Annotated in this window: 107 protein-coding genes and 1 tRNA gene (1 of these 108 cut by a window edge); 50 read left to right on the forward strand and 58 right to left on the reverse strand. The window is 59.0% G+C overall.

All coding sequences use genetic code 11. The features are described 5' to 3' along the window. Nucleotides 1-214 precede the first annotated feature (214 nt). Nucleotides 215-376 carry a topoisomerase DNA-binding C4 zinc finger domain-containing protein gene (locus PHQ58_RS00270; RefSeq protein WP_300105590.1) on the forward strand — a complete coding sequence of 54 codons (162 nt, stop codon included), beginning with the start codon at nt 215-217 and terminating at the stop codon, nt 374-376. A gap of 84 nt (nt 377-460) precedes the next feature. Here the strand turns inward: PHQ58_RS00270 and PHQ58_RS00275 are convergent, their stop codons facing one another. The 3 genes from PHQ58_RS00275 to PHQ58_RS00285 form a co-directional block, all read right to left on the reverse strand. Further along, nucleotides 461-1,105 (reverse strand): cold shock domain-containing protein, encoded by a 645-nt coding sequence (locus PHQ58_RS00275; protein ID WP_300105592.1) that lies wholly within the window; start codon nt 1,103-1,105, stop codon nt 461-463. 175 nt (nt 1,106-1,280) lie between these two features. Next, nucleotides 1,281-1,844 carry an rRNA large subunit pseudouridine synthase E gene (locus tag PHQ58_RS00280; protein ID WP_300105594.1) on the reverse strand — a complete coding sequence of 188 codons (564 nt, stop codon included), beginning with the start codon at nt 1,842-1,844 and terminating at the stop codon, nt 1,281-1,283. 92 nt (nt 1,845-1,936) lie between these two features. Next, entirely contained in the window at nt 1,937-2,845 is a 909-nt protein-coding gene (locus PHQ58_RS00285) for a M14 family metallocarboxypeptidase (RefSeq protein ID WP_300105596.1), read from the reverse strand. Between the two features lie 167 nt (nt 2,846-3,012). Between PHQ58_RS00285 and PHQ58_RS00290 the strand changes: the two genes are divergently transcribed. From PHQ58_RS00290 to PHQ58_RS00300, 3 genes are all read left to right on the forward strand, one after another. Further along, a complete protein-coding gene (locus tag PHQ58_RS00290) occupies nt 3,013-3,255 on the forward strand; it encodes a hypothetical protein (RefSeq protein WP_300105598.1) in 243 nt (80 codons plus the stop codon). A 24-nt stretch (nt 3,256-3,279) separates the two neighbouring features. Next, nucleotides 3,280-4,179, forward strand: coding sequence for a radical SAM protein (locus tag PHQ58_RS00295; protein ID WP_300105600.1), 900 nt, complete (start codon nt 3,280-3,282; stop codon nt 4,177-4,179). A gap of 221 nt (nt 4,180-4,400) precedes the next feature. Continuing rightward, nucleotides 4,401-4,790 carry a DUF305 domain-containing protein gene (locus tag PHQ58_RS00300; RefSeq protein WP_300105602.1) on the forward strand — a complete coding sequence of 130 codons (390 nt, stop codon included), beginning with the start codon at nt 4,401-4,403 and terminating at the stop codon, nt 4,788-4,790. Between the two features lie 7 nt (nt 4,791-4,797). On the opposite strand, the gene PHQ58_RS00305 is transcribed toward PHQ58_RS00300, so the two are convergent. After that, nucleotides 4,798-5,382, reverse strand: a complete 585-nt coding sequence (locus PHQ58_RS00305) for a YqiA/YcfP family alpha/beta fold hydrolase (protein WP_300105603.1) — start codon at nt 5,380-5,382, stop codon at nt 4,798-4,800. 103 nt (nt 5,383-5,485) lie between these two features. Between PHQ58_RS00305 and PHQ58_RS00310 the strand changes: the two genes are divergently transcribed. Continuing rightward, complete coding sequence (locus tag PHQ58_RS00310; protein WP_300105605.1) at nt 5,486-5,989, forward strand: TerB family tellurite resistance protein; 504 nt, start codon at nt 5,486-5,488, stop codon at nt 5,987-5,989. On the opposite strand, the gene PHQ58_RS00315 is transcribed toward PHQ58_RS00310, so the two are convergent. Then, nucleotides 5,955-6,551, reverse strand: coding sequence for a 3'-5' exonuclease (locus PHQ58_RS00315; protein ID WP_300105606.1), 597 nt, complete (start codon nt 6,549-6,551; stop codon nt 5,955-5,957). The two genes, PHQ58_RS00310 and PHQ58_RS00315, sit on opposite strands and share 35 nt — an antisense overlap. Before the next feature lie 43 nt (nt 6,552-6,594). Here PHQ58_RS00315 and PHQ58_RS00320 point away from each other — a divergent pair, with 43 nt between their 5' ends. From PHQ58_RS00320 to PHQ58_RS00345, 6 genes are all read left to right on the forward strand, one after another. Next, nucleotides 6,595-6,843, forward strand: coding sequence for a hypothetical protein (locus PHQ58_RS00320; RefSeq protein WP_300105608.1), 249 nt, complete (start codon nt 6,595-6,597; stop codon nt 6,841-6,843). Nucleotides 6,844-6,922: 79 nt separating this feature from the next. After that, nucleotides 6,923-7,756, forward strand: coding sequence for a DMT family transporter (locus PHQ58_RS00325; protein ID WP_300106061.1), 834 nt, complete (start codon nt 6,923-6,925; stop codon nt 7,754-7,756). A gap of 52 nt (nt 7,757-7,808) precedes the next feature. Next, nucleotides 7,809-8,282: a YeeE/YedE thiosulfate transporter family protein gene (locus tag PHQ58_RS00330; protein WP_300105610.1), complete on the forward strand. Its 474-nt coding sequence runs from the start codon at nt 7,809-7,811 to the stop codon at nt 8,280-8,282. Further along, nucleotides 8,279-8,701, forward strand: coding sequence for a DUF6691 family protein (locus tag PHQ58_RS00335; RefSeq protein ID WP_300105612.1), 423 nt, complete (start codon nt 8,279-8,281; stop codon nt 8,699-8,701). The genes PHQ58_RS00330 and PHQ58_RS00335 overlap by 4 nt, the downstream gene beginning before the upstream one ends. A 23-nt stretch (nt 8,702-8,724) precedes the next feature. Next, nucleotides 8,725-9,207 carry a rhodanese-like domain-containing protein gene (locus PHQ58_RS00340; RefSeq protein WP_300105613.1) on the forward strand — a complete coding sequence of 161 codons (483 nt, stop codon included), beginning with the start codon at nt 8,725-8,727 and terminating at the stop codon, nt 9,205-9,207. A 104-nt stretch (nt 9,208-9,311) separates the two neighbouring features. Then, the gene (locus PHQ58_RS00345) at nt 9,312-9,842 is read left to right on the forward strand and encodes an RcnB family protein (protein WP_300105614.1); all 531 of its coding nucleotides are present in this window, start codon (nt 9,312-9,314) and stop codon (nt 9,840-9,842) included. A gap of 193 nt (nt 9,843-10,035) precedes the next feature. Here the strand turns inward: PHQ58_RS00345 and PHQ58_RS00350 are convergent, their stop codons facing one another. Both PHQ58_RS00350 and PHQ58_RS00355 read right to left on the reverse strand, forming a co-directional pair. Beyond that, the gene (locus PHQ58_RS00350; RefSeq protein ID WP_300105615.1) at nt 10,036-11,340 is read right to left on the reverse strand and encodes a leucine-rich repeat-containing protein kinase family protein; all 1,305 of its coding nucleotides are present in this window, start codon (nt 11,338-11,340) and stop codon (nt 10,036-10,038) included. Between the two features lie 2 nt (nt 11,341-11,342). Continuing rightward, on the reverse strand, nt 11,343-11,813 hold the full coding sequence (locus PHQ58_RS00355) for an Lrp/AsnC family transcriptional regulator (protein ID WP_300105617.1): 471 nt from the start codon (nt 11,811-11,813) through the stop codon (nt 11,343-11,345). Nucleotides 11,814-12,140: 327 nt separating this feature from the next. On the opposite strand from PHQ58_RS00355, the gene PHQ58_RS00360 reads away from it, so the two are divergent. Next, nucleotides 12,141-12,638 carry a HugZ family protein gene (locus tag PHQ58_RS00360; protein WP_300105619.1) on the forward strand — a complete coding sequence of 166 codons (498 nt, stop codon included), beginning with the start codon at nt 12,141-12,143 and terminating at the stop codon, nt 12,636-12,638. A gap of 53 nt (nt 12,639-12,691) precedes the next feature. Here the strand turns inward: PHQ58_RS00360 and PHQ58_RS00365 are convergent, their stop codons facing one another. The 16 genes from PHQ58_RS00365 to PHQ58_RS00440 all read right to left on the reverse strand — a co-directional run bounded on the left by PHQ58_RS00365 (nt 12,692) and on the right by PHQ58_RS00440 (nt 29,520). Further along, nucleotides 12,692-13,396 carry an amidotransferase gene (locus PHQ58_RS00365; RefSeq protein ID WP_300105621.1) on the reverse strand — a complete coding sequence of 235 codons (705 nt, stop codon included), beginning with the start codon at nt 13,394-13,396 and terminating at the stop codon, nt 12,692-12,694. Nucleotides 13,397-13,402: 6 nt separating this feature from the next. Further along, a complete protein-coding gene (gene plsY, locus PHQ58_RS00370) occupies nt 13,403-14,125 on the reverse strand; it encodes a glycerol-3-phosphate 1-O-acyltransferase PlsY (RefSeq protein ID WP_300105622.1) in 723 nt (240 codons plus the stop codon). Between the two features lie 100 nt (nt 14,126-14,225). Further along, complete coding sequence (locus tag PHQ58_RS00375; protein ID WP_300105624.1) at nt 14,226-15,119, reverse strand: dienelactone hydrolase family protein; 894 nt, start codon at nt 15,117-15,119, stop codon at nt 14,226-14,228. A gap of 56 nt (nt 15,120-15,175) precedes the next feature. Next, complete coding sequence (locus tag PHQ58_RS00380; RefSeq protein WP_300105626.1) at nt 15,176-15,667, reverse strand: aminoacyl-tRNA deacylase; 492 nt, start codon at nt 15,665-15,667, stop codon at nt 15,176-15,178. Nucleotides 15,668-15,700: 33 nt separating this feature from the next. Further along, nucleotides 15,701-16,426, reverse strand: a complete 726-nt coding sequence (locus PHQ58_RS00385) for an SIMPL domain-containing protein (RefSeq protein ID WP_300105628.1) — start codon at nt 16,424-16,426, stop codon at nt 15,701-15,703. 72 nt (nt 16,427-16,498) lie between these two features. After that, a complete protein-coding gene (locus PHQ58_RS00390) occupies nt 16,499-17,560 on the reverse strand; it encodes an aldo/keto reductase (protein ID WP_300105630.1) in 1,062 nt (353 codons plus the stop codon). A 109-nt stretch (nt 17,561-17,669) separates the two neighbouring features. Beyond that, nucleotides 17,670-18,077 (reverse strand): response regulator, encoded by a 408-nt coding sequence (locus PHQ58_RS00395; protein ID WP_300105632.1) that lies wholly within the window; start codon nt 18,075-18,077, stop codon nt 17,670-17,672. A gap of 89 nt (nt 18,078-18,166) precedes the next feature. Continuing rightward, on the reverse strand, nt 18,167-22,363 hold the full coding sequence (locus PHQ58_RS00400) for a PAS domain-containing hybrid sensor histidine kinase/response regulator (protein ID WP_300105634.1): 4,197 nt from the start codon (nt 22,361-22,363) through the stop codon (nt 18,167-18,169). A gap of 66 nt (nt 22,364-22,429) precedes the next feature. Beyond that, nucleotides 22,430-22,552: a hypothetical protein gene (locus tag PHQ58_RS00405; RefSeq protein WP_300105636.1), complete on the reverse strand. Its 123-nt coding sequence runs from the start codon at nt 22,550-22,552 to the stop codon at nt 22,430-22,432. Between the two features lie 137 nt (nt 22,553-22,689). After that, nucleotides 22,690-23,151, reverse strand: coding sequence for a hypothetical protein (locus PHQ58_RS00410; protein WP_300105638.1), 462 nt, complete (start codon nt 23,149-23,151; stop codon nt 22,690-22,692). A gap of 102 nt (nt 23,152-23,253) precedes the next feature. Continuing rightward, nucleotides 23,254-24,759, reverse strand: coding sequence for a tripartite tricarboxylate transporter permease (locus PHQ58_RS00415; protein ID WP_300105640.1), 1,506 nt, complete (start codon nt 24,757-24,759; stop codon nt 23,254-23,256). Further along, nucleotides 24,759-25,205: a tripartite tricarboxylate transporter TctB family protein gene (locus tag PHQ58_RS00420; protein ID WP_300105642.1), complete on the reverse strand. Its 447-nt coding sequence runs from the start codon at nt 25,203-25,205 to the stop codon at nt 24,759-24,761. Before PHQ58_RS00420 ends, PHQ58_RS00415 begins: the two co-directional genes overlap by 1 nt. Before the next feature lie 21 nt (nt 25,206-25,226). After that, the gene (locus PHQ58_RS00425; protein WP_300105644.1) at nt 25,227-26,207 is read right to left on the reverse strand and encodes a tripartite tricarboxylate transporter substrate binding protein; all 981 of its coding nucleotides are present in this window, start codon (nt 26,205-26,207) and stop codon (nt 25,227-25,229) included. Nucleotides 26,208-26,340: 133 nt separating this feature from the next. Beyond that, nucleotides 26,341-27,750 (reverse strand): sensor histidine kinase, encoded by a 1,410-nt coding sequence (locus PHQ58_RS00430; RefSeq protein WP_300105646.1) that lies wholly within the window; start codon nt 27,748-27,750, stop codon nt 26,341-26,343. Continuing rightward, nucleotides 27,747-28,415 (reverse strand): response regulator, encoded by a 669-nt coding sequence (locus PHQ58_RS00435; RefSeq protein ID WP_300105648.1) that lies wholly within the window; start codon nt 28,413-28,415, stop codon nt 27,747-27,749. The genes PHQ58_RS00430 and PHQ58_RS00435 overlap by 4 nt, the downstream gene beginning before the upstream one ends. Nucleotides 28,416-28,455: 40 nt before the next feature. Next, on the reverse strand, nt 28,456-29,520 hold the full coding sequence (locus tag PHQ58_RS00440; protein WP_300105649.1) for an AbrB family transcriptional regulator: 1,065 nt from the start codon (nt 29,518-29,520) through the stop codon (nt 28,456-28,458). A 150-nt stretch (nt 29,521-29,670) separates the two neighbouring features. Here PHQ58_RS00440 and PHQ58_RS00445 point away from each other — a divergent pair, with 150 nt between their 5' ends. The 4 genes from PHQ58_RS00445 (at nt 29,671) to PHQ58_RS00460 (ending at nt 32,595) form a co-directional block, all read left to right on the forward strand. After that, on the forward strand, nt 29,671-30,231 hold the full coding sequence (locus tag PHQ58_RS00445; RefSeq protein ID WP_300105651.1) for a glycine zipper 2TM domain-containing protein: 561 nt from the start codon (nt 29,671-29,673) through the stop codon (nt 30,229-30,231). Nucleotides 30,232-30,314: 83 nt separating this feature from the next. Then, nucleotides 30,315-30,551: a PepSY domain-containing protein gene (locus PHQ58_RS00450; protein ID WP_300105653.1), complete on the forward strand. Its 237-nt coding sequence runs from the start codon at nt 30,315-30,317 to the stop codon at nt 30,549-30,551. A 23-nt stretch (nt 30,552-30,574) separates the two neighbouring features. After that, on the forward strand, nt 30,575-31,246 hold the full coding sequence (locus PHQ58_RS00455; RefSeq protein WP_300105655.1) for a response regulator transcription factor: 672 nt from the start codon (nt 30,575-30,577) through the stop codon (nt 31,244-31,246). Further along, a complete protein-coding gene (locus tag PHQ58_RS00460) occupies nt 31,243-32,595 on the forward strand; it encodes an ATP-binding protein (protein ID WP_300105657.1) in 1,353 nt (450 codons plus the stop codon). Before PHQ58_RS00455 ends, PHQ58_RS00460 begins: the two co-directional genes overlap by 4 nt. A gap of 1 nt (nt 32,596) precedes the next feature. Here PHQ58_RS00460 and PHQ58_RS00465 read toward each other — a convergent pair whose 3' ends face one another. After that, nucleotides 32,597-34,471, reverse strand: a complete 1,875-nt coding sequence (locus PHQ58_RS00465; RefSeq protein WP_300105659.1) for an acyl-CoA synthetase — start codon at nt 34,469-34,471, stop codon at nt 32,597-32,599. Between the two features lie 26 nt (nt 34,472-34,497). Here PHQ58_RS00465 and PHQ58_RS00470 point away from each other — a divergent pair, with 26 nt between their 5' ends. The 8 genes from PHQ58_RS00470 (at nt 34,498) to PHQ58_RS00505 (ending at nt 44,183) form a co-directional block, all read left to right on the forward strand. Next, a complete protein-coding gene (locus tag PHQ58_RS00470) occupies nt 34,498-35,406 on the forward strand; it encodes an alpha/beta hydrolase (RefSeq protein WP_300105661.1) in 909 nt (302 codons plus the stop codon). 95 nt (nt 35,407-35,501) lie between these two features. Then, on the forward strand, nt 35,502-36,818 hold the full coding sequence (locus PHQ58_RS00475; protein WP_300105663.1) for a hypothetical protein: 1,317 nt from the start codon (nt 35,502-35,504) through the stop codon (nt 36,816-36,818). 80 nt (nt 36,819-36,898) lie between these two features. Then, nucleotides 36,899-38,003, forward strand: a protein-coding gene (prfB, locus tag PHQ58_RS00480) for a peptide chain release factor 2 (protein ID WP_300105665.1) whose coding sequence is annotated in 2 segments (ribosomal slippage) — nt 36,899-36,979 and nt 36,981-38,003 — 1,104 coding nt in all. Because the reading frame shifts where the segments join, the coding sequence is not laid out codon by codon here. Next, the gene (locus tag PHQ58_RS00485) at nt 38,003-38,698 is read left to right on the forward strand and encodes an HAD family phosphatase (RefSeq protein ID WP_300105666.1); all 696 of its coding nucleotides are present in this window, start codon (nt 38,003-38,005) and stop codon (nt 38,696-38,698) included. The genes prfB and PHQ58_RS00485 overlap by 1 nt, the downstream gene beginning before the upstream one ends. Further along, nucleotides 38,682-41,387 (forward strand): aminopeptidase N, encoded by a 2,706-nt coding sequence (pepN, locus tag PHQ58_RS00490; protein ID WP_300105667.1) that lies wholly within the window; start codon nt 38,682-38,684, stop codon nt 41,385-41,387. Before PHQ58_RS00485 ends, pepN begins: the two co-directional genes overlap by 17 nt. Before the next feature lie 36 nt (nt 41,388-41,423). Continuing rightward, the gene (locus PHQ58_RS00495) at nt 41,424-42,428 is read left to right on the forward strand and encodes a class 1 fructose-bisphosphatase (RefSeq protein ID WP_300105669.1); all 1,005 of its coding nucleotides are present in this window, start codon (nt 41,424-41,426) and stop codon (nt 42,426-42,428) included. Between the two features lie 29 nt (nt 42,429-42,457). Next, nucleotides 42,458-42,533 (forward strand) — tRNA-Thr (locus PHQ58_RS00500). Between the two features lie 501 nt (nt 42,534-43,034). Further along, complete coding sequence (locus PHQ58_RS00505; RefSeq protein ID WP_300105670.1) at nt 43,035-44,183, forward strand: class I SAM-dependent methyltransferase; 1,149 nt, start codon at nt 43,035-43,037, stop codon at nt 44,181-44,183. 13 nt (nt 44,184-44,196) lie between these two features. On the opposite strand, the gene PHQ58_RS00510 is transcribed toward PHQ58_RS00505, so the two are convergent. Further along, nucleotides 44,197-45,504, reverse strand: coding sequence for a hemolysin family protein (locus tag PHQ58_RS00510; RefSeq protein ID WP_300105672.1), 1,308 nt, complete (start codon nt 45,502-45,504; stop codon nt 44,197-44,199). Nucleotides 45,505-45,528: 24 nt separating this feature from the next. On the opposite strand from PHQ58_RS00510, the gene PHQ58_RS00515 reads away from it, so the two are divergent. Continuing rightward, entirely contained in the window at nt 45,529-46,374 is an 846-nt protein-coding gene (locus PHQ58_RS00515) for a symmetrical bis(5'-nucleosyl)-tetraphosphatase (RefSeq protein ID WP_300105674.1), read from the forward strand. A 17-nt stretch (nt 46,375-46,391) separates the two neighbouring features. Here PHQ58_RS00515 and PHQ58_RS00520 read toward each other — a convergent pair whose 3' ends face one another. The 4 genes from PHQ58_RS00520 to PHQ58_RS00535 form a co-directional block, all read right to left on the reverse strand. Beyond that, nucleotides 46,392-47,885, reverse strand: a complete 1,494-nt coding sequence (locus tag PHQ58_RS00520) for a DEAD/DEAH box helicase (protein ID WP_300105676.1) — start codon at nt 47,883-47,885, stop codon at nt 46,392-46,394. 83 nt (nt 47,886-47,968) lie between these two features. Continuing rightward, the gene (locus PHQ58_RS00525) at nt 47,969-48,844 is read right to left on the reverse strand and encodes a neutral zinc metallopeptidase (RefSeq protein ID WP_300105678.1); all 876 of its coding nucleotides are present in this window, start codon (nt 48,842-48,844) and stop codon (nt 47,969-47,971) included. Between the two features lie 55 nt (nt 48,845-48,899). Next, nucleotides 48,900-49,469: a dCTP deaminase gene (gene dcd / locus PHQ58_RS00530; protein ID WP_300105680.1), complete on the reverse strand. Its 570-nt coding sequence runs from the start codon at nt 49,467-49,469 to the stop codon at nt 48,900-48,902. 49 nt (nt 49,470-49,518) lie between these two features. After that, a complete protein-coding gene (locus PHQ58_RS00535; protein WP_300105682.1) occupies nt 49,519-50,700 on the reverse strand; it encodes an MFS transporter in 1,182 nt (393 codons plus the stop codon). A gap of 135 nt (nt 50,701-50,835) precedes the next feature. Here PHQ58_RS00535 and PHQ58_RS00540 point away from each other — a divergent pair, with 135 nt between their 5' ends. The 5 genes from PHQ58_RS00540 to PHQ58_RS00560 all read left to right on the forward strand — a co-directional run bounded on the left by PHQ58_RS00540 (nt 50,836) and on the right by PHQ58_RS00560 (nt 53,818). Beyond that, nucleotides 50,836-51,384, forward strand: coding sequence for a phosphatidylglycerophosphatase A (locus PHQ58_RS00540; RefSeq protein WP_300105683.1), 549 nt, complete (start codon nt 50,836-50,838; stop codon nt 51,382-51,384). Between the two features lie 94 nt (nt 51,385-51,478). Next, nucleotides 51,479-52,198, forward strand: coding sequence for a nucleotide-binding protein (locus PHQ58_RS00545; RefSeq protein WP_300105685.1), 720 nt, complete (start codon nt 51,479-51,481; stop codon nt 52,196-52,198). 7 nt (nt 52,199-52,205) lie between these two features. Then, a complete protein-coding gene (locus PHQ58_RS00550) occupies nt 52,206-52,682 on the forward strand; it encodes a CinA family protein (protein ID WP_300105687.1) in 477 nt (158 codons plus the stop codon). Between the two features lie 27 nt (nt 52,683-52,709). Beyond that, on the forward strand, nt 52,710-53,312 hold the full coding sequence (locus PHQ58_RS00555; RefSeq protein ID WP_300105689.1) for a LysE/ArgO family amino acid transporter: 603 nt from the start codon (nt 52,710-52,712) through the stop codon (nt 53,310-53,312). Between the two features lie 17 nt (nt 53,313-53,329). Continuing rightward, entirely contained in the window at nt 53,330-53,818 is a 489-nt protein-coding gene (locus PHQ58_RS00560; protein WP_300105691.1) for a nuclear transport factor 2 family protein, read from the forward strand. 133 nt (nt 53,819-53,951) lie between these two features. Here PHQ58_RS00560 and PHQ58_RS00565 read toward each other — a convergent pair whose 3' ends face one another. Then, on the reverse strand, nt 53,952-54,788 hold the full coding sequence (locus PHQ58_RS00565) for a UPF0149 family protein (protein ID WP_300105693.1): 837 nt from the start codon (nt 54,786-54,788) through the stop codon (nt 53,952-53,954). A gap of 89 nt (nt 54,789-54,877) precedes the next feature. Between PHQ58_RS00565 and PHQ58_RS00570 the strand changes: the two genes are divergently transcribed. Next, on the forward strand, nt 54,878-55,909 hold the full coding sequence (locus PHQ58_RS00570; protein WP_300105694.1) for a hypothetical protein: 1,032 nt from the start codon (nt 54,878-54,880) through the stop codon (nt 55,907-55,909). Between the two features lie 7 nt (nt 55,910-55,916). Here PHQ58_RS00570 and PHQ58_RS00575 read toward each other — a convergent pair whose 3' ends face one another. Continuing rightward, entirely contained in the window at nt 55,917-57,941 is a 2,025-nt protein-coding gene (locus PHQ58_RS00575; protein WP_300105696.1) for a methyl-accepting chemotaxis protein, read from the reverse strand. Here PHQ58_RS00575 and PHQ58_RS00580 point away from each other — a divergent pair. Beyond that, nucleotides 57,931-58,338 (forward strand): hypothetical protein, encoded by a 408-nt coding sequence (locus tag PHQ58_RS00580; protein ID WP_300105707.1) that lies wholly within the window; start codon nt 57,931-57,933, stop codon nt 58,336-58,338. The two genes, PHQ58_RS00575 and PHQ58_RS00580, sit on opposite strands and share 11 nt — an antisense overlap. Here PHQ58_RS00580 and PHQ58_RS00585 read toward each other — a convergent pair. Beyond that, complete coding sequence (locus PHQ58_RS00585) at nt 58,325-60,007, reverse strand: thiamine pyrophosphate-binding protein (protein WP_300105709.1); 1,683 nt, start codon at nt 60,005-60,007, stop codon at nt 58,325-58,327. The genes PHQ58_RS00580 and PHQ58_RS00585 overlap by 14 nt on opposite strands. A gap of 293 nt (nt 60,008-60,300) precedes the next feature. Between PHQ58_RS00585 and PHQ58_RS00590 the strand changes: the two genes are divergently transcribed. Together PHQ58_RS00590 and PHQ58_RS00595 are read left to right on the forward strand one after the other, a co-directional pair. Beyond that, on the forward strand, nt 60,301-60,636 hold the full coding sequence (locus PHQ58_RS00590; protein WP_300105711.1) for a LysR family transcriptional regulator: 336 nt from the start codon (nt 60,301-60,303) through the stop codon (nt 60,634-60,636). After that, nucleotides 60,567-61,142 (forward strand): LysR substrate-binding domain-containing protein, encoded by a 576-nt coding sequence (locus PHQ58_RS00595; protein ID WP_300105713.1) that lies wholly within the window; start codon nt 60,567-60,569, stop codon nt 61,140-61,142. Before PHQ58_RS00590 ends, PHQ58_RS00595 begins: the two co-directional genes overlap by 70 nt. Here the strand turns inward: PHQ58_RS00595 and PHQ58_RS00600 are convergent. The 3 genes from PHQ58_RS00600 to PHQ58_RS00610 are packed head-to-tail and all read right to left on the reverse strand — an operon-like array spanning nt 61,088 to nt 63,878. Then, on the reverse strand, nt 61,088-61,480 hold the full coding sequence (locus PHQ58_RS00600; RefSeq protein ID WP_300105715.1) for a universal stress protein: 393 nt from the start codon (nt 61,478-61,480) through the stop codon (nt 61,088-61,090). The two genes, PHQ58_RS00595 and PHQ58_RS00600, sit on opposite strands and share 55 nt — an antisense overlap. Before the next feature lie 58 nt (nt 61,481-61,538). Continuing rightward, nucleotides 61,539-62,663: an FAD-binding oxidoreductase gene (locus PHQ58_RS00605; RefSeq protein WP_300105717.1), complete on the reverse strand. Its 1,125-nt coding sequence runs from the start codon at nt 62,661-62,663 to the stop codon at nt 61,539-61,541. Between the two features lie 39 nt (nt 62,664-62,702). Then, on the reverse strand, nt 62,703-63,878 hold the full coding sequence (locus tag PHQ58_RS00610) for an FAD-binding oxidoreductase (RefSeq protein ID WP_300105719.1): 1,176 nt from the start codon (nt 63,876-63,878) through the stop codon (nt 62,703-62,705). 87 nt (nt 63,879-63,965) lie between these two features. On the opposite strand from PHQ58_RS00610, the gene PHQ58_RS00615 reads away from it, so the two are divergent. The 8 genes from PHQ58_RS00615 (at nt 63,966) to PHQ58_RS00650 (ending at nt 72,244) form a co-directional block, all read left to right on the forward strand. Next, complete coding sequence (locus PHQ58_RS00615; RefSeq protein ID WP_300105721.1) at nt 63,966-65,480, forward strand: aldehyde dehydrogenase family protein; 1,515 nt, start codon at nt 63,966-63,968, stop codon at nt 65,478-65,480. Between the two features lie 76 nt (nt 65,481-65,556). Further along, nucleotides 65,557-66,690, forward strand: a complete 1,134-nt coding sequence (locus PHQ58_RS00620; protein ID WP_300105723.1) for a branched-chain amino acid ABC transporter substrate-binding protein — start codon at nt 65,557-65,559, stop codon at nt 66,688-66,690. Between the two features lie 119 nt (nt 66,691-66,809). Then, nucleotides 66,810-67,736, forward strand: coding sequence for a branched-chain amino acid ABC transporter permease LivH (locus tag PHQ58_RS00625; protein ID WP_300105725.1), 927 nt, complete (start codon nt 66,810-66,812; stop codon nt 67,734-67,736). Further along, nucleotides 67,733-69,046 carry a high-affinity branched-chain amino acid ABC transporter permease LivM gene (gene livM / locus PHQ58_RS00630; protein WP_300105727.1) on the forward strand — a complete coding sequence of 438 codons (1,314 nt, stop codon included), beginning with the start codon at nt 67,733-67,735 and terminating at the stop codon, nt 69,044-69,046. The genes PHQ58_RS00625 and livM overlap by 4 nt, the downstream gene beginning before the upstream one ends. Continuing rightward, complete coding sequence (gene livG / locus PHQ58_RS00635) at nt 69,043-69,879, forward strand: high-affinity branched-chain amino acid ABC transporter ATP-binding protein LivG (protein ID WP_300105729.1); 837 nt, start codon at nt 69,043-69,045, stop codon at nt 69,877-69,879. The genes livM and livG overlap by 4 nt, the downstream gene beginning before the upstream one ends. A 5-nt stretch (nt 69,880-69,884) precedes the next feature. After that, complete coding sequence (locus PHQ58_RS00640; protein WP_300106062.1) at nt 69,885-70,589, forward strand: ABC transporter ATP-binding protein; 705 nt, start codon at nt 69,885-69,887, stop codon at nt 70,587-70,589. 28 nt (nt 70,590-70,617) lie between these two features. After that, nucleotides 70,618-71,223 (forward strand): XRE family transcriptional regulator, encoded by a 606-nt coding sequence (locus tag PHQ58_RS00645; RefSeq protein WP_300105731.1) that lies wholly within the window; start codon nt 70,618-70,620, stop codon nt 71,221-71,223. 40 nt (nt 71,224-71,263) lie between these two features. Then, nucleotides 71,264-72,244 carry an ornithine cyclodeaminase family protein gene (locus PHQ58_RS00650; RefSeq protein WP_300105733.1) on the forward strand — a complete coding sequence of 327 codons (981 nt, stop codon included), beginning with the start codon at nt 71,264-71,266 and terminating at the stop codon, nt 72,242-72,244. 83 nt (nt 72,245-72,327) lie between these two features. Here PHQ58_RS00650 and PHQ58_RS00655 read toward each other — a convergent pair whose 3' ends face one another. From PHQ58_RS00655 to guaD, 4 genes are all read right to left on the reverse strand, one after another. After that, nucleotides 72,328-73,575 (reverse strand): HlyD family efflux transporter periplasmic adaptor subunit, encoded by a 1,248-nt coding sequence (locus PHQ58_RS00655; protein ID WP_300105735.1) that lies wholly within the window; start codon nt 73,573-73,575, stop codon nt 72,328-72,330. Next, nucleotides 73,572-75,941 (reverse strand): ABC transporter permease, encoded by a 2,370-nt coding sequence (locus PHQ58_RS00660; RefSeq protein WP_300105737.1) that lies wholly within the window; start codon nt 75,939-75,941, stop codon nt 73,572-73,574. Before PHQ58_RS00660 ends, PHQ58_RS00655 begins: the two co-directional genes overlap by 4 nt. Before the next feature lie 30 nt (nt 75,942-75,971). Beyond that, nucleotides 75,972-76,709 carry an ABC transporter ATP-binding protein gene (locus PHQ58_RS00665; RefSeq protein ID WP_300105739.1) on the reverse strand — a complete coding sequence of 246 codons (738 nt, stop codon included), beginning with the start codon at nt 76,707-76,709 and terminating at the stop codon, nt 75,972-75,974. Between the two features lie 204 nt (nt 76,710-76,913). Beyond that, nucleotides 76,914-78,236 carry a guanine deaminase gene (gene guaD, locus PHQ58_RS00670; RefSeq protein ID WP_300105741.1) on the reverse strand — a complete coding sequence of 441 codons (1,323 nt, stop codon included), beginning with the start codon at nt 78,234-78,236 and terminating at the stop codon, nt 76,914-76,916. A gap of 147 nt (nt 78,237-78,383) precedes the next feature. Between guaD and PHQ58_RS00675 the strand changes: the two genes are divergently transcribed. Beyond that, a complete protein-coding gene (locus PHQ58_RS00675) occupies nt 78,384-78,938 on the forward strand; it encodes a queuosine precursor transporter (protein ID WP_300105743.1) in 555 nt (184 codons plus the stop codon). A gap of 138 nt (nt 78,939-79,076) precedes the next feature. Further along, entirely contained in the window at nt 79,077-79,595 is a 519-nt protein-coding gene (mrtJ, locus tag PHQ58_RS00680) for a JDVT-CTERM system glutamic-type intramembrane protease (protein ID WP_300105745.1), read from the forward strand. Nucleotides 79,596-79,668: 73 nt separating this feature from the next. On the opposite strand, the gene PHQ58_RS00685 is transcribed toward mrtJ, so the two are convergent. Continuing rightward, entirely contained in the window at nt 79,669-80,016 is a 348-nt protein-coding gene (locus tag PHQ58_RS00685) for a JDVT-CTERM domain-containing protein (RefSeq protein WP_300105747.1), read from the reverse strand. A gap of 116 nt (nt 80,017-80,132) precedes the next feature. Here PHQ58_RS00685 and PHQ58_RS00690 point away from each other — a divergent pair, with 116 nt between their 5' ends. Further along, a complete protein-coding gene (locus PHQ58_RS00690; RefSeq protein ID WP_300105749.1) occupies nt 80,133-80,663 on the forward strand; it encodes a hypothetical protein in 531 nt (176 codons plus the stop codon). Between the two features lie 1,259 nt (nt 80,664-81,922). Here the strand turns inward: PHQ58_RS00690 and PHQ58_RS00695 are convergent. Then, entirely contained in the window at nt 81,923-83,101 is a 1,179-nt protein-coding gene (locus tag PHQ58_RS00695; RefSeq protein WP_300105750.1) for an IS256 family transposase, read from the reverse strand. A 340-nt stretch (nt 83,102-83,441) separates the two neighbouring features. Here PHQ58_RS00695 and PHQ58_RS00700 point away from each other — a divergent pair, with 340 nt between their 5' ends. Together PHQ58_RS00700 and PHQ58_RS00705 are read left to right on the forward strand one after the other, a co-directional pair. After that, a complete protein-coding gene (locus PHQ58_RS00700) occupies nt 83,442-85,124 on the forward strand; it encodes a PEP-CTERM sorting domain-containing protein (RefSeq protein WP_300105751.1) in 1,683 nt (560 codons plus the stop codon). Between the two features lie 279 nt (nt 85,125-85,403). Next, nucleotides 85,404-86,312 (forward strand): ATP-binding protein, encoded by a 909-nt coding sequence (locus PHQ58_RS00705; protein WP_300105753.1) that lies wholly within the window; start codon nt 85,404-85,406, stop codon nt 86,310-86,312. 158 nt (nt 86,313-86,470) lie between these two features. On the opposite strand, the gene PHQ58_RS00710 is transcribed toward PHQ58_RS00705, so the two are convergent. The 8 genes from PHQ58_RS00710 to PHQ58_RS00745 all read right to left on the reverse strand — a co-directional run bounded on the left by PHQ58_RS00710 (nt 86,471) and on the right by PHQ58_RS00745 (nt 96,561). Next, entirely contained in the window at nt 86,471-87,508 is a 1,038-nt protein-coding gene (locus tag PHQ58_RS00710) for an adenosine deaminase (protein ID WP_300105755.1), read from the reverse strand. Beyond that, nucleotides 87,505-88,185 carry a GntR family transcriptional regulator gene (locus PHQ58_RS00715; protein WP_300105757.1) on the reverse strand — a complete coding sequence of 227 codons (681 nt, stop codon included), beginning with the start codon at nt 88,183-88,185 and terminating at the stop codon, nt 87,505-87,507. Before PHQ58_RS00715 ends, PHQ58_RS00710 begins: the two co-directional genes overlap by 4 nt. Then, nucleotides 88,178-89,572: an aspartate aminotransferase family protein gene (locus PHQ58_RS00720; RefSeq protein ID WP_300105759.1), complete on the reverse strand. Its 1,395-nt coding sequence runs from the start codon at nt 89,570-89,572 to the stop codon at nt 88,178-88,180. Before PHQ58_RS00720 ends, PHQ58_RS00715 begins: the two co-directional genes overlap by 8 nt. 525 nt (nt 89,573-90,097) lie before the next feature. Beyond that, nucleotides 90,098-91,435, reverse strand: a complete 1,338-nt coding sequence (locus PHQ58_RS00725) for a glutamine synthetase family protein (protein WP_300105760.1) — start codon at nt 91,433-91,435, stop codon at nt 90,098-90,100. A 321-nt stretch (nt 91,436-91,756) separates the two neighbouring features. Beyond that, complete coding sequence (locus PHQ58_RS00730) at nt 91,757-92,926, reverse strand: BMP family ABC transporter substrate-binding protein (RefSeq protein WP_300105761.1); 1,170 nt, start codon at nt 92,924-92,926, stop codon at nt 91,757-91,759. A gap of 65 nt (nt 92,927-92,991) precedes the next feature. Continuing rightward, nucleotides 92,992-93,912, reverse strand: coding sequence for an ABC transporter permease (locus PHQ58_RS00735; protein ID WP_300105763.1), 921 nt, complete (start codon nt 93,910-93,912; stop codon nt 92,992-92,994). After that, complete coding sequence (locus PHQ58_RS00740; RefSeq protein ID WP_300105765.1) at nt 93,912-94,979, reverse strand: ABC transporter permease; 1,068 nt, start codon at nt 94,977-94,979, stop codon at nt 93,912-93,914. The genes PHQ58_RS00735 and PHQ58_RS00740 overlap by 1 nt, the downstream gene beginning before the upstream one ends. After that, the gene (locus tag PHQ58_RS00745; protein WP_300105767.1) at nt 94,966-96,561 is read right to left on the reverse strand and encodes an ABC transporter ATP-binding protein; all 1,596 of its coding nucleotides are present in this window, start codon (nt 96,559-96,561) and stop codon (nt 94,966-94,968) included. The genes PHQ58_RS00740 and PHQ58_RS00745 overlap by 14 nt, the downstream gene beginning before the upstream one ends. A gap of 306 nt (nt 96,562-96,867) precedes the next feature. Here PHQ58_RS00745 and xdhA point away from each other — a divergent pair, with 306 nt between their 5' ends. Continuing rightward, nucleotides 96,868-98,349 carry a xanthine dehydrogenase small subunit gene (gene xdhA / locus PHQ58_RS00750; protein ID WP_300105769.1) on the forward strand — a complete coding sequence of 494 codons (1,482 nt, stop codon included), beginning with the start codon at nt 96,868-96,870 and terminating at the stop codon, nt 98,347-98,349. Then, a complete protein-coding gene (gene xdhB, locus PHQ58_RS00755; RefSeq protein WP_300105771.1) occupies nt 98,346-100,676 on the forward strand; it encodes a xanthine dehydrogenase molybdopterin binding subunit in 2,331 nt (776 codons plus the stop codon). The genes xdhA and xdhB overlap by 4 nt, the downstream gene beginning before the upstream one ends. A gap of 72 nt (nt 100,677-100,748) precedes the next feature. On the opposite strand, the gene PHQ58_RS00760 is transcribed toward xdhB, so the two are convergent. The 6 genes from PHQ58_RS00760 to PHQ58_RS00785 form a co-directional block, all read right to left on the reverse strand. Continuing rightward, nucleotides 100,749-101,372 (reverse strand): Crp/Fnr family transcriptional regulator, encoded by a 624-nt coding sequence (locus tag PHQ58_RS00760; protein WP_300105773.1) that lies wholly within the window; start codon nt 101,370-101,372, stop codon nt 100,749-100,751. Between the two features lie 246 nt (nt 101,373-101,618). Beyond that, a complete protein-coding gene (locus tag PHQ58_RS00765; RefSeq protein WP_300105775.1) occupies nt 101,619-102,335 on the reverse strand; it encodes an ABC transporter ATP-binding protein in 717 nt (238 codons plus the stop codon). Between the two features lie 27 nt (nt 102,336-102,362). Then, nucleotides 102,363-103,133, reverse strand: a complete 771-nt coding sequence (locus tag PHQ58_RS00770; protein WP_300105777.1) for an ABC transporter ATP-binding protein — start codon at nt 103,131-103,133, stop codon at nt 102,363-102,365. A gap of 70 nt (nt 103,134-103,203) precedes the next feature. Then, a complete protein-coding gene (locus PHQ58_RS00775) occupies nt 103,204-104,292 on the reverse strand; it encodes an ABC transporter ATP-binding protein (protein WP_300105779.1) in 1,089 nt (362 codons plus the stop codon). Nucleotides 104,293-104,361: 69 nt separating this feature from the next. Beyond that, the gene (locus tag PHQ58_RS00780) at nt 104,362-105,291 is read right to left on the reverse strand and encodes a branched-chain amino acid ABC transporter permease (RefSeq protein WP_300105781.1); all 930 of its coding nucleotides are present in this window, start codon (nt 105,289-105,291) and stop codon (nt 104,362-104,364) included. A gap of 222 nt (nt 105,292-105,513) precedes the next feature. Then, entirely contained in the window at nt 105,514-106,803 is a 1,290-nt protein-coding gene (locus PHQ58_RS00785; RefSeq protein ID WP_300105783.1) for a replication-associated recombination protein A, read from the reverse strand. A gap of 60 nt (nt 106,804-106,863) precedes the next feature. On the opposite strand from PHQ58_RS00785, the gene PHQ58_RS00790 reads away from it, so the two are divergent. After that, nucleotides 106,864-107,385, forward strand: a complete 522-nt coding sequence (locus PHQ58_RS00790) for a DNA-deoxyinosine glycosylase (protein ID WP_300105785.1) — start codon at nt 106,864-106,866, stop codon at nt 107,383-107,385. Between the two features lie 31 nt (nt 107,386-107,416). Here the strand turns inward: PHQ58_RS00790 and PHQ58_RS00795 are convergent, their stop codons facing one another. The 3 genes in view from PHQ58_RS00795 to PHQ58_RS00805 are tightly spaced (at most 12 nt apart) and all read right to left on the reverse strand, a layout consistent with a single transcriptional unit that may run on beyond the window. After that, nucleotides 107,417-110,551 (reverse strand): CusA/CzcA family heavy metal efflux RND transporter, encoded by a 3,135-nt coding sequence (locus tag PHQ58_RS00795; RefSeq protein WP_300105787.1) that lies wholly within the window; start codon nt 110,549-110,551, stop codon nt 107,417-107,419. A 12-nt stretch (nt 110,552-110,563) separates the two neighbouring features. Continuing rightward, the gene (locus PHQ58_RS00800; RefSeq protein ID WP_300105789.1) at nt 110,564-112,138 is read right to left on the reverse strand and encodes an efflux RND transporter periplasmic adaptor subunit; all 1,575 of its coding nucleotides are present in this window, start codon (nt 112,136-112,138) and stop codon (nt 110,564-110,566) included. Continuing rightward, nucleotides 112,135-112,959: the 3' portion of a TolC family protein gene (locus PHQ58_RS00805; RefSeq protein ID WP_300105791.1), read on the reverse strand. It continues 447 nt past the right edge of the window; the window shows 825 of its 1,272 coding nt (coding positions 448-1,272); the start codon falls outside the window, past its right edge; the stop codon is at nt 112,135-112,137. The genes PHQ58_RS00800 and PHQ58_RS00805 overlap by 4 nt, the downstream gene beginning before the upstream one ends.

Genomic DNA, 112,959 nt, shown 5'->3' on the forward strand with positions numbered 1-112,959 from the left:
GCCAAGACCGGCATGTGCGCTCCCATGTCTGTGTGGTGGAGGGAGGGGGTGCAGGCAGACCACTGGACTACCCAGAAGATGGTATTCGTGGCTGTCTGGTAACGCTGCCTTGCAGGTGCCCCCTCAATAATCTATTGATGCATCGGGTGGCGTATTTGCGCCGGATAGAGTGCCTTTTTAGTCGGAATATGCACCTGAGCAGCAGCAGTCGCTGATGGACGTGGCTTTTGAGGGCGAGTACTGGCGGCCTACCTGCGCGAGCTGCGGGGTAAAGATGCTGGAGCGAACACCCAACAAAGGTGGGGCAAGGTTTTGGGGCTGTAGCAACTTTCCGCGCTGCAAGTCCAGGCTTCCGATGGTGGCAGCTTTGCAATAAGAGTTGCTACTTTTACGATAGCTTCTTGCGCAAATTCTGCAAGGGCTAGAGGCCTTTTTCCTCATTAACTGGAAAACTTCCCACTCAATCCGAAAAAGGCGATGTGCACCACTGCTGTTCACACGGCACGCCGTCATGGTTGCCGTCCATCTCCATGCCTGGGCAGTTTTGCAGAAAGAGCTTGGCTTCTTTGCATGAAGTCATCTGCGAGCAGTATTTGCGGCCATCACAGCTGAAGTGGCTGGGTGCTGGCTGTGCTGGTTGGGCATGCTCGGCGGGTTGGGCTTGCTGGGCGGGCTCAAACAGTGATACAGGCGCTGGCGATCGGTCCACACTTTGCGCCACCGCCTTGGTCTGCACCACCCGCTGCGCATAGCGGCTATAGCCATACCATCCCACGGCGGCCACCAATATCAGCGCCACTACTTTGCCGAAAAACGAGGACTCTTTTGGGGCATGGCTCAGTTGTCTTGGTCTGGGTTTTGACGGAATGGCGTGGGCTGGCGGCGCAGCGTCACCGCGCAAAACCCGCACCGCGTGCTTATTGCCCTTGCCATCGGGTTCAACTTCAAAGCTAAGCGCCTCGCCCTCCGCAGGCAAACCGCCGTTGCGCGGGAAAGCGGTGATGTGGACAAAAATGTCTTGCCCACTGTCGTCCGCCAAAATGAAGCCAAAGCCCCGCTCAGCGTTCCATTTCTTTACCTTGCCCTCGTAGCGCATACCGCCCATTGTTCGCTCCCGTGACACTGGCTCGCAAGCGGGCCGTGCTGTTTGAATTTATAAATCGCATTCTAAAAAGCCTTGATTCGATTCCATATCGCTACCAACTTAATAGCTAGTTGCGCAGGTTTTGTATGGGGCTACAGGCCTATTAAACTTCTGAAAAATTCATACGTGAAAAACATCAAGTGTCCCGCCACGTGCCGGGCGCCAGGCCGTCCAGTGAATAAGGCCCAATCGCCGCGCGAATCAGCCGCAGCGTGGGGTAGCCCACTGCGGCGGTCATGCGGCGCACCTGGCGGTTGCGCCCCTCTGAGATCACCAGCTCCAGCCAACTTGTGGGAATGGCCTGGCGCACGCGCACCGGGGGCTCACGCGCCCACAGCGGCTCGGGCTGCGGTATGGCACGTGCGCGGGCTGGCCGGGTAGGGCCATCGTTCAATTGAACCCCCTGGCGCAACGCCACCAGCGCAGCTTCGTCTGGCACGCCTTCTACCTGCACCCAGTAGGTTTTTTCCATTTTGTGGCGCGGGTCGCTGATGCGGGCTTGTAGCTTGCCATCGTTGGTCAGCAACAGCAGGCCTTCGCTGTCCGCGTCCAGCCTGCCGGCCACGTACACACCGGGAATGTCGATGAAATCTTTGAGACCGCGCCAGCGCCCCTCAGCAGTGAACTGACTCAAGACACCATAAGGTTTGTTAAAACATATCAATCGGGAAGCGGGCGTCAAATTCATGGCGGGCAGCATAGCACCGGGCGTGTTCGAGGTCAGACGAGTTGAATTTGCTATTTTTTATATAGCTACTTGCGCAATATCTAATTGATCTAGAGGTCAATTTGTTATAAAAAATCCAACGCCGCACACACCGCCGCAACTTGCGCGGCAATGCATTGCTCAGGTGTAGCGCGGGGGCTGTCGGGGTAAACCTCGGTGGTGCTGGTGTAGCGCGCGCCGGTAATGCCCGCGCACAGGCCCAGCGCCTGCATGTCGTAGTGAATCACGCCGTGCGCCACCAGCGGGGAGCCGATGATGCCGCCCTGTCCGTCCGCCGGTGCAATGTGCGTGACGCGCTGCACCGCCTCGATGATGGCCTGCTGAAACTGCGGCTGGGGGTTTTGTGTGTCGTCTACCAAGTAGAAGCCGTCAGGGATGGTGCAGGGCTCAAACGGCTTGCCATCGCGCGCAGCCACCGCCGGGCGGTATTCGGACTCATCCGTGTCGGTGGTTTCGTGCAGGTCAAGGTGGGCAGTGAATTGCCCACGCAGGGGCGCCACCAGGCGCATCAAGGCGGCAGATTCTTGTACTGGACTGCCTTCGCAAAATGAGCGGTTGGGGTCGATGGCATCAAAGTTCCAGCGCTGAATGCGCTCGTATGCCCAAGGGCTCACACACGGCACCACCAGCAAGTTCACCCGGCCCGCATAACTTTGCGCATGGTCTTCCAAAAAACACAGAGCGCCGTGTATGCCACTGGTTTCATAGCCGTGCACACCACCGGTGACCAGCATGGTGGGCAGGTCTGGCTGCCAACCGCGGCTGCGGGCGGCCATCAAGGGGAAATGCTCGCCAGCATAGGTCAGCTCGCCGTAGCTTGACACGTCAAATCGCTCGCGCAGGCGCTCAATGCGGCACAGCACATCGTCTGCATAACTGCGCTGGCGCACTTGGCACGCCCGCCATTGGGCCAACTCTGCTGCCCCCCATGCAAGACCTGCGGTGCCGATGGGGTAAAAATGTGAGTTGTTCATGGGATGTTTGCCCGGTTCAGATAAATTACGAATGCATGTGTGCGACATGCTGGCGTCATCGTACAAATTTTTTTGCTATATATTTAATAGTTACTTGCGCCTGCTATACAAGGGCTACAGGCTAATTTTTCATATAAACTGACCACGGCATTATTTCAGGACCCCCCTTGAGCACACTCACCCTCACCTGCGTCAACACCAATGTGCACAGCGTGCATCTGCCCGACGGCGCGCATATAGGCAACCTCAAGCGCGTGGGCGCGGTCTGGAAGTTCAAGGCCGTGGGTTATGACGATGCTGGCGGCGTAGAGCCCGGCGGCGGGTCGTTGACGCACCTGCACAACACGCTGCTGTCTGCGCCAGATGTGAATGAGGTTAATGCGAAGCTGGGTGCTGGCATGATGAAATGATGGCAGCAATAGCTGAAAGCCCCAATGACCCAAGTCTTCCCCATCCGTTACATCAACCCCGTTTTTCGCCCGCCCAGCGAGGCCGAGTCGCTGATTCTGCCGGTCACCAATGGCTGTTCTTGGAACAAATGCACCTATTGCGAGATGTACACCGAGCCGCAAAAGAAGTTTGCCGTGCGCGACGAAGACGAAACCCTGGCGGCGCTGCGGGGTAGCGGTGAGCAGTTTGCCGACCAGGTGCAACGCGTGTTTCTGGGCGATGGGGACGCCATGGCGCTGTCGACACGGCGGCTGATGACAATTCTTGAAGCCATCCAAACCCATTTGCCGCGCGTTCGGCGCATCTCCACCTACTGCTTGCCGCGCAACCTGCGCAACAAAACAGTGTCAGATCTGCAAGAAATGCGCGAGGCCGGTTTGTCGTTGGCCTATGTGGGCGCAGAGTCGGGAGATGACGAGGTGCTGCAACGGGTCAACAAGGGCGAGACGTTTGAATCGACCCGCGAGGCACTGGACAAGTTGGGTGCGGCAGGCATCACCCGGTCCGTCATGTTACTCAACGGGCTGGGTGGCGCGGTGCTGTCAAGGCAGCATGCGCTCAACTCGGCACGACTGATCAACCTGACGCAACCCGAATTTCTGGCCACGCTGGTGGTGAGTTTCCCTCAGGGCGAGGCGCGTTTTCGCCAAAATTTCCCGGAGTGGGAGCCACTTGACCAGCAAGCGCTGTTTGCCGAAATGTCGCAATTTTTGCAAGCATTGGAGCTTAAACGTACCGTGTTTCGCAGCGACCATGCCTCCAACTGGCTGGTGTTGAAAGGCACGCTGGGCGCAGACAAAGAACGTTTGTTGGCACAGGTCACCCAAGCCATGCAAAATCCTGAGTCGGTCAAACTCCGCGCAAGCTGGCAACGCGGGCTTTGAACCTTCAGGTACAGCACATTTTTCCTTTCCCGGAGAACCCCAAAGCCAAAAAAGCAAGCCGGAACAACTGCTTCGTTGCCGAAAGCGCTCTGAGTAAAAATTATGTGGCCTTCGGCAACGCCATCAAGATGGATTGACACCTCACGTGCGCATGGCATGCTGTTGACTGCCGCCGCTTCTCCAATCATTCCCACTGTTTATTCGCAAAGGATTGCCATCAAATGAAACAAAACCTCTCCAAACTAAGCGCCGCCCTGGTGCTGGGCACCCTGCTCTCTGGCGCTGCATTCGCTCAGGCGGCCGACCCACACGCTGGCCACACCATGGCGGCACCGTCAAGCAAGAGCACGTCTGCGTCAAACGCCGCTTACGAGCAGGCCAACGCCAAAATGCACAAGGACATGGCGGTGCCGCTCACGGGCGATGCTGACGTTGATTTTTTGGCCGGAATGATTCCTCACCACCAAGGCGCTATTGACATGGCCGAGGTTGTGCTCAAGTACGGCAAAGACCCCAAGGTGAAAAAATTGGCGCAAGACATTGTGGTCGCGCAAAAGAAAGAAATTGCCATGATGCAGACCTGGCTTAAAGACAAGAAAGCGACCAAATAAGGCGGTTTCAGGACAGTGCCAAAAAGCCCAGCACCTCATCCAGGTGCTGTTCAAAATCGCTCAGGGCATGGTCACCTGCGGGCAGCAACTTGATGGTGGCACCGGGGTAATGACCAGCCATTTCGCGCCAGTTCAACACCTCGTCGCCCTTGGCGATCACGGCAAAGTAGCGCTCGGGGTGGCTGATGCAGGCCACTTCCTGGGCCAGTAGCTGACCCACAAACGCCCGGTCAAACAGAAAGCTTTGCTGCGGGTCGTGCCACAAGGCGTTGTCACCAATGTAAGCGGCCAGATCGCGCGCCGGGTGCACCGCGGGGTTAAACAACGCTGCCTTGCAGCCCAGGCGCTCGGCCAGCCAGGTGGCATAAAACCCGCCAAGTGACGAGCCCACCACCGCCATGGTTTCCTTGGGCCAATCGGCAATGGCCTGCAACACATCAGCCATCGCCTGTCTGGGCGAAGGGGCCAGCGCCGGGCACAGCCAGGTCACTTGTGGACGACAACTGGCAACCGCCGCCGCCATCATGCGCGCCTTGGTGGAGGCAGGTGAAGAGCGAAAACCGTGCAAGTAGAGCAAGTGGGTGGTGGTCATAGTGAACTTATGATGCCATCAAAGCTCGAAGGAGCATTCGCACTGACCGCAAGGATTTCCGCCGGGCAGGCAATTTCGACATATTTATTCAGGATCCAAGCCCATGTTCAGCCCATTCAAAGACTTGCTGACCCAGTTTTTCATGCCCAACGACGGCACGTCCGAGCTTGATGAGGCGCGAAGTTTGCAGCTGGCCACGGCTGCACTGCTGGTTGAGATGATGCGTTCCGACACCACTGTCACCGCCAGGGAACGTGCCGCGACCGTTTCGGCGCTGCGCCGCCAGTTTGGCTTGAGCGACGGCGAGTTGGCCAAACTCATGGCGCAGGCCGAGAAAACAGCCAAGACCAGCAACGACTATTTTCAATTTACCAGCACGATGAACGACCATTTCACACAGCCCCAAAAAATCCAGGTGGTGGAGTTGATGTGGCAAGTGGCTTATGCCGACGGCCACATTGACGCCAATGAGAATCACCTGATCAGCAAGATTGCCGGGCTGCTGCACGTGACCCATGGTGAATACATTGCGGCCAAGCTTTACGCCAAAGAAGCCGCACAGCTGGCCTCCGTTAGTTACAGCCCAATGCATCAAACACTCGCATAGCCGCATACGCATCGTTGGCGGCGTAAACCAGTTGCGCCTCGGTCAGGCGCGCGTTGGCCCAGTTGCTGGTGGCAGCTTTCTTGGATTTGATGAAGCGCTGGTTAAACAGCACCGCCACAGCACCTTTCACGCCCATGTCTTTGCGGTAGCCACGCTCGCGAAACACGGTGTTGAGCTCCAGAATGCCGTTTGGCTCAATACGCAGTTTGGCAATGATGCGTTTGCGGTCATCACCCAGGCCAAAGCCTGCCTTGGCAATGCCTTCCATGGCCAGAAGCTCGGCGGCCACGGCGCGGCAAGCCAGGTCGTGCAGCTGAAAAACCCAGGCCCGCTCGGGAGTTGACAGCTGCAAAATGTGCGGTCCGTCAGACTCTTCGCCAACACGGAAGGTTGGCTTGGATTCGGTATCGAACCCCCAGGCCTTAGCAACTGACAGCTTGGCATAGGCGGCGATGGCCTGGGCCTCGGTATTGACCAGGGTAATGCGCTCCAGCCCCAGCCGCTCAAAGGGAGGGAGCAAGGCAATGGCGTCTTTGTCGGGGGTGTTGTGGTGTGTCGTCATAGGTGCGTATCATCGCCGCTCACCCTAACCTAAGGAAACCCCCATGAAAAAACTCAGCGTCACCATCAAACTTGACATGTCCGTGCCAGAAGACTGGGAACTGGTCGAAACCTCAGAAGGCACACCTGTCCTGAAGTTGCCCAACGGCCAGTTTTTGGACATTGCCATTGAGCCGCTGTTTACCAGCAACCCCGAAGAAACCTGGGCCAGCACCGAAGACGAAGACACCTTGAACGATTTTCTGGACATGGTTGACAGCGAAGAAGTGGTTTACGAATTCATCACCCACTGAACACACCTTGGCCCGACACGCAAAACAAGACCATTCAACGGTGCAGCCGCTGCGCGTCATTGCCTTGGTCAGCGTGGCCATGCTGGCGTTTGCGGGCAATTCGCTGCTGTGCCGCATGGCACTCAAACACACCAGCATTGACCCCACCAGCTTCACTGCTGTGCGATTGATATCCGGGGCCTGCATGTTGTGGTTGGTGGTGCGCTTGCAGCTTGGCAAGCGGACAGCGGCCAAAACTGGCGTGTGGGGCGCAGGCAACTGGCTGTCGGCTTCCGCTTTGTTTGTGTATGCAGCCGCTTTTTCTTTCGCCTACGTCAACATGTCAACCGCTACGGGCGCACTGCTGCTGTTTGGCTCGGTGCAGGCCACGATGATTGGTTACGGCCTGTTTCGCGGTGAGCGCTTGCAAACCATCCAAATGGGCGGCATGGCCCTTGCCCTGGCCGGACTGGTGGCGCTGATGTTGCCCGGGCTGGCTGCGCCGCCCTTGCCCAGTGCAATGTTCATGGTGGCCGCCGGTGTGGCTTGGGGCGTGTACTCGTTGCGCGGCAAACGCATGCAAGGTCCAGCCAATAGCAATCCCACACAGGTGACAGCCGGCAACTTTTTACGCGCGGTACCCATGGCGCTTGGCTTGGGCCTTCTGATGTTGAACCATCTGAGTGATGACCGCACGGGCCTCATGCTGGCCGGGGTGTCTGGCGCACTGGCCTCGGGTTTGGGCTATGCCATCTGGTACCACGCCTTGCCCGCGCTCAAAGCCACCCAGGCCGCCACAGTGCAATTGAGCGTTCCAGTTATCGCCGCTCTGGGTGGCGTGCTTTTACTGGGTGAAGCCATCACCCTGCCCCTGGTGCTGGCCTCTTGCGCGATTCTGGGCGGCATCGCGCTGGTGATTCTAGAAAAAAGATAGCGCAGTGCTTCAGCCAGGGAAGCGAACAATGCATCCCCGATAATCCATCACCATGAACTTAACTAATTCACTTTTCCCCCTGGGCTGGCAACACTATTTGCTGGGCGGCCTGTCGATTGGTGCGGGCGTTGCCCTGCTGTTTGTCACCACGGGGCGCATTGGTGGCATCAGCACAGTGTTCTCAAGCACCTGGTCGTTTGTGGTGCGCAGGCCATTTTTTCAGCAAGCCCGGCTGGTGGATTCACGTGGCTGGCGCCTGGTTTACACGGCGGGGCTCGTGGCGGGCGCGCTGGTGTGGTGGCTGCTTTTTTCGGGCGGCGCCAGGCTGACCACGGCGTTGCCGGCCTGGCAGTTGTTGGTCGGCGGGCTTTTTGTGGGTTATGGGGCGCGACTGGGCAATGGCTGCACGTCTGGCCACGGCATTTGCGGCATGAGCTCACTGAAGTTACCTTCGTTCCTGGCGGTGCTGACGTTCATGTCCACCGCGTTTTTAACCGCCAATCTGGCGGCAAGGTGGCTGCCATGAGCGCGGCAAACATGAGTCTGGCCCGGGGTTTGGCCACATTGGCGGCGGGTACGCTGTTTGGCTTTGGCCTGGCCCTGTCAACCATGGTTCAGCCTGAGATGGTGCTGAGCTTTTTGCGCTTCAAGGATTTTGGCTTGCTGCTGGTCATGGCCGGCGCCATCGCGGTGGTGCTGCTCACCTACCAACTTGCACCGCGCCTGCTGAAACACCCGCTGTTTGATCGCAATTTCCAAACACATCCCAGCGCCTGGAACCGCAGCACCTTGCTTGGCTCGGCGCTGTTTGGCATCGGCTGGGGTCTGTGCGGCGTGTGCCCTGGCCCCGCCATTGCCGGTTTGGGCACGGGCAATTGGGATCTGTTGTGGGTGCTGGCTGGCATTGCGCTGGGCGCACTGGCACAGGGGCTGCGGGCGAAATAATCAAAGAAACCAGAGTCATTCCTATGTCGCAAGTCACCTTTGCCAATCTGGTTGCAGCGGCCTTGCCACACATCAAAGAGCTCATGCCGTGGGATGTGGATGCCATGCGCCAGACCACACCTGAACTGCTGATTGTGGACATTCGCGAGCCAGATGAATACGCAGCAGGCCACATTCAGGGTTCATTGTTGGTGCCACGCGGCATTCTGGAGGCGTCTTGCGATTGGGGCTACTCCGACACGCTTCCCGCATTGGCGCAAGCACGCACCCAACCAGTGGTGCTGGTGTGCCGCTCTGGCAACCGCACGGCCCTGGCGGCCCTGACCCTGCAGCAAATGGGCTATGAGCAGGTGTTTTCCATGAAGACCGGCGTGCGCGGCTGGAACGACTACGAGCTGCCGCTGGTGAACACGCAAGGTGAAACGGTTGACATTGACTTGGCTGACGAGGCCCTGAGCCCGCCCGTGCTGCCCTCACAAATGGCACCCAAATCCGTCCTGAAGTAGACGACACACGCTGCAACCACTCTTTGCATATCGAGTCGCCATCTTTACATAAACGACACACAGACAGATCACCATCAGGGTTCATTCACTTGAAGGAGACTCTAATGAAAACCACCGCCATTGCGTTTGCCATCGCTGCAAGTTTCGGATTTGGCAGCCTGGCTCTGGCACAGGGCCATGACCGCCGCGGCCCAAACGACGAGTTGCCCAGAGCGCAGCAACAAGCACCCCACCAAGCGGGTCAGCGTGGTCCGCAGCGCCACGACAACCGGGTCGAACAACGCACCGAACAACGCATGGATCGCCATATGGAGCAGCGACCCATTCAGCAGGCACAGCGTCGCATGGACCAACGCCCCGGACAACGTCATGACCAGCGCTTTGATCAGCGTTTTGACCAACGTCAAGAACGCTGGAATGACCGCCACACCTACTACAACGCGCGTGGGCCTGAGTTCAGGCGCGGTGGCTACATTCCGCGCGAGTACCGCAACCCCACCTACTTCATCACCGACTACCGCCCCTACCGCTTGCCACCACCGCCGCGCAACCACCAATGGGTGCAGGTGGGCGCCGACTACGTGCTGATTGCCATCGCCACGGGCATCATCGCCAGCATTGTGCTAAGTCAATAAAAAACTTTGAATAAACTTTGAATAAAGTTACCCCTGCGCTCTGTGGGCTTTGTTGTGGATAAGTGTGTTCACAAGCCCTGAGACCCGCGTCAGCCTTGACGCTGCCCAGGCTGCTTAATATTTAAGCACCTCGGATGCCATGGGTTTTCCCTTGGTCAGCTTGTGGTAAGGCCAGCGTTGCGGCGCCAGCCATTCACCAAACCGCAAGCTGCTGCGCCAGCGCCACCATGCTTGGACGCTCTGCGGGACACGGGTTCATGCATTCAAGCGCCATCGCAGACACACCCGCCAGCGCGTTGACGTAACCGCTGACTGGCTGCGCATGAGCCACAAGCTCTTCCAGCAGGCAGCCAAAAGCGCGCACTTCTAGCCTTTGCAGGGCAAGGCTCAGCGCAGGCTGATTCATAGGTAACAAAGTAGCAGCGCCAAAGTCGCCCAACACCGCTTGACCGTGGCGAGGGTTCCACAAAATGTTATGGGCATACAGGTCGCCATGCATCACCCCTTGCTGGTGCAAATGGGCGACAGCGCTCGCCACGTCTTGCGCCAGCCGAAGCACATTGCCCTGGGTCATACGCCAGCCTTCTGGATAGATGTCACGGGTGCAACTGTCCAGACTCGGTGGCTCGGCAAGGTTCACATGGCTGGATGGAATCAGCGGCAGCAGCAGGCCGCGCGCGCCTTGCGGGTGGCCTGCCAGCTCGGCGCTAGGCGTGCACAGCGCAGGGTGCTGTCCAGCAGCAATGCAGGCGGCCAACTCGTGCTCGGGCAAGCCGTCGCTGGTGACTGCGCTCTTGAACAGTTTCAGGGCCATGTCGCAGTCATCACCCTGTTGCCGCACCCGGTAGATATGGCCAGACGCGCCCTCACCCAGCTTTTCATGCAACAGCAACTGGTGCCACGGCACGCTGTCAAGGGGCAACGGCTGTGGCCGATGCCAACCCAGCGGGTTACCCGCAAGCGCCAGCCAGCTCAGACGCGGCAACTCGGTCAACCAGCCCGGCAAGTGCGTGAGCTGGTTTGCTGCCAGGCGAATCAGCTCCAGGCCTTGCGCATCGGCCAGCCCCGCAGGCAAATCACGCAACGCATTACCTGCCAGCATCAGCTTTTGCAAGGCCGGGCGCTGGCCCAGCTCGGGCGGCAAGCTGCTGATGGCGTTGTCAGTCAATATCAGCCAGCGCAACGCGGGTGGCAGGGCGGTGCCTGGTACGTCCTCAATACGGCATGCCTTGAAACCCACCACCTGCAGCGCCGCACAATCGCCCAGCACCTCCGGCAAGCAGGTAAAGGGGTTGTCGGAGCAAAAAATCACTTTAAGCCGGTGCAGGCTCGGCAGGTCTTGCGGCAAGCTGGTGAGCAAGTTGCCTGAGAGGTTAAGCACCTCCAGCGTGTCAGCCAGGTCAAACACCTCGGGCGGCAGGGTGCGCAGCCCGCAAGACAAGTTCAGGCGGCGCGCGCCAGCAAGTGCGCCACGGCGCAGTTGTTCAAGGGTGTGCATGCTCACGCCGCCCAGGCGGCCAGCGCCGTTTTACTCACCACCTGCCGCAGCACAAAACTTGAATGTACGCCTGTCACACCCGCAACGCGCGTGAGCTGATTGAGCAGAAGCGACTGATAGTGCTCCATGTCGCGCACCACCACTTTGAGCTGGTAATCGGCATCTTGCCCGGTGATCAGCAAACACTCCAGCACCTCAGGCAACACGGCCACAGCCGCCTCAAAATTGGCAAACCGCTCAGGCGTGTGGACATCCATGGAAATATGGATGAGGGCCATCAGGGTCAAGCCCAGCTTTTTTGCATCCAACAGTGCCCGGTAGCCCCGAATCATCCCTGACTCCTCAAGCGCACGCACCCGGCGCAGGCAGGGCGAAGGTGACAAGCCAATGCGGTCAGCCAGGTCCTGGTTGTTGATGCGGCCATCCTGCTGCAGCACCTCAAGAATGTGCTGATCAAATTTATCAAGTTTCATTTATTTCCACAGTATGTTTATATCTAGGCAGCATCTGCCAATACGTCCATATTTTTAAGCAGATTAATTTTAAATCCACTTGAATTTAGACTATTTCACAATCGGCTGCGGCAGCCCTCACCCTACACTTATTTCAACTGTTACCCGCAGCACCATGCAACAAGCCGGCCACCGCCCAACGTTGCGCAAGCCAGCCTCACAAGGGCCGATCACGCAAACCAGTACCCAGACGAAACCCTCGCCTGGGACTTCTCGGCACCTCTTCAAGCCCCATCATGGAAAATACACCCCAAAAATTTGTATTTTCATAGCCGAAGGCCTACCGTTATGTCCACAACCCACGAACCCCGTCTGAGCCGTGCCCTGCGCGACATGCTCACCACCCAACGTGTTGCCAGCCTTGGCACGCTCAATGCGGAGGGCGGGCCGTTTGTGTCGATGGTGCCCTTTGCCATTGAGCCCACGGCAGCCTGCCTGGTGATCCACGTGAGCTTGCTGGCGCCCCACACGCGCAATTTGCTCACCAACCCTGCCGTGTCTATGATGGTGATGCAGCCTGAAGTGGCGGGCGAACCGGTGCACGCCTTGCCGCGGGTGTCGATGGACTGCACCGCCGCCAGGCTGATGCCTGAAAGCCCCAGTTGGCTGGCGGCACGGCGCGTGTATCTGGAACGTTTTCCTGAGGCTGAACCCATGACGCACTTGGGTGATTTCAGCTTTGTGGCGGTTTACCCCACGGCAGCCCGGCAGGTGGCAGGCTTTGGCACAGCCCGGCCACTGGAGGAAGATGATTTGGCCGGGCTATTGAGACCACTCCAAGACTGACCACGTTGCTTGACGAACGCCGAGCCCAACCGGCCAACAGACGCTACCGGCGGCTAATTGCCGTTGATGAACGCCACCATCATGCGGGCCACAGCCAAGCCGTCGTGCCCATGCGCCAGGCTGTCTGTGCTGGCGATGTATTTTTCCTCACCCAGCATGGCGCGGCGTTTGTTGAGTAAAAAGGCGCTGTAATCTTCCACAAACTCGGGGTGCGGCTGCACGCAAAACACGTGCTCATCAACACCAAACGCGGCCACCGGGCAAAACTCGCTGGTGGCCAACAGCTTGGCACCACTGGGCAAGTCAAACACCTGGTCCTGGTGGCTGGCCAGCATCGCCACCTCTGTGCGCCCACCGGCTTGTGACAATTCTGGCGCCGTCCACTTGTATTGCATGCGCCCGGCACCCCAGCCCTGCGGCGCACGGCCAACCTTTGAACCCAGGCACAAGGCCACCAACTGGTGGCCAAAACACACGCCAATGAGTTTCCTCTTGGCCACCAGAAGCTCTTGCACCTTGTCTTTAAGCGCCAGGACCCAAGGCTCTTGTGAAAACGAGTCCGCCTTACTGCCAGTGAGCAGCACCGCGTCATAGGCATCAAACGAGACCGGGTACTCACCCTTCACGGTGTTGAAAATATCAAATTCGCCCGTGGCCCCCGCCGCACGCAGCAGACGCTCAAACATGGCACCGTAACCGATGTAGAGGTGCTCTACCGCAGGGTCAAGCGAGTCGTTTTCAAGAATACAGAGTTTCATGGCGGGTCACTTTGTGGATGGGTCTTTTTGATCAGCATGGGGCGGATGCCGATGGCCGTGTTTGGCATGCCCATGCGAAGCCGAATTCTCCGCAGGCACGGGGGCCGTCTTTTTACCCAGCTTTGATTCAGTGCCCTTGATCAGGCGGTTGATGTTTTCGGCATGGCGGTACAACAAAAACAGCGACATCACGGCCACCGCCAGCACCACACTTTTGCTCATGAACCACAAGCCGCCATCCCCCAGCACATACACCACCGGCGCCATCAGCGCAGCCATGATGGATGCCAGCGAGGAGTAGCGAAACACCACCGCCACGCCCAACCAGATCAGTGCTGTGGCCAGGCCCAGCCAGCCGCTAAAGGCCAGCAACACGCCCAAGGCCGTGGCCACACCCTTGCCGCCCTGAAACCTGAAAAACACCGGAAACACATGGCCCAAAAATGCCGCCAGGCCAACCATAGCCATCGTGCCGTCGCCCAGCCCATAGGCCGCCCCATACCACTTGACCAACACCACCGGCAGCCAACCTTTGGCAGCATCTAGCAGCAGCGTAGCGATGGCCGCGCCTTTGCTGCCCGAACGCAGCACGTTGGTGGCACCAGGGTTTTTGCTGCCAAAAGTCCGTGGGTCATTCAAGCCCATGACGCGGCTGACAATCACCGCGAATGACAAGGATCCGATCAGGTAACCCGCCAAGACGGCTACCCAGGGTAAAAAAGTTTGCATAAATTCCAAAAGATTTTTTGCCTGTAAAGCTGCCAAAACTCAGCCCAAGGTCGTTATTTTGACAGTGCATCGCCAGCGATTAGAAACGCCGACGGTATTGTTATTTTGCAGCTGCTGCAAACGATTCCTGAAAAAACTGGACAACACGGGTCCGGGAGTCTGCAGCCACTTTTTCATCAGGGTAAAACCTGACCTGTCCACCTTTGCCTTTATGGGCAACCGGGTCAAACAGGGTGCGCCCGTTATTGCCCGGTGTGTCCCAGCCATGGGTGGCGTCAGGGTAAAACTGAAGCCGAAACAAAGTTTGGGCTTCGGGGGTCAGCCCTGAGAGGAAGGTCTGGGCATCGTCGGGCGCGCCATAGTCGTCACGCCCGCCAGCGAACAGCATGATGGGGGCACCCGTGAACTTGGCGTAGTCACCAACGCCTTTGGCCGCGGCATCGGTCACCAGTTGACTGTGAGACCACCACACAGCATAAAAGGGTGCATGGGCTGCGAAACGCGGTTGCCCCTGAGGAAAAAACTTTTCATGCACTGGTTTCGATGCCGCACGCAACGACAGGTTTCCGCCCCAAGAAAAGCCCATGGCACCTATTTTCTGCGGGTCAATATCGGGGCGTTCCGCGAGAAATTTCAGCGCGCCAAAAGCGTGCGTCAATGTTGCAGCGTGCCCCTCGCGCAAACGCTGACCACGGTTGAACATAAATACTTCCAAAGTAGCAATGCCCGCCTGATTGAGTGCCTGGGCGTGAAAAGCCCCCCGGCCATCGATACCACCGCTGCCATGAAAAATAGCCACGGCCGGAACCGGCCCTGTCACGTTTTTTGGCATTTGCAACGTGGCCGTAACCTGCTCAATGGCGGCATAACCCGGCGCGCTGGCACCCGCAAACTTGACCTGCTCTTGCGCAAAGGCGACAGGGCCATGGGCAACAAGCACCAGCAACAAGGAACCAAACAACGACCGACACGGTGAAGACACGCGAACAAACATCTTTTTCCTCCTGGTTTTCCAGCTTTGTTGAAATTTGACCGGCTCGGCAAAGTGGCTCAATCCACCAGCGCGCACTGTACTGCTTTGGCGCCCAGCAAGGCCACACAGACCTGCGGAGCAATCCCAACCAAATAACCACGCCGCCCACCATTGATCAAAATTTTGGGCAAATCCAGAATAGTTGATTCAATGAACACTGGCATGTCGCGCCGTGTGCCAAAGGGTGACGTGCCGCCCACCAGAAAGCCACTGTGCCGGTTGGCCACCTCTGGTGCGCACGGCTCAACCGACTTGGCCCCAATCTGGCGCGCCAGATTTTTGGTGGACACCTTACGGTTGCCGTGCATCAGTACCACCAGCGGCTTAGCGTCCTGGTCTTGCATGATGAGCGTTTTGACCACATGAAACGGGTCCCAGCCCAGCGTGGATGCGCTGTGCAAGGCACCACCGTGTTCCAGATACTCGTAGGGGTGCTCGGTATACGCCACCTTGTTTGCCTTGAGCAGTTGGGTGGCGGGCGTCTCGGAAACGTGGTCTTTTTTGGCCATGGGCTTTGATTTTTCAGCAGTATGGGTTGGCCACTACTTCAACTCGTACTCAAACGTACTCACCACCCGCAGCCGCTTCAGGCGTGAGCTGCCGTTGTCAAAATCATTGCCATCGTCGCCGGTGATGCGGATCACACCCTGGTTGGCATTTTTCAGGGGGCCGAGTTGGGCACCCGCTTCGGCAGCAAATTTGTCGGCTTGCTCACGGGCGTTGCGTGTGGCCTCGGCCAGCAGTGGCGCCTTGACATCATTGAAGCCGCGCAACTGAAAGCGCGGCCCGCTGTGCCCCTCGCCCTCGCCACCCAGCTGCACGCCCGCCTGAATCAGGGGGTCTACCGCGCGCGCTGCAGCCTCCACCTCAGCCACCCGGGCGGACTTCACCAGCACCTGACCCGTGCCATTGAACCGCAAGGGCTGATTGCCCTGCGCGTACTCGCGCGCAAACAGGTCCTGCACCTGCAGTGGTTTGGCCTCCACCTCAGCATCGGTGAAACCACGTGTTTTCAAGAAAGCCGTGACCTTGTCGCGGTCGGCCGACAGCGCCTGCTGCACGCCGCCAAAGTCATTGCCCGCGCGACGAAATGACAGCGTCCAAACCGCAAAGTCGCTCTGCACTTCTTTTTCGGCCAGGCCCTTCACCGTGACCGAACGGTCCGACATGCGAAAGCGCTCCAGCCCGTGGCTCACCGCGACACCGGCAATGGCGATACCCAGGCCCAGCAAAAGTGCGGCGATCAGCCGGGAAAAAACAGGACTCATCAGAAGCTCCCAGTTGCAAATATAGATTTATTTCAAGGCCTGTGCAGATGGCGGGACGGACGAAGGCCCACCTTACTGCGCCGGGTCGCGCGACTCCCAGCGGATGGCGTCAATCCGGGTCAGCAGGTCTTCTGAAAGCGTCGTGCCCCAGGCATTCAGACACTCGTCAAGCTGCGCCACCGATGTCACGCCAATGATGGTGCTGGCGACTTGCCATTTGGTGTAACAAAACGCCAGCGCCAGTTGCACCGGCGTCAGGCCATGCTCACGCGCCAGTGCGCTGTAGCGCTTGGCTGCCGCCAGAGCCTCCGGGCGGCCCCAACGCTGCTTGCGCGACGATTCGAACTTGGTCAACCGGGCCTGTGCCGGTGCGCCCGGGCCGATCAGGCCGGTGTCGTCATACTTTCCAGTAAGCAAACCAAACGACAGCGGCGAATAGGCCAGCAGCGACACACCCAGGCGCTGCATGGTTTCATCCAGCCCATTTTCCACACTGCGATTCAGCAGGCTGTAGCCGTTTTGCACGGTGGCCACACGCGGCAAACCATACTGCTCCGCCAACCGCACGAATTCATGTACGCCAAATGGCGTTTCGTTCGACAAGCCCACGGCACGCACTTTGCCGGCTTGCACCAGCTTGTGCAAAGCCTCAAGCTGAGCATGAATAGGGGTGCCCTCGTCATCTTTGGGCTGGTAGTACAGGGCGCCAAACGCAGGCACGCTGCGCACCGGCCAGTGAATCTGGTACAGGTCAATCACGTCAATCTGCAAACGCTTCAGGCTGCCGTCGCAGGCCTGCAAGATGTCGTCACCAGTCAAATCGGGACTGCCACCGCGAATCCATGGCATGTTGCGCGACGGGCCAGCCACCTTGGTGGCCACCACCAGCTTTTCACGAGCGCCGGGACGCTTGGCAAACCAGTTGCCCATGATCTTCTCGGTGGCGTTAAAGGTTTCAGCCCGCGGCGGCACGGCGTACATTTCGGCGGTGTCGACAAAATTCACGCCGCGCTCCAGCGAGCGGTCCAGAATGTCGTGGGCAGTGGCCTCATCGACCTGCTCGCCAAAGGTCATGGTGCCAAGGCAAATGGGGGTAACAAACAGGTCGCTTGACCCGAGTTGAATGGTGTTCATGTGGCTCCAAAGAAACAGGCCTTGCGGCCGATGCCTTTAGTTTACGGGCTGGCCGCTACTTGTGTTTTTCGCGGTGTAAGCGCCCCGCCCGCAATCGCAGACCCTGGCTTCACGCCTGCGACAAGCCCATTGCCTGACCCAACAACTCTTTTTTCAGCGGCTTGATCAAGCAGCCCAAGACGTTCAGCTGGTTCATGCTGGCAATTTCACGCGCCACTTCAAGCATCTCCAAATTAACACCGGTCACCAAGATCAACCCACCTTTGTAGTGCCGGCGCGCCAGTTCGGCAATGAATTCAATGCCGTCCATGTCGGGCATGAAAATATCGCAAATTAAAAAATCTGGTTCGCGCGACATACCATTCAACGCCGCCACACCCTCGCGCCCGTTGCCGGCCAAAGTGACATCGCCGATGCCAAATTGCTGCAAATTTTTGCGCAAAATTTCACGACTGAACTCGTCATCGTCAATTACCAAGGCGGTTTGCAGAGCCAATTGCACTGGTGTAATGTTCATATTTAATCCCTGAGATTGTCTTTAATACTATTAATTAGATAGCTACTTGCGCATGTATCACAAGGGCTAGAAGCCAATTTTACTTAAAATTAGTCAATCGCCTGCTGCTCCACACGGTCAATTGCGACCAGCGCTGTGGTGATTGCAGCCGCCAGGTCTGCCAAAACCAATGCGGGGTCAAGGTCGGCACGCAGCAATCGTTCGGTCTCGGCTGCCAGGCGGCGCACCTCAGGCAAGGCCAGGTTGGCAGCCACCCCGGCCAGCTTGTGCGCCAGCGCGGTGGCTGCGGGCTGGTCAGCCTGTGCCAGGCTGGTGTTCATCAGCGCCACCGCGTTGCTGTAAATCGTGGCAAAACGCTGCAAATAATCCAGGTAAGAAGGCATGTCGCCCCATATTTCCAGACCTGCGGCCATGTCGAGCACGGACACATTGCCCGTGAAAACGCGTCTGGGCGGCACCGGCTCCATTGCTGGAACTGACTCCGGAGCGAGCATGCTCACAGGAGCCGGCGCACCAGCCGTCAACATTTTGGGTTGGCGTGTCAAGCGCTGGATCAGCGCGATGGTGGACGGCACATCAAACGGCTTGCTGATGAAGTGCGTCATGCCCGCGGCCTGGGCGGCATCTTGCTGCGACTTGAACGCCCCGGCGGTCAAGGCCACGATGGGCAGCTTGGCAAACGCGGGCATTTGACGCAACTGGCGCGTGGCCTCTATGCCATCCATCACCGGCATTTGCACATCCATCAGCACCAGATCAATGTCGTTTGGGTGCGCCAGCAACCAGTCCAGCGCCTCCTGGCCGTTGGCCGCGAGCGACACCACGGCGCCTTTTTCATGAAGAATGCGCCGTGCCACCTCGCAGTTGATCTCGCTGTCGTCAACCACCAGCACGCGTATGCTGGCCAACACCTGGCCGCTAGAGCGGTGCAGGCCAAACTTCATGCCATCGGTGGCCGCACGCTTGCGCCGGGCTTCGATCAGGGCGTTGTACATGCCGGACGCCGACACCGGTTTTTCAAGCAAGGCATCCACCAGCTCCGTGCCGGCGCGGTCGGCCATGCTGGTCAGTGAATGCGCGGTGGTCATGATGATCAACGGGCATTTTTCTTGCGGCATGCTGTCGCGAATGGCCCGTGCAGTGGCCAAGCCGTCCAGGCCCGGCATCTTCCAGTCCAGCACCACCACATCGGGCAATTTGCGCTCGGTGCGGGCCTGCAAATACGACAGCACGGCCTCGCCCGAGTCAAGCGTGTTGACATGCCAACCCAACCCCTCGGTGATGCCGCTCATGTACTTCAAGGCAATCTGACTGTCGTCGGCAATCAGGGCGTCGATGCGCAACTGGTCGCTTTCCGACAGCTCAGTATCCGCCAGCTTCTTCAAAGGCACGGTGAACCAAAACTCGCTGCCCTGCCCCACCACACTGTTCAGGCCAATCTCGCCGCCCATCAGTTGCACCAGTTGGCGGCATATCGTCAGGCCCAGGCCGGTACCGCCAAAACGGCGTGTGGTTGAACTGTCAGCTTGGGTAAAAGGCGCAAACACACTGCTTTGCAATTCCGGAGCAATGCCAATGCCGCTGTCGCGCACACAAAACCGCAGCACAAGTTCATCATGGCCTGACGAAAGCAGTTCAGTCACCAACTCCACCTGACCAACACTGGTGAACTTGATGGCGTTGATGCTCAGGTTCAATAGCACTTGCTCCAGCCGCAAGGCGTCTCCCACCACAGAAAACACGCCTGCCGGTGGCGGCTGAATCACCAGCTTGATGTCTTTGTCACCCACCGCCACGCCCAAAATCACGGCCAGGTTGTCGATCACATCGGGCAGCCTGAACGGTGCTTGCTCAATCATCATTTGGCCGGCCTCGATTTTGGAAACGTCCAAAATATCACTGATCAGGCGCAGCAGCATGCGCCCAGATGCCTTGATCTTGCGCACCATGTTGTTGGCTTCCAGCTCCAGATTGGCTTGCTCCAGCAAGTAGGCCAGCCCCAAAATGGCGTTCAGGGGCGAACGAATTTCATGGCTCATGCTCGACAGAAAATCTGACTTCGCAAGGTTGGCCTTTTCTGCCACCGAACGGGCATTTTCCAGCTCGATGTTTTTTTCTTTCAGCTCCAAGTCCAGGCGCTTGCTCTCGGTGACATCGCGGGCCGCGGCAAACACACCTTGCAGGGTGCGCTCGCGGTCATAAAAAGTGGTGGCATTGAAAGACACCACGGTTTCCTTGCCGTCGCGGGTACGCACCGTCAGCTCGTAGTTGCTGACCTTTTTCTCCAGCAACACGCGCTTGATGCTGATCTCGGCCCGATGTGGGTCGGTAAAGTGCGACTTGAAGGGCGCCCCAATCAGCTCGTCACGGGTACAGCCAGTGAGCGCTTCCATCTGCTTGTTGACGTCTGTGATGATGCCCGCCAAATCAGTGGTCATCAGCGCATCAATGTTCGACTCGAACAGCGAGCGGGTATAAAACTGGTGGTCGCGCAGACGCTGGGCCAACAGCTTTTGGTCGGCCTCAACCTGTTTGCGCGCGGTGTTGTCGGTACCAATCAGCAGGTAGCCGATGATGACGCCTTGCGCATCGCGCAGCGCTGTGACGGACACCACGGCCGGAAACCGACTGCCGTCTTTGCGGATATAGGTCAGCTCGTAAATGTCTTCAATACCGCGTGATGCCTTGAACACCAACGCCTCAAAGCCCGGCGTGATGGCCGTGTCCAGCTCAACGCTCAAGGCCATGGCGCGGGCAATCACCTCTTCGGGATCGGAAATGTCGGCTGGCGTGATTTTGTTCATCACATCAGCCGCAGCGTAGCCCAGCATGCGCTCGGCACCCACGTTAAAAATCTGAATCACCCCCTTGGCATCGGTGGCAATGCTGGAGAAATTAGCACTGTTGAAAATGGCGCTTTGCAGGGCGCCAGCCTTGAGCAGCGCCTCTTCGGCCTGCTTGCGTGCGGTGTTGTCGGTGCCGATCAGCAAGTAGCCAATGATGCTGTCTTGGGCGTCGCGCAGCGCTGTCACTGACACCACAGCCGGAAACCTGCTGCCGTCTTTGCGGATGTAAGTCAGTTCGTAAATGTCTTCAATGCCGCGTGAGGCCTTGAAAACCAGGGCCTCAAAACCGGGGGCAATCGGGGTATCGAGCTCAAGGCTCAATGTTCTGGCCCGGGCAATGATTTCTTGCGGGTCCGAAATGTCAGCCGGGGTGCGTTGGTTCATCACTTCAAAGGCGGTGTAGCCCAGCATGCGCTCGGCGCCCACGTTGAAAATCTGGATCACACCCTTGGCATCGGTGGCAATACTGGAGAAGTTGGCACTGTCAAAAATGGCGTTTTGCAAAGCACCGGCCTTGAGTAACGCATCTTCAGCCTGTTTGCGGGCTGTGTTGTCGGTGCCAATCAGAAAGTACCCAATGATTGTCTTTTCATCATCACGAAGTGCCGTGACCGACACCACGGCCGGAAACCGGCTGCCGTCCTTGCGGATGTAGGTGAGCTCGTAAATGTCTTCAATGCCGCGTGAGGCTTTGAACACCAGGGCCTCAAAGCCAGGCGTGATTTCAGAATCAAGCTCCAGGCTCAAGGTCTTGGCGCGAGCGATCAATTCCAGGGGGTCCGAGATGTCGGCTGGCGTGATCTTGTTCACCACATCAGCCGCCAGACAGCCCAGCATGCGCTCGGCGCCAACGTTGAAAATCTGGATCACACCCTTGGCATCGGTCGCAATGCTGGAGAAGTTGGCACTGTCAAAAATGGCTTTTTGCAGCGCACCGGCCTTAATCAAGGCCTCTTCGGCTTGCTTGCGCGCGGTGTTGTCGGTGCCAATCAGCAAGTAACCAATGATGCTGTCTTGCGCGTCGCGCAGCGCCGTGACAGATACCACGGCCGGAAACCGGCTGCCGTCTTTGCGGATGTAGGTCAGCTCGTAAATGTCTTCTATGCCGCGTGAGGCTTTGAACACCAGGGCCTCAAATCCGGGCGTGATGGGCGTTTCAAGCTCAAGGCTCAAGGCCTTGGCGCGAGCGATCAACTCATGTGGGTCAGAAATATCAGCCGGAGTGATCTTGTTCATCACGTCAGTGGCAGCGTAGCCCAGCATGCGCTCGGCTCCCACGTTAAAAATCTGAATCACACCCTTGGCATCGGTGGCAATGCTGGAGAAGTTGGCGCTGTTGAAAATGGCGCTTTGCAAGGCCCGGGTGTTGATCACCGTGTCGTCGGTCTTTTTTACAGACTGAAGGTCAGCCAATGGTGAGTTGGCATGGGTAGACGTCATGGCGTGCCTTTCAGGCGTTTGCCTCAGGGCGGGTTTGGTAGCATTTTTCGGCGCTGCCCAGTGCGCCTAGTCCGCCACCGCAGCCAGATCACCAATGTCAACCGCCAGCACAATGGCCGTCACTTGCGCCTTGGCATTACGGAAAAACTTTTTTGCTAGGCTCTCTTGCAGGCTCTGATTGTCGCCCACCAATTCAGCCGAAGTGAAAACACCCCAAGACGGATGCTGGCGAGCTTGGCAAAGTCGAATCCCGAGCATGACCCGAGTAGAAAGCCGTGATGCAACCGAAGCTGGTTCACGGCAAAAAAGCCATTACAGGCGCAAGATCAGTCACTCACGGGCGCAAAAACTCCGCTCCAGCCAGTCGTCGCCACCCGCATTTGTTTGACGTCGATTCTTGTCAGGGTGAATTTGCCGCCGTCACTCAGCGCATAGCGCAGCACCCAGCTGGCGGCAGGCCCAAAACGAATCTGCCCGGCGGTGAATCTGATCTCCAAGTCTTTGTCGGTTTGACAGATCACACCAGAAATATCTGCCCAAAGCCCTTTAGTCGACTTGACGAATGCCACAGAAAGTGCCCCGTTTTTTTCAGCAATCGACACCATCAACGGTTTGCCGTCGTCCATCGTTGTCTCTTCCCATTTCAAAGGGAATGCCTGGTCGCTCAGCATTGCTTTCAGGTCAGTGACTGTGGAGACGCATTTTTCATCCCCCTGGGCATGGCTGCTAAAGGGCAGAAAAAGGGTTAGACAAGTACAAAAGAGGATTTGACGAAACGAGCGAGTCATGTTGGTGCAGTGGCAAGGTAAGTTGCGCGGTGTTGGCTGACCGGGCATTCTGTCAGATGCCTGGCCCGACCTGGCTTGGGCATTGCGCCCAAGCCACTGAACTTACACCGGCGCAGCGCCTTTTCGCCCTGCCCTCAAACGCAACAACGGTGGCACCACAAGCATCGCCACAGCCACAATCCACAGCCCTTTGGAGATTGGGCTGGCCACCAGAATACCGAGTTCACCATTGGTAATAGACAAGGCCCGGCGCAGGTTTTGCTCCATCATGTCGCCCAGCACAAAGCCCAGAATCAGTGGCGCCATGGGCACACCCTGCTTGCGAAGCAAATAACCCACCACACCAAAGGCCGACATCAGCATCAGGTCAAAGGTGGTGGCATGCACCGAGAACACGCCAACCGTGCTCACGGCCAAAATGCCAGGCACCAGCACCCAATTAGGCAGACGCAGCACCCGCGTGAACACCCCCACCATCGGGATGTTGATCAACAGCAGCATGACGTTGGCAATAAACAGCGACGCAATCAAGCCCCAAACCAGCGTGGGGTTTTGCGTGAACAGCGCCGGGCCCGGTGTGATGTTGTACAGCGACAGGGCCCCCACCATGACAGCAGTGGTGCCAGAGCCGGGTACGCCCAGCGTCAGCATCGGCACAAAAGAGCCCGCCGCCGAGGCGTTGTTGGCAGCCTCTGGAGCGGCCACACCACGAATGTCGCCTTGCCCGAAGTGGGCGTCGGCACCTGCCATGCGCTTTTCCATCGAATAGGCCATGGCGCTGGCAATCGTTGCCCCTGCACCTGGCAGCACACCAACAACAAAACCCAGCACCGCCGAGCGCACCGTGCCCCACCAGGTGAGTGCCATCTCCTTCATGTTGAACAGGGCGCGTCCGCTCACCTTGATGGCACCTGAACTGCTGTGGTGCTGCTCCAGCATCAACAAGATTTCGCTGATGGAAAACACACCAATCACCACCACGATGAACTGCATGCCGTCAGACAAATGCAGGTTGTCGCCCGTGAACCGGTAAACGCCCGAGTTCGAGTCCAGGCCAATGGTGGACAACGACAGGCCAATCACCGCCGCCAACACCGCTTTCATGGGGGCGTCGCCCATCAGCCCGGTGATGCACGCAAAGGCAAAACACATCAGCGCAAAGTATTCGGCCGGGCCAAAAGCCAGCGCCCAGCGTGCCAGCAGGGGCGCAAACAACACGATGCCAATGGTGGCAATCAGTGAGCCAATGAAAGACGCCCAGGCCGAGATCGACAGTGCCACACCAGCCATGCCTTTTTTGGCCATGGGGTAGCCGTCCAGCGCAGTCATGATGGCGCCGGCATCGCCCGGCACATTCAGCAAGATCGACGAAATACGACCACCATATTCACAACCCATGTAGACCGCAGCCAGCAGGATCAGGGCCGTTTCTGGCGGCAGCTTGAGGGCAAACGCCAAGGGCATCAAAATGGCCACGCCGTTGATGGGCCCCAGCCCCGGCAGCATGCCAACGATGGTGCCAATGAAGGCGCCAATTGCGGCCACCATCAGGTTGCTGGGGGTCAGGGCGACGGCGAAGCCGCTCATCAGATATTGCAGCGTATCCATCAGCGACCCCCAAGAATGAACGACAGCAGGCCGCTGGGCAACACCACGTCAAGCAGCTTGTCAAACAACAAGAACAGCACCAGCCCCAAGCCAGCACCGCCCACCAGCGACTGCTTCCAACTGCCACCAAAGGCCATGCCCACCGGCAGCGACATGAGCGTTGTGGCAAGCGTAAAGCCCAGCCATTCATACAGCGCGGCATAAATAAACACGGCGGCCACCGCCAGCGCAATGGGAATGAAGTTGGCACGTGCCAGACCAAAAGTCTGCGGACCGGGTCGCACCACCAGCCAGGCCCCGGCAAAAATCATCAGGCTGGCCATCAGCAACGGAAAGGCGCGCGGGCCTACCGGCTCGTAAGAAATAGGGGCGGCGTAGCCTTGCGCAGCCCAGGCCATGCCTGCGCCCACGACCACACATACCGCGCCCAAAATGCGGTCGCTCATTGTTTTGTCTCCTGCTACGAATTACTTGGCAACATTGAGACCGAAGTCAGCGGCCAAGGTGCGGTAAAAACCCACGCGGTCTTTGATGTAGCTGGTCAACTCGGTGCCAGTCATGGCAAATTTAAACAAGCCACGCTCGGCGCGCAGTTTATTGAACTCGGGTGTGGCCAGCATTTTGTTGAAGGTGTCAACCCAGACCTTGTAGTCGGCATCGCTCACTTTGGGGCCAACGTAGTAGCCACGGATGATTGGCCACTCGACATTCATGCCCTGCTCTTTGGCTGTGGGCACGTTTGAGAGGCTACCTTCCAGACGCTTGTCGGACATCACCGCCAGCACCCGAATCTTGGCACCGGCTTTGATTTGCTCTTCAGCCTCGGAGGCATCACCGGAATAAACCTGCACATGCCCACCTTGCAGCGCTGTGATGGCTTCGCCACCGCCTTCAAAAGCCACAAAACGCATCGATTTAGGGTCCAGACCGGCAGCGCGTGCCGTTAGCGCGGCCTTCATCCAGTCCTGGCTGCCAACCGATCCGCCAGCGCCAAAGACAACCTTGGTCGGGTCGGCCTTGATGGCTGCCACCAAGTCCTTGAGTGATTTGAAGGGCGAATTTTCTGCGACGATGACGGCACCAAAGTCACTGCCCACGGCAGCCACCCAGCGCACGTCGTTTTCGTTGTAGCGGCCAAACTTGCCTTGCGCAATGTTCAGCAAAGAGCCGCCCGAGTACGCCACGATGGTGTTGGCCTCGGCCGGGCGCTGCGCGATGATGGTGTTGTAGGCCACCGCACCAATGCCACCCGGCATATAAGTGATGCGCATCGGGTCGGCAATGTATTTGCCCTGCAGCAGCGCTGACTGCACCAGCTTGCAGGACAGATCAAATCCGCCACCTGGTTTGGCTGCGGCGATACATTCGGTTTTGTCAAGCGCGCCGGCTGAGCTCATGGCCGCGACACTGGCCAGAATCAGTGAAACGATAGGTGATTTGAATTGCATGATGTCTCCAGTAGTTTTGGGTTACACCCCCTGACATGGCTTGCCAATAAGGAGGAGTGAGCGCAATGTACCGAAACCGGGCTTTCAGCGTGCTTTCAGAAAAATGCCGAAAACACTAGGGGAAACCCTTGGGCTAACCAGCATCGGCAGCCAGCGGCAACACGATGGAAACAGCCAACCCCTGACCATCAAGACCGGCGTCAAGGCACAGTTCACCGCCGTGACGTTCAGCGATGGCCCGCACGATGGCCAAACCCAGACCCGTGCCGGGCTGGGTGGTGTGACTGCCCCTGAAAAAGCGCTCACCAGCGTGTGCTCGTTCGTCCGAAGGCATGCCCGGGCCGTTGTCCAGCACGGTGATCACGCCCTTGGCTGCGCTGTGGCCCAAAACTACCGTGACCTTGCCACCACGCGGCGTGTAGCGAATGGCGTTGTGCAGCAAATTGGACACGGCTTCTTTCAACAAGCCGGCATCCACCAGCAGGCGCAGGGGCTCAGCGTCTGACTCAAAACCCAGGTCAATGCCCAGTTCGCGCGCCTGCGTCCACCACTGACGTGTGATTTGTTCCACAACTTGCGATGCATCAACTGTCTCAGGCTTGAGCCCAACGCTGTCCACCCGCGCCAGTGCCAGCATTTGGTTGGTTTGCCGCACGGTTTCTTCAAGCTGCAGCTTGATGGCCAGCAGGGCCTCGCGCTGCAGGGCGGGGTCGGTCTCACGCAAGACAAAGCCAACTTGCGTCGTCAACGTGGCAAGCGGTGTGCGCAACTGGTGCGAGGCATCGTCGACAAACCGCTGGCGCGCCTCGGTTTGCAAGCGGTTGCGCTCAATGTGGTGGTTAATGGCCTCGACCAGCGGCCGTACATCTGCCGGGATACCCGTGTGCACAATGGGGGTCAAGTCCAGATCTGACCGAGCCTCAACTTCATTGCGCAGACGCGCCAGGGGCCGCAGTGCCCACCCCACGGCGAGCGTCATCAGGCCGATGGCCACCATTAACAAGAGCAGATCGCGTGCCACGGCCTCCAGCACCAGCGTGCGCGTGAAGGCTTGGCGCGACTCCAAGGTTTCAGCCACCTGAATCACCACACGTTGTCCCGCCGCCTGCCCGGCCAGCGGTGGGTCCAGCAAGCGGGCGTAGGTGCCCACGCGCACCGGTTCGTCAAAATAAATAGCATCGCTGAATTGGGGCCGACCGGTGAACAATGCGTTCGCAGGCAGAGGCAAGTCAGCGTTGCCAATGTCAACCAACCCGTCTTCGGTAGCCACGCGGTAGTAAACACGCCCGCTGGCAGTCAGTTCAAAAAATTCCAGCATGCGATAAGGCAACTCCACACCCAGGCCGCCGCTGGCAGTGGAAATGTTGGCATCCATGGACTTGATGGCGCCAAAGAGCGAGCGGTCGTAGGCCGCATTGGCGGCATCCACCGCCGTGCGCCAGGTTTGCCACACCACTGCAGCACCGACCAGCAGCAGCCCGGGCACCAGCACCAGCAGCAAGGTGCGGCGCAGTCCCCAGGCGTGCAAGACATTCAAATTCACAAGCTGCATTCCAAGACATAACCCAGGCCACGCAGCGTGGTGATGCGCACCGGGCTGGCGGCCAGGCGCTTGCGCAGGCGATGCACCAGCACTTCAATCGCCTCGGGGTGCACATCTTGCTCATCAGAGAACACCCGGTCCAGGATGTCTTGCTTGGACAGGGGCTCACCGCTGTGCTGAATCAACGCCCGCAACGCGGCGTGCTCACGAGGGGTGAGCGTCAAGGATTCATGGCCCAGCGTGAACTGCTTGGAGGTGGTGTCAAAAGCCAATGGCCCACAGGCAAAACGTGGATGCTCGCTGCCGCGCGCGCGGCGAATCAGGGCAATCAGCCGTGCTTCCAGTTCGGCGAGCTCAAACGGTTTGGCCAGAAAATCATCGGCTCCTTCGCGCAAGGTGCTAACGCGCTCCATCAGGGAATCTCGCGCGGTCAAGATCAACACCGGCAAGCGGTGGTCGGCTTCACGCAAATCTGCCAGCACGTCATGGCCACCCAGGCCGGGCAGCCCCAGGTCAAGAACCAAAGCGTCGTAGCGCGTGCCTTTGAGGGCACTGCGAACCAGCCGCCCGTCATTCACCCAGTCCACCTGAAAATCGACCTGTTGCAAGGCTCGAATCAGCCAGTTGGCAAGCTCGCTTTCGTCTTCGGCCAGAAGGATTCGCATGGTCTTTTGGGTCAGAATGTTTAGAACTGAAACAAGCGCTTTATTTGGCGCGTGATCGCGTGGCGATGAATTTTGACACCTGCGGCCCCCATACCAGCACCATCAGAAACCGCGCCAGCTGCATCGCCATCACAAACCCGGCGTCCACGGCACTGGTAGCGGCAATGATGGCCACCGAATCAGCGCCCCCAGGGCTGCTGGCCAGGTAAGCTGTCAAAGGGTCGTAGCCCGCCCACTGGTTCAGCGCCACGGCAATCACCAGACCCACCGCCATCAGTGCAAAGATTGACCCCAGCACCGCAGGCAAGGCACGAAAGGCGTGCCGCAAAATGGCCCGGGTAAAGCGCAAGCCAATGCTCCAGCCGATCAAGGCATAAGACACGGCCAGCAGTGCCGCAGGCAATTCAATCACCAGCCAGCCCATGGCTTGCAATGCCGCACCCAGCAGCAATGGAATCACCATGGCGCCGCCTGGAATGTGCAGCCATCGCGCCACGGTAGAGCCGGCCACCGCGAGCAGCAGCGTCAAACCCACATGAACCGGATTAATCACGGAAAACCAGGGCACGGCAGCAGGCGCCGCTGCCGCGTGATGCGTCCACAGCCCTGCCACCAGCGCGGCCACTGCCGTGACCACCGCCACGCGCAAATACTGCATGAAGGCCACCAAGCGCACATCTGCGCCATAGGCTTCTGCCATCAGCACCATGGCTGACGCAGCGCCCGGTGCCAGGCCCCACACCGCCGTGGTTCCCGGAAACACTTGGCGGCGCATCAAAAGCCAGCCCAAGCCTGCGCTGGCAGCCAGAATTGACACCGTGGCACCCAAAAAAATGGGCCAGCTACCGGCCACCTTGACCAGTGTGGCTGGCTGCAGGCTTTGCGCCATCAGGCAGCCGAGCACACCCTGCGCCAGCGCAAACAAAATACCGGGTATGCCCAGCCGGACCTCGTGTGATGAGAGCCAGATGCCCGCCAGCATGCAGCCCAGCAAAACAGCGGCCGGCAAATGCAGTGCGGTCAACACCCAGCCCAAAATGGCGCTGATAAATAGAAGGACACCCCACCACAAGGCGGGCATCTGGCGAAAGAGGTTGGCAAACATGGGGGGCTAATGTGCCACACCTTCACAGGCAGGGCCTGCGCGCCCGATGACATCTACGCCAAGGTATTCGCCATTTTTCTCGCTTTCGTTCAGCTTCGGTTCATGCAGGCACTTGCAAACTATGCCCCATACCAACCCAAGGAGCTTTCCATGAAACGCCTACTGATTGCCAGCCTGTCTGCCACCGCTTTGATCGGTGCCAACGCCCAGAGTTATACCGACCACGCCCGCGTTCGCAGCGCCGAACCCCAGTACGAGAACACCAATGTGCCGCGAAACGAATGCACCAGCCAGTGGATCAACGAACGCGATGGCCACGGTGGCCGTGGCCTGCCGGAGCGCCAGATTGGGCAAGACCGCCAATACGGCGGTGCCATCGTAGGCGGCCTGGCCGGTGGTGTCATCGGCCACCAGATTGGCGGCGGCGCGGGCAAAGACGCGGCCACCGCACTGGGGGTGGTGCTGGGTGCCATCACCGGTGACCGCATGGAAAACCAGAACCGCAACCCGCGTGCCCAGTATGACGATCGCCAGTACGAAACCGCCCAACGCGAGGTCAAGCGCTGCCGAACCGTCTACGACGTGCAAACCCGCATCACCGGCTACCGCGTGACCTACGACTACCGGGGCCAGAGCTACACCACGGTCATGCGCAACAACCCTGGCAACAGCCTGCCAGTGCGCGTGACGGTTGACCCAATTGAACAATAGCCAAGCTCGGGCCGACAGCAAATCGACCCCAAATCTGCCGTAGTACCATTGTCCGAACCCCTTAAAAAACACCGCATCACACCATGAAAAACATCGCCATCTTGCTCAGTGCGCTCATGCTGACCTGGGTGGTGCCTGCCTGGGCCGATGTGAGCCGTGATGACGCAACAGCCTCGGTGCAGAAAGCCAGTGGCGGGCGGGTATTGGCGGTAGAAAAAACCGAGCGTGATGGCCGCGCGGTCTGGCGCGTGAAGGTGCTCACGCCGCAGGGTGAAGTCAAGGTGGTGCTGATCGATGCCGCAACGGGCCGTGGCCTGTAAGCCTGGTTGAACCCGGTAAACCCATGCGCGTGCTGTTAATTGAAGACGATGCCGTGCTGCGACTTGGCATCAAGCGCCAACTGGAGGCCGATGGCTACCGCGTTGACATGGCCGCCGACGGGGAAGACGGCTTGTTTCAGGCCCGCGAATACCCGGTTGACCTGGCCATTGTGGATTTGGGTTTGCCCAAGCTGAATGGCCTAACGGTGGTGCAAACGCTGCGCGCCGAGGGGCGCAGCCTGCCAATTTTGATTCTGACCGCTCGCGGCAGTTGGCAAGACAAGGTCAAGGGTCTGGAAACCGGGGCTGACGATTATTTGGTGAAACCGTTTGAGTACCCGGAGCTGGCGGCCCGCGTCAAGGCGCTGCTGCGGCGCGCCTTGAAAGCCACCTCTGACGTGCTCAAGCTGGGCGCCGTCAGCATCGACTTTTCTGCCCAAACAGCCCAGCTCAACGGCACACCGCTGGAACTGACCACCTTCGAGTACCGGGTGCTTGCCTTCCTGGTGCGCGAGCGCGCCAGGGTGGTGAGCAAGCAAGAGCTGTCTGACTACCTGTACCCGCACGATGAAGACCGCGACAGCAACGTGCTGGAAGTCTTGGTGGGGCGACTGCGTCGCAAACTCGACCCAGACGGCACGCTGGCGCCCATAGAAACACTGCGTGGTCGCGGCTACCGCTTTACGCTGCAGTGAAAGCCCCCCTGTCCTTGCGCGCTCGCCTGGTTTGGGGTGCTTTTCTGGTGCTGCTGGTGTTTCTGGCTGGCGCGGGTTGGGCGGTGCAACAGGCGTATGCAGACAGCCTGCGTGCCCAACGCTTTGCGCGCCTGCAAACCACCATTTACCTGCTGATGGCGGGTGCCGAGCTCAACGCCACGGGTTCGCTGCAGATGCCGGCAGCGCTGGCTGAGCCCCGCCTGTCACTGCTGTCATCAGGGCTGTACGCCAACATTGCCAATCTAGACAAAGGTGAAGAGTGGCAATCGGCCTCCACGTTGGGGCTGAACCCGCCGTTTCAGCGCAGCCAGGCCACCGGGCAATGGCAGTTTGACACCGTCAGCGCGCCGGCAAAAAACGCTGTCGGTTCGGCGCAAGCCTTTCTGGCAGCCACCTATGCGGTCAAATGGTCAGCCAATGACCGGGTAACCCCGTTGGTGTTTTCAGTACTGGAAGACAAGGCCGAATTTGACCGCGAATTGCGGGCTTTCGGGCGCACGCTGTGGCGCTGGCTGGGAGCCGCAGGCTTGCTGTTGCTGCTGACCCAAACGCTGCTGCTGCGCTGGGGGCTGAGGCCCCTGGACCAGGTCGCGCAGGAAGTTAAACGCATGGAGTCCGGGCAGCAAACCCGGCTGACTGGCAACTATCCGATTGAACTCGCCGGACTAACCCACAACCTCAACGGTCTGATGGAACAGGAACGCGCCCGGCAAACACGTTACAAAGACGCGCTGGACGACCTGGCCCATAGCCTGAAAACACCGCTGGCCGCCATGCGCGCCTCACTCAACGAACCCAACGGTCTGCCCGCCATGGTGGCGCAGCAAGTTTCCCGCATGGACGACATCGTGGTGCACCAACTGGGCCGGGCTGGGGCCAGCGGCGCTGCGCGCTTTGCGCCCCACTTGGCGCTGGCGCCCATCCTCACCCGAATTCGCGACACGCTGGCCAAGGTTTACCTTGAAAAAGACCTGACTTTTGCGTTGGACTGTCCACCGGAGCTGACCTGGCGCATGGACGAAGGTGATGCCTTTGAGATGTTGGGCAATCTGCTGGACAACGCCGCCAAGTGGGCCAAGGCTAAGGTCACTGTGCGGATCTGGCTTGAAGACAGGCGCCTGCACCTGCGCATCTGTGACGATGGCCCCGGCTTTGCCGACCCTCAAACGTTGCCTGAGCGCCGCGTGCGGCTCGATGAACAAGTGCCCGGCCACGGCATCGGTTTGGCCGTGGTCAGGGATTTGATCGCAAGTCACGGAGGCGAGTTGACCATTTCACGCGCGGCCTTGGGCGGGGCGCAGATTGATGTGGTTCTGCAAGCGGCGTAGGTCAGCCCTCGCCACCAGGCAGCACAGTAGCCGCACGCGCCACTTCCTGCAAGCGCAACACGCGCCGTTGCACTTTTCCTGTGGTGGTCATGGGCAAGGCCTCCAGAAACTCGATTTCCTTTGGGTACTCGTACGGGGCCAGTTTGCCTTTGACGTGAGTTTGCAACTGCTCAATAAGTTCAGCATCAAATTGGACTCTATCGCCCGTATATATTGCGCGAGCAGCTACAAAATCAGGAGCCAACACCACATACGCCTTAACGACGGCACCACGCGCGGTGTCTGGCTTGGGCACCACCGCCACGTTGGCCACGGCCGGGTGTTTGATCAGACAGTTCTCAATCTCGCCAGGGCCAATGCGGTAGCCCGCAGCTTTGAAAACGTCGTCGCTACGGCCCTGGTACCACAAGTAGCCATCGGCATCGCGACTGGCCAGGTCACCCGTGCGGCACCAGTCACCCGTGAATTTGGCCTGTGTGGAAGCCTCGTTTTTCCAGTAGCCCAAAAAGAAAATCGGGTCCGGCTGGCCATGCACGTCAAAACGGTTCACGGCCACGTCGCCCACCTCGCCCGCTGCGCACTCAACGCCAGCGTCATCAATCACAGCCAGCCGGTGGCCGGGGTAGCCCAGGCCCATGCTGCCGGGTTTGGGTGGCCACAGGGCGGCGCAATTGCCCACGATGTAGTTGATCTCGGTCTGGCCAAACATTTCGTTCACCGCCACGCCCAACTGGCTCTGGCAGTAGTCAAACACCGCATCGCCCACGGCCTCGCCGGCACTCATGATGCCTAGCAGCTTCAAGCCGAATTGCTGCTGCACCGTCTCGCCTTGCGCGCCGGGGTAGGCTTTCATCATGGCCTTGAGCGCGGTGGGGAACAAAAAAGTGTGCGTCACCGCGCAGTCGCGCATCAACTCCAGCGCGGTTTGCGGGCTGAAGCGGCCATTGAACGCGACGATGGGGCGGCCAAAAAACAAAGTTGGCAGCAGCGCGTCCATCAGCCCACCGGTCCAGGCCCAGTCGGCTGGGCTCCAGAACACGGCTTGTGAGCCGGTGGGCCGTTGTGCTGAGCTGGCCAGCTGGCACAAGGCCGCGGTCGGGTTGGGCCAGATGGTCACATCAAAACCAAACCAGTTCTGGCTGCAGATAAAACCGGTCAGATTGCCAATCAGGGCCTGGTGGGGAATCAGCGCCCCTTTGGGGTTGCCGGTGGTACCACTGGTGTAAATCAGAATTGCCGGAGCATCGGCGCGGGTGTTGACCAAAGCAAACTCGTCACTGGCGGCGGCGAGCGCCTGTGCCCAAGACACATCGGCCAGCGCAGCGTTGTCAGCCGTCAAGCCTACGCCCACCGTTTGACGCAAATGCGGGCAATGGCCGCGCACCGCTTGCAGGTTGCCCAGGGTTTGCGCGTCGCCAATGGCCACCACCGATTCGCTGTCCTGCAAGCGGAATTCCAGCGCCTCGGGCCCAAACAATTGCGACAGCGGCATGGCCACCGCGCCGATTTGCAACACCGCCATGTAGGCCACCGCCACCTCAAAACACTGCGGCAGCACGATGGCCACGCGGTCGCCCTGGCGCACACCCATGCCAAGCAGCACGTTGCATAAACGGTTGGCCTCATGCTGCAATTGAAAATATGAATAAAAAGTGGCCTTAGCCCCCGTTGTATATGCGTGAACAGCTATATTTTCAGAAGCATCAGGCAAGGCCGCCCAGCGCGCACAACAGGCCTGCGCCATGTTGAAATACTCTGGCACTTGCCACGCAAAGCCGCTGTGCAACTGGGCATAGCTTGGGGGAAAATCCCAAATGGGTGATGTGCTGGCGGGGGTTGACTTGGCTGCTGTGTCGCTGGATTGACTGACGGGCATGGTTTGTCTTTCGTATGATTAAACAAATGTACCCAATCAAAAGAATTTCTAACAGCGAGTTTGTCCCTATTCGCAGCCTGCAATATCACGTGCGGCGTTGGGGTGAGCCCGGGCTGGGCAAGACCCCGCTGGTGCTGCTGCACGGCTGGATGGATGTGGCGGCGAGCTTTCAGTTTGTGGTGGACGCGCTCACAGCGGACCACTTCATCATCGCCCCCGACTGGCGCGGCTTTGGCCTGACGGCATCCGGTGGTGCCGATTGCTTTTGGTACCCAGACTACTTGGCCGACCTGGATGCCTTGCTGGACCACTACGCGCCCGACCAAACCGTGAACCTGGTGGGCCACAGCATGGGCGGCAACGTGGCCATGATTTACGCGGGTGTTCGTCCCGAGCGCATCGCCAAGCTGATCAATCTGGAAGGGTTTGGCATGCCAGCCACTCAGCCCGAGCAAGCCGCAGGCAAATTTGCCCAATGGATGAACGAGGTAAAGCAACTGGGCAGCGGGGCCATTAGCCTGAAAACATACGATTCGCTCGATGCGGTAGCGGCACGCCTGATGAAAACCAACAAGCGCCTTCAAGCCGACAAAGCCCGCTGGCTGGCCAACCACTGGTCGGCTGAACTGGCGCCAGGGCAGTGGTCCATTTTGGGTGAGGCAGCGCACAAAATCACCACGGCGCAGTTGTACCGAGAAGACGAAACGCTGGCCATTTTCCGCAACATCAGCGCCCCGACCTTGATGCTTGAAGCCTCGGACGACAGCATGGCCCAATGGTGGAAAGGCGCCTTTACGCTGGCGCAGCACCACCAGCGACTGACGTCGGTGGCCCACGTCGAGATTGCCCAGGTGCCCGACTGCGGCCACATGCTGCACCATGACCAGCCACAGGCCGTGGCCCAATTGATAGAACGGTTTGTGGCGACAAATTGAGCTACCCCTGCGAATAGTCACTGGCGCTCGGATTTGACCAGTGATAGGCTGACGGGTAGTAGGGATTTTTCTCAACCCCAACGCGGAGGCGCTTCATGACACACGCATTGAATCCACTCACCAACCACAGCCCAGTCGTAACCCCCATCGCGCTGGCCGCCGCTGCGCTGCTGGCCTGCAGCGCAAGTCTGGCGCAAACCCAGATGGTCAAGTCGCCAGTGGCGCAATACTGGATGGACGTGGCCACCATTTCCATGGCCGGCATGGACGACATGCCAGACATGGGCGCACTGGGTGGTTTGATGGGCGGCATGACTGGCATGCCCGGCATGGGTGGGGTCAGCTTTGGGGCCACCCGCGGCATGATGCCCGGGCGCTGGCTGGACTTGGCCGTGAGCACTCAACGCAAGCCGGCCGGCACCGAGGCAGTGCAAACCATTCCGCCAAGCCAGGCGATGGGACCAAGCCTGACCCTTTTGCCTGTCAAAGCACAAGCCCAAAAGCCAAGCCAGCGGGGTGGCAGCGTCGATGAGGTCCCTGAGCCCCCCAAAGGCCGGATTCTGTTTTACTGGGGCTGCAGCGACACCGTGCGTTCCGGTCAGCCGCGGATTCTGGACTTTGCAAAAATGGGTTTTGATGAGTACGGCAAATTCATGATGGGCCGCGCCACGCACGACACCGGTGCGAAAGCAATTCCCGGCCATGCCGTTTGGCCCAACGAGACACACCGTCAAAAAGTGCCACCTGAAGCCTCTTTGACCGGGCCACACGCATTGAGTGGCGACGGCTTACCTGCCAGTTTGCAATTCAGCATCGGCCAGCAACAGGATTTCATGCCCAAGCTGGCACTGGTCAGCCAGGGCGGCGGTGCAGCGGCCAGTCACATCACATGGCAGCGGCTGCCCACGGCACAAGCCTATTTTCTGAATGCCATGAGCGGCAGTGACAACGCGGGTGCCACCGAGATGGTGATCTGGAGCTCATCCGAGGTGCCAGAGCCGGGCTGGGGCTTGATGGATTACGCCAACAACGCCAGCGTGGACAAATGGCTGAAAGAAAAAGTGCTGCTGCCAGCCAGCAAGACAGATTGCGCTGTGCCTGCGGGCATTTTTGCCAAGGCCGAAGGGGCCATGTTGCGCGGCATTGCCTATGGACAAGAACTTAACTTGGCGCACCCGCCCCGCCCCGCCGACAAACGCATCGCGTGGGAACCTGAGTGGACCGCCAAGGTTCGTGTCAAGGCCCTGAGCATGGTCATGCTGGGCGAAGAAGGGGATAACGCAGGCTCTAGCAAACCTGCCCGAAGCCGAACAGGTGAGTCCACGCCCGAGGAATCGGGCAGCCAGCCGCCGATTGGCATTCCGGGACTGCCGGATGTTGGCAAGGCGCTTAAGGGCCTGTTTGGGCGCTGAGTTGCCCCAAGGGGCAGTGGCATGCGGACCGTGAGAAAATGGCGGGTTATTCGCCACATTTAACGCACAGGACACGCATCATGGAAGCAGAACGCATCAACGCCATCGCCACACAACTCAGCAGCTTGTCTGCCCGGACCCTCGATTTACGGGGGTATCTTTGACTACGATGCCAAATTTGAGCGCCTGAGAACCGTCAACGCCAGCCTGGAAGACCCCGCGGTCTGGAACGACCCCAAGCGCGCCCAAGAGTTGGGCCGCGAGAAAAAGGCGCTGGACGGCGTGGTGGTCACCATCAGCGACCTGGAGCGCGACCTCTCTGACAACTCCGAGTTGTTCGAGATGAGCAAGGAAGACAATGACGAAACCGGCCTGATCACCATCGAGGCCGAAGCGGCCAAGCTGGAAGAGATCGTCAAGGGCCTTGAATTCCGCCGCATGTTCAACAACCCGGCTGACCCGCTGAACTGTTTTGTCGACATTCAATCTGGCGCCGGTGGCACCGAAGCCTGCGACTGGGCCAGCATGCTGCTGCGCCAATACTTACGCTACTGCGAGCGCAAGGGTTTCAAGACCGAGATCGAAGACGAAACCCCGGGCGACACGGCCGGCATCAAGGGCGCGTCGTTCAAGGTTGAAGGCGAGTACGCGTTTGGCTTGTTGCGCACCGAGACTGGCGTGCACCGCCTGGTGCGCAAGAGTCCGTTTGACTCGTCAGGTGGCCGCCACACCAGCTTTGCCAGCGTGTTTGTTTACCCTGAGATTGATGACTCGATCGAGATCAATATCAACCCCAGCGACGTGCGCACCGACACCTACCGCGCCAGTGGCGCCGGCGGCCAGCACATCAATAAAACCGACTCTGCGGTTCGCCTGACCCACTTGCCCACCGGCATCGTGGTGCAGTGTCAAGATGGCCGCAGCCAGCACGGCAACCGCGACATCGCCTGGAAACGCCTGCGCTCCAAGCTATACGACTTTGAGTTGCGCAAGCAGCAAGAAGAACAGCAAAAGCTTGAAGACGGCAAGACCGACGTCGGCTGGGGCCACCAGATTCGCTCTTACGTGCTGGACAACAGCCGCATCAAGGATTTGCGCACCAATTACGAAACCTCCGCCACGCAAAAGGTGCTGGACGGTGACCTGGACCAATTCATCGAAGCCTCCTTGAAGCAGGGCGTGTGATGACGCGCGTCAACCTGGCTGGGCCGGTGGAAGCTCTGATTTTCGACATGGACGGCACCATGATCGACTCCATGGGATTTCATGCGCAAAGCTGGCAGCTTTTTGCAGAGCAACACGGCCTGAGCATCGATCTGGACGACCTGATGCGCCGCACCACCGGGCGCACTGGCGCCGAGTGCATGCGCGAGCTGTTTCAGAGGGACATCAGCAACGACGAAGCCTGGATGCTGATTGCGGAAAAAGAGCGACTCTACCGCGACATGTTTGGCCCGGTATTTGCCGAGGTGGCTGGCTTCAAGGCGTTTTACGCGCAGGCCTTGACGCTTGGCTTAACGCTTGGCGTAGGCACAGCGGGCGACAAACACAACATCGCGTTCGCCATGGGTCACCTGGCACTGCCGACGCCGCCCAAGGCCATTGTGGGCGGTGACGAAGGGTTGCCCGGAAAACCCGAACCCGCTATATTTTTAGAAGTTGCTAGCCGAATGAATACAAGGGCTAGCGGCTGTATTGTCTTTGAAGATGCACCCTTTGGCATCGAAGCGGCGCGCCGCGCCGGCATGCAGGCTGTGGCCATTTGCAGCTCCCATACGCCCGCGCAACTCGCGGGCCCCCACGTGATCGCCACGGTGCGCGATTACCATGAACTCTTAAATTCGAATTTCCTGGAGACTCTTCATGTTGCAACTTCGTGACGCAAGCGGCCCAGCGACGGTGATTCGCCGCGCTGACTATGCCGCCCCAGCCTACTGGATCGACACCGTTGACCTGAGCTTTGACCTGGACCCGGCCAAAACCCGTGTCCTGAACAAAATGACACTGCGCCGCAACCCGGACGTGGCGGCACAAGCCCTGCGCCTGGACGGTGACGAACTGAACCTGGCGCGAGTGCTGGTCAACGGCGCAGGCACATCCTTCAAAATGGACGCTGGTCAACTGGTGCTGGAAAACCTGCCACTTGAAGGCAGTTTTGATCTGGAAATCTTCACCACCTGCGCGCCGGTCAAAAACACCAAGTTGATGGGCCTCTACGTCAGCAACGACTCTTTCTTCACCCAGTGCGAGGCTGAAGGGTTCCGGCGCATCACCTTCTTCATGGACCGCCCCGATGTCATGGCCAACTTTACCGTGACGCTGCGCGCAGACAAAGAAAAATACCCGGTTTTGCTGAGCAATGGCAACCTGACGGACAGTGGCCCACTGGACGACGGCCGTCACTTTGCCACCTGGGTTGACCCACACAGGAAGCCCTGCTACCTGTTCGCCCTGGTAGCCGGCAAGCTGGTGGCGCGTGAGCAGCGCATCACCTCACGCGGGGGGAAAGACCACCTGCTGCAGGTGTATGTGCGCCCCGGCGATATGGACAAAACCGAGCACGCCATGAATTCGCTGATCAATTCGGTCATTTGGGACGAAGCCCGCTTTGGCCTGGCGCTTGACCTGGAGCGCTTCATGATTGTGGCCACCAGCGACTTCAACATGGGCGCCATGGAAAACAAGGGCCTGAACATCTTCAACACCAAGTACGTGCTGGCCAACCAGGCCACCGCCACCGATGTCGACTTTGCCAACATCGAGTCTGTGGTGGGCCACGAATATTTTCACAACTGGACCGGCAACCGCATCACCTGCCGCGACTGGTTCCAACTGTCATTAAAAGAAGGCCTGACCGTGTTTCGCGACCAGGAATTCAGCATGGATTTGTGTGCTGACGCATCTGCTCGCGCTGTGAAACGCATCGAAGACGTGCGTGTGTTGCGCACTGCCCAGTTCCCCGAAGATGACGGCCCCATGGCACACCCGGTGCGCCCTGACAGCTACATCGAGATCAACAACTTCTACACCGTCACCATTTACGAAAAAGGCGCCGAGGTGGTGCGCATGATGCAGACCCTGGTTGGAAGATCAGGGTTTGCCAAGGGCATGACGCTGTACTTTGCGCGCCACGATGGCAGCGCGGTGACCTGCGACGACTTCGCGCAAGCTATTGCCGATGCCAACCCCGACTCAGCCCTGACCCGCCTGCTGCAGCAATTCAAGCGCTGGTACAGCCAGGCTGGCACGCCCCGCTTGGCGTCCAGCGCGCACTATGACGCGGCTGCGCAAACCTACACCTTGAACTTTTCCCAAAGCTGCCCCGCCACGCCGGGTCAGGACAGCAAAGATCCGTTTGTCATACCGGTCAATCTGGGGCTGATCGGCGCAAGCAGTGGCGCCACCCTGCCCTTGCAACTGCAAGGCGCGCCGGCCAGCGCTGACAACAGCCACTTGTTTGTCATGACCCAGGCGCAAGAGTCCATCACCTTTGAAGGCGTGCAGGAAGAACCCGTGCCGTCCATTCTGCGGGGTTTTAGCGCCCCGGTGATCGTGGACTTTGCCTACACCGACGCCCAATTGCTGACACTGCTGGCGAATGACCCCGACCCGTTCAACCGGTGGGAAGCCGGGCAACGCCTGGCTTTGCGAAGCGCTATCTCTTTAATAGCTGGTGACGCAAGAAATACAAGCGCTAGAGGCCTAAATGATGCATATATTTCAGCCATGCGCTCAGTGCTTCGCCACGCCACGCTGGACGCCGCTTTCAAGGAAATGGTGCTCACCTTACCCGCAGAAAGCTACATCGCCGACCAGCTTGACGAGGTTGACCCGCAGCGCATCCACGCCGTGCGGGAAGCCATGCGCGAACAGCTCGCCACTGAACTCGCCGCCGACTGGCAATGGGCCTTTGAGGCGCACAGCCAAAACGGCGGTTATTCGCCTGACACGTTGTCAAGCGGTCGCCGCGCCTTGGCAGGGCTGGCCTTGTCCATGCTTTGTCTGGCTGCCCGCCACACGAATGACGCGGTCTGGCCCGGCAAAGCCTACCAGTGCTTCAAGGACGCCAACAACATGACCGACCGCGCCAACGCCCTGAGCGCCTTGGTGCAAAGCGGCCATACGCTGGCCAAGCCGGCGCTGGAGCGCTTTCATAGCCTGTTCAAGTACGAAGACCTGGTGCTGGACAAATGGTTTGCCCTGCAAGCCGGCTGCACTGACCGGGGCGGCAACGTGCTGCCTGCGGTGCGCCAGTTGCTCAAGCACGCCGATTTTTCACTGCGCAACCCGAACCGCGCCCGCAGCGTAATCTTCAGCTACTGCAGCGCCAACCCTGGCGCGTTTCACCGTGCCGATGGAGCCGGTTACGTGTTCTGGACCGAGCATGTGCTGGCGCTGGATGCCATCAACCCGCAAGTGGCTGCCCGCCTGGCGCGAGCCCTGGACCGCTGGAGGAAACTGGCCGAACCGTATCGGCATGCTGCCCGCGAGGCCTTGGCCCGCGTCGCAGCCAAGTCTGATCTAAGCAACGATGTGCGCGAAGTAGTCAGCCGCGCCCTAGCCGATTGACACGCCATCAAGAACCCTTATTCATTAGGAATTTTCATGACAAAAAGAATATCCCTGACACGCTACCTGGTTGAACAGCAGCGCCTGGAAGGCCACATTCCGCCCGAGTTGCGTCTGCTGCTTGAGGTGGTGGCGCGTGCCTGCAAGCGCATCAGCCAGGCCGTCAGCAAAGGCGCATTGGGCGATGTGATGGGCAGTGCCGAAAGTGAAAATGTGCAAGGCGAGATGCAAAAGAAGCTCGACATCATCGCCAATGAAGTGTTGATCGAAGCCAACGAATGGGGTGGCCATCTGGCCGCCATGGCCAGCGAGGAAATGGAAGGCATCTATGTGGTGCCCAACCGCTACCCGCAGGGCGAATATCTGCTGATGTTTGACCCGCTGGACGGCTCCAGCAACATTGACGTGAATGTCAGCATTGGCACCATCTTCAGTGTGCTGGTGAAGCCCGAAGGCATGGGCGTGTCGGAGCAGGATTTTTTGCAGGCAGGCACCAAGCAGGTCGCCGCTGGCTACTGCGTGTATGGCCCGCAAACCACGCTGGTGCTCACCGTGGGCGACGGCGTGGCAGTGTTCACCCTGGACCGCGAACAAGGCTCGTTCATACTGACCGAAGAAGACCTGCGCGTGCCTGATGACACCAAGGAATTCGCCATCAACATGAGCAACGAACGCCATTGGGCCGCGCCGGTGACGCGCTACATTGACGAGTGCCTGCAAGGTAAAGACGGGCCACGCGGCAAAGACTTCAACATGCGTTGGGTCGGCAGCATGGTGGCCGACGTGCATCGCATTCTGACCCGTGGCGGCATCTTCATGTACCCGTGGGACAAGCGCGAACCCGAAAAAGCCGGCAAGCTGCGCCTGATGTACGAAGCCAACCCAATGAGCTGGCTAATCGAGCAAGCCGGTGGCGCATCCACCAACGGCAAGCAACGCATCATGGACATCACACCAACCAAGCTACATGAGCGCGTGAGCGTCTACATGGGCTCCAAAAACGAGGTGGAACGGGTCACCAGCTACCACAGCGAGGCCTGAGGCGACCGCTATAATTCTCAGCTTACCAAGCCGGTGTAGCTCAGTCGGTAGAGCAGCTCATTCGTAATGAGAAGGTCGGGTGTTCGATTCATCTCTCCGGCACCAATATTGAAAAGGGTTCATTGCTTTTAATTTAGCAGTGAACCCTTTTTCCCTGGTTGGGTTGTAGGCAATCTGTAAGCCACTTTTTGTGGCATTCGCCGTCGACACTGATTGGGGGGCCCTGACTTGGCCAGCGTACTGGCAAAGTACATGAGGCGAGTCGCTACTGGGTTTGCAGCTACTTGATGCGCGAATGACAATCCTCAATGGAAACCCATTCGAGCACACTAGCATCCAGACCCAAGGCAACGGTGCAGAGCATTCCAGTTGCACGGGAGTGACCATGAAGCGACACATACATGATCTGGCGTTCATCGCAGCAGCGTTGGCAGTTACGACCGCCGCTACGGTGTGCAAGCTCACCAATGGATCAACGGAGGCTGGCTAATGGATGCCAGAGCAGACTCGTTCGCAGGTAGGGCCGAGCACAACCCAGTGACGCGTGTTTTGACGGGACTGCATTCCCACTCAGACATTCCATTGCGACTGACCCTATGGAACGGTATGCAATATGATTTTGGGACTCTGCCCAAAGTCACAGTGAGCATCCTGAGTCCAGGCGCTCTCAGGTATTTTGTTCCGCCCAGCCTGGACAACATGGCTGAAGGCTACGTCAATGGCCACTTTGACATTCAGGGCCAGGCGGTCGATATTGTGGAAGTTGCGGCGAATCTTGCCCAGATTGGCGTCGCCAAGCAGGGCAAGTTTGGACGGCTTTTCAGTGCATTAGGGCATGACCGACTCAAAGATGCTCACGCCATTGAACACCACTACGATGTATCAAATGACTTCTACCGCCTATGGCTCGATGATGCCATGGTCTATTCATGCGCTTATTTTCCGAGCCAAACCGAATCACTCCAGGAAGCACAAAACGCCAAGCTTGATCACATTCTGAACAAACTTATGCTCAAACCTGGCGAACGCTTGCTTGACATCGGTTGTGGCTGGGGCGCACTGGCCATGCGCGCTGCACAAAAGTACGGTGCCAAGGTGGTTGGCATCACTCTGTCCAGAAACCAGCATGCACTGGCGCGTGAGCGTGTGGCGCTAAGCGAGCTGGACAACCAGGTCGAGATTCGGATGCAGGACTACCGTGATACAGACCCGCGTGACGGGCAATTTGACAAGATCACCTCGATCGGCATGTTTGAGCACGTGGGACTAAACCATCTGGCTGCTTATTTCAACAAGATCAATACCTTGCTAAAAGACGGTGGTCTGGTGCTGAACCACGGCATCACCTCCACTGATCCCGGCAGCGGGGTGACGCCCTTGGGGGCCGCAAGCTTCATCGAAAAATACGTTTTTCCAAACGGAGAGTTGCCGCACCTCAGTCTGGCCCTTAAAGAAATGCAGACTGCTGGTCTGGAAACCCTTGACGTGGAATGCCTGCGCCGCCACTACGCTCGCACGCTGACCTTCTGGTCAGACAACTACGAGCGTCACAGTGATGCCATTCGCGCCGTGGTCAACGAAACGACATACCGAGTCTGGCGCATTTATCTGGCAGGCTGTGCGCAGGCCTTCTCCCAAAACTGGGTATCGTTGTACCAAGTATTGGCCTGCAAGGCGGGCTCTGGCGAACAACTCAACCCGACACCCTGGTCACGCGCATACATGTACAAAGACAAAGACGCGGGGTTCGGGTGACCAAGGGTTAGCTTCACACAACAACTGATGGCTCAGGGATTCGGCTGGCCAGCACTTTGTCAACCCGCTTGCCGTCCAGGTCAACCACCTCAAACAGCCATCCTTCGCAGGTGATTTTTTCGCCAGTCGCAGGTAGATGGCCACTGACCGCCATCAACAGCCCAGCCAGCGTGTTGTATCGGCCACGCTCCTCCAGCGGTAGCTGGTCCATATCAAGCCGCGCCTTGAGTTCGCTCACAGGCATCATGCCGTCAAGCAGCCAACTGCCATCATCGCGTTCAACCGCCCAAGCCTCGGTTTCTGCACTGGGCCGCAGTTCACCGGTAATTGCCTCTAGCAAATCATGCGGCGTCAGCAGTCCTTGCACCACGCCATATTCATCCACCACCAGCACCAGGCGGCCAACCTTGGCGCGAAACTGCTCCAGCAGCTCCATGCCACTTAAGGTTTCAGGCACAAACGCCGCTGGAATCACAAAGTCTTCCAGTTTGCCGGGTGCGCCGGTACCCAGCGCAAGCATGTGCGCCACACTGATTTTTCCCACCACATCGTCGAGCGAGCCGCGGCACACGGGGTACCAGGAATGCGCGCGCTCGGCGCCATTCGCACCGACCTGCAGCAAACCCGCCGCTACGCTGAAGTCAGCGGCTAGCCAATCCACTTCCGCACGCGGCACCATCAACGAGGTCAAGGGGCGGTCATCCAGACCAAACACGTTTTGCACCATTTGATGTTCGTGTTCTTCAATCACGCCGGCGTCCACACCTTCCTCCAGGCTGGCGGTGATTTCTTCTTCGGTCATCGCGCGGGATGCATTGGTATCGATACGCAGCAACTTCAGTACTGCTGCGGTAGAGCCTGACAGCAGCTTGACAAACGGACCAGCAGCCTTGGCCAGCCACAGCATTGGCCGCGACACCCAACGCGAAACAACTTCAGGATACAGCTGACCAATGCGCTTGGGCACAAGCTCGCCAAAAATAATGGTCGTGAAGGTGATCATCGTCACCACCAGCGCCGTGGCTGAAATGGCCGCAGCTTTTTCTGCCACACCCCAGCTTTGCAACCAGCTCGCCACACCGTGGCTGAAGGCAGCCTCACCCACAATGCCGTTGAGCACGCCAATAGAGGTGATACCAACCTGAACGGTGGACAAAAACTGGTTCGGATTATCAAGCAGTGTCAATGCAGCCTGCGCACCCTTATCGCCGGCCTCAGCCATGGCATTGAGCCGCGATTTCCGACTGGCCGCCAACGCCAGTTCTGTCATGGCAAACACGCCATTAAGCAACGTTAAAAAAACAATCAGCAAAAATTCCATGGGTCTCAAACGACAATAAACACCATGGCACTTTACTTGATTGGCGACGTTCAGGGTTGCGACAGCGCCTTGCAACGGTTATTAGCCGAAATTTCTTTTTCCCCCAGCACAGATACGTTGTACTTTCTAGGCGATCTGGTGAATCGTGGGCCTGATTCTGCAGGCGTGTTACGACGTCTCATGGGTTATGGGGCGTCTGCCCAATGCCTTCTGGGTAACCACGATCTGCACCTGCTGGCCGCGTCTGTGGGTGCGCGAAAACCCAGCCGCAAGGACACACTGGCCAGCATGCTGCTAGCCCCTGACCGTGAGGCCATGCTGGCGTGGCTGCGTGCTCAGCGCATGGCCATCCTGCTTGAGCACCAAAACCAACCCTATCTAATGGTTCATGCAGGCGTATTACCGTCTTGGACAGCCACACAAACAATAGCACTTGCAAGTGAGGTTGAAGCCCTGTTGCGTGGCCCAGACTTGAACGAGTTCTTGCAAAAGATGTACGACAACAAACCCGACGCATGGGACGCAAGCCTGCGCGGCGTGCCGCGCCTGCGTTTGATTGTTAACGCGCTCACGCGCTTGCGTTTTTGCACCGCGCAAGGCGTTATGGAGTTCGACACCAATGGCAGCTCCGATGCCGCGCCAAAGGGCTACATGCCGTGGTATGACGTGCCCGGTCGCAAAACGGCTGATGTCACTGTGGCCTTTGGCCACTGGTCAACCCTGGGTTGGCTGGGACGCGATGACGTGCTGGCGCTGGATACAGGTTGCGTTTGGGGCGGCTGTTTGAGCGCCTTGAAACTCAGCGCCGGATCAGCGCCTCATGAGCTCATTCAGGTTAAATGCGAGCAGGCGCAAAAACCTGGTCAATAACCGCCAAATTCAGCGACTCAGGCTGACTTGAACAGCGCCGCGACTTTGCGTTTGGTTTTGATGTTGCTGGAAATGGTACGCACACCCGGACGGGCCGCCGCAGCTTCCCAGGATGGCACGGCATCAGGCGCCAGCACCGTTGGCTCGTAGGGCTTCGAGAAAAACGGGTCTTGCGATCTCAGCGGTTCCCGCTTGTAATCATTGCGCGGCGCACGTGGCACGCGCCCAGGAAATTCCTCGCGGCGCGTGTCACCCGCCTCCTGCTGGTACATCCTGCGGCCATCGTTGATGTGGCCATGTTTGCGGATATCTGGCAGATTTTCTGGGAATTCAAGCGCTTCGAGCTCAATTTTGGTTTTGAGCAACTTTTCAACATCTGCCACCAAACGCATGTCACTCTTGGCAACAAACGTGACCGCCAACCCAGTGGCACCGGCACGCCCAGTACGGCCAATGCGGTGCACGTAGTCTTCAGCATGGAACGGAATGTCGAAGTTGAACACAGCGGGCACGTCCTTGATGTCAAGGCCCCGTGCGGCTACGTCGGTGCACACCAGCAAATCCACCTGACCACTCTTGAAAGACTCCAGCGCTTTCAAACGCTCGTCCTGACTCTTGTCACCGTGCAGGGCGGTGGTTTTCAGACCCTCCTGCTCCAGCGAACGGGCGAGCCGCGCACAGCCAAGCTTGCTGTTGACAAACACAAAGGCCTGCTTGATGCCCCTGTCTTTCAGCACTTGGTGCAGGGCGTGGCGTTTATCTTCACCCTCCACACTGTAAAAATGTTGCTCCACCGTCGAGGCGGCCGCATTTGAGCGTGCCACTTCAATGGTCACCGGGTCTTGCAGGTAGCTGCTTGCCAGGCGCTTGATCTCGGGCGAAAACGTGGCGGAAAACAGCAAGGTGATGCGCTGCTTGGGCAGGTAGCTCAAGATACGCTGCAAGTCAGGCAAGAAGCCTATGTCGAGCATGCGGTCGGCCTCATCCAGCACCACATATTCCACCTGATTGAGCACGCAATTTTTGGCTTCGATATGGTCCAGCAAGCGCCCGGGCGTCGCGACCAGCACCTCCACACCTTTTTTCAATTCCAGGGTTTGCGGCTTCATGTCCATGCCGCCAAACACCACCGCGCTGCGCAGGTTGGTGTATTTGCCATACAACTCCACCTGCTCGGCCACTTGCACGGCCAACTCACGCGTGGGCAACAACACTAGCGCACGCACAGGGTGACGCGCTGGCGAGGTCGAGGCGTTTTCGTGCTTGAGCATGCGCTGCATCAGCGGTAAGGCAAACGCTGCCGTTTTGCCGGTGCCGGTTTGAGCGGCTCCCATCACATCACGGCCTTGCAACACCACGGGAATGGCTTGGGCCTGGATTGGGGTCATGGACTCGTAACCCATCTCAGCCACCGCGCGGGCCAGAGGTGCGGCCAATTGCAGTTGCGCAAAGGCCATCGGGGGCGTGTCAGAGTTCAGTTCAGCGGAAATTTCAGAGGTCAAATCGGTCATTCAAAGCCAGGGTTCAGATGCTATCGATCCGATAGCCGGGGGCGCCCCAAGGGCTGGAGCAAACCCACATTATCCTCTAATGCTCACAATTGGCTAGCCGAGAAGGTATCGCAGCGCTTAACACTGCCATTGTTCAAGCCCAGATTGAACCAGCGCTGGCGCTGCGCACTGGTGCCATGGGTGAAGCTGTCGGGCACCACTTGACCCCCGCTTGAGCGCTGCAGGGCGTCATCGCCAATCTTGGCAGCGGCGTTCATGGCCTCTTCCACATCGCCTTGTTCCAGCAGCTGGCGGGCCGCTTGGGCATGGTTGGCCCAGACGCCGGCAAAGCAATCCGCCTGCAACTCCAAGCGCACGCTCAGGGCGTTGTACTCCACCTGGCTGACGCGACCACGCATTTTGTCCATTTTGGCAGTGATGCCCAGCAGGTTTTGTACGTGATGCCCCACCTCATGGGCAATCACATAGGCCTGCGCAAAATCACCGGGCGCACCCAACTGATTCTTCAGTGTTTCGTAAAAACCCAAGTCGATGTAGACCTTTTGATCCGGCGGGCAATAAAACGGCCCCATAGCGGCTTGACCCTGGCCGCATGCGGTAGCTGTTGTGCCCCGAAACAACACCAGTTTGGGCTCTTTGTAAGTGGCCCCGCCCTTGGTGAACACATCTTTCCAGACGTCTTCGGTGTCAGCCAGCACGGTGGATACAAATGCCGCCATGCGGTCGTCGGCCGGCGGTTTGCGCGCCGGTGCTGATTGGCTTTGCGCCTGCGGACTGCCGCCGCTGAGCACACTTAGCACCGTCATCGGGTTGATGCCTAAAAAGTACGAGGCAACCAGTGCAATGGCAATGGAGCCAATGCCAATGCCCCGGCCACCGAAACCGCCGCCCCCCGAAGAGCCGCCGCCGTCCCGACGATCTTCGACATTGTCCGACTGACGGTTTCCGTCCCATTTCATAGCGATGTTTCCTAGACGGTCTGTTGACTCAAATGTCGATCACAACGCCGCCGGCTCAAGCCTTGGGCAAGGTCACACCGCGCTGACCCTGGTATTTGCCACCCCGGTCTTTGTAGCTGGTCTCGCACACCTCGTCGCTCTCAAAAAACAGCACCTGGGCGCAGCCTTCACCAGCATAGATCTTGGCGGGCAGTGGTGTTGTGTTGGAAAACTCCAGCGTCACATAGCCTTCCCACTCGGGCTCAAATGGTGTCACGTTGACGATGATGCCGCAGCGCGCGTAGGTGCTTTTGCCCAGGCAAATGGTCAGCACATTGCGCGGGATACGAAAGTATTCCATGGTTCGTGCCAGCGCAAAACTGTTGGGCGGGATGATGCAACTGTCACCATAAAAATCGACAAAACTTTTTTCATCAAAGTTTTTTGGGTCGACCACGGTGCTGTGGATGTTGGTGAACACCTTGAATTCAGGCGCACAGCGAATGTCATAGCCATAACTGCTGGTGCCGTAACTGACGATTTTGTTGCCGGCAGCGTCCTGGCGAATCTGTCTGGGCTCAAACGGCTCGATCATGCCAGTGGTTTCGGCCATGTGGCGGATCCACTTGTCGCTTTTGATGGTCATGGGATCTCAACTCCTAAGGTTGACGAATTGTAAGCAGTGGTCCAACGCGTCATGGCAGCCTGACAGCGGACGGCACCTTTGTGATAACCAACCAAGCCAGCGCACACACCATGGCCAGCGCGGCAGCGGCCGTGAACCACATCAGCGCATCGGCGTTGGTGGCTTTCATGGTTGCCCCGGCCATCAAAGGCCCGGCAATGGCACTGACGGTGTACAGCATCGACATCATGCTCACATTTTTGGCAATACTCCCGGTGGAGGTCATGGTGCTGGCAATGAGGGCGAGGGTCAGAAACGCCGTGATCAAACCGCCGAGCAAGAAGACCGCCACCACCAGCCACACGTGGTTCAGCGGCTGTGTCAGCCCGACAGCGACAAAGATGGTGCCAAGGGCACAAACCAGCGCTGCGGTGCCCACGCCACGGTGGTCGGCAAGCCAGCCCACGCCGTACTGCATGAGCAAACCACCCAACCCAAACACGGCAAGTAAATCTGCAGCCTGACTCACTGGAATCCCGCGACCTTGGGCAAACAGCGCAAAAAGCCCGGACACTGCGGCTTCCATCATGCCGCCGAGCAAGGCGATTGCAACGCCCAGTTTAAAAATCCGATCACGCCCAGGCTTTCCAGGGCTCGGCTTGGCGTGCTGAGTGGGCCGCAATGCCATTTCGGCGCCCGGGCTGCGCGCAAATGCCAGCGGCACCAGCGATGCCAATGTGAAGACGATGCCTATCCAGAATACTGCCAAGCCGTGCAGCCCGAAGTAGCTTGCCATCACCGGTGCCACGATGGGCGCCAGGGCAATCAGCGTTTCATGAAAACCCACCAGCCGGCCGCGCGCGTGGGCCGGGGCGATGTGGTAAAGCCATGGCTCCAGGCCGATCCAGCGCAGCCCAAGACCAAACCCGGCCAACACCCCGCCCAGCAGCCAAAAGGGCCAGGCTGCCACAGCCATGCCCAGCAGCGCCAAAATGGTGCAAAACAACCCGGACACGATGACCGGCTTGCAACCAAACCGCTGGCTTAACCAGGGCGCCAGTGCAAGACCGGGCAATTGACCAAGCCAGAGGGATGCGGCGAACAGGCCCAATTGCTTGGCATCAAGCCCCTGCCCGGCCAGCCACACCGGAAGCATCACAAAAGCAATGCCAAACTGCCCCACCTGCGACAGGGCGGAAACCGTATTCAGCGCGCCAATGGTTCGCCAGTCAAATTCGGGGTTGTTGCGCATGGGAAAAATTGATGGGGTTGCGGCGTCTTGTCTTGTCGCAGGTGGCTGAAGGCTCTACGAGCACCGAGTAAGCCATTTTGACAGCCAGATTCGGGATGCAGCGCCACGCCCCATAGACGGGCTGATAATTGCCCCATGCCCGAATCAGCCCCCCGGCCAACTGGCCCCATCGCCCCCACCGGCCATTTCATGATGGCGCACCCGGCACACGTCATGGCCCTTGGCTTTGGCTCAGGCTTGAGCCCAAAAGCGCCTGGCACCATGGGCACACTTTGGGCTTGGGCCGTGTTTGCCCTGCTGCAAAACCGCCTGACTGACATGCAATGGGCTGGCCTGATTGCCATCAGCATCGTCGCGGGTTGGTGGGTATGCACGCTGACTGCCAAACACATGCGGGTGCTTGACCCCAGCAGCATCGTGTGGGACGAAATTGCGGCCTTCTGGCTGGTGCTGTGGCTGGTCAGCCCAGTCGGGTTTTGGGGACAGCTGGCGGCATTTGCCTTGTTCCGCTATTTTGATGCCGCCAAACCCGGCCCGGTGGCCTGGGCAGACCAGTTGTATCACGACGTTGACCCCATCACCGACCGGTTTGCCTGGCGCAAGGCCGGCTGGGGCATCATGCTGGACGATCTGGTGGCCGCGTTTTGCACATTGCTGGTGATTGCGCTGTGGCGGGCTTGGTGAGGCCATGGCTGCACCAGACTGATGTGTTCGATCAACCCACGGTTCTCCGTGGTCATTTCAAGCTTTTGAATTTTCAAGAAAGAATGTTTACCCCATGAAAAACTTTCGCACCCTGTCCCTTTGCCTGCTCATCTCTGGCTCGTTCACCACAGCCGCCCTGGCCGCCGGAAATTCACCCATGGCAGCGCCCACTTCTTCCGTGGTTACTGGCGAAGTGCTTGAAGTCAAGGATGTGGACAGCTACACCTACCTGCGCCTGAAAACCAGTCAGGGCGAAACCTGGGCTGCGGTGAATAAATCGGTGGTTAAGAAAGGTGCCAAGGTGAGCATCGAAAACGCCACGGTCATGGACAATTTTGAAAGCAAAACGCTGAAAAAAACGTTTCCAACCATCGTGTTTGGTAACTTGGCTGGCACTGGCGCCGCCAAAGACGCTGCCAGCGCCCATGCTGGCCTGAACAAGCCGGCAGACGCCGGGCCCATCAAGGTGGCCAAAGCCAGTGGCGCCAATGCACACACGGTGGCTGAAGTCGTGAACAAGGCCGCAGCGCTGAAAGACAAGCCGGTTCAAGTCAGCGGCAAAGTGGTCAAGTACAACGCCGGCATCATGGGCAAAAACTGGATTCACCTGCAAGACGGCTCAGGCACCGCAGCCGACAACAGCAATGACGTGCTGGTGACCTCGGCTGCACCGGCCAAACTTGGCGATGTCGTCACCGCGTCGGGCGTGGTGCGTAACAACAAGGACTTTGGCGCCGGCTACACCTACAAAGTGCTGATTGAAGACGCCACGCTCAAAACCATCAATAAATGAGCATCTGATGCAGCATGAATGCGGGCTGTTGGCTAATTTGCTCCTTGAAAAGGCCTGGCTTCTAAGCACAGCTGAAAGTTGCACCGGAGGTTTGATTGCGGCGGCGTGCACCGACCTGGCTGGTTCAAGCAACTGGTTTGAGCGCGGCTTTGTAACCTACTCCAACGCCGCCAAGATCGAACTGCTGGGGGTGGACGCGGCGCTGATCGAGGCCCACGGTGCTGTCAGCGAGCCTGTGGCGCATGCCATGGCTGCCGGCGCATTGCAACATTCCCACGCACAGGTAGCCGTTGCTGTGACGGGTGTCGCCGGCCCAGGTGGTGGCAGTGCCAGCAAACCAGTCGGCACCGTGTGTTTTGGTTTTGCCCTGGGCGCACAGGTGAGCACAGAGGTGCAGCACTTTGAAGGCGACCGCAGCGCCGTTCGTCAGGCCGCCGTGCACCACGCACTGACAAGGCTGGTGACATTGATCCAGGCGACGTGATCGGTCAGCACCGGTGGCCCCTGCGACATGAACCTTGATTACTTCAGTGGTTTTGCCACCGGCCTGGCGCTGATTGTGGCCATTGGCTCACAAAACGCTTATGTGCTGCGCTGTGGCATTCGACGTGAACACGTGCTACCCATCGTTCTTTTTTGCGCCCTGTCTGACGCGCTGCTGATCGTGGCGGGCATTGGCGGCGCAGGTGCGGTGATTCAAGGCAGCACCACGCTGCTGGCTGTGGCCCGTTATGGTGGTACGTTGTTTCTGGCTGCGTATGGTTTGCTTGCGGCGCACCGCGCCTGGCAGGGCCACCAAATGCACCTCGAAAACAACGGTAGCGTGACGCTGGCGACTGCCTTGATGGCCTGTTTTGGCTTCACTTTTTTAAACCCGCATGTGTACCTTGACACCGTGGTGCTGCTGGGTTCTATTGCCAACCAGCGCCAAGGCGCCGGACGCTGGGTGTTTGGCGCTGGTGCCGTCACGGCCAGCCTGTGCTGGTTTGGCGCACTCGGGTTTGGCGCACGCTTTTTGGCCCCGCTGTTTGAGTCGGTGCTGGCCTGGCGCGTGCTGGACGGCCTGATTGCGCTGACCATGTGGCTGCTCGCCGGCACCCTGCTGCTGAGTTAACGGTAAAGTCACCCCCCATGCATGCCAACGAACAAACCCTCACCCGCTTTTTCACCGCGTTTGCCGCGCTCGACGCCGACACCATGGCCAGCTGTTACGCCGAAGACGCCGTATTTGATGACCCCGGCTTTTCGCTCAGCGGACGCCACGACATCTCAGGCATGTGGCACATGTTGTGCGCGGCCGCACAAGGCAACGGGCGCGAGCACTGGCGCCTTGAGTTCCGCGAAATCAGCGCCAATGCAGAGACCGGCCGGGCCGTCTGGGAGGCACATTACCAGTTCAGTGCCACCCGCAGACAAGTGCACAACATCATCGGCTCAGACTTCACCTTCACGCCGGAAGGCTTGATTGACATCCAGCGCGACCATTTTGATTTTTGGCGCTGGTCACGCCAGGCGCTGGGTCTGGGTGGTGTGATGCTGGGCTGGGCTCCGTTCTTTCAAAAACAGATGCGCAAACAGACCCAGGCCGCACTCGCAAACTACATGGCCAAGCACCCTTGATTTGACGCGGCCAGGCATTGGCACGGCGGCGTACCAAGCAAGGCATGCGCCCACCAACTAGAAATTTATGTGTTTTAGACCTCTAGCCCTTATAAAATAAGCGCAGCTAGCTATTTATTAGATAGCATTTAAATCAATTGGCACCGCAACACTTCTTGTATTTCTTGCCACTGCCACATGAACACGGGTCATTGCGGCCAATCTTGGGGCCCACGTGAACGGTCTCGACGCGCGGCCCGAGGGTGCGCCAGAGTTCATGCAAGTCATACACCGCCCAGAGGGCATCGGCAAAATCATCCATGCGCTGTTCGCTGATGGTCGGCTCGCCGTCTTCCTCAAACGCCGCCATGGTGGCTGGCTCGGTGTCGTCTTCGGTCACGGCCACGACGCATTCCAGTGCGGCGTCAAGTACCTTGGCGGCCTCTTTGTCGCGCGGTGGTGCCCATTCCTCAGGCCAACTTTCTACGGCATACATGAAGCCAATGGCCCAAATCTGGCCGAAGGATGGAATCGGGGCGTCACCCATTTCAGCGCGCTGTTCTTCTGGCAGGGCGGCAATGGCGCCGCGCAGGTCCATCACTTCAGGCTGGTAGGCGCGCGCGTCGTCAAGTGACTCGACTTTGGCGTCAAGCGCTGCAGTCACCTCGTTCCACCGGCGCATCCACAAGGCAAAAAAGCGCTGAAACTGTGCATCGTCCGCAAACAAGGGGGTTTCGCTGTCGTCCTCCAGGTCGAGCAACACCGAGAAATAATCGGTCGGGCTGATCACGCGGCGGCAGCACGCCAGGGCCGCCATGAAGCCTTCACAAAACTCCCATTGCGGGGTTTCATCAAAACGCGTACGCAGGTCGTCCAGAATGGTGTCGAGTTCGTCAAAGTCATCGGGCGCAAGCACCGCATTGGCGACTTCAGCGCTGGCATCAGCAGAGGTTGGGGTTAGGTTTGGGGCTGGGGTGAGATCAGAGGTCATGGCACAGGTGTAAAAGAGTGAGAATAGTCATATTCTGCCTTGAGCGAAGCAGCTAAGCTTATTCAACGAATGTCAAGGGTTCAAACAAAATGACCAAAGCAACCACCTTTTCTTTACCATTGCTCCTTTCCCTGGCCCTGGCGGCATGCGGCGGCGGCGGTGGGGGCGACAGCGCAGTAGTCGCGCCAGGCACGGTGTTGCCCCCAACCACCGTGACCATTCCTACGGCCACCTACGCGGCGGGCTCTGCAGAGCTTGGCGGCTACACGGTGTTGCAGCAAGCCCGTGTGCTGTGCGGCTTTGGTGCGCTACGGCAAAACACGCGGCTTGATGCGGCTGCGCTAAACCACGCGCGTTACCTCACCAGCATTTCCAGCGCCAGCGGCACGTCGGTGTTGTCGCACTATGAGGACATCCCGACTGACCCCTACTACACCGGGTATTTCCCATGGGATCGCACCACGGCCACAGGCTACGGTGACCAGGTGGCTGAAATTCTGGAAGCCACAGTATGGGACTACGACACCGGCAACCCGCCGGTGTTTCCCGCCTTGGCGCAGCGCGGCGCAGACTCCATGCGCAGCCTGCTTAACACCGTTTACCACCTGACTGGTGCGATGTACGCAGGCGCAGACGTGGGCTTCGGGGCAGATGTGCAAACCATCGCCACCGGCACCACCAGCCGGCGCGAAGAATACCGCTTTGGCTCCCTCAATGGCTACCAAACCACCACCATCAATCTGGGCAGCGGCAACGTCGCTACCTACCCGTGCCAGGGCAGCACCGACATTCCTTCCGCGTTTGTGCCCGCCAATGAAAGCCCCAACCCGTTTCCTGCCATGACCAGCACCAGCCAAACGGTTGGCCCACCGATTTACCTGAAAGTGGATGCCGGGCAAGTGCTTCGGGTGACCTCCAGCAGCGTGAGCCAGAACGGCGTGAGTGTGCCGACGACGGTGCTTACGGCGGCCAACGACCCGAATCGGGACCTTGGCGCCAACGAGGTGTTTGTCATCCCCACCATCGCCCTGAGCAGCAACACCAACTACCAGGTCAGCTTGTCGGGCACCATCAGTGGCGCGCCTTTTAGCCGCAGCTTCAGCATGAGCACCGGGCAGTGACTTGCGGCTATTCGTTGCGTGACAGCAAACGCACCTGGGCGCGCGTCGAGGCCATGAACCCTGGCAACGTCTGACCTGCGCCGTCACTGACCGTAAAGACGGCCATGGTGCTCACCAACTCATCGGCCTGACTTTGCAAGCTGCTGGCAGCTGCCGCCATTTGCTCCACCAGAGCCGCATTTTGCTGAGTCACCTGATCCATCTGAGTCACGGCGTCACCGACCTGCGCCACACCCAGAGCCTGCTCGCTGCTGGCCGCGCTGATCTCGCCCATGAGGTCAGTCACACGTTTGATGGCGCTCACCAACGCCACCATGGTGCTGCCGGCTTGATCCACCAGCGCCGACCCCTGATTGACCTGTTCCTCGCTGGCGCCAATGAGTCGTTTGATCTCTTTGGCGGCCTCGGCCGAACGCCCAGCCAGGCTTCGGACTTCACTGGCAACCACCGCAAAACCCCGGCCCTGCTCCCCGGCACGAGCGGCTTCCACAGCGGCATTGAGGGCCAGAATATTGGTCTGAAAGGCGATGCCGTCAATGACACCAATGATGTCGGATATCTTGCGTGACGAATCGTTGATGCCCTTCATGGTGTTGATCACCCGGCCCATGACCTCGCCACCCTGAACCGCAACCGAAGAGGCATTCATGGCCAATTGATTGGCTTGGCGTGCGCTGTCTGCATTTTGTTTCACGGTGGCGCTGAGTTCTTCCATGGAGGCTGCCGTTTGCTCTAGGGCGCTGGCCTGGCTTTCGGTGCGGGCCGAGAGGTCGTGGTTGCCTTGTGCAATTTCTGCACTGGCGGTGGCCACGCCATGCGAGCCCTGGCGCACGGCCATAACCATGCGTGCGAGGTTTTCCTGCATGTGCTTGAGTTGCGCCATCACACTGCTGGTGTCGTTGTTGGCCACTTGAATGGGGTCATCAAGGTGGCCTGCAGCTACCCGCACGGCAATGGCAGCGGCGGCGGCGGGCTCCCCCCCCAGCGGGCGCAGCACCAGTCGGGTGATCAGAAAATTCAACCCCAAGACCACCACGATGACACTCAAAAGCCCCAGTGCGGCGGCGACATAACGCAGGTTTGTCACCCCAGCCAGGGCTTTGTCGTCCGGCACCGTGGCAACAAACGACCAAGGGGCCTTCACGGCACCGACATGCACCGGCACATAAATACTGGTCACCGGGGTTTGCAGCTGATCGCTGAAATAGTGCGCCTCGTACTTTTGACCAGCCTTGATCGCGCCTTTGGCAGCCACCGCCAACTCGGAGGCACCGATGTCCTTACCGACATTTTTTTCATCAGCATCACCCACATATAGGCCTCCATGGGAGATCAAAGAGGCAAAGCCGGTCTCGTATGGGCGAATCTTGCTGACCACGTTCTGAAAACCATCCAACGGCAAGTCGATACCCACAACGCCCAAAAATTTCCCATTGACCGTGATCGGTACCACCACCGATGTCATCAGCACCTCCTTGCCACCGACTTTGTAAGCGTAAGGCTCAATCAATGTTTCCTCACCTGACTGTTTAGCCAGCAGGTAATAGTCGCCCGCGCCTGGCTTTTCATAGTCCACCAGGGCTTCGACATCAATACTGCCGGCACCCCGGTTCCAGTACGGAATAAACCGACCAGTGGCATCGTGGGCTGGTTTGCCGACGAATTCGGCATCCTTGCCGTCGAACGCATTGGGCTCCCAACAGGTCCAGACCCCGAGAAAATTGGGGTCACCTTCCAGCACACTTTTCAGCAGGGCATCCGTAGCGGCGCGGCTGGTGAGCTCAACTGACTTGATACCTCGCAACGTATTGGCCATGGTGCGCGCAGCGTCCAGTGCCACCTCAAGGCGTCCCGAAGCCTGACCGGCATGGGTCAAAGCAAGTTGTTCTGTGTATTGAAGGATGACTTCTTTTTGCAGCGTGGTGGCCTGCTGGGTCAGCAACCCGATGGTCAACGCAAATGCGACAAGAACAACGGTTGCTGTCAGCGTCAGAACCTTCATTCGAAGCGTAGTGGGTGGCTTGGCTTGCATCTTTCGACTTTCAAAGGTAAAAAATATTGATCGCAAAATTCGCGCCGGGCGGATGGCACGTTTCAACGAACACACGCGACAGGTAGCACTATATCGGTGCATTTCCACAAACGCATGGGTTAACCGGTCATGCACCGGCAGCCGGGGTTCTGCAGCATGGTATTTTTTTGCTAACCAACCCGAAGGGCAGCGTGATGGCACTGCGACTGAACTGATGCAGTTGGTGGCCTTGCGCATTGAGCGACATCCGGTCAAGGATTGGGATGAACATCTGGCCGCTGCCTATTGCGCCAGTGACAAAGTGATCACGCCTCTTTTGGGCAACGGGTATCGTTTGGTCACACGTGCCAAGACCCATGCGTTGGCGGCATGGGTTTCTGCAATCACTTGTTCATAATGAACGCCAGAGCCGCGTCGCGAATGCCATCCAACGTGCTGGTCGGGGTGATGGCTTGCGCGTCCAGCAGGCAATGCAGGATGGCTGGTTTGCCGCTGGCCCGGGCGCGTGCCAGCGCCGGGGCAAACTCTGCGGTGGTGGTGACGCGTTCCCCATGCCCGCCAAACACCTGGGCGTAACCACAGAAGTCGGGGTTTTTAAGCTGGGTGGCGCTGACACGTCCCGGGTAATGGCGCTCCTGATGCATGCGGATGGTGCCAAACATGGCGTTGTCCAGCAGCACCACAATGATCGGCAGACCGTATTGCACGGCAGTGGCAAATTCCTGGCCGTGCATCATGAAGTCGCCGTCGCCAGCAAACACCACCACCTCACGTTGCGGCCACAGGCGCTTGGCCCCCACACCAGCGGGCAGGCCGTAACCCATGGAGCCGCTGGTGGGGGCCAACTGGCTGGCGTAAGTGGTGAACGGCCAGAAGCGGTGCACCCAGGTGGCAAAGTTACCGGCACCGTTGCAAAAAATGGTGTCTGCAGGCAACACCTCACGCAGGTGTTGCATCACCTCGCCCATTTGCAGCGGGCCGGGAATGCGGATCGGGGCCGGGTCGCTCCAGCGCAGGTAGTCTTCGCGCGCCGCGAGGGTCTCGGCCGTCCAGGCTACCGGGGCCGTGGGGTGCAACGTGGACACGGCTTGGGCGAAGGCTTGCGGTGTGGCGTGAATCGACTGGGCGGCGCGGTACAGCTTGCCCAACTCATCTGCATCGGCATGCACATGCACCAACGCTTGCTGCGGCGTGGGAATACCCAGCAGTTCGTACCCCTGCGACGGCACCTCGGACAGGCGCCCGCCGACCAGCAACACCAGGTCAGACTGGCGGATGCGCGCCAGCAAACGCGGGTTGGCACCCAGCCCCAGGTCACCCGCATAAGACGTGTGCTTGGCGCTGAACAACATCTGCCGACGAAACGAGCAATACACCGGCAGTGAAAAGGCTTCGGCAAAAGCCGTGAACTGCTGCACCGCCGCCTCTGACCAGCGGCTGCCCCCCAGGATGACGACCGGGCGCTGCGCTTTGGCCAAACGGTCTTGCAGCTCAGCCAGTTGTGCGGCACCGGGATGGGTTTCGGTCACCGCATACGGCAGGGCATCGGCCACACTTGCCGCCTCGGTCAGCATGTCTTCCGACAGGGCAATCACCACCGGGCCGGGTCGCCCTGAGGTGGCCACATGGAAGGCCCGCGACACCAATTCGGGCAGGCGTTTGGCGTCGTCAACCTGCACCACCCACTTGGCCATGGTGCCAAATACCGCGCTGTAGTCCAGTTCCTGAAAGGCCTCCCGGCCCAGCGCGCCGCGCGCCACCTGGCCGACAAACAGCAGCAGCGGAGTTGAATCCTGATGCGCAATGTGCACACCCGCTGTGGCGTTGGTGGCGCCGGGGCCACGCGTCACAAAGCAGATGCCGGGTCGCCCGGTGAGCTTGCCTTGGGCTTCGGCCATCATGGCTGCGCCGCCTTCTTGGCGGCACACGGAGACCGCAATCGACGCTTCGTGCAGCGCATCCAGCACGGCCAGAAAGCTCTCGCCTGGGACGCAAAACAACTGCTCTACGCCGTGAACAATGAGTTGGTCAACCAGGATCTGGCCGCCGGTACGAGAAAGTGTCATGGGTAGGTTTCCAGAAAATGAAGAGAAGAAGTGACGTTCAGCGCAGTGCCGTACAGACGGCGTGGATAGAGCTTGTCGAGTTAACAGGCGTGATCGCATGGATGGAAAAGAGGCAAATATCCCCGATTCCGGCGCTTTTGTATAGTGACTTTTTGGAAAGACTTCATGCAAATATAGACAGAACTTAATTAACAAAAAAAGCCATCATCCGCCTCTAGCCCACATATTCATTGCGCTATAGCCCTGAAATAGCGCGATGACGTACTGCTAGTTCATTCTAAAAGTGCATGATCATGTTTCGGAAAAGTTTTTTGCCGCCAGTCGCCGACCTGCTGGCTTTTGAGTCGGCCTCGCGCCACGCTAGCATCTCGCTTGCGGCGGAAGAGTTGCACCTGACGCAAAGCGCGGTCTCGCGCCAGAACCGCCAGCTGGAGGGGCAACTCGGCATGGCCTTGTTTCACCGCGTGCGCCAGCGCGTGGTGCTGACCGATGCCGGCCGGGTTTACGCCGCCGACGTTCGCGCGGTGCTGCAACAACTCTCGGAGCGACACAAAAAGCCATGGCATGGTCAAACGGTGGCGGGCTGCTCAACCTGGCGGTGCTGCCCACCTTGTGCACACGCTGGTTGATTCCCCGCCTGGTGGTTTTTTCGGCGCGTTATCCGGATGTGACCGTGAATATCGCCTCCCGCCACGAACCCTTCGACTTCGCCCAGGTGCCGCTGGATGCAGCCATCCATTTCGGCACACCCCATTGGGCCGGTGCGGTATGTGAATACCTGATGCATGAACAAGTGGTGCCGCTTTGCAGCCCCGGCTACCAGCAGCAGCACGGCATCCGGCAGATTCAGGACTTGTCATCGGTGGTGGTGTTGCAACAAACCACCCGCCCTACCCAGTGGGCGGATTGGTTTGAACAGGTCGGTATTTGGTCTATCCCGAGTCGCGCGCGCAGGCCCCTCTGGTGCGGGCGTTTCGCCACTAGCTTCTGGCGCAATGCGGTTGAAGTGCGGTGCTGGAGGCCCGTGGCCACACAGAATACAACACGACCCCGACTTGCCGCCAAATGGCACTGGACGCGTCACTGGGCCTTGACAGCCAGAATAGGGCAAGAAACCGTTAGAAGAAGCTCCTGAGCGACGCTGCCCATGATGAGCTTGCCAATGGACGTGCGTTTTCGCAACCCGATGACGAGCAAGGAAGCCTGCACGGATTCCACCAGTTCCTGAATTTCTTCCACCGCATTTTTGCCCCTAACAAACTGCTTGAAATCCACGTCAAGTCCGGTTTGTTCAAGCAAAGACTGCACACGTTCGAAATCCGGTACATCCACATAGGCGGAGTCCCCCGTATTTCCGTTAGGGCTGGCATTCACCACAATCAGGCGTTCATTGCGACGTTTGGCAATTTCGATACCTTTGTCCAGGGCCGCTTGGCCTTCGGGACGTGGTACGTAGGCGACAACCAGGGTCATGATGTTCTCCGTCTTTCTCTGTTTGCAATAGTTGCTTGTGTCTCAGGGGCAGCCACGCTCAGCACCGGGCTGCGCCCAGATTTTGCGGCGTCAAGCCGTTGGCCTTGATGTGCGCGGGCAACGGCAGCCCGCGCACCAGTGACGCACAGGCTTCACCCATGGCGGGCGAAGACATGATGCCGGAGCCGCCTTGTGCCGCCACCCAGAAAAAACCGGGCTTCTGGGTGTCGAAACCACCCACGTGCCCGCCGTCGGCCACAAACGAACGCAAACCGGCCCAGGTGCGGGTTGGCCTGCGGATGGTCAGCGTGGTCATTTCCTCGATCTGGTAAATACCGAGGGCGATGTCCAGCTCTTCGGGCTGAATGTCCTGCGGCGTGACCGGATCGGCATTGGAAGGTGAGCCCAACAACATACCCGCGTCGGGCTTGAAGTACCAGTCATCGGCAATACCAAAGGCCATGGGCCAGTGGGCGGAGGAAAAACCCTCGGGTGGGGCGAAGATGAAGGCCGAGCGACGGCGCGACTCCAACCCGATGGGCGATACACCAGCCAGTTCAGCGATGGTATCTGCCCAGGCCCCGGCGGCATTGATGACGATAGGTGCTTCATAACGGACATCACCTGCCAACACCTCCCACAACGAGCCGACCCGCTTGACCCCGGTGACTTCTGCGTTGCAGACCACGGTGCCTCCTGCCCGACGTAGGCCGCGCAGGTAAGCCTGAAGCAGCGCATCGACATCGATGTCCACAGCATCGGGATCGTAGATGCCACCTATCACTTTCTCGGGTCGCAGCACCGGCACCAGCGCGCAGGTGTCAGCACTGCTCAGCAATGTCACATTGGGTGAGAGGGCGCGCAGGGTGTCCCAATGCTCAGCCAGCAGGGCCTCCTGACCTTGGCTCGCCACCATGACGGCCCCACGCGGGGAAACCAAGGGGCGCTCACTGAACCCTGCAGGCGGGGCCTGAAAGAAACTGCGACTGGACTTGCTGAGCGCACAGACCTGGGGTGTACCGTAACTTTCCATGAACAGCGCCGCCGAACGTCCTGTGGCGTGGTAGCCCGGCTGCGACTCGCGCTCCAGCAACACCACGCGGCCATGGGGTGCCAGCCAGTACCCCACCGATGCGGCAGCGATGCCACCCCCAATTATCAAAAAATCAGCTTGTTCGTTCATCTCTGTACTTCCTCATGCTGTGTAGGTGTGGTTGGTTTCTCAAACGACGTTGATTTCCAGCATGGGCCGGTTTTCAAGAACACGTTGCCAACCGAAATCGGACAAGTTCAGCGTGCGGTATTCGCCATAGGTCACCAGTTCCGACAAGGCTCGGCCCACGGCGGGTGCTTGCTGCATGCCGTGACCGCTGAAGCCATTGGCAAACAGCAGGTTGTCCACCTCCGGGTGCGCGCCCAGAATGACATTGTGGTCAAACATATTCATGTCGTAGTGGCCAGCCCAAGAATTTTTCACTTTGATCGCCTCAAAACCCGGTACCCGGTTGGCCAACAAGGGCCAGAGCACGTCGTCAAACAAACCGTGCTGCACATCAAAATCAAAACATTCCGGGTCCTGGTCGGCGGGCGGGGAAATGCCACAGATATAGCCGTTGCCCTCGGGCCGGAAGTAAGCACCGCTGTGGTCAATCACCATGGGACAGTTCGGCGTCTGTGCTGACGAGGTGAAATGAAAGACACAGCGTTTGTGCGCTTCCACCGGCAGGGTGATGCCAGCAGTTTTGGCCAGTTGAGGACCACCCGTACCGGATGCATTGATGAGTGTGGAGCAGCTCACCGTGGACCCATCGGTCAGGCGCACCGATTGAATGTGGCGACCGGTGCGCACCATGCTTGCCACCTCAGCTTGGCGGTACTGCACGCCCAAGGAAATGGCTTTGCGCCGAAACGCCTGCATCAGGCTGTAGGCATCGAGCCAACCTTCGCCGGACTGGCCAAACGAGCCGGCATACAGATCATCGGTGTTCATCCAGGGGTAACGCGCCTGCAATTGGGCAGGGGCCAGCAAAACCACGTCTGCGTTCAAACTGCGCTGCACCTGGTGGTTGGATTCGAGGATGTCTTTCCCGGCCTCTGTGGCGAGGAACAGATAGCCTTTTTCATGGAAACCGATGTCGGGGCTTTCACCACCAACCGACAGGTAGTCGCAGATCTGCTTGATGAACTGCGTCCCAAACTGGGACATCTGGATATTGCCGACGGTTGAGTACTGGTGCCGTATTGACGCCGCGGAGAGCGTGGTCGCACATTTTTCATAACTGAAGTCCTTTTCCAGCACCAGCACCGAGCCTTTGAAGTCAGGTTGGGCCGCCAGGAAGTACGCAGCAGAGCTACCGACGGCAGCACCGCCGACGATGATCACATCGAAATTTTCCATAGAAATAAAAAGTTCAAATTAGTTGATTTATTTCATTATCTATCAATATAATTCCTTTACGAAACCTTTTTATTAAAAGAAAATTTTATGCCCAAAGTGAATGAACTCCTTTCTCCGCTCATGCAACGTATGGGGGTTGCCTCGTCTACTTATACAGGCGGGACACTCGTCGTTTGTTCTCCAATTGACGGCAGCGAACTGGGTCGCGTCCACATCCATGAACAAGAAGAGGTGACGAAAACCATCGACGCCGCTCAGCAGGCATTCATGACTTGGCGCCATATACCCGCACCGCGACGCGGCGAGCTTATCCGCCTGCTGGGCGAAGAGTTGCGCCTGGCCAAGAGCGACTTGGGGCAGTTGATCTCGCTGGAAGCGGGCAAAGTTCTCTCCGAAGGACTGGGCGAAGTACAGGAAATGATTGATGTCTGCGACTTTGCCGTGGGCTTGTCACGTCAGCTTTATGGCTTGACCATCGCATCCGAGCGGCCTGGACACCGCATGATGGAAACCTGGCATCCGCTGGGGGTGGTGGGTGTGATCAGTGCGTTCAATTTCCCCACGGCGGTCTGGTCCTGGAACTTTGCGCTGGCCATTGTGTGTGGCAACTCGGTGGTGTGGAAACCCTCAGAGAAGACCCCGCTGACGGCACTGGCTAGTCAAGCCCTGTTTGAGCGTGCAGCCAAACGGTTTGGCGACGCGCCAGCGGCCTTGTCACAGTTGCTGGTAGGTGCCCGGGAAGTGGGAGAGGCCTTGGTCAACCATCCCAAGGTGGCCCTGATTTCTGCCACGGGAAGCACCCGCATGGGACGGGAAGTCGGACCGAATGTCGCGCGGCGTTTTGCCCGCAGCCTGCTGGAATTGGGGGGCAACAACGCCGTCATCATCACGCCAAGTGCCGATCTGGATTTGGCGGTGCGTGGCATTCTTTTTGCCGCCGTGGGCACCGCCGGACAACGCTGTACGAGCACGCGGCGTCTTATCGTGCATTCAAGCATCAAAACAAGCCTGCTCGAACGCCTGAAAAAAGGCTATCAGGCCTTGCCAATTGGCAACCCATTGACCGCCGGAACACTGGTTGGCCCCCTGATTGACCGGGCATCTTTTCAATCCATGCAACAGGCGCTGGCCAACGCCCGTGCAGAAGGTGGCGAGGTGTTTGGTGGGGAACGGGTGCTGCAGGAGCAGTTTCCCCATGCATACTTTGTAAAACCAGCTTTGGTCGACATGCCCGCACAAACCGACACCGTGCGCCATGAAACCTTTGCGCCCATTTTGTATGTGCTTGGCTACGACCACTTTGACGATGCCCTGGCGATTCAAAACGATGTGCCGCAAGGCCTGTCATCCGCCATTTTCAGTAACGACTTGCGCGAGGCCGAGACCTTCCTGAGTGTGGCCGGGTCGGACTGCGGCATTGCCAATGTAAATCTTGGGACCTCCGGCGCGGAAATCGGCGGGGCTTTTGGTGGAGAGAAGGAAACCGGCGGCGGGCGCGAGTCTGGGTCAGACTCTTGGCGTGCCTACATGCGCCGAGCCACCAATACGATCAATTATTCAAAAGAACTCCCGCTGGCGCAGGGTGTTCGATTTGATGTGTAGTGCCCACAGCGGGCTGGGTTGTTGTCTGCCTAATCGCTCACCGGCAATGAGCATTTTTGATACTGGAGTTGAACGAATGAAACTTTCTCTGAAGAAAAAATGGATCAATGCATCGGTAGCAGCAGCTTGCCTGCTGGCCGCAACAGGTGCCATGGCGCAAGCGGTGTACAAAATTGGCGTGGCTGGCCCAATGACCGGTGGTATAGCGGCCTATGGGGAAGAAATGCGCAAGGGTGCACAACTCGCAGCAGAAGACATCAACGCCGCGGGCGGCATCAATGGCAAAAAGGTGGAGATCGTCATTGGTGACGATGCCTGTGAACCCAAACAAGCGGTGACGGTTGCCTCGCGTTTGATCGAACGCGACAAAGTCAACGTGGTGGTCGGACACTTTTGCTCGTCCAGCACCATCCCTGCCTCTGAAGCTTATGCAGAGGCCGACATGCTCATGATCACACCGGCATCAACCAATCCCAAAATCACAGAACGAAACATGCCAAACGTCCTGCGGACCTGTGGGCGCGATGACCAGCAAGGCTTGGTGGCGGGTAACTACATCGTTGACGTCCTAAAAGCCAAAACCATCGTGCTGATTCACGACAAGGACACCTATGGGCAAGGTGTCGCCAACGCGACCCAGTCGCAATTGAACAAACGGGGCATCAAGGAAGTCATGTACGAGGGCTTGACTCGGGGTGAAAAAGACTACAACGCTCTGGTGACCAAAATCAAATCAGCCAAAGCCGATTTGATTTATTTTGCCGGTTTGTCCTCAGAAGCAGGAACTTTGCTGCGGCAGGTGCGTGAACAAGGCATCAACACCCAGTTCATGGTGACCGATGGTGCGGTTGAAGACACCTTTGCTGTGGCAGCCGGTGGCAAAGCTGTCTTGAAGGGCGTGCTGGTGACGTTTGGTGAAGACCCACGCCTGATTCCTGATGGCAAGGCTGTGGTTGAAAAATTCCGCAAAAGTGGCTTCGAACCCGCTGGCTTCACTTTGTACACCTATGCAGGTGTGCAAGTAGCCGCTGCAGCATTGAAGAGCGGCAATTCCACCTCGGGCGCAGCCATGGCCAAATGGATCAAGGCCAATCCGGTTCAGACCATTCTGGGCAAAAAATCATGGGACAGCAAAGGTGACCTGACCTCGGCAGCCTATGTGGTGAGCGTCTACAAAGACGACGGCACTTACGTTCGCGTCTCCAAATAGACCTAAGCCATCATTCATCACGCCGCTCACGCCCCGTCTTGGCAATGCCGAGACAGGGGTGACGGGGTTGACGAAATGGTCTGTCAGTCCTCCGTCTCGTCACAGAACAGGAATCCACAATGGATGGACATATCTTCGGCCAGCAAGTAGTCAATGGGCTGGTGCTGGGCATGATTTATGGCTTGATCGCCGTGGGCTACAGCATGGTGTATGGGGTCATTGGCATGATCAACTTTGCCCATGGCGACGTGTATATGGTCTCGGCCTACGTCACGGGCATCACACTGAGCGTGCTGGCCTACTTTGGGGTCGAGGCGATTGCCCCAACTCTGTTGATTGCACTGGTTTTCGTGATGGCGGTCACCGGCGTCTATGGCTGGGTGATCGAACGGGTTGCCTACCGACCCTTACGGGGGGCACCCAAATTAACGCCTCTGATTTCGGCTATTGGCGTTTCTCTCTTTTTACAAGCCTATGTTCAGCTTGCCCAAGGCCCCAATCCACAGGGCATCAAGCCCTACCTGGCCGGCGCTTTTCGTATTTGGCTAGGGACTGGTGAGGATCAGTTTTTTCAAATCACCTACATCCAGATAGTGATCGTCTTGGTGGCGATGGCCAGCATGGCGGGGCTGGCCTACATGATCAAATACACAAGCTTGGGTCGATCCTGTCGCGCCACGCAACAAGATCCCAAGATGGCGACCTTGCTGGGCATTGACACCCATCAAGTCATCTCCATCGTGTTTGTGATTGGCGCCGTATCGGCGAGCATCGCTGGTTTTTTGGTGACGCTCAACTACGGTTCCTTTGATTTTTACATCGGCTTTGTAGTGGGCGTCAAGGCATTTACCGCCGCCGTTCTGGGCGGCATTGGCTCGCTGCCAGGTGCTCTGCTTGGTGGTGTTTTGCTGGGTCTGCTGGAGTCACTCTTTTCCGGCTACGTCAGCACGGATTACAAAGATGTGTTCTCATTTTCGGTACTCATCATTGTGCTGATTTTCAAACCCAGTGGCCTGCTGGGCCGTCCGGCGGTGGAGAAAGTATGAGTTCGCTTCCAAAAAATGCGCCCGGTGCCACAGCAAAAACACCCGCCGCGTGGCGCGATCTGCCACGTGACGCCTTGTTCACTTTTGTGTTGGCCTGGATAGTGTTTGGTCCCATCACGGGGCTGCGACTTGCCGGGCTTGACTTCATTCCCAACTGGCAGCGGCCAATGTGGTTGGCCACCGTCGTCACACTGGGACGCGTGCTGTTTCTGGCCACACTAAACACGGGCTGGGCCAAAAAACAGATGGACCGTTCTGCCATCAAAAAGGCCCAGGCGGCAACGGTGCAGACAGCCAATGAATGGCGGAAGTGGGCGCGGATCAGCGCCGTGGCCGGGCTGGTCGCATTTGCCCTGCCCTTTGTTTTTGTTGACAACAGCTACGTGATGAAGTCCTTGTTGCTGGCCATGATCTACGTGTTGCTGGGACTGGGCCTGAACATTGTGGTCGGTCTGGCGGGGCTGCTTGATCTGGGTTTTGTCGCGTTTTACGCCGTAGGTGCCTACTTTCTCGCCTTGGGCTCCCAACACTGGGGCCTGGGATTTTGGGGTGCCCTGGCCTTGTCGCCTTTGCTCGCCGCCGCCTTGGGAGGACTGCTGGGCTTTACCGTGCTCAGAACCCACGGCGACTACCTGGCCATTGTGACTTTGGGGTTTGGTGAAATCATCCGCCTTGTGCTGACCAACTGGCTGGAAGTGACGGGTGGCCCGAATGGTCTGCCGGTGCCAGCCCCGACATTGTTCGGTCTGGAATTCACCCGTCTCGCCAAATTCGGAGGCACACCGTTCCACGAATTCATGGGCTGGGCTTACAACCCCAACATGAAATTCCTGTTTCTCTATGTTGTTTTGTTCCTGGTGGTCGTGCTGATGATCAGCTGGATCTACCGGCTGCGCATCATGCCCATGGGGCGGGCCTGGGAGGCATTGCGCGAAGATGAAATTGCCTGCCGTTCACTGGGCATCAACCCGGTGGTGGTCAAACTTTCGGCCTTCATGATGGGGGCCATGACAGGCGGTTTGGCGGGGGTCTTTTTCGCCAGCTACCAGGGCTTTGTCAACCCGACTTCTTTCACTTTTTTTGAGTCAGCGCTGATTCTGGCGATTGTGGTGCTGGGTGGGCTGGGCTCGATCGTCGGTGTCATTGTGGCCGCCTTTGTGCTGACCTTGCTGCCGGAAATGCTGCGTGAGTTTGCAGATTTCCGGATTCTGGCGTTTGGCATATTGATGGTACTCATGATGATTTGGCGACCCCGCGGCTTGATTCGCACGCGCCGCCCGACATTCACACTGCCTGAAACAAAATCATGACCTCCGGCAACAACCTGCTCACGGTGCGTAGTTTAGGCATGCGCTTTGGCGGCATTCAAGCCTTGACTGATGTGAACTTCAACATTCCGGTTGGCTCCATTTCGGCATTGATTGGCCCCAACGGGGCTGGCAAGACAACCGTATTCAACTGCATTACCGGTTTTTACCGGCCCAGTGTCGGCAACATCGAATTGACGGTTGACGGTCAGTCGATAGACCTGGGCAACCTGCTGGCGTCCAGATTGTTTGGCGGTTCACATCGCATCGCCCGACAGGGCATTGCCCGCACGTTCCAGAACATCCGCCTGTTTCGTGAAATGACGGTGCTGGAAAACCTGCTGGTGGCGCAGCACCACCATTTGAACCACAATTTGCTGGCTGGCTTTTTTCGCACCCGCAGTTACCGTTCGTCAGAGCAAACCGCGATCGACCACGCCATGTGGTGGCTCCATGTGGTTGGCCTGCGCGACTGCGCCAACCGCCTGTCAGGCACATTGCCCTACGGCCACCAGCGGCGGCTCGAAATTGCGCGCTCAATGTGTACACACCCCAAGCTGATTTGCCTGGATGAACCTGCCGCAGGACTGAACCCCCGCGAAACCGAAGACTTGGCAACGCTCATTCAGCAACTGCGACAAGATCACGGCGTCACCGTGCTGCTCATTGAACATGACATGGGGCTGGTCATGGGCATCAGTGGCCACATTGTTGTGCTGGACCATGGAAAAGTCATTGCGATGGGTACTCCGCAAATGGTCGCCAGTTCACCCGCCGTGATCCATGCCTACCTGGGAGTTGACGAGAAGACTGACGAAAAGGCGACAACTCAATGACTCCCATGCTTCAAGTCAAAAACGTCGATGCCTTTTACGGGCCAATCCAGGCCCTGCGCAATGTGTCGCTGGAAGTCAACGAGGGCGAAATTGTGTCCTTGATCGGGGCCAACGGGGCCGGTAAATCAACGCTGCTCATGAGCATTTTTGGCCAACCCCAGGTACGCCAGGGCAGCATTCACTTTGCTGGCGAGGACATCACGCAGGTGGCTTCACACCATATTGCGAAGCGGGGTTTGGCACAAGTGCCAGAGGGTCGCCACATTTTCCCGGCCATGACCGTCGAGGAAAACCTGATCATGGGCACCGTGCCAGTGGGGCTTGAACATGTAGATGCCGACCGTGACGCAATGTTCACGCTGTTTCCCAGGCTGAAAGAGCGTTGCAATCAACGGGCTGGCACCATGTCCGGCGGCGAACAACAGATGTTGGCGATTGCACGCGCACTCATGGGACGCCCCCGCATGATCTTGCTTGATGAGCCCTCGCTCGGTTTGGCACCCAAGGTTATCGCAACCGTGTTTGATGCACTCAAACACATTGCAGCGAGTGGCAAGACCATTTTTCTGGTGGAACAAAATGCCAACCAGGCGCTTGCTTTGGCAGATCGCGCCTATGTGCTGGTGAATGGTTCGGTGCGAATGGAAGGCTCTGGGGCAGAATTGATGGCAAACCCTGAAGTTCGACAAGCCTACCTTGGCGGACATTGAGCCCCACCCCTACATTCGGAACATTGAAATGAGCGAACCATCTGGCCCCATCAACAGCGAGGCAATGCTTGGCCAACGCGTGCGTACGCAGCGTAATAAACTGGACTGGACTCTGGAGCAGGCCAGTCAGGCCACAGGTTTGGCACGCTCCACCCTGTCAAAAATAGAAAATGGTTTGATGTCGCCGACATACGACGCACTGATCAAATTGGCCACCGGCCTGAAAATCGACATCAGTGAGTTGTTTGAACCGACAGAAAAAATTTCAGGCAGCGGACGACGCAGCATCTCGCGCAAGGGCTGTGGTCAGAGCCATCACACACCTTATTACGATCACGTCCTGCTGTGCAATGACATGTCGAACAAAGACATGATCCCGTTTAAAACCCGAATTTTGGCACGTTCCTTTGATGATTTTGAAGATTGGAGCCGTCATACTGGGGAGGAATTCGTCTACGTATTGACTGGTGAGATTGAGCTTTTTACAGAATATTACGAACCCGTGCGGCTGGGCACGGGCGACTCCTGGTACATAGACAGCCGCATGGGGCACCGGGTCATCAGCGTCAGCCCGGAGAATGCGGAAGTGTTGTGGGTCAGCACGACCAATCCACGTGCGACAAAAAGTGTCTGACGCTGCCAGCGCAGTTTTTCTCCAACCTGACCGATTCACCATGCAATTTTTCTCCAAAGACGATGTGACCCGCCTAACTCCCTACGAACCACTGATCCAGGCACTTGCCATGGGCCTGCTGGAACCCATCGAGTCTCCGTCACGCATTTTTTTAAATCCCAACCATGATGCCAGTGCGGTCCTGATCATGCCCGCGTGGAAACCGCATGGCATCATGGGCACCAAAATTGTCTCCATCTGGCCCGGGAACAACGCCAAAGGTAAGCCCGCAGTTTCAGCGGTGTACGTGGTCACGTCATGTGATGACGGCCAAACATTGGCCGTCATTGATGGCACAGAACTGACTCTGCGGCGCACAGCCGCCACAGCTGCACTGGGCGCTAAATTACTGGCTCGACCGGACAGTAAAAAACTGGCGATTTTGGGCACCGGAGCCCTTTCAATGGCCATGGTCATGGCGCACCGCAGCGTGTTTGATTTGTCCGAGATCACCATTTGGGGGCGCTCGTTTGATAATGCCAAAACCGTGGTCGAAAAACTTGCCCTCATTGGGATTTCGGCCAGCGCCACGAGTGACCTGCAAAGTGCCTTGGCCAACGCGGACATTGTGGTGGCCGCGACGACGGCAACCCAGCCGTTCATTCAAAGTGACTGGGTCAAACCCGGGACACACCTGAGCTTGATAGGCGCATTCACCCCCCAGATGGCAGAGGCCGAACCGCAACTTCTATCGAAAGTCCGGCTCTTTGTCGACTCACGGGAAGCCGTCATGCAAAAAGGGGGGGAGGTCCTGCAAGCCTTGCGGGCCGGACTGATCATGGACACTGACGTGCTGGGAGAGCTGGCAGAGTTGCTAGCACCCTCGCCCAAAGTTGTCGGGCGAATGTCGGAGCAGGACATCACTGTCTTCAAATCAGTGGGGTTTGCGTCGCTCGACTTGATAGCAGCAGAGTATGTGTTGCGGGACACCCTTCACTCGCCAGCACCTGCACGCACTGCAATAAAAATTGCAAACTACTGAAAAGATTCCAGATATACAGGCCAAATTTACTCAAAATGCAGGCTCGCAGGCTCACCCATTGCCCCATTGGTTGATCGACCTACCTACCCGCCCCGCACTTTCACCGCCTGCCCATCCGTCACCATGCTGCCCGGGTACAGCACCACCGCTTCCCCCTCGCGCAACCCGTCTTTGAGCCAAGCCACATCCGCGTTGCGATCTTGCAGCTGCACCGGCCGGGCGCGCGCATGGCCGTCGACGACGACGAACACGCGCCACTGCTGGCCATCGCGCACCAAGGCTGCGGTGGGCACCAGCAAGGCACGCGGGTGGGACGACACGGTGATGCGCGCATCCACCCGATAGCCGTCGCCCAGTTGGGCGATGCTGGGCTGTGCCGCCGCGGCCTGCGTCCCGTCTGCTACTGGCTCCAGGGCCACGATCACGTTCACGCGCTGCTCTTCAATGCCCAGCGCCGACACCTTGGTAAACGCCACGGGCTCCACGCGTGTGACTTTTCCCGCCATGGCTGGCACACCGCCGCCCGGTGACAGCCGCACCGGCGCGCCGGGTTCAATCTGCGTGACCTCGCCTGACAACACGTCGATCACCGCCTCCATGGCCCCAGTGTTGCCAATGTCAAGCAACGGCTGGCCAGCGGTCACCGTCACGGCACTGTCTTGGTGCAGCTTGAGCACTTGGCCGTCCACCGGGCTTTTGATGTCCCAGCGGCCGCTGGATTGACCTGCGGCTGTGGGTTCGGCACGGGCCAGCGCGGCACGGGCTTCGGCCACGGCATAGTCGGCCACGCCCCGCTCGGCCTGTGCGGCATTCAAAGCCTGCTGGGCAGCTTGACGGGCCAGCGTGGCTTGGTCGCGGGCGGCTGGGGAAATGAAGTTTTCTTGCGCTAGCTTGGTGGCGCGACCAGCTTCGAGCGTGGCCTGGGCCAGCGCCGTCTGGGCGCGTTGCACCTGCGCTGCTGCGGCGCTTCGGGCGGCATCGGCACTGCCCACACGCTGCTGCAGCACGCTGCGGGTGCGGGCATCAATCATCTGCGGGGCCACCGGCTCCAAGGTGACAAGTACATCGCCAGCCTTCACCGCATCACCCACCTTGAGGCTTGGGCGCAGCAAAGCGGCCTGGGTGGGCGCGGTGATGATGTAGCGGGTTTTGATGCGCAGGCGACCGTCCTCTTCAATGGCTTGCTCGAAGGTGCCGGTGGCCACCGTGGCCACCTCCACCAGCAGCGGGCGTGGCCGGTAAATAGCGTAAACCAAGGCAGCAGCAGCGGCCAGCAGCAGCGCGCCAATGAGCCAGCGCCGGGTTTTTTGGGTAGAGGTTTTCTCGTTCATTCGCGTACTTTCAAAACAGAAACCAGGTCCAGCCGGTCGATCTGGCGGCGCACCAGCAGCGCGCTTGCAATGCCTGCGGCCAGCACAATCAGCGCGGCCGACGCGTAGGTGGACGGCTCGATCACCACAGAAAAATCAATCGCATCGGACGACATCAGCTGCATCATCAACGTGGCCAGCGCGTAGCCCAGCAATGCGCCAATCGGCAGCGCCAGCAACAGTTCGGCACCCAGTTCGGCCAGCAGCAGCACCGAGACCTCGGCGCGCGTCATGCCCAATACGCGCAGGCTGGCTAGCTCCCAGGCGCGCTCGGACAGCGAGATGCGTGCGGCGTTGTAGATGATGCCCACCGCCATGGCCACCGCAAACAGCGTGAGGATGCCGCTGAACACGCCCATGTTGCGCGAGGTGGTCTTGTTGAAGTTGGCCATGGCACCGGCTTTGTCAAACACGGCGTTGATCACCGGGGCGGTTTTCACTGCGGCCCAGAAGGCGCTTATGGCCTGTGGATCCACCTGCAGCACCGCGTTGGCCACGCCAGAGCCGTCGCGTGCTAGGGCATTCATGGCGTCCAGGTTCATGTAAAGCAGTTTGCCAAACATGGTGTGCACGATGTCGACCACCTCGACCTCAGTCTGCACCTGACTCCACAGGCGGAATTCAAGCGCCACATGGTCACCCACGCGGGCATCCAGCGCGCGCGCCAGCAGGGCCGACAGCACCACGCCGTGTGCCGGCATGGCCACCGCGCCACGCTGCTCGTCCACCACGCGCATCAGTCTGGCGTCAGGGCGGAAGCCACTCAAAGCCGTGTCCTCGCTGCGGCCATGCAGGCGCACCCGCACCGGCTCGCTGCGATAGGGCTCGGCGGCCATCACGCCAGGCAAACGGTTCAGGTCTTGCACCACACCCAGCGGCACCGAGCGTTGAAAGGTGACCAGCACATCGCCCTGCTGCACCTGGCGAAACTGCACGTCCACAATGTGCGCGATGGCATCCATCCAGAACGCGCCCGAGATTTGCAGGGCCACCGCCAGCGCAATGCCGGTCACGGTCAGGGCGGCGCGCAGCGGGCGGCGCTCGAAATTTCGGATCACCATCATGGTGCCGGTGCTCACAAGGCGGCCCAGGCCCAGTCGCTCGATCAATGTCGGCTTGAAGCTTGGTGGTGCCGGGGGCAACATGGCTTGTGCGGGCTTGAGCCGCACCACCGCGTGGATGGCGGTCCAGGTGCCCAGTGCGGCGGCGCTGGCGGCGATCAACAGCGAGGTGATGATCAGCCACGGATTGGTCACATAGGCCAGGCCATTGAAGCGAAACACCTCGTCATACAGGCCAAGCATGCCGCGCCCGATCAACTGGCTCAAGCCCAGACCCACCAGCACACCCAGCCCGGCAATGGCCAGCGCCAGCTGAATGTAGTGCCAGGCAATGGCGCCGTCGCTGTAACCCAGCGCCTTGAGTGCGGCAATCTGACTGCGCTGGGTTGCGACCTGGCGGCTCAGCACCACATTGAGGATGAACATGGCCACGGCCAAAAAGATCGACGGCAGCACGGTGCCCATCACCTTGAGTTGTGACAGCTCGTCTTCCACAATCTTGGCCGACAGCAGCTTGTCGCGCCCGGTCGCGCCAATCGCGCCATAGGGTTCCAGCAGATGGTCGACGCCGTCAATCACCGGCTGCACTGCAGTGCCCGCATCCAGCCGCAGCGCCACCTGGTTGAACGCGCCCTGCATGTCAAAGGCATCAGTCATCCGGGCGGCGGCTATCCACCAAATGCCAAACGACTGGTCATCGGGCGCGCCGCCTTGCGAGGCAAACACGTATTCGGGCGAGGCCACCGTGCCCACCAAAAAAACGCGTTCGCGTTTGCCGTTCAGGACGGCGTGCACGCTGTCGCCAGGGTTCAGGTTGCGGGCGGCGGCAAAACGGTCACTGACCAAGGCCTCCAGCACGCCATCGCTCTCGGGCCAGCGCCCGCGTTTGAGCGTCAGGGCGTTCATGCCCTGGCGGTTGGCGTGCAGGCGCGCCAGATCGACGCCAATGAAGCGGCCAGTCACTGGCGGCTCAACCCCGGGCAAATCAACCTGTGCGTCAAACACCACATCAAGCTTGACCTCGGCCACACCCGGCAAGGCCGCCAGCCGTTCGCGCAAGTGCACCGGCGCGCGTTTGACGCTTGCAAACACCTCTGCCAGACGGTTGTCGCGGTAAAACGCATCTCGCGAGCCCTTGAGCGATTCGTGCACCGAGAACATGCCGACAAACCCCGCGACACCAATCGCCACCACCAGTGCAATCGTGGCCACCTGAGCCCGCAAGCGGGTCAGGTCGCGCCAGAGCTTGATGTGGATGGCTTTCATGGCTGGCTCGTGGGTGGCTCGTGGCTTGTGCTACCAGTTCAGGCTGGAGGCCGCCACCTTGCGGGTATTGACGCGGGTTTCCACAATGCGGCCATCGGCCAAGCGCAGCACGCGGTCGGCCATCTCGGCAATCGGGGCGTTGTGCGTGATGACCACGGTGGTGGTCCCGAGCTCACGGTTCACATGTTCAATGGCTTGCAGCACCATCACGCCGGTGGCGCAGTCCAGCGCGCCAGTGGGCTCGTCGCACAACAACACGGCAGGGTTTTTGGCAATGGCGCGCGCGATGGCCACGCGCTGCTGCTCGCCGCCCGAAAGTTGCGCCACAAAGTGGTTCAGCCGCGCCCCCAAGCCGACCAGTTCCAGCGCGTCTTCGGGTTTCATCGGGTCGGCGGCCAAGTCCGTCACCAGCGCCACGTTTTCGCGTGCGGTCAAGCTGGGGATCAGGTTGTAGAACTGGAACACAAAACCCACATGCTCGCGCCGGTAACGGGTCAGCTCGGCATCGTCTGCACCAATGAGTTCATGCGTCTGGCCCGCATGGGTCCAGCAGGCCGAGCCGCTGGTCGCGGTATCCAGCCCGCCCAAAATGTTGAGCAAGGTTGATTTGCCGCTGCCGGAAGCGCCGAGCAACACGACAAACTCACCCTGCACAATGTCCAGATCGACCCCGCGCAGCGCATGGACCGCGGTATCACCTTCGCCGTAAACCTTGGTCAGGCTACGGGCCATGAAAACAGGTTCGGCATGGACAATTGGGGAGTTCATCGCAGCGCGATCAGCGTAGGGTGAAAGTTTGCACTCAGCGCGCCGATGAACGCTTGCGAACCATCAAAAGAGATGCAATTCATTCAGCTAAAGATACTGCCGAGAACTGTCACCCGTCTGTTCGGTGGCACACCCTTGGCAGGGAGAGCCAATATTGCTATATATTAAATAGCTGGTTACGCTTATAAATAAAGGTCTACATGCCTAAAAGGCTTGATAAATCACGGTTCGCTCCACCAACCGGTCATCGCCCAACACAATCATCGAAAACAGCAATTCGTCCAGGCTGCTGGCCAGCGCCGTTTTACGCGCCAGCAGCGGCGTGGCCTGCGGGTTCAGCACCACGAAGTCAGCCTCACAACCCGGTTGCAGGTTGCCCACCACACCTTCCAGCCCCAAAGCCCGCGCAGCACCGGCCGTGTGCTGCCACCACAGGTGTTGCGGCGACAGTGACAACCCCGCTTTGGTCTGCCCTTCGCGCCCGACGTAATAGGCCGCCAGCATGGTGTGAAACGGGCTGAAGCTGGTGCCGCCGCCCACGTCATTGGCCAGCCCGTACTGAAAGCCCACGCGGTCAGCCCCGGCGTAGTCGAAAAAACCACTGCCCAGAAACAAGTTGCTGGTCGGACAGACGGCAGCGGCAGCTCCGGCATCACGCATCAGCGCCCGGTCAGCGTCGTCAAAGTGGATGCAGTGCGCGTAAATGGCGCGCTGGCGCAGCAGGCCAAAGTCGGCATAGGTGGCCAGGTAACTGCTGGATGTCGGAAAAAGATCGCGCGCCCAGGCAATCTCCTCGTGGTTTTCTGCCACGTGGGACTGAATCCAGACATCCGGGTAACGCGCCGCCAACTCGCCCGCCCCACGCAACTGGGCGTCGCTGCTGGTGGGTGCAAAACGCGGCGTGATGGCGTAGCCCAGGCGGTCCACACCATGCCAGCGTGCAATCAGAGCTTGCGTGTCGAGCAGGCTTTGCTCGGTGGCATCTGTGCCGCCCCTGACCGAAGGCTGGTTGAGCAGGTCGACTGGGGCATGGCGGTCCATCAGACACAGGCCAGTGATCAGGCGCAGCTTGTGCTTTTGCGCCTCCGTAAACAAGGCGTTGACAGATGTGGGATGCGAGGTCGCAAACGTGAGCGCCGTCGTGACCCCGTTGCGCAGCAATTCAGCTATAAAAAAAGTAGCTGCTTGCGTACAGTATTCGGGGCTTGAGAAGCGTTTTTCTTCAGGAAACGTGTAATTTTCCAGCCACGGCAGCAAGCCTTCAGCCGGTGAGCCAATCACGTTGGTTTGTGGGTAGTGGCTGTGCAAGTCCACGAACCCGGGGGCGATGATGCGGCCCGGCCAGTGCGTTACCGGCACATCGGCAAAGCGGGGCTGCAGCGCGCGGTAAGGCCCCACAGCCAGCACCACCTGGGTACCCTGGGCGTTGGGTCCGACCACCAGCAGGCCGTCGTCCTCAAACACGGCCAATTGATGCGGGTCACCCTCAGGTGCAAAACGAAGAATGGCGGCGCGGTAAGCTTTCATAGGGTTTGGAGCTTACCCAATTTCCGCCGCATGCATGGATTGCCGCGCTTCGCTCGCCATGACGGCCAAAAATTAGCAATGACCAGGCACGCTGCAACGTGGCAGTCCATTGCTTCCAAATTGCATGGCTGCTGCGATAATGCCGCCATGAAAAATACCCTGCAAACTTCACTTTTGACACTTTGGCGCCCAATTTTGGCGATGTTGATCGTCATCACCGCGTCCAATTACCTGGTGCAATTTCCCATCAACGACTGGTTGACTTGGGGTGCGTTCACCTTCCCGGTGGCCTTTTTGGTCACAGATTTAACCAACCGCGCCGTTGGGGCAAGCGCTGCGCGCCGCGTCGCCTGGACCGGCTTTGCCATTGCCGTGCTGGTGTCGCTGGCCTTGGCGCCCTGGCGCATTGCCGTGGCTTCTGGCGTGGCGTTCATCGTGGGCCAGTTGCTGGACATCGTGGCCTTCAACAAGCTGCGCACCATGTCGTGGTGGAAAGCGCCACTGATTGGCTCGGTGGTGGCGTCTGTAGTCGACACCGGCATCTTCTTCTTTCTGGCCTTCTACGGCTCCGACATGAACTGGCTGATGCTGGCCACGGGTGACCTTGGCATCAAGTGGCTGATGGCCGCCGTGCTGCTGGCGCCCTACCGCCTGATGCTGCCGCGCCTGCAGCTTTGGGTGCCTGCGCAGCCACACGCTTAATCAACCTATTTTCCGAAGATACCCGGTTGTAGCAGGCCTTCGAAAAACTGCACTGTTTCACTTGAAGGGCGTCCAGACGGACGCCCTTTTTCTTGACCTTGCGCCAGCACCAAGCGCCGCTGTGCGACGATATGCCGCATGTCTCTTTTGCCCGATCCGTCCTCAACCCCAACGTTGGCCCAGGAATGCGGCCTGCAACGCCCCGGCCAGGGCTGGTGGGCGTGGCTGCGGGACCCTCATGGCATGTTGGCGCTGCTGGCCGCCGTGCCGATCTGGCTGGCCCTTGCCTTGTGGGTTGGTCCAGCCATGCGCCATCCCGCCGGGGTGTTGGCCTGGGTCTCATTCATAGTGATTCAACCCGTGCTTGAAGAACTTGTGTTTCGCGGCATCTTGCAGGGGCAGGCGCTGCGACTCAGCAGCCGGCAGGGCCAGGCGCTGCGGTTGGGCCCGGTCACGCTGGCCAATGTGCTGGTCACGGTGGGTTTTGTGGCCTTGCACTTGCGTGCCCAGCCGCTGGCCTGGGCGCTGGCTGTGGCCGGGCCGTCGCTGGTGCTGGGTCACCTGCGCGAGCGTATGGCAAGCGTCTGGCCGGCCATGCTGGTGCATGCTTACTACAACGCCGGCTTTGGACTGGCAGCGCTGCTGGTTCAGACCTGATAACAAAAACACCGCCTGGCAACAGGCGGTGTTTTGATGTCAACGGGGCGGCAAAGCCCCGATGGATGCGGCCTTAGCTGCGGCGGGTGCGGCGCACGCCCCAGCCAATCAGGCCAAGTGCGGCCAGCAGTGGCAGCATCGGGTCGACCGGGCGCTCAGCCGTGGCGGCCGAGCAGCCACCGCCGGCGTCGTCTTTCTCATTCACCATCGCCGCGGTCAGCACAGTCTTCTTCGGAGCGACATAACTGAACGCCGGCGTCGTGGCTGTGAAGTTGGTGTCGTCGTACCAGACGCGGGCGAACCTGGCCTCATGCACGCCGTCGGCCTGCTGGGCCCACACCGAGTACAGGGTGTCACCAGCCGGGGTCATGGCCAGGCTGGCCTCTTCTGCGGCCACACCGATGCAAATGCGAATTGTCATGCCGCGTGGCAGAGACATTGTTTAAATGAGAACCCGTGTAAGAGCGCTGGCACGCACAACACGTGGCCAGTCCGCTTGACGTGTGGATTCAAGTTTTAGCAACGTGGGAGAAGCATATGAAAGTACGAAAAATTGGCGTTTCACGGTGGGTACTGGCTGCCGCCGCTTCACTGTTGGTTGCCGGTATGAGCACAAGCACATTCGCGCAGGATCAAACCCGTGACCAACTCAGGGACCACACCGGGGATCAAACACCGGACAGGACCCGTGATCGAGACCGGTTGCGTGATCCTATTTACGGCAGCCAGTTGATGACGTCGCAAGAGCGCACGAAGTATCAGGCCCAAATGCGGACCCTAAAAACCGAGCAAGAGCGCGAAGCCTTCCGCTTGGAGCACCATCAACAAATGCAGGAGCGGGCCAGGCTTCAGGGCGTGACATTGCCTGAAACACCGCCAAATCCGCGTCCCGGAAAGGGAGGAGGGCCGGGTTACGGCAGCGGCGCAGGCCCTGGCCCGAGTGCAAACACGGGCACCAGCACAGGTCCTGGCCCGAGTGCAAGCACAGGCACCAGCACAGGCCCTGGCCCGAGTGCGAACACGGGCACCAGCACAGGTCCTGGCCCGAGTGCTGGCAACAAGAAGTAGCCCTGCGTTTTATTAGAGATGCTGTCTAGCCCGTTCGCGCCAACGCGCGAACGGGTGTCAAGACTACCTGTCACTGTTTTCTAATGGCCGCCAACAGGCTGGATTCTCGGCTGCGTCAGTCGACCCAGATGCGCTCATGTGCTCACATATCTGTCAGTGCTTGCACAGCGCAGCCGAGTGAGGGTCACGCTCGGCTTCATCCGTTCTATCTCGCAATTCAATAGTGTGTTTGTCAACGCGCAGACAAGCCAGGCCAGCGGGCCTGTCAAGAGACCATCAAACAAAGTGAGCGAGCCGCGCAGGAAGTGCTGCGAGTCAAGACATCCGGCGATGTTTTTGACGTTCAGTGGCACACCCAAGGCAAATCTGCACCATGGGGCAACTGGCCCGCTTCACTTAATTATTAGGAGTCAGCGGCCTATTTGAACGCTGCTACAAAGCTGAGCACTCATGGACGAGTCAACAAGATCGTGCTGACCTTAACCCACGACACAGTCAAGTAGATCAAGGCCATGATCGCCACTGTCCGTGCGGGTATTGAGCACATTAGGAACACTGCGCCGCAGTTATAAGAATCACAACGCTGGTTTGCCTTGGCACGCTATATCGCCGACAAAGTTCTCGCTTTAAACCCCACACCTCAGCTCCTACTGCAACGGAATAACTTTGGAAAATAGGAAAAATTGCCAGCGTGCAGCGAAAAGTGTCGGAAAAAATGACAGTGGGGAAATTTTTTTATTCTTCTCGACAAAAAAATGACAGAAAAATCACCGTTTTGAAGATGGATTTCGCACGTCTGTTCGGCTGATCTTGGAAATAGGTACTGACATTTTCAATGTCAGTACCTATTGATGCGATGACCAATTGTGAATTAACAATTGACTACCAATTACAGGCTGCGGTATCAAAATTGTTCGACATGTGATGACCAAGTTTTGTCGGAAATATTGACATATTCGATGTCATTTGTGACACAACATCACTACACAATTTATAAGTCATTGATTAATCAATGACTTACAACCCTTTTCCGTCATGGGCATAGTTGATGCTCTGAACTCAGCCACGCGATTGACGGGGCGATATCTCATGAAGTAGGTGATGCACCCCGCAATAGCGTGTTTGAGTCTCAACTTTATTAGGGAATTGCCATGCTAAAAACATACAAACATGCTGCCATAGACCTCGTGTCCAGATAAAGCAACTTCTTTTCTGTAAATTACCGGAATCTGGTTTTGGTCTGTTGTGAATAAGCGGGGTCAGGGTTTCATAGTCAGATAGATCTTTGCGGTCATCCACTCCTCGTCTTGTTCAGCCAAGATGGCCGTGACCAGTCGTAGGCAACTGGCGGTGTTGGGAAACAGGGTTGCTACCCGCGTTCGACGTTTGATCTCTTTGTTGAGCCTCTCCAGCCCATTGGTCGTGCGCATGCGCACCCGGTGCTCTGGCGGCAGTGCGAACACCGCAAAACCTTCGGTCAGATTCGTCTCGGCCCAAACGGCCAATTTGGGGTGCTCTGTTCTCCAACTCTGAATCGCCTGACCCAACAACCTGTTGGCCTCGTTCACATCAGGCGCATTGAAGATGGCGCGAATGGTGCGCGCCACAGGCACTCTGCGGTCGAGCTTGGATACATAACCCTGAGCGTTGTGCTGCAGGTGAAACTGGCAGCGCTGCCAGGGTACACCTGCAAACAAGGCTTTGCGCGCCGCCTTGAGTCCGCCGTGGTCATCACTGGCAATGAACTTGACACCACGCAGGCCGCGCTGAATCAGGCTGTCCAGAAACGCCCGCCAGTGCACCTCTGCCTCGGACAATGCAACCGACACGCCCAGCACTCGCCGGTGGCCACTTGCTGTGACGCCAACAGCCACCAACACGGCGCAGTCCACTACTTGGCCTGCCTCGCGCACACGTTCATAGCGTGCATCGAGTAACAGGTAGGGTGTCTCATCCAGAGGCCGGTTGCGCCAGGCTTGAAGCCCGATATCGAGCTTCTCGGCACAGCGGCTGATCTGCGTCGATGAGACACTGACCTCGGGGCCAACGAGCTTTTGCAAGACCTCGATGACTTTGCGTGTGGAGACGCCTTGCACGTACATCTCAGCCAGCGCCAGATTGACCGACTGCTCAGAGCGGCTGCCGCGCTCCAGCGCGCTGGGGTAAAAACCACCGCTCCTCACCTGTGGCACCTCAAAGGTGATTTCGCCCATGCGGGTAAGCATCGTCTTGGGCTTGTAGCCGTTGGCTTGGTCGATACGCTGGGCACTGCGTTCGTAGGGCATGGCCTGCAGATGCTGGGCGCGCTCAATGCGTGAGGCTTCGTTGACGAGGATGCGAAGCGCTTCGCCCGCACCATCAAGACCGTTGGCAAGTAAGCAGGCATAGGCATCGTGCAATGGCTGGGAAACGTCTTCGAGATTGGCTCTTTGGGCCATGATAAATTCTTTCTGGATGGTCAAGGCAAGCGCCAGACTTCGGGGGGGCGCCTCCGGCGGCCTGGCAGGGGCCTGATTTTAAAAATCCCAAAAACCAGAAACCGACCAATCCGTCGGATTCAATGCTCGGGGAAATTACAGAAAGAATGTTGCACTAACCGTGTCCAGGCCAGCACCCACCACCACAGACATCAAGGACAAAAAGAAATCCGGCGTCCATCGACCCCGGGCTGATTTAAGCGTTGGTGGCTTCCACCTAAGGTCATCCCGTTCAGTGGTCGCCCTGTGTGCTGCGCTCGCCGGGGTTGCGTGGATCTACCCAGCGGCAGCTGAACCTGTATTGACGTGGACGACCGTTGTCAACAACGGCGTTGTGGCGCCGGATCCAACAAATCCGACTTCTGCGCAGCTGTTCAACAGCTACAGCGGGTCGTCGGTGAACAACGACGCACTGGTCGTGTTCCGCGGTCGCACGCAGGGCGGCGAGACCGGACGGGTCTCGGGCGTGTTCTCACGCGACATGAGCGTGCCTGCAGCGTCGGTGCAAGCCATCGCCGTGGTGGGTGGCACAGTGCCAGAGCCGAACAACCTCACCGCGACGTTCACCGAGTTCCCTTCGCTCCCGCGCATAGACGCCGGCTCGACACTAATCGCAACGCGGGGCCAGACAAAGCCGGTGTACACATACCTACTGCCTGACAACACCGAAACGCGCGTCGGCACTACCGGCATCTACACCACGACTGGCGGTGGGTTGACCACTGGCGAGCAGAAGCTTGGCATGGTGCTTGAACAATCTCAATTCCAGGTGCCGCAGCCAGCCGTCAATGGGAATCAACTGCCGTTTGAGCAGTTCCCGGGTGCACCTGCAGCCTTCGACGGTAAATACATTGCGTTCAAGGGCAACTACGCCGATGCCGACGGTACCGCGCTGACCGGTGTGTTCTACCGCGATCTTCTTAGCAATAACGGCAAAGAGGTTGCCGTGCCGATCGCCTATCGCGGGATGGCGCTGCCGAACCAGCCCGACAACGACCCGACCACTGCAGCGATTGTCTTCGGCTCGACCTCACCGCCCAGCGCAGCCAAGGGCAAGGTCGTCTTCACCGGCCTTGACAATGAAGAGGCACCTACCGCTGGCGGCATCTACATGGGCAAGGTCGGCACGGACAGAAGCCTGACGACGCTGGTGGCGATTGGCGACACAGTGCCGGGCGTCACGAACGGCACCGGCAACGCGCTCAACCTCATCGGTGAAGGCCTGTCCTTTGACGGTCGCTACATGTCCTTCTGGGGTGCTTGGGGCGCCGAAAAGCGCACCGTCACGCTGAACTGCCCGGCCGACGGCAATGTGGCGGTTCGCAACTTCTGTGCGCTTCAAACGCCGCTGAAGGAACCAGGACTCGACCCCTCTGTACCTAGCAATCACACTGGCGTCACGACGCGTGAGGTGCCCGTACACCAAGGCATCTTCCAGAAAGATACCCTCACTGGTGAGTTGAAGCTTGTCGCACAGACCGACTCGAAGTACGAGGACTTCCTGTTCTGGAACTTCTCCGGCAACGCCGGACAGGACGGTAATGTGGTCACGGAAGAGGAAGAAGGCGCACGCTGGCGCTCCAGCGCCTTCATCGCCTCCGACGGGCAGAAGGTCGTCTTTAAGGCCCTGGAGACTGACAATGCGTTCGGCCTGTACCTCGACCGCGATGTCAGCGACCTCACCGACCCGTTCGCGCTGCTGACTTCTAGAATGTTTGGTGAAGCGCTCGACTCCGACTCCCGCGCCGCTGGGTTGTCGCTCACCTCGCTGGGGATTGAGCGCGACTCCTTCCGCAACGGCTGGCTGGTGATCAATGCAAGCATGGAAGGCATCATCAACGGCGAGGCTCTCGGCTGGGCTGGTGTGTACCTGACACAAGTTGTGCCAGAGCCATCTAGCGTGGCGCTTATGCTTCTGGCGCTTGGCATCCTAGTGGGCTCAAAACGTCGTCAAATCCGGCACACGGGTGAGTTCAGTCTTTGATCCACTGTTCAACAAGGAGACACGTATGAAAGCACCAAAAGTGAAACTGAGCCGGTTCGCGCTGGCTGCCACAGTTTCATTTTTGGTTGCTGGCTCAGGCACAGGTGCCACCACCTAAAGCCGTCCGCCAGAATTGGGCGTTAGGCCCGAGGAAATTTTGAATTCAAGTTTGGTAACTGTTGCTCCACGGGTGTCAATGCCGTGAATAAGGTCGGCTAAAGACACGCGTGGCAGCCGTTCACAGGGCCGGACGATGTGGTCGGCTTTGCCAGAAGCCGCATGCAGGCCAACCCGCTTGGCGCGCTCACGGCGGCCTTGGCTGTGGGCATGCTGCTGGTGCCCCTGCTTGCCTGGTGGCTGGCGAGCCGCATCGCCAAGCCCGTGGCCCGCCTAGAACTGGCGGCAGCGCATCTGGCCCGGGGCGCCGACCCGGCCCTGTTACCTGAAACCGGACCGCGCGAACTGGCTGAGCTGGCGCGCCACTTCAACCACATGGCGCTGCAAGTGCGTGAACTCAGCGATGCCCGCGCAACATTGTTTGCCGGGATTTCCCACGACCTGCGTACGCCCCTGACGCGCATGCGGCTGGCGCTGGAAATGCTCTCGCTCAAACCCGAACCCGGGCTGTTGCAGCGACTTAAGCTTGACATTGACGAGATGAACCAGTTGATCGGGCAATTGCTCGACATTGCCCGCGGCCTGAAGGTTGAGACCGCCCAAGAGTTCGACCTGGTTGCATGGCTCAGGGAGCGTGCTCAAGTGCAGCACGCGGCCGTTGAAGCAGCCGGCTCAGTCCTGTCGGTGCACTGCGTGGATGGTTTGTTTGTGCGGGCACCGCCGGGCATGCTCGCCCGCATCATCGACAATTTTCTGGGCAATGCGTTGCGGTATGCGCCTGGTCCGGTCGAGTTGGTCGGTCAGGCATTGCCGCCCGCCAAACCTGGAGGGCCGGCCGGTGCGCGCGTGGGTGTGCTCGACCGCGGTACGGGCATTCCAGCCGATCAGCTTGACGCCGTCATGCGGCCGTTTCACCGCCTGGAGATTTCGCGCAGCCAGGCCACGGGTGGCTTCGGGCTGGGGCTGGCGATCGTGCAGCAACTCGCCCACGCGAACGGCTGGGTGGTCCGGCTCGAGGCGCGCGAGGGCGGCGGCCTGGCCGCCTGGGTGGTGTTGCCGGGTGGCGACTGAGCCGCGCTGCCTCTTACCGGTCGACCCTGATCACGCTATTTGGCGTTCAACTAGCCTTTGGCCTTGAGCTGAAGTTGCTCTTGTGCCCGAACCTGGGTCTGCACCTGGGCCTGCGGTGAGGCCACTAACTATTGATTGTTCAACTGCGGAAAATAGGATTAAAACGTCTCGAAAAACTCTTCCAACCGGTCATGCAACACCCGCTTGGCGGATGCGTCAATGAAACTGGCCTCGAAGCTGTTGTGTGCCAGTTGCCAGGCGTGTTGGGCGGTGAGCCCGAGCGCGGTAAAGGTCTGGGCGAAGTTTTCGTTGATGTAACCACCAAAATACGCCGGGTCATCTGAATTGACCGTGGCCACCAAGCCAGCGTCCAACATGGCGCCCAGGTTGTGCTGCGCCAAGGTGGGGAACACCCGCAACTTCAGGTTAGACAAGGGGCAGACCGTGAGCGGCACCTTGTCTTGTACCAAGCGCTGGATCAGGGCGGGGTCGCGCAGGGCCTGCACGCCGTGGTCAATGCGCTCAACTCTCAAAACATCCAGGGCGCTCCAAATGTAGGCCGGTGGCCCCTCTTCACCCGCATGTGCAACCAGCCTGAAATCAAGTGCGCGCGCTTTGGCGAACACCTTGGCGAATTTCTCAGGCGGGTGCCCAAGCTCGCTCGATGCCAGACCAATGCCGACCAATTTGTCGCGGTGTGGCAAGGCTTGCTCCAGCGCTTCAAAGGCTTCGGCCTCGCTCAAATGGCGCAAAAAACACAGGATCAGTGAGGCACTCAGGCCCAGTTTGACTTGGGCATCGACACACGCGCGGTGCAGGCCGTTGATGACCACATCGGCACTGACACCATGGCCGGTGTGGGTTTGGGTGTCAAAGAAGATCTCGGTGTGCAGCACGTTGTCTGCTGCGGCGCGCTGCAGGTAGGCCCAGGCCATGTCGTAAAAGTCTTGCTCGGTGCGCAGCACCAAAGTGCCCGCGTGGTAAATGTCCAAAAACTCCTGCAGGTTATTGAACACGTAGGCGCGCCGCAGTGCTTCCACGTCCGGGTAAGGCACGGCCAAGCCGTTGCGGGCCGCCAGGGCAAACATCAGCTCAGGCTCCAGCGAGCCTTCAATGTGCATGTGCAGCTCGGCCTTGGGCATGCGCCTGAGCAACTCGGGCAGACGCTCGGAAGAGACCGGTTTCATCAACTTCATGAGATTTTTTCCTTTTTCATGGGCAGCGCGGGGCCGTCACCCTTTTGACAGACTCGCCGTAAAAACTGCCCGGCCACAAACAAATCACGCTCCAGCGCACGCCGCGCCGCAGCCGCATCGCCAGCGTCCAGCGCGCCCATCAGGTCATCATGGGCGTCATTGAGTACACCCAAGGCGGCATTGTCGTCAAAGAGCTGGTTGGACAACGGGCCCACCTTGAGCCAAACCGTCTCGATCAAATTCAACAGCAGCGGCGAACCCGCCGCACGGTACAACACCATGTGAAATGCTTCGTTGGCGTCCAGGTATGCCTTGGCATCTTTGGCCGCCAGCGCCTGCGTCATCACGGCCAGCAGGGCTCTCAACACGTCTTTGTCACCGGCTGACAACCGGAGTGCGCCGCGCTCTGCGGCCTCGCCTTCAAGCAGCAGGCGGTTTTGCAACACATCGTCAAACTCGGCCTTGGACAGCCGGGGCACCGAGACGCCGCAATTGGGGCTATGCGTCAGGGCACCTTCTGCGGCCAGACGCAACAAGGCCGCGCGCACCGGCATGGTGCCCATGCCCAGGGCCTGTGCCACCTCACGAATCTTGAGCCGCTCGCCGGGCAAAAAGCGGCCCACTGTGACCCACTGCCGCAGCGTGGCGTAGGTGCTGTCTTGTTGGGTGTCAGACATTAGGCGCACCGCTTACAAGTTCCCCTGCCACCCACTGCGCCACCACCTCGTCAAACGCCGTCAACAAGCGTTGCACATCGGCCTGTGTGGTCGCCGGGCTGCACAACAGCATGTTGTGAAACGGGGTGATCATGACACCACGGTTGAGCAGCGCCAAGTGGAGCAAGGATTCCAACTCGGGGTCAAACAACGCCTCGGCCTGGCTGCCGTTGACGGGGGGCACCGGACCAAACTGAAATTCACAACGTGCGCCCACCTGCGTGACACACCAGGACAACTGGTGGCGCGCAATACTGGCGCGCAGACCCTCAGCCACCTCCCCCGCCCGGTCCATCATGTGCGCAAAGGCGGCGTCGGTGGCCACCTCGGCCAGCGTGGCGCGCATGGCGGCCATGGCCAGCATGTTGCCAGTCAGGGTGGTGCCAATGCCCGAGTGGCCGGGCGGTGCGCTGCGTTTGGCCTGCATGGCGCGTTCGGCCAGTTCCGCACTGAAGCCATAGACAGCACACGGCAAACCCCCGGCAATCGGTTTGCCCAGCACCAGCGCATCCGGCTGCAAGCCATGGGCGCGCGCGTAGCCGCCGGGGCCACTGCTGAAGGTGTGGGTTTCATCCAGGATCAGCAATGCGCCATGCTGGTGAATCAAGGTTTGTGCGGCTTCCCAAAAACCAGGCTGCGGCAACACCATGCCAATGTTGGTCATGACCGGCTCGGCCAGCACACAGGCCACGTCACCCGCTTGCAGCGCCGCTTCCAGGGCAGGCAGGTCATTGAACTCGACCACCACCGTGTGTTGGGTGGGGTCAAACACCTGGCCCAGCAGGCTGTCACGCTGCCGGGGTTGGCCACCGACCAGGTCCACAAACACGTCGTCCACGGTGCCGTGGTAACAGCCGTTGAACACCAGCAGCTTGTTGCGCCCGGTGGCGGCACGCACCCAGCGCAACAAAAAGCGGTTGGCGTCGCTGGCCGACAGCGCACTTTGCCACATCGGCAAACCAAAGCGGCGCGCCAGCTCGGCCCCCACCCAGGCGGCGTCATCCCCGCTGAGCATGGTGGTGCAGCCTTGCGCCACCTGGCGCTGCACGGCCTGCACCACGGCCGGTGGTGCGTGGCCAAACATGGCACCGGTGTCACCCAGGCAAAAATCCACATAGCTGTGGCCATCGGCGTCCGTGAGGTGGGCGCCCTGTGCGCTGGCCACCTGCAGCGCAAACGGGGTGGACCAGTCGCTCATCCAGTGCAGCGGCACACCGAACAGCCAGTGTTGCTGGGCTTGCTGCGCGAGGGCTTGGGATTTGGGGTGTTGGGTGATGAAGCGGGCGCGTTCCTGCTCCGCCATGGCCTGGCGGGTAGGCTGGTGATTGGTTTTGTTTTTTATAAGCATTTTTGGCCTCTAGCGCTTTATTTCATTGCGGTAGTAGCTATGTTATTTGTATTTTTTTGAATGCGAAGGTGGGATTTTTTATCGTTGATTTCCCCACTCTATCCCCCCGCCCTTTCTCGCCCCGCCGGGCGAGAAAGGGAGCTAACAGCCTATTTGTGCGTGTGTTTTTTGGGGCGACGTACACGCTCCTTTGGCTTGTGGGCGGTAGAGGCCTGATGAGGTTTGGGGGATTTTTGGCGCTTGAGCGCTGTTGACGCCAGCAAGAACGCTGACGTTCGACCCACCCCAACCGCCTCGTTGGCCGTGGGGTTGTACGTCGTGGTTTAAGTGACGCGGCCAAATACGGCTGTTAGCTCCCCTTTCCGCCCCGGCGGGGGTGGAAAGGGGTTGGGGGATAGGGGGGGAATCAACGATAAAAAATATCAATCTCAACCTCAACCAATAAGAAAAACAAACAACACTATAAAAACAAGAGCTACTCACGCATACGCCACAAGCGCTAGAGGCCAAAAATGCTTATAAAACTCAAACCAGCAACAGCAAATGCTCCCGTTCCCAGGAACTGATCACCCGGCTGTAAGTGGCGTACTCCAGCTCTTTCACCGCACAAAACGCTTTCACAAACGACGGCCACAACACCTCGGCCATGGCGTCGCAGCCACGCATGCGGGTGATGGCGTCTTCCAGGTGGCGGGGCAATTCGTAGTCCAGATCCCAGGCGCTGCTGGTCATCGGGTCTGAGGGATTAAGGCGCTCCATCATGCCCAGATAACCACAGCCCAGCGTGGCCGCCATCGCCAGGTAGGGGTTGACATCGACACCAGGCACACGGTTTTCCACCCGCCGGTTGTCTGGCGATGACTTGGGGACGCGAATGCCGCAAGTGCGGTTGTCCAGGCCCCATTGCACATTGATCGGGGCCGACATGAAACGTGACAAGCGACGGTACGAATTGACGTAAGGCGCCAGCATCGGCATTACCTGCGGCACGTACTTTTGCAAGCCGCCAATGTAATGATTGAAGTGGTCACTACCCGAACCATCGGCATTGGAAAAAATGTTGAGCCCGGTGTCCATGTCCAACACGCTTTGGTGAATGTGCATCGCGCTGCCGGGTTCCATCTCCATCGGCTTGGCCATGAAGGTGGCAAAAATGCCGTGCCGCAGCGCCGTTTCACGCACGGTGCGTTTGAACAAGAACACCCGGTCGGCCAGGTCCATTGGGTCGCCGTGGCTGAAGTTGATTTCCATCTGGCCCGCGCCCGCCTCATGAATCAGTGTTTCCACACCCAGCCGGTGCACGCTGCAAAACTGCGAGAGCTCCATGAAAAACGGGTCAAAGTCATTCACCGCGTCAATCGAATACGACTGCCGCCCGGCCTCGGACTTACCGGTGCGCCCCAGCGGCGGCTGCAAGGGTTCGTGCGGGTTTTGCTGGCGCGCCACCAGATAAAACTCCATCTCGGGCGCCACCACCGGCTTCCAGCCCTGTTTTTCGTACAACGAGACCACATGGCGCAACACACTGCGCGGCGACAGTTGCACCGGCGAGCCATCAAACTCATGGCAGTCATGAATCACCACCGCCACCGGTTCCGCCGCCCACGGCACCACCCGTGCGGTGGACACGTCGGGCAGGCACACCATGTCGGGGTCGGTCTCGCCCACGTAGGGGCCGTTGTCGGGTTGCTGGCCGTTGACGGTGTTGAGCAGCACACTTTTGGGAATGCGCATTTCGCCCGAACTCAAAAACAGGTCTTTCGGCAGGATCTTGCCGCGGGCAATACCGGTCATGTCGGGAATGACACATTCGACCTCATGGATGCGGTGCTGGTGCAGAAACTGGGTGATGGTGTCGTTCATGGCGGGGTGGCAAGGTTTGGTGCATTTGCCTGTTTGTGATCAAATTAGTTCAAATGATAGGTTTATTTGTTGCCATTTACCTATTTTTTGATCAAATATTTAATCGAGCTTGAGCCGTGCGCGGGTTCAGTGGAGATGTTGGCGGCTGTACGGCGGCGGTTGTGGGTGGCTGGGGATGGGTTGGGGTGGCGGCATCAAAGATGGGGCCAAAGACCGGCTACAGCCGCAGTAGCATTCACCCCGGTGTCATCGGTCACCAAACGCTGTGCCTGAAAGAGAAAAGCCGCCTCAAGGGCGGCTTTTACTCAAACACAAAAACGCTTACTTCGCCCCAGGCACCTTGCCCTCGACACCCTTCACGAAGAAGTTCAAGCCACCCAGGAACTTGTCATCTGCCACCGCATCTTTGGCCACTTGCACCTTGCCGGTGTTGTCGGTGATGGGGCCTTTCCAGATCACAAAGCTGCCATCTGCCAGGCCTTTTTTGACTTCTTCAACCTTGGCTTTGGTCTCGGCAGGCACGTCTTCTGCGATGCTCACGATGTCAATCGCACCTTCTTTCACACCCCACCATGAGTGCGCTCCGGCGCCTGCTTTCCAATTGCCTTCCAGCGCCTCTTTTGTGGCCTTGATGTAGTACGGACCCCAGTTGATCACGGCAGATGCCAGATGGGCTTTGGGACCGTAGGCAGTCATGTCGGAATCCCATCCAAAAGCGCGTTTGCCCTTGGCTTCAGCAGTTTTCAAAACTGCTGGGGAGTCGGTGTTCTGGAACAACACGTCTGCGCCGCCGTTGATCAGGCTCGTTGCTGCTTCAGTTTCTTTCGGTGGGTCAAACCAGCCGTTCACCCACACCACTTTGGTTTTGATCTTTGGGTTGCTGGACTGCGCGCCCAGGGTGAAGGCGTTGATGTTGCGCACCACTTCAGGGATTGGCACCGAGGCCACCACACCCAGCGTATTGCTCTTGGTCATCTTGCCGGCAATCACGCCCGCCATGTAGGCACCTTCGTAGGTGCGGCTGTCGTAGGTGCGCATGTTGTCGGCCTGTTTGTAGCCGGTGGCATGTTCAAACTTGACACCAGCGTTGTCCGCCGCCACTTTGAGCATGGGTTCCATGTAGCCAAAGGTGGTGCCAAAAATCAGCTTGTTGCCTTGGCCAGCCATGTCGCGCAGCACGCGCTCGGCGTCCGCTGACTCAGGCACATTTTCTACAAAAGACGTTTGGATTTTTTCGCCAAATTCTTTTTCAAGCGCTTTACGGCCGTTGTCATGGGCAAATGTCCAACCGCCATCACCCACCGGGCCGACATAGGCAAAGGCAATTTTCAAGGGCTCAGGTTTGGGTGCAGGTGCAGGCGCAGAGGCCACCGGGGCTGGCGCAGGTGCAGGTACGGGCTCTTCTTTTTTACCGCAGCCCACCAGCGCAGCGGAGGCCACGGCGGTGAGGGCTGCCACTTTAAGCAGTGAGCGTTTTTGCAAGTCAGTCATAAGTCAATTCCTTCACAAGGGATGGGTTGGACAACGGGAAAAATCGAATGATAAGCCTGAACAAATCAGGCACCTGGGTAAAACGGTTTACCAAGGCTGGTGGGCATGTTGATGCGAATCCACTGCGGGTTGCGCGAGATCAACGCCAGCACCACAATGGTGGCCACATAGGGCAGCATCGACAAAAACTGAGCCGGCACATCCACACCAACGCCCTGCAAATGAAACTGCAGCATGGTGACACCGCCAAACAAATAAGCCCCCAACAGCACCCGCGCGGGTCGCCAGGTGGCAAAGGTCGTCAAGGCAAGCGCAATCCATCCCTTGCCCGCCACCATGCCCTCCACCCACAGCGGCGTGTAAATGACTGACAGGTAAGCCCCAGCCAGGCCACACAGCGCGCCACCCGCCACCACCGCCAGCAGCCGGATACGACGCACCGGATAGCCCAGCGCGTGGGCAGACTCGGGGCTTTCACCCACGCTGCGCATCACCAGACCGCTGCGCGTGCGGTACATGAACCAGATCAGTGCCAGCGCCAGCAGCACCGTCAGATAAACCAGCGGGTGATGCCGAAACAGTGCCGGACCAAACCAGGGAATGTCCGACAAATAGGGCACGGCGAAGCTGCTGCGCTCAGGAATTTTGGCCTGCACAAAACTGGTGCCAACAAAGGCCGAAAAACCCGTGCCAAACAGGGTAAGTGCCAAGCCGGTGGCGTACTGGTTGGTGTTGAGCCAGATCACCAGCACACCAAAAATTGCCGCCAGCAACGCGCCCACACCCATACCGGCGGCAAACCCCAGCCAGTCATTGCCGGTGCTGACCACGGTGGCAAAACCGGCAATGGCTGCGCACAGCATCATGCCCTCGGCGCCCAGATTGACAATGCCCACCTTCTCGTTGATCAGCAAGCCCAGCGAGGCAATGGCCAACACCGTACCCGCGTTCAGCGTGGCGGCCAGCAGCAGTGCATAAGATTCCATCAGCGCCCTCCCCTCGACTGCCACTTCAGGCGGTAATTAACCAGCGTGTCACAGGCCAGCAGGCTGAACAACAACAACCCCTGAAACACCCCGGTGAGTGACTTGGTGAGCCCCAGTCGTGATTGCGCCATCTCGCCGCCAATGTAAAACATGCTCATCAAAATGGCTGAAAACACCATGCCCACCGGGTGCAAGCGGCCGACAAACGCCACGATGATGGCGGCAAAGCCGTAACCCGCAGGCACATAGGGTGTGAGTTGGCCAATGGGCCCGGCCACCTCAAGCGCACCGGCCAGGCCCGCTGCGCCGCCCGAGATCAGCAACGCCGTCCACAGCGCCTTGCGCGATGAAAACCCGGCATAACGCGCCGCCGCAGGTGCCAGCCCGCCCACCTGCAAGGCAAAACCGGCGCGTGTGCGAAACAAAAACACCCACAAGCCCGCCACACTGACCAGCGCCAGCAGCGCGCCAATGCTCACGCGGGAGCCGTCAAACAGGCGGGGAATACGCGTGGCTGCCTCAAAGGTTTTGGTTTGCGGAAAGTTGAACCCACCTGGGTCTTTCCATGGGCCACCCACCAAGTAACTCAGCACCTGCACTGCCACATACACCAGCATCAGGCTCACCAAAATCTCGTTGGCATGAAAACGGTCACGCAGCAGCGCTGTCAGGCTGGCCCACAACATGCCGCCCAACACGCCCGCTAAAAGAATGGGCAGCACAATCCAGCGGCTACCGCCCGGGTCAGCCAGCAGCGCCACGCCGCCGGCAAAGATGGCGCCAATGATGTACTGCCCCTCGGCCCCGATGTTCCATACGTTCGACCTGAAACACACCGCCAGCCCCAGCGCAATGATCAGCAGCGGCGTCGCCTTGACCATCAGTTCACCCAGGGCGTAAGCGTTGTGAATGGGTTGCCAGAAAAACATCTCCAGGCCTTTGAGCGGGTCTTTGCCCAGGGCGGTGAACATCAGCGCACCAATCAGCACAGTGATCAGCAGCGCCAGCAGCGGCGAGCCATAGGTCCAGGTTTTCGACGGCTCAGGGCGAGCTTCAAGCTTGAGCATGCTGACCCCCTGCCTGAACGACCACACCGACCGGACCAGCGCTTTCAAGCTCAGCCAGATGCTGCTGCACATCGTCGTCCCACAGGCCGCTCATCCACTCGCCTATTTGCGCGATGGTGGCCTCTGCGATTGGCACCGAGGGCGACAGCTGGCCACGGGAGATCACGTGCAGGCGGTCACACACTTCAAACAACTCGTCAAGCTCTTCACTGACCACCAGCACCGCACAGCCGGCATCACGCAGGGCCAAAATCTCACCACGAATTTGCGCTGCGGCGCCCACATCGACACCCCAGGTGGGCTGCGACACGATGAACAGCTTGGGATTGGCATCCATCTCGCGACCGACAATGAATTTTTGCAAATTGCCACCCGACAGTGACCGGGCCAAGGAACGCGGGCCACCCGCCTTGACCTTGAAACGATCAATGATGTTGGCGGCCTGCTGCTCAAGCTGTTTGACGCGAATCCAGCCGCCGCCCCACTTTGGCCAGGCAATGGCTTCATGGCGCGTCAACAACAGGTTGTGCGCCAGACTGAGCGTGGGCACCGCCCCACGCCCCAGGCGCTCCTCGGGCACAAAATGCAGGCCAAGTTTGCGCCGCTGCCCCGGGTGCAGGCCGGACACGTCCACCTCACTCATGCGAATCGCGCCCGGTTTGGCGCGTACGTCTTCGCCAGACAGGGCACACAACAGTTCTTTTTGCCCGTTGCCAGACACCCCGGCAATGCCCACCACCTCACCGGCGTGCACCTGCAGGCTGATGCCTTCAATGTCCACGCCAAACTGGTCTTCACGCGGCAAAATCAGGTTTTGCAGCGTCAACACAGGCGCACCCGGCGTTTGCGCACGGTGCGTCAACTGCGGCGGCTCGGCCCCGATCATCAGCTTGGACAGGGACGCATTGCTCTCCTGCGACGGGTCACACACACCCGTCACGCGGCCCCCGCGCAACACGGTGCAGGCGTTGCAAAGCTCGCGGATTTCATGCAGCTTGTGGCTGATGTACAAAATGCTGCAACCCTCAGAGGCGAGTTTTTTCAGCACCACGAAGAGTTTGTCAACCGCTTGCGGCGTCAGCACCGAAGTGGGTTCATCCAGAATCAACAGCTGCGGGTTGGTCAGCAGGGCGCGGATGATTTCCACCCGCTGCATCTCGCCCACGCTCAAGGTGTGCACCGGGCGCAGCGGGTCAATGTCAAGACCGTATTCGGTGGCCTTGGCCACAATGCTCTCGGTGACTTGTTGCAGGCTCAAACTTTTGTTCAGGCCCAGCCACACGTTCTCAGCCACGGTGATGGTGTCAAACAGGCTGAAATGCTGAAACACCATGCTGATGCCTAATGCGCGCGCCTCTTGCGGGTTCTTGATGTGCACCACCTGCCCGTTGAACAGCACCGTGCCCTCGTCAGGCTTAACCGAGCCGTAGATGATTTTCATCAGCGTGGATTTGCCCGCACCGTTTTCGCCCAATACTGCATGGGTTTCCCCCGGCATGACGGTCAACGACACCTCGCTGTTGGCGACCACGCTGGGGTAACGCTTGGTGATGCGGTTAAGTTGGAGGCGGGGCGTGGGCATGGGCGACGAAGGGTTCAATGTGTGTGTCGTATTTTGACTGGCAAAACGTCTTAAAAATGCCGGACTTGTATGAAAGGGTGAGTGACTGTCTTAGGGTTTGCGAGCAGACGCAAGTCACCGAAACGGTGAGCAAGATCAATGCCAGGCTCTATTTGACAAACAACAGGCGCGACATTTGCTTGCCCGCAAGCTGACCAAACGTGCCGGGTGCCGCACGCTCCCCCGTCATCCAGGATTTGTCCTATGCTTGTGCCCATGCCTTGTTTCGTCCACAAAAGTGCTTCTGATTTTTAACACCTACCGACCATGACCAACCCATTGCTTGAATTTTTCTGGCGGGGCGACCTCGTCGCGCTGCCCAACATTGCCCCGACGCGAACGCTGTTGCAGTTGCTACGCGAAGACCTGAACCACAGCGCCACAAAAGAGGGCTGTAACGAAGGCGACTGCGGTGCCTGCACCGTGGTGCTGGGCGAGGCACAAGATGACCACATCAGCTTCAGCGCTGTCAACAGCTGCATTCGCCTGGCGCATTCAATTCATGGCATGGCGCTTTGGACTGCCGCCGACCTGGCCGCCCCGGACGGCACACCGCACCCGGTACAACTTGCCCTGCACCAGTGCCACGCCAGCCAGTGCGGCTTTTGTACGCCCGGTTTTGCCATGAGCCTGTTTGGCGTGTACCAAAACCAGGTACTCAAAGACACACCCGTCACGCGCACGCTGGCACAAGAGGCGCTGTCCGGCAACCTGTGCCGCTGCACCGGCTACCGACCCATTCTGGACGCGGCACAACACATGGCAGAACTGCCCCGCGTTCAGGTGAACGACACTGATCTGCTATCTAAATTGCAGCTGCTTGCACATAATAAACAAGGGCTAGAGCCTGATTTTTCATATATTTCCCCAAGCAGCTTAAGCGAGCTGCTGGCGGCGCGCGTGGCACATCCTGGTGCGCAGATCGTGGCGGGCTGCACCGATGTGGGCTTGTGGGTCAACAAGTTGCACATGGACTTTGCGCAGGTACTGGACGTGACCCGCGTGGCCGAGCTCAAGACCATCGAGGTGAATGACAGCCACACCCTGATTGGTGCAGCCGTCAACTTGACTGATGCCTTTGCCGCACTGGAGGCAGACCGGCTGCAACTGCACAGCTTTTTCAGTCGCTTTGCCGGCCTGCCGGTGCGCAACTCGGGCACACTGGGCGGCAACATAGCCAACGGCTCGCCGATTGGCGACAGCATGCCGCTGCTGATTGCCTTGCGCGCCAGCGTGGTGCTGATGAGTGTGCGCGGCGCGCGTGAGTTGCCACTGGAAAACCTCTACACCGGCTACCGAAAAAATATCATGGCGGCAGACGAGGTGCTGGCTTTTGTGCATGTGCCGCGGCCCCAAACCGATGAACTGCTGCGGGTCTACAAAGTGTCCAAGCGTTTTGAAGGCGACATCTCTGCCGTTTGTTTGGCCGTCAACTTGCAGTTACGAGACGGCCAGGTCATCGCAGCTTCTCTGGGCACAGGCGGTGTTGCGGCCACGCCGGTGCGAGCTGTGCAAACCGAGGCAACCCTGTGTGGCCAACCCTGGACACAGGCCACTGTGTTGCAAGCCACCAGCACTTTGCGCAGTGAATTTCAACCCATTTCAGACATGCGTGCCAGCGCCGCTTACCGGTTGGAAGTGCTGGGCAATTTGCTGCAGCGTTTTTGGCTGGAAAGCCAGGGACAGCACAACGTCAGCCTGGAATCGGTCAACTTGGCAACCTTCAACACCGAAGGGAAAAACGCATGAACACCCAGACCACGTTGGCCACACGCCTTGACAACCGCCCAGCCAGCGGTCAGTCTCACCCGCACGAAAGCGCTGCCGCCCAGATTGCCGGTGCCGCCACTTACATCGACGACATCGCGGAAGTGCGCGGCACGCTGTATGCGGCGCCGATCCTTTCCAAAGTGGCACATGGCAAGTTGCTGGGGGTGGACACGCAAGCGGCGCTCGCCCTGCCCGGCGTGCACGCAGTGTTGCTGGCCGAAGACGTGCCAGGCCACAAAATGCTGGCGGCCTTTGCCGGGGACGAGCCGGTGTTTGCCACCGATACCGTGCAGCATGTGGGCCAGGTCATTGGCCTCGTGGTGGCCAGCAGCATGATGCTGGCCCGCCAGGCGGCCCGCAAAGTGCTGCCGCACATCGAGCCGCTGCCCGCTGTGCTGGATGTGCGCGAGGCCCTCAAGGTACAAAATTTTGTGCTGCCACCAGTGACGGTGCGCCGGGGCAATGCGGCGCAAGCCCTGGCAAGCGCACCGCACACCCTGCAAGGTACGCTGGAAGTGGGCGGTCAGGAACACTTCTACCTCGAAGGCCAGGTGGCTTACGCGTTGCCGCAAGAGCAAAACCAGTGGCTGATTCACAGCAGCACGCAGCACCCCGGCGAGGTGCAACACTGGGTGGCGCATGCGCTCGGGCTGGACAACCACGCCGTGCGGGTCGAATGTCGGCGCATGGGTGGTGGTTTTGGTGGCAAAGAAACTCAAGCTGGGCATCTGGCTGTGTGGGCTGCCGTGGCCGCACACAAGCTTAAAAGGCCGGTCAAACTTCGACTGGATCGGGACGACGATTTTCTGGTCACTGGCAAGCGTCACCCGTTTACTTATGACTACACCGTGGGGTTTGATGACACCGGCAGGTTGTGCGGCCTGCAACTGCAAATGTTGGTGGCCTGCGGCTTCAGCGCCGATTTGTCGGGCCCGGTGGCCGACCGCGCCATTTTTCACGCTGACAACGCCTATTTTCTGGAAGACGTAGACATCACCTCCTACCGCTGCAAGCTCAACACCCAAAGCCACACCGCGTTTCGTGGCTTTGGCGGGCCGCAGGGCATGATCGTCACCGAGGCCATTCTGGGCGACATCGCGCGGCACCTGGGGCTTGACCCACTGGCCGTGAGGCTGCGCAATTTGTACAGTGATGAAGTGGTTGGTAACGGCTCCAGCCGCAACACCACCCACTACGGCATGCAGGTGGAGGGCAACATCCTGCAACCTTTGCTCTCAAAACTAGAGCTGTCGGCGCAATACCAGGAACGGCGTGAGGCGATTTTTTCTTGGAATAAAAGCCAGCCAGTGGTCAAGCGCGGCTTGGCCATCACCCCTGTCAAATTTGGCATCAGCTTCACCGCCACGCTGTTCAACCAGGCGGGGGCCTTGGTGCATGTGTACCTGGACGGCAGCGTCATGGTGAACCACGGAGGCACCGAGATGGGGCAAGGCCTGCACACCAAAGTGGCACAAATTGTGGCCGATGAATTGGGTGTGCCCTTGCACCGGGTGCTGTCCAGCGCCAGCGACACCAGCAAAATCCCCAACGCCTCAGCCACCGCTGCATCGGCCGGCACCGACCTGAATGGCCGTGCAGCCCAGTTTGCGGCGCGCCATGTGCGCGACAACCTGGCGGCGTTTGTCTGCGGACTCGACGGCGTGGGCGCTGGCGCAGTGCAATTTGCAGGCGGCCAGGTCACCACACCCAAAGCCACGCGCAATTTCGAGGCCGTGGTGGCACTGGCCTACGCCAACCGCATCCAGCTCTGGAGCGACGGTTTTTATCGCACACCCAAAATCCACTATGACAAAACCACGCTCACCGGGCGACCTTTTTACTACTTTGCTTATGGTGCCGCGTGTACCGAGGTAGCCATTGATACCCTCACTGGCGAGAGCCGGGTGCTCAAAGTAGACATCTTGCACGACGTGGGCCACTCCATCAATCCGGCCATTGACGTCGGCCAAATCGAAGGTGGTTTTGTGCAAGGTATGGGCTGGCTCACCACCGAAGAACTGGTATGGACCAACCAAGGCCTGCTGGCCACCCACGCCCCCAGCACCTACAAGATTCCCACCGCAGGTGATGTGCCGGCGCATTTCAAGGTCGATTTATGGCAGCAGCCCAACACCGAGGACAACGTGTTCGGCTCAAAAGCCGTTGGTGAGCCGCCCTTCATGCTGGCCATCAGCGTGTTTGAAGCCTTGCGCGATGCGGTGGCGCAAGCTCGGGGGGATGACAAAGCGGTGTCGTTGAATGCACCCGCCACGGCAGAGCGGGTGTTATGGGCACTTAAGAAATGAACGACCGTTAAAGGCTGCCTTACCGGACCCGATAAGCCTGCCCCGAACGACGATCTGCAGGCATCCCGAGGCTTAAACGCCAGCCAGCGAGCGCAGCGCGTTGGGGTTCACCAGATTAAGCACTCGGCCCGTGCCGCTGATCAGGCTCTGCTCGCGCAAGTGGCGCAGCACCCGTGAAAACGTCTCAGGGGCAATGCCAAGTTGGGCCGCAATGCTGCGTTTTCGCTGCTGCAACTCAACCGCCATCACACCATGGTCGCTGGCGCGCGCATGGCTCAGCAGCCACTCGGCACAGCGCGCCTCAGCGTCTTTGGCCAGGCGGCTCACGGCAAATTCGGTTTGCCGGCGATGCGCCATCGCAACATCGGCCAGCACGGCCTGGGCCGATTCAGGCATGTCGGCCATGCCTTTGCGAAAGTCTTCAATGCTGACTTGGCGCAACTGCACCGACGAATCAGCCACAGCGTCTACCAGATGCGGCAAACCCAACACAACCGAGCTGGCATCGAGCCAGCAAGGACCTTCAAGCACGCCAATTTGATGCTCCAGCACCTCACCCTCAAGCACGCCCAAAGCCACGCGGCCGGATTCGATGAAACCGACCCACGGCGCGTCTACCCCGCGTTGCAACAAAATTTGCCCGCGAGAAACACATTGGGATTGGGCGCTGGGGTCAATGGTGTTGATGGAGAACATGCGCTCTACTGTGCCGCCCCGCACCAGCCAAGACCTTGAGCAATGTCAACAGATTTGCAAAAACCCAGGTCTGGGCATTGCCTGTGCGAACATTTGCGCAAGTAAAGCCCCACCTGCATGCCCACCATTGATCATCCAGCCGGAAACCAACGGGGCTTTGTCGACACACAGGCAGGTTAATAACACTACCATTTAAATAGCTTCTTACGCTTTACTCATAAGGGCTACAGCCTATTTCACTATAAATTACTCGCCTAGGTAGGCAGCCCGCACCTTGGGGTCAGTGAGCATGGTTTTGGCATCGCCCGTCATCGTGATCAGGCCGGAGTCCATCACATACCCGCGGTCGGCAATGGCCAGTGCGCGGCTGGCGTTTTGCTCGACCAGCAGCACCGTCACGCCCTGCGCGTAGACATCGCGCACCACCTCAAAAATCTTGTCCACCATGATGGGCGACAGGCCCATGGACGGCTCATCAAGCAGCAGCACCTTGGGGCGGCTCATCAGGGCGCGGCCCATCGCCAGCATTTGCTGCTCGCCGCCGCTCATGGTGCCGGCCAACTGGTCTTTGCGCTCTTTCAGGCGCGGAAAGATCGTGAACACTTTGTCGATGTCGGCCAGGATGTCGGCCTTGTCGTCCCGAATGTAGGCACCCATTTGCAGGTTTTCCAGAATGGTCATGCGGGTGAACACGCCGCGGCCTTCCGGCACCATCGCCAGCCCTTGCTTGACCAGGTCCCATGGGCCCTGGCCGCGAATGCTTTTGCCCAGGTACTCAATGTCGCCGTCGTTGATCGGCAGTGAGCCGGTGATGGCCTTCATGGTGGTGGTTTTGCCAGCGCCGTTGGAGCCAATCAGAGACACCAGTTCGCCTTCGCGCACTTCAAAATCGACCCCTTTCACGGCTTGAATGCCGCCATAGGCCACCTTGAGACTTTTAACTTTGAGAAGAATATTTGCCATGTTGTTTTCCTTGTGCCGCAAGCCGCCTTAGTGCCCGCCGGTGCCCAAATAGGCTTCAATCACTTTGTCGTTGCGCTGCACATCGGCCGGTGTGCCTTCTGCGATTTGTTTGCCGTAATCGAGCACAGTCACGCGGTCGCACAGACCCATGACCAGCTTGACATCGTGCTCAATCAACAAAATGGTGCGGTTGTCGTTGCGGATTTTGTCGATCAGCTCACGCAGCAGCACTTTTTCGGTGCTGTTCATGCCGGCAGCGGGCTCATCGAGCGCAATCAATTGTGGGTCGGTGGCCAGCGCGCGGGCAATTTCCAGCCGGCGCTGGTCGCCATAGCTCAGGGTGCGGGCCTTGAAGTCGGCCAGCTTGGCAATGCCCACATAGTCCAGCAGCTCGTAGGCTCGGGCCGCAATGGCCGCCTCTTCTGCCTTGAAGCCAGGGGTGCGAAACACCGCCCCCAGCAAGCCCGAGTGGGTGCGCACGTGGCGCCCCACCATGACATTTTCAATAGCTGTCATCTCGGCAAACAGGCGAATATTTTGAAACGTGCGCGCAATGCCGGCCTTCGCCACCTCATGCACAGCGGTTGGCCGATAAGGCTTGCCAGCCAGCTCGAACGTACCAGTGTCTGGCGTGTACAAGCCGGTGAGCACGTTGAAAAATGTGGTTTTACCCGCGCCGTTGGGGCCAATCAGGCCATAGACCTGGCCACGCTTGATCTGGATGCCCACGTCGCTCAAGGCTTGCAAGCCGCCAAAGCGTTTGGACACGCCGGCCACGTTGAGTACGGTGTCTGTCATGTGATTCCTTCTTCTATGGGGCACACCAAAGCGGCCCCTTTCGATCTATTGGGATGCGGTCTGCGCCGGCTCAGGATTTGGTAGATTGCAAGGCCTTGCCGTGCTCAGGCGCCGGCCAAAGCCCGCGCGGACGCATCAGCATGATGGTGATCATGGCCAGGGCAATCAGCAACTGGCGCAGGATGGCCGAATCGAGCCGGCCACCGGTCATGGCTTGCAATGGGCCGGCCACATAACGCAGCACCTCTGGCAAGGCCGACAAGGCAACCGCACCCAGAATCACGCCCGGCAGGTGGCCAATACCGCCCAGCACCACCATGGCCACAATCATCACCGACTCCATCAAACTGAAGGACTCGGGGGAGATGAATCCCTGGAACGACGCAAACATGGCGCCAGATACACCGCCAAAGGTCGCGCCCATGCCGAACGCCAGCAATTTGAGGTTGCGGGTGTTGATGCCCATCGCCTTGGCAGCGATTTCGTCCTCCCGAATGGCCATCCAGGCCCGGCCAACGCGCGACATTTGCAAACGGTGTGAAATGATCACACTGACCACCACCAGCACCAGAAACAAGTAGTAATACAGCGTGACCGAGGGGATGTCGAACCCGCCAATGGTCAGGGTTTTGCCAAAACTTGTGCCGAAAAATGTCAGTGAATCAATCTCACCCATGCCCTTGGGGCCATTGGTGATGTTGACCGGGTGATCCAGGTTGTTCAGAAACACGCGAATGATTTCACCAAAACCCAGCGTGACGATGGCCAGGTAATCACCCCGCAGGCGCAAGGTGGGCGCGCCCAACAGCACGCCAAACAGCCCCGCCAAACCCGCCGCAGCCGGAATGATGACCCAGATCGGCATGTGCAAGCCATTAGGAAACATGGCCGCGATGGCCGGAAACGTTTCTGTGAGATGTGGCGAGGCCAACAGCGCATACATGTAGGCACCAATGGCAAAAAACGCCACATAGCCCAAGTCAAGCAAGCCCGCGTAGCCCACCACAATGTTCAGGCCCAAGGCCAGCAGCACATACAGCAGCGCCATATCGGCAATGCGCACCCAGGCGTTACCAAAGTTTTGCAGGATCAGTGGCGCGACCAGTAGACCGACAGCGGCCAGCAAGAACACGACGATTTGTTTTTGTTTCTGAGTCATAAACACTTTCTAATCAGTTGAGGACAGAGCTGGTTCGCTTCGCGTAACTGCGGTCTGTCCCGCAAAGTTTCAGGCTCTGTCAGCCACCCGCTCACCCAGCAAGCCCGAAGGCCGCAGCGTTAGCACAATGATCAACACAATGAACGCAAAAATGTCCGAGTAATGGCTGCCCAGCACACCGCCGGTGATGGCGCCGATGTAGCCCGCACCCAGTGACTCGATCAGGCCCAGCAAAATACCCCCCACCACGGCACCGGCCAGGTTGCCAATGCCACCAAACACCGCTGCCGTGAAGGCCTTCAAGCCTGGCAGGAAACCCATGGTGTGCTGCACGGTGCCGTAATTGGCAGCCCACATCACACCGGCAATGGCTGCCAGCACCGCGCCAATCACAAAGGTGGCTGAAATCACCACGTCTGGCTTGACGCCCATGAGCGCTGCCACACGCGGATTTTCAGCCGTGGCACGCATGGCCCTACCTAATTTTGTGTAATTCACCAACCACATCAAGGTGGCGAGCGACATCACCGTCACGCCCAGAATCAGCACCTGGGTGAGCGTGATCACCGCGCCACCAATCTCGTAGGGCACTGTTGGCAGCAAATTGGGGAACGACTTGTAGTTGGGCTTCCAGATGATCATGGCCAGCGTTTGCAGCAAGATCGACATGCCAATGGCGGTGATCAACGGCGCCAGTCGTGGGCTGTTGCGCAGCGGCCGGTAGGCGACTTTTTCAATGGTGAAATTTAAAGCGGCCGCCACAACGCAGGCAATCACCAGCGCAATCAGCAAAATAAGCCAGCCCGGTGTGCCCGGCATGGCATCGCGCATCAGGCCGATGATGGTCCAACTGGTGAGTGCGCCGACCATCAGCACCTCGCCGTGGGCAAAATTGATCAGGCCAATGATGCCGTACACCATGGTGTAGCCCAGCGCGACCAAGGCATACATGCTGCCCAACACCAGACCATTGATGATCTGCTGTATGAAGGTTTCCATATTTTCTTCTCCGATTTTTGACGGGTGATTTCATCAGCACCCAAAGTGTGATGTGCGGTACAGCCTTGTGAGCCCTGCCGGTGAGTTAGCAATAAACCTGCCAACTTAAGTGATCCGACAGATAAGTGGACGCGATTGTAGTGAAGGGTTTTGGTGGCATCAGACAGCGCTTGGCCGGGTTTACCCTTGCGCGCAAGCATGATTAGCAAGCTTTACGGCACATCAGCGCGCTTGATCATTGCGCTGTTTCAGGCTGCGCATCTTCTCGGCTATTTTGATCTCCAGGCCACGCTCAACTGGGCGGTAAAACCCGGGGTCGGTCATGCCGTCGGGTAAATAGCGCTCGCCCGCTGCAAAGCCGCCCGCTTCGTCATGGGCATAGCGGTAGCCTTTGCCGTAGTCAAGTTCTTTCATCAGCTTGGTTGGCGCGTTACGCAGGTGCATGGGCACCGGGCGCGTGCCGTCCTGCTTGATGAAGGCCTTGACTTCGTTGAAAGCCTTGTAAACGGCGTTGGACTTGGGCGCAATCGCCAGGTACACCACGCATTCAGCCAGCGCCAGCTCACCCTCGGGCGTGCCCAGGCGCTCATAGACCTCAGCGGCGTCCAGCGCCAGGCGCAGCGCGCGCGGGTCAGCCAGGCCAATGTCTTCACTGGCCATGCGGATCAGGCGGCGTGCCATGTACTTGGGGTCGGCACCGCCGTCGAGCATGCGCATGAACCAGTACAGCGAGGCATCGGGGTCCGAGCCGCGCACCGATTTGTGCAGCGCCGAAATGGTGTCGTAAAACTGCTCACCGCCTTTGTCATAACGGCGCATGCGCTCGCCCAGGACCTTGAGCAGCCAGACATCGGTGATTTCGCTGCGTTTTTCCTGCAAGGCCGACACCGCCAGAATTTCCAGCGTGTTGAGCAGTCGACGGGCGTCACCATCGGCATACGCCACCAAGCGCTCAACCGCTATATCTTCAATAGCTGGTAGCGCATGATGCGATTGGGCTAGCGCCACTATTTGCTTTAAATCATCGGCCGTTAACGCTTGCAGCATATAAACCGCCGCGCGTGACAACAGAGCCGAGTTCACTTCAAACGACGGGTTCTCGGTGGTGGCCCCAATGAAGGTGAACAGGCCGCTTTCCACATGCGGCAAAAACGCGTCTTGCTGGCTTTTATTAAAGCGGTGCACCTCATCGACAAACACCAAGGTGCGCAAGCCTTGCTGCTGGGCCAGTTGCGCCTTTTCAACCGCCTCACGAATGTCTTTAACCCCACCCAGCACCGCGCTGATGGTGATGAACTGCGCGTCAAACGCGTCGGCCATCAGCCGGGCAATGGTGGTTTTTCCGGTGCCCGGCGGGCCCCAAAAAATGCAACTGTGCGGCTGACCAGATTCAAAGGCCAGGCGCAGTGCCATGCCCTCGCCCAGCAAATGCTGCTGGCCCACCACTTCGCCCAGGGTTTTGGGGCGCAGGCGCTCGGCCAAGGGAATGTGCGTGAGTGGGGGCGAAGTCATGGGCAATATTGTGACTTGGCAGGCATGACCATGGATCCAGGTATCGATAAGATGAAAGCCATGACCAATACGACTGAATCAACGCGCCTGACTGGCTTGCCGCCGCTGGTCAATGGCAACACCCGAATGCTGGTGTTGGGCAGTTTCCCCAGCGCCACGTCGCTGGCGCGCCAGCAGTATTACGCCCATCCGCAAAATGCATTCTGGCGAATTCTTCAAGCCATTTGGCCTTCTAGCCCTTATGAAATAAGCGCAGATAGCTATCAAAAACGTGTTGACTGGATGCTTGGCAAAGGTCTGGGCGTGTGGGATGTTTATGCTTCATGCGAGCGCGTGGGCAGTCTGGACAGCGCCATTCGCACGCCGCAAGTCAATGACCTGGCGGGCCTGTTGCGCGACTGCCCCAACCTGCAACTGATTGCACACAACGGCGGTGAGAGCTTTCGGCATGCCCGCATCACCCGCGCGCTGGGCCTGCCGGTGTACCGCTTGCCCTCCACCAGCCCGGCCAACGCCAGTTGGAGTTTCGAGCGCAAGCTGGCGGCCTGGCGCGAGCTTGTGGGTTTGGCTGGCTTGGTTTGACAGCCGAAAAAATCTCAAGCCAGGCGCCTGCCTAGCTTTCCATGCCTCTTGCCAGCCGCCACTGCTTGACCAGCGCATAAATCGCCGGAATCACCGCCAGCGTCAAAACGGTGCTTGAGATCATGCCGCCGACCATCGGCGCGGCGATGCGGCTCATCACCTCCGAGCCTGTGCCCGTTCCCCACATGATAGGCAGCAAGCCAGCCATGATCGCCACCACGGTCATCATCTTGGGGCGCACACGCTCCACTGCACCTTCCATCACCGCTTCATAGAGGTCGCCCACACCGGGTTCACGCCCCGCTGCGCGGCACTTTAGCTTGATGGCTTCCCACGCATGATCCAGATATATCAGCATGATCACGCCGGTCTCCGCCGCTACGCCCGCCAGTGCAATGAAGCCGACCGCCACGGCAACAGACAAGTTGTAATTCAGAAACCACATCAGCCAAACCCCGCCCACCAAGGCAAACGGCACAGACAGCATGACGATCAGCGTCTCAGTGATGCGCCGAAAATTCAGGTACAGCAACAAGAAAATGCTCAGCAGCGTGACCGGGATGACAACCTTCATCTTCTCAATGGCGCGCTCCATGTACTCAAACTGGCCGCTCCAGGTGACGTAATAACCCGGCGGAAAGGTGATGCTCTCGGCCACGGCCTTCTTCGCGTCAGCCACATACCCGCCAATGTCACGGTCACGAATGTCCACATAGATGTAGGCAGACAACAGCGCGTTTTCGGTGCGAATACCAGGTGCGCCTTTGGCTACCACCACCTTGGCCAACTGGCCCAACGGAATTTGCGCCCCATCCATGGTGGGGATCAGCACCTCACGCGCAATCTGCTGCGGGTCGCCGCGCAGTTCACGCGGGTAGCGCACTGTCACGCCATAACGCTCCCGGCCTTCAACAGTAGTGGTGACCATTTCACCACCCAGGGCGGTGCCGATCACATCCAGCAGATCTCCCACTGCCAGGCCGTAGCGGGCGAGTTGCGTGCGGTCGGGCTCGATATTGAGGTAAAAGCCACCGGTGATGCGCTCGGCAAAGGCGCTGGTCGTTCCGGGCACGGCCTTGACCACAGACTCGATCTGCTTGGCCAGTTTCTCCATCTCATCGAGGTCTTTGCCAAACACCTTGATGCCAATCGGTGTGCGAATGCCCGTGGAAAGCATGTCAATGCGCGCCTTGATCGGCATGGTCCAGCTGTTGGCAACGCCGGGGAACTGCAGCGCTTTGTCCATTTCGGCGATCAGTTTGTCGATGGTAAGGCCCGCGCGCCACTCTGATTCGGGTTTGAGGTTGATCACTGTCTCAAACATCTCGGTCGGCGCCGGGTCGGTGGCGGTGTTGGCGCGGCCCGCCTTGCCCCAGACCGAGACCACTTCAGGGAAGCTCTTGATGATTTTGTTTTGTGTTTGCAGCAATTCAGCTGCCTTGGTGATGGACATGCCAGGCAGCGAGGCGGGCATGTACAACAAGCTGCCTTCGTTGAGCGTTGGCATGAATTCCGAGCCCAACTTGGAGGCTGGGAAAAACGATGCACCGAGCACCAGCAGAGCCAGCGCGATAGTCACTTTTTTATAGCGAAGTACGCCAGAAATGATTGGTCTGTAGACCAAAATTAGCACTCTATTCACCGGGTTTTTTGCCTCTGGCATGACCTTGCCACGGATGAACAACAGCATCAACACCGGCACCAGCGTAACGGACAGCACCGCTGCGCTGGCCATGGCAAAGGTCTTGGTGTACGCAAGAGGGGAAAACAGGCGACCTTCTTGGTCTTCGAGGGCGAATACGGGCAGGAAAGACACGGTAATGATCAGCAGCGAGAAGAACAAGGCCGGGCCGACCTCCCGGCAGGCTGCCAGCATTGCATCAAAGCGTTGCAGCTTGGTATGCTCTTCTGGCAAACGCTCCAAGTGTTTGTGGGCGTTTTCGATCATCACAATGGCCGCGTCGATCATCGCGCCGATGGCAATGGCGATGCCGCCCAGGCTCATCAGGTTGGAGCTCATGCCGAGCAGCCGCATGGCAATGAAGGCCATCAAAATGCCCACCGGCAGCATCAGAATAGCCACCAGGGCGCTGCGCACGTGCATCAGAAAGATGATGCACACGGCGGCCACGATCAACGACTCTTCAATCAGCGTGCGTTTCAAGGTGTCGATGGCGCGGTTGATGAGTTCCGAGCGGTCATACACCGTCTGCACACTCACGCCTTCGGGCAAGCCAGGGCCAATCTCGGCGATCTTGTCCTTGATGTTGGCAATCACCTCCAAGGCGTTCTGACCGTAGCGCGCCATCACGATGCCGGAAACCACCTCGCCCTCACCATTGAGTTCAGTCAGGCCCCGGCGCTCGTCGGGCACCATCTCAACCCGCGCAATGTCACGCACGAGCACCGGCGTGCCCTTGTCGGCGTTCACTACCAGCAGCTCGATGTCGTCCTTGCCGCGCAGGTAGCCCTTGCCGCGCACCATGTATTCGGTCTCAGCCATCTCCACCGCGCGGCCACCCACATCGCGGTTGGAGTCGCGAATCACCTGCGCCACCTTCATCAACGGGATGCCGTAAGAACGCAGCTTGACCGGGTCCACCGTCACCTGATAGGTCTGCACAAAGCCGCCCACCGACGCCACCTCGGCCACCCCATGCGCCTTGGTCAACTGGTAACGCACATACCAGTCCTGAATGCTGCGCAACTCGGCCAGGGTTTTGTCTTTGGCAATCAAGATGTATTGGTACACCCAACCCACACCCGTGGCATCCGGCCCGATCTGCGGCGTGATGCCTTTGGGCATGCGGCCTGCGGCAAAGTTCAGGTATTCCAGCACGCGTGATCGCGCCCAATAGATATCGGTGCCATCTTCAAAAATGATGTAAACAAACGACGCGCCAAAGAATGAAAAACCGCGCACCACCTTGGATTTGGGTACCGCCAGCATCGAGGTCGTCAGCGGATACGTCACCTGGTCTTCCACCACCTGCGGGGCCTGGCCAGGGTATTCGGTGTAGACAATGACCTGCACATCGGACAAATCGGGCAGCGCGTCAATGGGCGTTCGCAGCACGGCAAACACGCCGCCCACCACGACGAAAAGCGTGGCCAGCAGCACCAGAAAGCGGTTGCGGCCAGACCAGTCGATGATGTTCGAGAGCATGGTGCGGCTCCGTTATTGCGCGGCCTGCGGCTTGGCGCTGGTGATGACCCACTCGCCCGGTGCGCGCTCGACAAACTCCACGGCAACCTTGGCACCGGGCTTGAGCGTTTTGAACAACGCCACGTTGGCAGTCTTGAACTCCATCGTCATGGCCGGCCATTTCAGGCTAGTAATCGGGCCATGGATCAGAGTGACCGTGCCGGTCTTGCTGTCGATTTCTTCAACCGTGCCTTCAGCGCGATGGCCCGCCGCCGCAGGTGCGTTGACGGCCGCAGTAGCCGATGAAGCGGTTGCAGTTGGTGCGCCGGCAAAACCGCCCACCGCTGCCTTCAGGTTACTCTCGGCATCAATCAGGAAGTTGGCAGCAATTACCACTTGCTCGCCCTCTTGCACGCCTTCAAGCACTTCGATGTAGCTGTCGCTGCGGGCACCGGTTTTCACCGCGCGAGGCTCATAGCGGCCTTCCTTCAGTTGCACCAGCACAATCTGGCGCGTGCCGCTGTCAATCACCGCCGACACCGGCACGGTGATGCCCGCGGCCTTGACAGCCACCTGCAGCTCTACCTGTGCAAACATGCCCGGCTTGATCAAACCACTGGGGTTGGCCAGCTCCACCCGCACCGGCACGGTACGTGTTTCAGCTTTCAGCATGGGGTAAACGTAAGTGACGACGCCCGTGAAAGTCTTGTCTGGATAGGCGTTGATATTGACCTGCGCCTTGGCACCATTTTTGACCAGCGCCAGGTCTTGCTCAAAGACATCAGCCATCACCCAAACTCGTGATAAATCGGCCACTTGGTACAGCATTTCGCCGGGCATGAAGCGCATGCCCTGCACGGCCTTTTTCTCCATCACAATGCCGGTGGCAGGCGAGCGGAAAGTGAGCGTGCGCTGCGTTGCACCGGTGCTCGTCAAGGCCTTGATTTGTTCATCAGAGATGTCCCAGTTTTTCAGGCGCAACAGGCTGGACTGTGCCAGCTGCTGCATACCCGTCTGCGCCTGGCTGCCGGCATCTTTGAGCGCGGCTACGCCTTGCGCCGCAATGGCATATTCGCGCTGCGCAGAGACCAGCTCGGGGCTGTAAGCCTCAAACAGAGGCTGGCCCTTGGCAACGGACTGACCGGTGGTGCTTACCAACAAGCGCTCGATATAGCCTTCAAACTTGGGTGCAATGGTAAACAGGCGGCGTTCATCAGGCTCAATGCGGCCAGCCGCGCGCACGGTTTTGTCCAGGATGCGCTTTTGCGCTGCTTCGACCCGCACGCCCAGTTTTTGCACCTTTTGCGTGCTGATCACGACCTGCCCTGGTGCGGCCGCCTCGTCTGCGTCACTGCCTTCGTAAACCGCGATGTAATCCATGCCCATCGGATCTTTTTTAGGCGTGGGCGAGGTATCGGGCAAGCCCATGGGGTTGCGGTAGTACAGCAGTTTCTTGGCGGGTTTAGGGGCTTCAGCTCCTGCAGCCGTCGCCCCCGTGTCACTGTTGTGTGACGCGGGCATCGCTGCACCGCGGGTTCCAGCGTAATAACCACTTGCCGCGGCCAATGCCACCACCAAACCAAGGGCAAGCCCGGCACCTGTTTTCATAATGCTTCCCCAATTAAATTTTCCACTTCAGCCAGCCGCATTTGCGCTTCTAACTGGGCTTTGAGCTGGCTTTGTTTGGCCTGGCGCACCTGTCGCTGGGCATCGAGCAGCGTGGCAAAGTCCAGCTTGCCGTTCTCATAACCTGCCAAGGCCGCCTGAAAAGTCAATTCGGCTAGCGGCAACAGGCTGGTCTTGGCCAGCCGTTCGGTGCGCTGTGCCGCATCAATGCCGACCAGGTTTTCAGACAAATCCGAGGCCACTTGGTTGGCCACGGCGGCGCGACGGGTTTGCGCGGCATTGAGCATGGCCAGCGCTTCGCGCTCCTGCGCACGGCGCGTGCCTTGTTGCAGCGGAATGTTCATCTCCAGCATCAAACTCCACTCACGGATGCGGCTTTGCATCTGCGTGGGCGTGATGGCCAGCGTGAAGTCCGGGTAGCGGTTCTTCACGGCCAACTCGCGTGAGAGTTCTGCGGCCTTGATACGCGCCTCTTCAGAAAACAGCTGCGGATTGCTGCTGTACACCCGCGCCATCAAGGCATCGGCATTGAGCTTGGCCTCAGCGGGCAACACCGGCAAAATTTCAGGTGCGGTTAACGGTGCATTGGAAGGGCGTGCCAGCAACGCATTCAGCCGTGCATCGACCTGACGCGCTTCGCCGTCCAACGCCACCAACTCGGTTTGCATGGCGGTTTGCTCCACTTGGGCGCGAATCGCATCCTGTTGCATGGCCAAACCACCGGCATAGCGCACTTGCGCCACATTGGCCAAGCGGTTGGTCAGGTCAAGCAACTCTTGGGTGAGCTTTTTGGTGTGGTAAAT

Source organism: Rhodoferax sp. (genome assembly GCF_028688795.1).
Taxonomy (GTDB): domain Bacteria; phylum Pseudomonadota; class Gammaproteobacteria; order Burkholderiales; family Burkholderiaceae_C; genus Rhodoferax.

What these genes read in the sequence shown, in the direction of transcription:
- PHQ58_RS00270 (WP_300105590.1), top strand. Translation starts at nt 215, where the DNA reads ATGGACGTGGCTTTTGAGGGCGAGTACTGGCGGCCTACCTGCGCGAGC.
- PHQ58_RS00275 (WP_300105592.1), bottom strand. Translation starts at nt 1,105, where the DNA reads ATGGGCGGTATGCGCTACGAGGGCAAGGTAAAGAAATGGAACGCTGAG.
- PHQ58_RS00280 (WP_300105594.1), bottom strand. Translation starts at nt 1,844, where the DNA reads ATGCTGCCCGCCATGAATTTGACGCCCGCTTCCCGATTGATATGTTTT.
- PHQ58_RS00285 (WP_300105596.1), bottom strand. Translation starts at nt 2,845, where the DNA reads ATGAACAACTCACATTTTTACCCCATCGGCACCGCAGGTCTTGCATGG.
- PHQ58_RS00295 (WP_300105600.1), top strand. Translation starts at nt 3,280, where the DNA reads ATGACCCAAGTCTTCCCCATCCGTTACATCAACCCCGTTTTTCGCCCG.
- PHQ58_RS00300 (WP_300105602.1), top strand. Translation starts at nt 4,401, where the DNA reads ATGAAACAAAACCTCTCCAAACTAAGCGCCGCCCTGGTGCTGGGCACC.
- PHQ58_RS00305 (WP_300105603.1), bottom strand. Translation starts at nt 5,382, where the DNA reads ATGACCACCACCCACTTGCTCTACTTGCACGGTTTTCGCTCTTCACCT.
- PHQ58_RS00310 (WP_300105605.1), top strand. Translation starts at nt 5,486, where the DNA reads ATGTTCAGCCCATTCAAAGACTTGCTGACCCAGTTTTTCATGCCCAAC.
- PHQ58_RS00315 (WP_300105606.1), bottom strand. Translation starts at nt 6,551, where the DNA reads ATGACGACACACCACAACACCCCCGACAAAGACGCCATTGCCTTGCTC.
- PHQ58_RS00320 (WP_300105608.1), top strand. Translation starts at nt 6,595, where the DNA reads ATGAAAAAACTCAGCGTCACCATCAAACTTGACATGTCCGTGCCAGAA.
- PHQ58_RS00325 (WP_300106061.1), top strand. Translation starts at nt 6,923, where the DNA reads ATGCTGGCGTTTGCGGGCAATTCGCTGCTGTGCCGCATGGCACTCAAA.
- PHQ58_RS00330 (WP_300105610.1), top strand. Translation starts at nt 7,809, where the DNA reads ATGAACTTAACTAATTCACTTTTCCCCCTGGGCTGGCAACACTATTTG.
- PHQ58_RS00335 (WP_300105612.1), top strand. Translation starts at nt 8,279, where the DNA reads ATGAGCGCGGCAAACATGAGTCTGGCCCGGGGTTTGGCCACATTGGCG.
- PHQ58_RS00340 (WP_300105613.1), top strand. Translation starts at nt 8,725, where the DNA reads ATGTCGCAAGTCACCTTTGCCAATCTGGTTGCAGCGGCCTTGCCACAC.
- PHQ58_RS00345 (WP_300105614.1), top strand. Translation starts at nt 9,312, where the DNA reads ATGAAAACCACCGCCATTGCGTTTGCCATCGCTGCAAGTTTCGGATTT.
- PHQ58_RS00350 (WP_300105615.1), bottom strand. Translation starts at nt 11,340, where the DNA reads ATGCACACCCTTGAACAACTGCGCCGTGGCGCACTTGCTGGCGCGCGC.
- PHQ58_RS00355 (WP_300105617.1), bottom strand. Translation starts at nt 11,813, where the DNA reads ATGAAACTTGATAAATTTGATCAGCACATTCTTGAGGTGCTGCAGCAG.
- PHQ58_RS00360 (WP_300105619.1), top strand. Translation starts at nt 12,141, where the DNA reads ATGTCCACAACCCACGAACCCCGTCTGAGCCGTGCCCTGCGCGACATG.
- PHQ58_RS00365 (WP_300105621.1), bottom strand. Translation starts at nt 13,396, where the DNA reads ATGAAACTCTGTATTCTTGAAAACGACTCGCTTGACCCTGCGGTAGAG.
- plsY (WP_300105622.1), bottom strand. Translation starts at nt 14,125, where the DNA reads ATGCAAACTTTTTTACCCTGGGTAGCCGTCTTGGCGGGTTACCTGATC.
- PHQ58_RS00375 (WP_300105624.1), bottom strand. Translation starts at nt 15,119, where the DNA reads ATGTTTGTTCGCGTGTCTTCACCGTGTCGGTCGTTGTTTGGTTCCTTG.
- PHQ58_RS00380 (WP_300105626.1), bottom strand. Translation starts at nt 15,667, where the DNA reads ATGGCCAAAAAAGACCACGTTTCCGAGACGCCCGCCACCCAACTGCTC.
- PHQ58_RS00385 (WP_300105628.1), bottom strand. Translation starts at nt 16,426, where the DNA reads ATGAGTCCTGTTTTTTCCCGGCTGATCGCCGCACTTTTGCTGGGCCTG.
- PHQ58_RS00390 (WP_300105630.1), bottom strand. Translation starts at nt 17,560, where the DNA reads ATGAACACCATTCAACTCGGGTCAAGCGACCTGTTTGTTACCCCCATT.
- PHQ58_RS00395 (WP_300105632.1), bottom strand. Translation starts at nt 18,077, where the DNA reads ATGAACATTACACCAGTGCAATTGGCTCTGCAAACCGCCTTGGTAATT.
- PHQ58_RS00400 (WP_300105634.1), bottom strand. Translation starts at nt 22,363, where the DNA reads ATGACGTCTACCCATGCCAACTCACCATTGGCTGACCTTCAGTCTGTA.
- PHQ58_RS00410 (WP_300105638.1), bottom strand. Translation starts at nt 23,151, where the DNA reads ATGACTCGCTCGTTTCGTCAAATCCTCTTTTGTACTTGTCTAACCCTT.
- PHQ58_RS00415 (WP_300105640.1), bottom strand. Translation starts at nt 24,759, where the DNA reads ATGGATACGCTGCAATATCTGATGAGCGGCTTCGCCGTCGCCCTGACC.
- PHQ58_RS00420 (WP_300105642.1), bottom strand. Translation starts at nt 25,205, where the DNA reads ATGAGCGACCGCATTTTGGGCGCGGTATGTGTGGTCGTGGGCGCAGGC.
- PHQ58_RS00425 (WP_300105644.1), bottom strand. Translation starts at nt 26,207, where the DNA reads ATGCAATTCAAATCACCTATCGTTTCACTGATTCTGGCCAGTGTCGCG.
- PHQ58_RS00435 (WP_300105648.1), bottom strand. Translation starts at nt 28,415, where the DNA reads ATGCGAATCCTTCTGGCCGAAGACGAAAGCGAGCTTGCCAACTGGCTG.
- PHQ58_RS00440 (WP_300105649.1), bottom strand. Translation starts at nt 29,520, where the DNA reads ATGTTTGCCAACCTCTTTCGCCAGATGCCCGCCTTGTGGTGGGGTGTC.
- PHQ58_RS00445 (WP_300105651.1), top strand. Translation starts at nt 29,671, where the DNA reads ATGAAACGCCTACTGATTGCCAGCCTGTCTGCCACCGCTTTGATCGGT.
- PHQ58_RS00450 (WP_300105653.1), top strand. Translation starts at nt 30,315, where the DNA reads ATGAAAAACATCGCCATCTTGCTCAGTGCGCTCATGCTGACCTGGGTG.
- PHQ58_RS00455 (WP_300105655.1), top strand. Translation starts at nt 30,575, where the DNA reads ATGCGCGTGCTGTTAATTGAAGACGATGCCGTGCTGCGACTTGGCATC.
- PHQ58_RS00465 (WP_300105659.1), bottom strand. Translation starts at nt 34,471, where the DNA reads ATGCCCGTCAGTCAATCCAGCGACACAGCAGCCAAGTCAACCCCCGCC.
- PHQ58_RS00470 (WP_300105661.1), top strand. Translation starts at nt 34,498, where the DNA reads ATGTACCCAATCAAAAGAATTTCTAACAGCGAGTTTGTCCCTATTCGC.
- PHQ58_RS00475 (WP_300105663.1), top strand. Translation starts at nt 35,502, where the DNA reads ATGACACACGCATTGAATCCACTCACCAACCACAGCCCAGTCGTAACC.
- PHQ58_RS00485 (WP_300105666.1), top strand. Translation starts at nt 38,003, where the DNA reads ATGACGCGCGTCAACCTGGCTGGGCCGGTGGAAGCTCTGATTTTCGAC.
- pepN (WP_300105667.1), top strand. Translation starts at nt 38,682, where the DNA reads ATGTTGCAACTTCGTGACGCAAGCGGCCCAGCGACGGTGATTCGCCGC.
- PHQ58_RS00495 (WP_300105669.1), top strand. Translation starts at nt 41,424, where the DNA reads ATGACAAAAAGAATATCCCTGACACGCTACCTGGTTGAACAGCAGCGC.
- PHQ58_RS00505 (WP_300105670.1), top strand. Translation starts at nt 43,035, where the DNA reads ATGCAATATGATTTTGGGACTCTGCCCAAAGTCACAGTGAGCATCCTG.
- PHQ58_RS00510 (WP_300105672.1), bottom strand. Translation starts at nt 45,504, where the DNA reads ATGGAATTTTTGCTGATTGTTTTTTTAACGTTGCTTAATGGCGTGTTT.
- PHQ58_RS00515 (WP_300105674.1), top strand. Translation starts at nt 45,529, where the DNA reads ATGGCACTTTACTTGATTGGCGACGTTCAGGGTTGCGACAGCGCCTTG.
- PHQ58_RS00520 (WP_300105676.1), bottom strand. Translation starts at nt 47,885, where the DNA reads ATGACCGATTTGACCTCTGAAATTTCCGCTGAACTGAACTCTGACACG.
- PHQ58_RS00525 (WP_300105678.1), bottom strand. Translation starts at nt 48,844, where the DNA reads ATGAAATGGGACGGAAACCGTCAGTCGGACAATGTCGAAGATCGTCGG.
- dcd (WP_300105680.1), bottom strand. Translation starts at nt 49,469, where the DNA reads ATGACCATCAAAAGCGACAAGTGGATCCGCCACATGGCCGAAACCACT.
- PHQ58_RS00535 (WP_300105682.1), bottom strand. Translation starts at nt 50,700, where the DNA reads ATGCGCAACAACCCCGAATTTGACTGGCGAACCATTGGCGCGCTGAAT.
- PHQ58_RS00540 (WP_300105683.1), top strand. Translation starts at nt 50,836, where the DNA reads ATGCCCGAATCAGCCCCCCGGCCAACTGGCCCCATCGCCCCCACCGGC.
- PHQ58_RS00545 (WP_300105685.1), top strand. Translation starts at nt 51,479, where the DNA reads ATGAAAAACTTTCGCACCCTGTCCCTTTGCCTGCTCATCTCTGGCTCG.
- PHQ58_RS00550 (WP_300105687.1), top strand. Translation starts at nt 52,206, where the DNA reads ATGCAGCATGAATGCGGGCTGTTGGCTAATTTGCTCCTTGAAAAGGCC.
- PHQ58_RS00555 (WP_300105689.1), top strand. Translation starts at nt 52,710, where the DNA reads ATGAACCTTGATTACTTCAGTGGTTTTGCCACCGGCCTGGCGCTGATT.
- PHQ58_RS00560 (WP_300105691.1), top strand. Translation starts at nt 53,330, where the DNA reads ATGCATGCCAACGAACAAACCCTCACCCGCTTTTTCACCGCGTTTGCC.
- PHQ58_RS00565 (WP_300105693.1), bottom strand. Translation starts at nt 54,788, where the DNA reads ATGACCTCTGATCTCACCCCAGCCCCAAACCTAACCCCAACCTCTGCT.
- PHQ58_RS00570 (WP_300105694.1), top strand. Translation starts at nt 54,878, where the DNA reads ATGACCAAAGCAACCACCTTTTCTTTACCATTGCTCCTTTCCCTGGCC.
- PHQ58_RS00575 (WP_300105696.1), bottom strand. Translation starts at nt 57,941, where the DNA reads ATGCAAGCCAAGCCACCCACTACGCTTCGAATGAAGGTTCTGACGCTG.
- PHQ58_RS00585 (WP_300105709.1), bottom strand. Translation starts at nt 60,007, where the DNA reads ATGACACTTTCTCGTACCGGCGGCCAGATCCTGGTTGACCAACTCATT.
- PHQ58_RS00590 (WP_300105711.1), top strand. Translation starts at nt 60,301, where the DNA reads ATGTTTCGGAAAAGTTTTTTGCCGCCAGTCGCCGACCTGCTGGCTTTT.
- PHQ58_RS00595 (WP_300105713.1), top strand. Translation starts at nt 60,567, where the DNA reads ATGGCATGGTCAAACGGTGGCGGGCTGCTCAACCTGGCGGTGCTGCCC.
- PHQ58_RS00600 (WP_300105715.1), bottom strand. Translation starts at nt 61,480, where the DNA reads ATGACCCTGGTTGTCGCCTACGTACCACGTCCCGAAGGCCAAGCGGCC.
- PHQ58_RS00605 (WP_300105717.1), bottom strand. Translation starts at nt 62,663, where the DNA reads ATGAACGAACAAGCTGATTTTTTGATAATTGGGGGTGGCATCGCTGCC.
- PHQ58_RS00610 (WP_300105719.1), bottom strand. Translation starts at nt 63,878, where the DNA reads ATGGAAAATTTCGATGTGATCATCGTCGGCGGTGCTGCCGTCGGTAGC.
- PHQ58_RS00615 (WP_300105721.1), top strand. Translation starts at nt 63,966, where the DNA reads ATGCCCAAAGTGAATGAACTCCTTTCTCCGCTCATGCAACGTATGGGG.
- PHQ58_RS00620 (WP_300105723.1), top strand. Translation starts at nt 65,557, where the DNA reads ATGAAACTTTCTCTGAAGAAAAAATGGATCAATGCATCGGTAGCAGCA.
- PHQ58_RS00625 (WP_300105725.1), top strand. Translation starts at nt 66,810, where the DNA reads ATGGATGGACATATCTTCGGCCAGCAAGTAGTCAATGGGCTGGTGCTG.
- livM (WP_300105727.1), top strand. Translation starts at nt 67,733, where the DNA reads ATGAGTTCGCTTCCAAAAAATGCGCCCGGTGCCACAGCAAAAACACCC.
- livG (WP_300105729.1), top strand. Translation starts at nt 69,043, where the DNA reads ATGACCTCCGGCAACAACCTGCTCACGGTGCGTAGTTTAGGCATGCGC.
- PHQ58_RS00640 (WP_300106062.1), top strand. Translation starts at nt 69,885, where the DNA reads ATGCTTCAAGTCAAAAACGTCGATGCCTTTTACGGGCCAATCCAGGCC.
- PHQ58_RS00645 (WP_300105731.1), top strand. Translation starts at nt 70,618, where the DNA reads ATGAGCGAACCATCTGGCCCCATCAACAGCGAGGCAATGCTTGGCCAA.
- PHQ58_RS00650 (WP_300105733.1), top strand. Translation starts at nt 71,264, where the DNA reads ATGCAATTTTTCTCCAAAGACGATGTGACCCGCCTAACTCCCTACGAA.
- PHQ58_RS00655 (WP_300105735.1), bottom strand. Translation starts at nt 73,575, where the DNA reads ATGAACGAGAAAACCTCTACCCAAAAAACCCGGCGCTGGCTCATTGGC.
- PHQ58_RS00660 (WP_300105737.1), bottom strand. Translation starts at nt 75,941, where the DNA reads ATGAAAGCCATCCACATCAAGCTCTGGCGCGACCTGACCCGCTTGCGG.
- PHQ58_RS00665 (WP_300105739.1), bottom strand. Translation starts at nt 76,709, where the DNA reads ATGAACTCCCCAATTGTCCATGCCGAACCTGTTTTCATGGCCCGTAGC.
- guaD (WP_300105741.1), bottom strand. Translation starts at nt 78,236, where the DNA reads ATGAAAGCTTACCGCGCCGCCATTCTTCGTTTTGCACCTGAGGGTGAC.
- PHQ58_RS00675 (WP_300105743.1), top strand. Translation starts at nt 78,384, where the DNA reads ATGAAAAATACCCTGCAAACTTCACTTTTGACACTTTGGCGCCCAATT.
- mrtJ (WP_300105745.1), top strand. Translation starts at nt 79,077, where the DNA reads ATGTCTCTTTTGCCCGATCCGTCCTCAACCCCAACGTTGGCCCAGGAA.
- PHQ58_RS00685 (WP_300105747.1), bottom strand. Translation starts at nt 80,016, where the DNA reads ATGACAATTCGCATTTGCATCGGTGTGGCCGCAGAAGAGGCCAGCCTG.
- PHQ58_RS00690 (WP_300105749.1), top strand. Translation starts at nt 80,133, where the DNA reads ATGAAAGTACGAAAAATTGGCGTTTCACGGTGGGTACTGGCTGCCGCC.
- PHQ58_RS00695 (WP_300105750.1), bottom strand. Translation starts at nt 83,101, where the DNA reads ATGGCCCAAAGAGCCAATCTCGAAGACGTTTCCCAGCCATTGCACGAT.
- PHQ58_RS00705 (WP_300105753.1), top strand. Translation starts at nt 85,404, where the DNA reads ATGCAGGCCAACCCGCTTGGCGCGCTCACGGCGGCCTTGGCTGTGGGC.
- PHQ58_RS00710 (WP_300105755.1), bottom strand. Translation starts at nt 87,508, where the DNA reads ATGAAGTTGATGAAACCGGTCTCTTCCGAGCGTCTGCCCGAGTTGCTC.
- PHQ58_RS00715 (WP_300105757.1), bottom strand. Translation starts at nt 88,185, where the DNA reads ATGTCTGACACCCAACAAGACAGCACCTACGCCACGCTGCGGCAGTGG.
- PHQ58_RS00720 (WP_300105759.1), bottom strand. Translation starts at nt 89,572, where the DNA reads ATGCTTATAAAAAACAAAACCAATCACCAGCCTACCCGCCAGGCCATG.
- PHQ58_RS00725 (WP_300105760.1), bottom strand. Translation starts at nt 91,435, where the DNA reads ATGAACGACACCATCACCCAGTTTCTGCACCAGCACCGCATCCATGAG.
- PHQ58_RS00730 (WP_300105761.1), bottom strand. Translation starts at nt 92,926, where the DNA reads ATGACTGACTTGCAAAAACGCTCACTGCTTAAAGTGGCAGCCCTCACC.
- PHQ58_RS00735 (WP_300105763.1), bottom strand. Translation starts at nt 93,912, where the DNA reads ATGGAATCTTATGCACTGCTGCTGGCCGCCACGCTGAACGCGGGTACG.
- PHQ58_RS00740 (WP_300105765.1), bottom strand. Translation starts at nt 94,979, where the DNA reads ATGCTCAAGCTTGAAGCTCGCCCTGAGCCGTCGAAAACCTGGACCTAT.
- PHQ58_RS00745 (WP_300105767.1), bottom strand. Translation starts at nt 96,561, where the DNA reads ATGCCCACGCCCCGCCTCCAACTTAACCGCATCACCAAGCGTTACCCC.
- xdhA (WP_300105769.1), top strand. Translation starts at nt 96,868, where the DNA reads ATGACCAACCCATTGCTTGAATTTTTCTGGCGGGGCGACCTCGTCGCG.
- xdhB (WP_300105771.1), top strand. Translation starts at nt 98,346, where the DNA reads ATGAACACCCAGACCACGTTGGCCACACGCCTTGACAACCGCCCAGCC.
- PHQ58_RS00760 (WP_300105773.1), bottom strand. Translation starts at nt 101,372, where the DNA reads ATGTTCTCCATCAACACCATTGACCCCAGCGCCCAATCCCAATGTGTT.
- PHQ58_RS00765 (WP_300105775.1), bottom strand. Translation starts at nt 102,335, where the DNA reads ATGGCAAATATTCTTCTCAAAGTTAAAAGTCTCAAGGTGGCCTATGGC.
- PHQ58_RS00770 (WP_300105777.1), bottom strand. Translation starts at nt 103,133, where the DNA reads ATGACAGACACCGTACTCAACGTGGCCGGCGTGTCCAAACGCTTTGGC.
- PHQ58_RS00775 (WP_300105779.1), bottom strand. Translation starts at nt 104,292, where the DNA reads ATGACTCAGAAACAAAAACAAATCGTCGTGTTCTTGCTGGCCGCTGTC.
- PHQ58_RS00780 (WP_300105781.1), bottom strand. Translation starts at nt 105,291, where the DNA reads ATGGAAACCTTCATACAGCAGATCATCAATGGTCTGGTGTTGGGCAGC.
- PHQ58_RS00785 (WP_300105783.1), bottom strand. Translation starts at nt 106,803, where the DNA reads ATGACTTCGCCCCCACTCACGCACATTCCCTTGGCCGAGCGCCTGCGC.
- PHQ58_RS00790 (WP_300105785.1), top strand. Translation starts at nt 106,864, where the DNA reads ATGACCAATACGACTGAATCAACGCGCCTGACTGGCTTGCCGCCGCTG.
- PHQ58_RS00795 (WP_300105787.1), bottom strand. Translation starts at nt 110,551, where the DNA reads ATGCTCTCGAACATCATCGACTGGTCTGGCCGCAACCGCTTTCTGGTG.
- PHQ58_RS00800 (WP_300105789.1), bottom strand. Translation starts at nt 112,138, where the DNA reads ATGAAAACAGGTGCCGGGCTTGCCCTTGGTTTGGTGGTGGCATTGGCC.